Raw genomic sequence first — 113,690 nt, forward strand, 5'->3', positions numbered from 1 at the left:
GGCGACATGCCCATGGCCGTCAGGCCGGGCTTGGCCGCCACGGCGTCGGTGAAGCGCTGTTTGGCTCGCTCGAAGTCGGCCTTGTGCGCGGCGATCTGCTCGTTGTCGACGTCGGCGCCCAACGTCACCGCGAGTTCCTCGAAGCCGGTGAGCATGGACTGGACGGAGTCGGTTGCCACCGGCCCCACCACGGGTGCCAGTTGGGCGGCTTTCTTCGACGAGGCCTCGACGCCCTCCTCGAAACCGCCGTAGGCCTGCTCGAGGGGCCAGTAACCGCTCACGATCAGGTCGGGGCGCAACCTCGCGGCCTTCTCGACGTCGATCTGACCCCACGTCTCGCCCAGGATCTCGATGCCATCGAGGTCGAACCCGTCGAGGGCGCGGGTTTGCGCCAGCGGCTGATTGAGGTAGATGCCTACCGGTTTGATGCCAAAACTCAGCAGTGCGGCTGCCGCCTCGCCTTGGGCGATGATGCGGCTGGGCACCGCGTCCGCGGTGACGGTTTCGCCGTTGCCGGAGGTGTAGGACCACGCGTCACCTGCGGTGGTTGTGTCCTCTGAGCTGCCGCAGGCGGCCACCACCAGCCAGCCGTGTACCTAACCTCTCAGGTCAGTACAGTTAGGCAAGCCTATGCAGAGTGACCCCGGTGGGGTGACGTCAAACCACCCGGCGACCCAGCAGCCAGGCCACTCCGTCGGCTTCGCCCGCCGCCTCGACCGCCAGACCGGGGAACGCCCGTGGCAGTTCGCCGGCTGGTACCCGGAACCGGCCGGGCGTGGCACCCACCTCACTGAGCGCACTGATCGCCAGCAGGCCGCCGGGCACCAGTCGGCCCATGATCGCCGAATCCAGTCGGGTGTCGCGAAAGTGCTGACACACAACAACATCCACAGGTGACCCCGCGGGAAGACCGTCGTCGAGGTCGGCCACCTCGAATCGACAGCGCACGCTCACCCCTCGTTGGACGGCCAGCTCACGCGCGCACCCGATCGCCACCTCCGAGATGTCCACACCGGTGACCGACAACCCGCGAAGAGCCAGCCACACCGCAGCAGAGCCGCTCCCGCAGGCGATGTCCAGCGCGGAGCCGGTGGTGGGGAACCGATCGGCATACGGCGCGAACACCGGCGACAGACCCGGTTCGGCGGGCCCGGACTGCAGGTAGCGTCCGTCCCAACGGGCCCGGTCGTCAGCACTCACTAATTGATCGCAAGGAACGGGCTGAGCACGTCGCGGGCGAACTGGGCGGTGTTCACCGAGGGATTGCCGTCGGGGTAGCTGACGGTGGCCAGCACATTGGCGCCCGCATCGACGAAGTTGCCGTCGGCGCGGTCCTGGTGAGTAGACGACGTCACCAAGATGATGCCGGAGGCGCCGGCCTCCTCGGCCAGCGGCACCGAGAACTGCGCGTTCTGCACGGTGCTGTTGGCGCGGTCCTCGACGATGATGCGACTGGCGGGGAAACCGAACAACATCAACATGTTTCGCATCTGCCCGGCTTCGGTCTTGCCGTTGCGCGGATTTCCGCCGGTCACGATGATCGGTGCCTGCGGGAACATTGCCGCGACGGCCATGCCGGTCAGGACCCGGCGTCGCAGGATGGTGCGCATGGTGCCGTCCGGGTTGAGACCGTAGCCGAGGATGACGATGGCCGGCCGGGAGAAGTCCTTGCCCGCAGTCACCACCGCGGGTGGTTCAGCGTGTGCGACGGGCGCGGCGACATGGCCACCGAACGCGACGGTGAGGATCAGAACCAGGGTAGCGAGCACTGTGCGCACGTCATTCTCCGTAACTGTCGTCTCCGTAAAGAGTCGTGACGGCTGGGGCGAGTGTTACGGAACCGTCGCATCCCTATGCTTGATCAGGTGGACGCACGCGACTACCGAGTAGGCGACGCCGAGCGCGAACAAGTGGCCGGACTGCTGCAGCACGCCGTCAGCCAAGGGATGCTGACCCTCGACGAATTCAGTGACCGGATGGACGCTGCGCTGGCCGCGCGTACCCGGGGTGAACTCGGTAAGGTGGTCGCCGATCTGCCGGTGCACTCGGTGCCGGTCCAGCTCGAGGCGCTGCCACTGTCAGCCACCATGTCGTCCATCCGCCGTGCCGGGCGTTGGCTGGTGCCGGGCCGGGTGACGCTGAAGAGCCGGTTCTCCAACGTGGTGCTGGATCTCACGCAGGCCGACATCCGCACGCCGACTGTCACCATCGACCTCGACGACATCTGCGGCAGCACCGACATCATCGTCCCCGACGATTTCACCGCGGATCTCAACCAGCTGCGGTGTCTGGGGGCCAGCGCGAACTCCCGCATCGACGCCGGGCCGCCGGTCGGGCGGGTACACCTGATCCTGCGTGGCAGCATCCGATTCGGCGCGCTGACGGTCAAGCACCCGTTCGGCGCCTGGATGCGGAAGAACCTGCGGTGACACCCGAGATACCGATGGCCTACGAACCACCCCCAGGGCTGCTGCGCATCGAAGAGTGCCTGGACGCCGACGGCGACATCGTGTTGCCGCCGGGCGTGACGTTGCTCTCGCTGATCGACCGCAACGTCGCGAACGTGGCCGACGCGGTGGCCTATCGGTATCTGGATTTCACCGCTTCCGAGCGTGGCGTCGCGGTCGAGTACACGTGGGCTCAGCTCGGCCGCCGGCTCGAGGCCATTGCGGCTCGGCTGCAACAGCTCACGGACCGCGGTGAGCGGGTGGCGATCCTGGCCCCCCAGGGCCTGGATTACGTGGCGGCGTTTTTTGCGACCATCAAGGCCGGCAACATTGCGGTGCCGCTGTTCGCGCCGGAGCTGCCCGGACACGCCGAACGACTCGATACCGCGCTGCGCGATTCCACCCCGACAGTGGTTCTCACCACCACCGCGGCCGAAGCCGGAGTCCGTGCGTTCCTGGACAAGCTGGACCTACCACCGCAGGTGCAGACCGTCGACACCATCGACGACAGCGTGGCAAAGGGCTTCGCGCCCATCGAGATCGACGTCGACGACGTCTCCCACCTGCAGTACACCTCGGGCTCCACCCGCGCCCCGGTGGGCGTGGAGATCACCCACCGCGCGGTCGGTACCAACCTGATCCAGATGATCCTGTCCATAGACCTGCTGGACCGCGACATCCACGGCGTCAGCTGGTTACCGCTGTACCACGACATGGGGCTGTCGATGATCGGCTTCCCGGCCGTGTACGGGGGCCACTCGACACTGATGTCGCCCACCGCGTTCCTGCGGCGCCCGCTGCGGTGGATCACCGCGCTGTCCGATGAGGCCCGCGACGCCCGGGTCATCACTGCCGCACCGAATTTCGCCTACGAGTGGGCGGCTGCGCGCGGACGGCCGGACCCGGCATCGGACGTGGATCTGTCCAACGTCGTGATGATCATCGGGTCCGAGCCGGTCAGTCCCACTGCCATCGGTGACTTCAGCACCGCGTTCGCATCGTTCGGGTTGGCGCGCACGGCATTCAAACCGTCCTACGGCATCGCCGAGGCCACCCTGTTCGTCGCGACCATCGGCCCGGACGAGCAGCCGACGGTGACGTACTTCAGCCGCCGCGGGCTCGAGCACAGCGACGCGGTCGTGGTGCCCGCCACCGACCCGGACGCAGTGGCGCACGTGGCCTGCGGGCAGGTGGCCCGCAGCCTGACGGCGGTGATCGTCGACACCGATTCTGCCAGTGAGGTTTCCGACGGCCGAGTCGGTGAGATCTGGTTGCGCGGCGCCAACATCGGGCGGGGGTACTGGAACCGGCCCGACGACACCGCGGCTACCTTCGGTGCCCACCTGCGCAACCGCAGCGAGGCGTGGCTGCGCACCGGCGATCTCGGTGTGTATCACTCCGGTCAGTTGTACATCACCGGCCGCCGCGCGGATCTGATGGTCATCGACGGGCGCCAGATCTATCCCCATCACGTGGAAGACACCGCCGCGGGCGCGTCGGCGATGGTGCGGCGCGGCTACGTCACCGCGTTCAGCGTTGCCGGCGACCAGGTGGTGGTGATCGCCGAACGGGCAGCGGGCCACGCCCGTGCCGATGCCGCTCCGGCCCTGGCGGCCATCCGCGAGGCGGTCATGGCACGGCACGGGCTGACGGTCAGTGACGTTCGACTGGTTCCCGCGGGCGCGATTCCGCGCACCACGAGCGGCAAATTGGCCAGGCGCGCCTGCCGAGCCGATTACCTCGCCGGCGTGGGCGGCTGACGTATATTTCCTGACACCGGACGACCCGTGCCGCGAGAGGATGAACAGGTGAGTTCAGCGGATGCGTCGCCGTTCGGCGCAGACCCTGACGTCGGCGGTCAGCTCGCGCTTGTCGACTGGTCGCAGACTCCGTTGGGGCCGCCGGCCACCTGGCCGCAGAGTCTGCAGACCGCGTTGCGCATCCTGTTGTCGTCGCGCTACTCGATGTGGCTGGGGTGGGGCCCGGAGCTGACGTTCTTCTGCAATGCGGCATACCGCGACGACACCCTTGGAGCCAAGTACCCCTGGGCGCTCGGTCGACCGTCGAGGGAAGTCTGGGCAGAGGTGTGGAACGATGCCGGCCCGCGAATCCATCAGGTATTGGCCACCGGCGAAGCCACGTGGGATGAGGCACTGCTGCTGTTCCTCGAGCGTTCCGGTTACACCGAGGAGACGTACCACACGTTCTCCTACAGTCCGCTGCACGACGACAGCGGGCACGTGGTCGGCATCCTCTGCGTGGTCAGTGAGGACACCGAGCGGGTGATCAGCCAACGCCGGATGGCGACCCTGCGAGATCTGGGTTCGGAGCCCAGCCTGGTGATCTCCGAGGATCTGATGTTGTCCGGAGCCGCCACACAACTGGCGGGCAATCTGCGTGATCTGCCGTTCACCCTGACCTATCTGTTCGATGCTGCGGGAGCGCGCCTGGCGGCCACCAGCGGCATCGATCGCTCCCACCCGGCCGCTCCCGGCTACCTGTCGATGACACAACCGGAACCGTGGCCCATTGCCGCCGCGGCCCGCGGTGAGACGGTGGTGGTGGACTTGCAGGGGTTCCCGGACCTGCCCACCGGCGACTGGGCCGAGAGACCACAGCGGGCACTGATCGTTCCGCTGCTTCAGCAGGGCAGCTCTCCGAGCGGATTCCTGGTGGCGGCGCTGAACCGGTTCCGACCGTTCGACGAAAGCTACCGCGGTTTCCTGGATCTGGTGGCCGCACACCTGGCGGCGGAGATCGGCAGTGCCCGCAGCTATCGCAGCCAGCTGCAGCGCGCCGAGGAACTCGCCGAACTGGACAGGGCCAAGACCACCTTCTTCTCCAACGTCAGCCATGAGTTCCGCACGCCGCTGACGTTGATCATGGGACCGGTCAACGACCTGTTGGGCGCCACCGGCACCGACGAAGACGCCCGTCGTGTACTGGAAGTGGTGCAGCGCAACGGTTTACGACTGACCAAGCTGGTCAATACGCTGCTGGACTTCTCCCGCATCGAGGCTGGCCGGATGCAGGCGAGCTACGAGCCGGTGGAACTGTCCACGATCACCACCGAGCTGGCCAGCGTATTTCGCTCGGCAATGGAACGTGCCGGCCTGGAACTGGTGGTGGACTGCCCACCGCTGGGCGAGCAGGTCTACCTCGATCGCGACATGTGGGAGAAGGTGATCCTCAATCTGCTGTCGAATGCGTTGAAGTTCACCTTCCACGGCTCCGTCACCGTCCGGGTGGGCCGCGACGGCAGTGGTGCGGTGGTCACCGTCGCTGATACGGGCATCGGTGTGCCCTTGGCCGAGCAGGCGCGTCTCTTCGAGCGCTTCCACCGGATCGAGAACGTCCGCGCCCGTTCCAATGAGGGCAGCGGTATCGGACTGGCACTTGTCAAAGAACTCGTCGGCCTGCACGGCGGCACCATCGTCGCCGACAGCGCCGAGGGTGTCGGGACCACGTTCATCATCCGGCTGCCCTTCGGCAGTGCGCACCTGCCGCCGGACGCAGTTGCGACTACGGGCGCGGGCCCGTCGTCGTCGAGCACGGCTGACCCTTACGTACACGAGGCGCTGCGCTGGCTGCCCGGTGGCGACGAACTTGCCGATGCCGCTGTCGCTGCCGCCGAGGTGCCGTCGGCGCATGTCCTGGTGGTCGACGACAACGCCGACATGCGTGGCTATCTGGCCCGGTTGCTCACCGAGGCCGGTTATCTGGTGTCGACGGCGCTCGACGGCCAGGAGGCTCTCGAGGCCATCCGGTTGGATCAGCCAGATCTCGTGGTCAGCGATGTGATGATGCCGCGGTTGGACGGCCTCGGGTTGGTGGCGGCGCTGCGCACCGATTCGCGTACGGCAGCCGTGCCGGTGCTGCTGCTGTCCGCACGGGCCGGGCAGGAGGCGTCGATCGAAGGTCTGCAGGCCGGGGCAGACGACTATCTGGTCAAGCCGTTCGCGGCGGCCGAACTGTTGGCCCGGGTGCGGGCCAACGTCGAGCTGTCGCGGTTGCGTAACCATCACGCGCGCTGGCGCACCGCACTCGTGGAGTCCCTGCAAGAGGCGTTTTTTGTCTGCGATGCCAGCGGCGCCGTCATCGAGATCAACGCTGCGTTCACCGACATCCTCGGATACGGCCCCGAAGGTCTGCCGTACGCGGCGGTGCACCCCTGGTGGCCGGATCGCGAGACCGACCAGCAGGCGCATCAGCAGTTTCAGCAGGCTTTCGCGGGAATGTTGGGCCGCTCGCACGGTGAGTACACGGTGCCGGTGACCCATCGCGCCGGGCACCGCGTCTGGGTCACGTTCACCTTCAGCCACGCCGCCGATCCGGACACCGGACGACAGGTGACCGTCGGCACCTTGCGTGACGTCACCGCCGAGCACTACACGGTGCAGCGTCAGACCGCCCTGGCTGAGCTCAATCGCCAACTTGCACAAGCCGATACCGTTGACGAGGCATTGCTGGCCGCCGCCGGTGAGCTGCGCGTGCTCTGGCAGGCCCGCCATGTTCTGGCCGTTGTGTTCGTCACCGCGGGGGAGCAGGTCGACAACGACCCTGTGGTGCTCGGCGCCGGCGTCACCCCCTCGTGGGCGCAACTGCCCAGCTGGGTGCGTGAGCACATTGCCGAGTTGCGTGACGGGGAGTTGCTTGCCACGGTCACCCCCGCGCCTGGGTTTGCCGGCATCGCGCTGCATCACCCGCTGGGAGTGACGGTGCTCTGGGTGCAGTTGTCCGAGTCGCGACCGTTGAGTGCCGAGGACCAGACGCTGCTGACGGTGCTCGCCGGTCGACTCGGTCAGGGGCTGCAGCGGGTACATCAACTCGACCAGCAGCGTGAGACGGCGTTGGCACTGCAGCATGCGTTGTTGGGTCCTGCTGTGCTGCCCAGTGGCATCGCCGTCCGATACCAGCCGGCCTCACGCCCGCTGCAGGTGGGCGGTGACTGGTATGACGTCGTCGATCTCGATGACGGCAGGGTCGGCCTGATCGTCGGTGACTGTGTGGGCCATGGCCTTTCGGCCGCTACCGTGATGGGGCAGTTGCGCAGCGCGTGCCGTGCGCTGCTGCTCGAACAGCCCAGTCCCGGTGCCGCCCTGACCGGGTTGGACCGCTTCGCCGCGCGGCTGCCGGGTGCGGCGTGCACCACTGCGTTCTGCGCGGTGCTGACTCCCGAGACGGGGGAGCTGGTCTACTCCAGCGCCGGGCATCCGCCGCCGATTCTGGTGCACGCCGACAGGAAACTGGCCCTGCTCGAGGACGCCAGGACCATTCCTCTGGGCATCCGTCAGGATTGGGAGCGACCGGAGTCCACCTTGGTGATGCCGGCCCGCTCTACGTTGCTGCTGTACACCGACGGGCTGGTGGAACGTCGCAGCGACTCGTTGGATCACGGCATCACCCGGGCCGCCGGCTTGGTTCAGGAGGGTCGCACACTCGGACTCGAGGACCTCTCGAGCAACATCATGGCGCGCCTGATGCCTGACGGTGGATACCAGGACGACGTGGCGCTGCTGCTGTATCGCCAGCCGGGTCCGCTGCAGCTGGACTTCACCGCCGATGTCAGCAACCTTGCGCCGACCCGAGGCGAACTGCGGAACTGGTTGGGGCGCGTCGGAGTCGGTGCGGAGCAGTCCCAGAACATCCTGATCGCGGTGGGCGAAGCCGTGGCCAACGCCATCGAGCACGGACACCGCAACTCGCCGGGCGGCCTGGTCAAGCTCAGCGCCAACGTGCTGGTCGACGAACTGCACCTCACCGTCGTGGACACCGGGGTGTGGAAGGCCGCACGGCCCGGTGCCGACATCACCCGCGGACGTGGTGTCACGTTGATGAACGCGCTCATGGATGATGTGACGATTCAGTCCGACGACGGCGGCACCACCGTCCACCTGTACGCGAGGATCAGTGCATGACCACCCCACTGACGCTCGACACACGCCGTCGCGACGACGGGACGCTTGTCTTGGTGGCAACGGGCGAGATCGATCTGAGCAATGTCGCTCGGTTCAGCGAGGCGCTCGACGACGTCATCGCCGACGGCGCGGGCAACGGTGTGGTGACGGTGGATCTGTCAGCGGTCGACTACTTGGACAGCGGTGCCATCAGTGTGCTGTTCCACCAGAGTGGGCACGTGAAGGTGATCGCGAACCCGGTGCTCATCCCGGTGCTCAACATCAGCGGGCTCGCCGATCTGACGTCGGTGGAGCCGCCTGTCTCCGACATCGGATGACTCACAGCACGTCGACCAGGATTGCCACCGCGGCAGCGGCGAACAGCGCCGCGAAGATCACGATGGCGATTATGGACACCACACTGGTGGGCGTCACCCGCCGACGTGGCCGCGGCTCCGGCTCACCGAGCCCGGATGTCTGCGCCGAATCCGGCGGTGTGGAGCCAGGGCTGACCCCGCCACCCGGCTCCAGGCCGGTTATCTCGTACGGGTCAGGATCCGGAGGGACCGTTCCCGTGGACGGCGTGGACTGCTTGTCGATGGACATGCTCGGTCGCATACCCGAACCCGACCCACTCACACGCCATCCACGGCGTCACCGGACGGTCAGTAGTTGGTGCAGCTGGCGGCAACCGAGTTGATCAAGCCGGTGTAGCTGTTGAGCTGCGGGTAGGCCTGGATCTGCGCGATCATCGCGCGACGGCCGTCCGGCGGCGACGCCACCAGCTGCTGCAGCCAGGAGCTGGCCAGCTGGTTGCTGCTGATCTGTTCGGCGGCGGCCGGCGACTGCGCATTGAGCGCCGCCATGACCTGGGTGTACGAGCAGGGCGAGTGCACGATCGTCTCGACATCGGGCTGTGCGGCGGCGATTCCGCTGCCTGCGGCCAGCGCCACCAACGCCGTGCCGGAACCGATCATCAGCCTCTTCACCATCGACATTCCGGTAAACCTTTCCTTGCCGCTTCCCCCAGGCGCGGCCCATTTGACCCCGCAAAGCACTAATCGCCACGTTAGCAGTGTTCGTTACCGGCGATCCGGCTCGTCACAAGTACGGATCGGCCCAGGCGCTGATGATGCGTGCCGCTCGGGCCGCTTGGTTCTTGCCGGTCAGGAGGTGGTCGGCGCCCTCCAGCGAGACGAAACTGCGGGGGTGCCTGGCGGTCCGGAAGATATCGCTGGCATTGGCGATACCGACGGTGTTGTCGGTCGGTGAGTGCATGACCAACAGCGCGCGCCGCAGTGTGCGGATGCGTTCGCGCAGATCTGCTGCGCGGACGTCCTCGATGAAGTGGCGTTTGAGGGTCAGCGCCTTGCCGCCCACCAGGAAGGGCGCTTCGCCATCCTGCTCGATCCGGTGGATCAGCGCGTCGTAGTTGTGTTCCACGTGCCCGGGGTCGAACGGCGCGCCGACGCTGGCCACCGCCGCGACCGTCGGGCAGTCGTGGGCGGCGGCGATCACCGCCGCACCGCCGAACGAATGCCCCACCAACAGGTGCACTTCGCGGCCGCTGTCGTTCATGTACTGCACAGCACGCACGGTGTCGGCCACCTTGTGCGAGAACGAACCGTCGCCCCAGTCGCCCTCGGAGTGTCCCAGCCCCAGGTTGTCGAAGCGCAGCATGCCGATACCTTCGGCGGCCAGCTGTTTGCAGATCCGGCTGGCGGCGGGGCAGTCCTTGCCCAGGGTGAAGCCGTGCGCGAAGACACCCCAACCCCGGGTCTCGCCGTGCGGAAGGTCGAGGATGCCCGCCAACAGGGGTCCGGTGCTGCTGGAAAACGTCACGCGCTCGGCCACGCCGCTCATCCTTACAGCTGCAGGGCGCCGGCGCGGCACCATCGGCATCGAATCACGTTTCGACCGGCCCCGAGCGGCAGGCCCGCTCACGTCATCATGGCCGACCTGGAATGCGACGAGTCCTGCCCGGATTCATCCAGTCCAGCACCGCCGTCCAGCTGTCGACGTCACCGCTGGGCCCCGCCCAGCAGATGTAGCCGTCGGGGCGCACCAGTACCGCAGGACCTGCGTCGGTGCGCTCTGCTTGCAGCACAACGCTGTTCGCCACTTCGACGGCACCGCGCTCGCGGATCAGCAGAAAACCCGGAGTGCGTTGGACGGCCGTCACACGACTTTCGGTCAGCGGTATTGCAGTGGCTCTGGTGCCCACCAGGCGGTGCTCGCCGGGCCGGTTCGGATAGCGCAAGGTGGTTCCGGCGAAGGTGCCGGCTACCGCATCGCGTATCCGGGGTAGACGAAGCAGTCTGGGTGCCAACATGTTTCGTAACATTCGGGCGGCTCGGGGTTTCAGGGTGATGGCGCGGGCCATTAGGCCCGACTGGAACAGGACCCGTGCGCCGATGGGACGGCGCTCCCGGTGGTAGGTGTCCAGCAGGGCATCGGGGGCGCCGGCGAGCACGGCGTCGATCTTCCACGCCAGGTTGGCTGCGTCCTGGATGCCGGTGTTCATGCCCTGGCCACCCATCGGCGAGTGCACATGGGCCGCGTCACCGGCCAGAAACACCCGGCCGTGCCGGTAGCAGCTGACCTGTCTTTCGTCGCAGTGGAATCGGGAGCGCCATCCGATCTCCTGGATGCCATAGTCGGTGCCCATTGCTCGGTGCAGCACGTCGACGACCTCGGTGTCGTCCACAGGTTCGGTGTCGGGTAGCTGGTGTCGGCGATCCCACACCATCGTCCGGTACCAAGCCCCGTCGGTGTCCCGTCGCCCGTACGGCGCCAGAAAGCCGAACACCTCTCGTGTGCTCCCCACGGTCAATCCGTCTCCGTCGGGGCTGCGTTCCAGCTTGACGTCGGCCAGCACGATCGACGACAGAACGGTCCTGCCGGGGAAGTCGGCGCCAACGAGGGTGCGTACGGTGCTGTGGGCACCGTCGGCACCGATGACGTAGCGCGCCCGGAGTTGTCCGCCGTCTCGGGTGGTCAACGTCACCCCGTCGTAGTCCTGGCGCAGCGCCACCACGTCCACGCCGCGGCGAATCTCGGCACCGCAACGTTCGGCGTAGCCGGTCAGGGCGCCATCGACATTCGTCTGCGGTGTCACGAGCACAAACGGGTACGCCGATCCCAGGTGGGTGAGGTCTATCCGAGCGCCGGCGAAGATGCGGACGTCCGGGGCGTGCTGGCCTTCGGTCAGCAGCGTGTCGGCGATGCCGCGGGCGTCGAACACCTCCAACGTGCGGGCCATGGTGGCGAACGCCCGGCTGGACCGCTGCACCGACGGCCTCCGCTCCAGGACCACCACCGATCTGGCTGCCCTGGCGAGGTCTCCGGCGGCGGTCAGTCCCGTCGGCCCGGCGCCGACGACAATCACGTCGGCGTCATACCCGGCCGTCACGACACAGCTTCCGGGGTCGGATACCAGCGGCGGATGTCGTCGGGTGTCGAGGTCGCGGCGCGGTTGAACACGAATCGGCAACTCGGCTGCAGGGTATGTGCGGCATTGACAATGGCCTCGAACAGCAAAGTGTTGTCGGCCACCAGGCGTATGCCGGCTCCGATCAGCACAGCGTCGTAGTGTGCGCCGGTCAGGGCGGCGCGCGCCTGGGCCGCGCCCTGTTCGCCCGCAGGGATCAGGCAGTTGTCCACCAGGTATCCCGCTGCGCGCAGGCCCTCGACGTTGCGGTCGTTGGCGCTGCGCAAGCTGTCGGCGTCGAGGCCGGGAAATTGGGCGAAAGCTGGTGATGCGTAGTCGATGACGTCGGGATCGAGTCCGATCTGGATGGCTCTCACGCGGTTCACCGTGACCTCCCTCAACCTAAGTCAACACTTGGTGACTTCGACGGTACGACGCGTTCGGCAACAATGTCAACACTTGGTGACTTACTATTGCGGCATGTCCGCACGTCCCCGCAATGCCGATGCCACCAGGGCCGACATCCTGGAGGCCGCTCGCGCCCGATTCGGTTCCGACGGCTACGAACGCACCACCCTTCGGGCGGTGGCCGCGGACGTCGGCGTCGACGCCGCACTGGTGATCCGGTATTTCGGCAGCAAACAGGACCTGTTCGCAGCCGCTGCGGAGTTCACCCTCGACCTGCCGAACCTGGCTGACGTCGAACCCGAGCACCTGGCCGAAGTACTGCTGTCACGGTTCTTCGAAGTGTGGGAGGAAGGCACCACCTTCGTCGCGCTCCTGCGCGCCGCGATGACCAGCCAGACCGCCGCCGACACCATGAAGCTGGTGTTCGCCACTCAGGTGGCACCCACGTTGGCCGCCGCCGTCCCCGACCATCCAGGCGAGCGGGCCGGCCTGTTGGGTGCGTTCGTGATCGGACTGGCCACCACCCGTTACGTGTTGGAGAATCCGGTTGTGGCCGATCTCGGCCGTGATGATCTGATTCGCTGGGCGACACCGGTGATCGCGCAACTGCTGACTGGACCTGCGCCCACGGGGTAACCCGGCTGCCGTGTGGACGCCGCCGAGGATTGCCGAGAGGGCCGAACACGTAAACGCTGGGTGAAGACGCGGCAAACCATCGTGTTGAGTACTGCATGACACTGCCGCACTGACGATGATTACTGGGTGGAGTCATTTGTCGCGGTATACGTTGATCAGTCCGCCAAGGTAGAGGCTGTCCGCGCCGCCGTCGCCGGACTCGAGGTTCCCGTGGGGGTGACGCAGGCCGCGGTGGTCGGTACCGACACCTTCGGCTGCCGCATCGCTGTCGACCTCAGCGGCGACTTCGATTCCAGCGGCGGCGCGTTGATCGCACGAGACTATGCGGAAAGCCTGAGCGGAGCGCTCGGACTGCCCGTCTACTGCCTGTCCGACCTGCTGACGCGGGACTACTACGCGAGTTGATCCGAATCTGACATCCCCTCGGATAACGTTCGACCGCGTCGATCGGCGCGTCGGACGATACGAGGGAGACAGTGTTGAAAGTCCTGGTCACCGGGGGCACCGGGTTTGTCGGCGCATGGACTGCGAAGCTGGCGCAAGAGGCCGGACATCAGGTGCGGTTCCTGGTCCGTAATCCGGACCGGCTGCAGACCAGTGCCGAGAAAATCGGCGCCGACACCTCCGACTACGTGATCGGTGATATTGCCGATGCCGAGGCCACCGACGCCGCAATCGATGGCTGCGACGCGGTGATCCATTGCGCAGCAATGGTTTCCACCGATCCTGAACGTGCCGACGAAATGCTGATCACCAACACCGAAGGTGCGCGAAATGTCCTGGGCGGCGCGGTCGCCGCGAAGTTGGACCCCATCATCCACGTCTCCAGCTTCACCGCGTTGTTTCGACCCGGCCTCGATGTGCTGCACGCCGATCTCCCCATCGCGGGCGGATCCGACGGATATGGAAAGTCCAAGGCGCTGGTCGAGGCCTATGCGCGTGGGATGCAGGATGCCGGTGCGCCGGTGAACATCACCTATCCCGGCATGGTGCTTGGCCCACCCGCCGGCGATCAGTTCGGTGAGGCCGCCGACGGTGTCGAAGCATCGGTCAAGATGCGCGGCGTTCCCGGGCGCAGCGCCGCCTGGATCGTGGTGGACGTCCGCGATCTGGCCGCGCTGCACGTCGCGCTCCTGGAACCGGGGCGCGGACCGCGCCGCTACATGGCCGGGGGTCGTCGGGTGACCGTGGGGGAGTTGGCCACGATGATCGGCTCGGCCACCGACAAGGACCTGCTGGTGTACCCCGTTCCCGACATCGCACTGCGCGTGGTCGGCCGGTTGTTCGACGTGATCGGCGACCAGTTGCCGTTCGAGACGCCCATCAATTCGGCGGCCATGCAGTACTACACGCAGATGCCGAGATCCGACGATTCTCCGGCCGAGAAGGACTTCGGCATCGTGCTGCGCGATCCAGCCGAGACGGTGGCCGACACCGCCGAGGGATTGCGGCGCGTGGGCCGTTTGTGAGTCGGTCCCGGGCGCCCCATTCGCCGTGTACCGCTGACACTCGCCTGCGGTAGCGGGAAGCTTCGGCGGGTAACTACTACGGTTGAGTTCCGGCATGCACCGACCCCCTGCCGGGCAGTGCCGGAAAGGATGACACGACGTTGGTCACGCACAGTCTGACCGTGATTTCCGCGCTGCTGGCCGCAGTCTTCATGGCCGTCGGCATCGTCGTGCGCCAGCGGGCCACCTTGGACGTACCGCCGGAAGCCGGCGTCAGCCCGGTGATGCTGCAGACGCTGGTGCGCCGTCCGCTGTGGTGGGCGGGAACCTTGGCAGCGGTGGTCGGTTACGGATTCCAGGCTGCTGCTCTGGCGCACGGGTCGCTGATCCTGGTGCAGCCGCTGTTGGTCTCCGCGCTGCTGTTCGCGCTTCCACTGAGCGCCCGGTTGGCCGACCGCACAGTATCGATCAGTGAATGGATATGGGCGGTGCTGCTGACGCTGGCGCTGACGGTGTTCGTGCTGTTGGCCCGCACCGAGCCCGGTGAGTATGTGGTGCCGACCCTGACGCTCACCATTCTGGCGGCAGGCACCGCCGTGTTCTCCGTCGCGCTGGTGGCGCTGGCCGTGCGCACCTCGGGTACTCCGCGTGCGGTGTTGCTCGCCGTCGTGGTCGGGGTGCTCTTCGGAGTCATGGCCGTGCTCACCAAGATCGTCATGCACACCGCGACCCACTCCGGTGCCGTCGCGGTGCTGACACGGCCGGAGCTCTACATGCTGATCACCGTCGCGGTCATCGGCACCGTCCTACAGCAGTCGGCGTTTCACGCTGGGGCCCTGCAGACGTCGGTACCCACCATGCTGGTGCTCGAGCCGGTGGTCGCCGTGGTGCTCGGCGCGGTCATGCTCTCCGAAGACATGTCCGTCAACGGGCTCGAAGCCCTGGCTCTGCTGATCGCGGCATTGGCGATGGTCGCCGCCACCATCGCCCTCGGCCGCGATGAGGGCGCCTACGAGGACAGGCTGGAAGCCGTCGCGGGCGACCGGGGTTGACGCTGGGTCAGTGCGCGACGTTGAACGCCGCGATGACCTTGCGCGGACGCACCCGGACGATGAGTTCGCCCGGAACACCGTTGCGCTTGCCGAATTCTTCGGCCCGGTCTTGGCCCATGTAACGGCCGCCGATCCTGGTGGCTGTGTCGCGTAGGGCGGCAGGGTCCTCGCTGAGTTCCGCCACACCCTGCACCTGCACGAACGAGTACGGTGGATGCGGATCGTCAACCGTGATCGTCACTCGCGCATCGCGGTGCAGCGCTTTGCCTTTCGCCGATGCCGCCGCGGTGTTGAACACGAGGTGGTCGTCGTCGACCACGAACCACACCGGCGCCACCAGAGGACGACCGTCGGATGCCAAGTAGCCCAGCATCCCTGTCCTGGTTCCAGCGCTCAGGAACTCGACCACCTCAGGGGAGAGTTGGGTCATCGTCTACTCCTCACTCGGCGCGGTGGCACCGACACCGATGGTGATCTCGGGAGAGTCAGCTGGGTCCAGCCAGGTCAGAATCGACCGCATCTCGTCGCGCCCGATCGTGACACAGCCCGCCGTCGGGCCGTCATAGCTGACGTGCAGGAAGATGCCCGCCGACCGCCCCGGGATGCGCTCAGGGTTGTGTTCGATCAGCACCGCGTAGTCGTAGGTCGACCCTGAATCGAAGAGATTCTCGGCCCAGTCCGACGGGCTTTCCGTCGAATGGACGTGCGTGTTGTAGGTATCAGACTCGGGCTCCTCGTCCCACCAGTCCTCGTCGGTGGTCTGGAAGTACGGCAGCCGGGTGCCGGGGTTGGGCTCACGGCCGAACGCCTGACCAAGTGGAAAAGTACCCACCGGAGTGCGGAAGTCTTCGTCGGCAGGCTCTCCGACCCCCAACTCGCCGAGATCGGCGGGCGTGGGCCCGAGGACCACCCGCCAATGCCAGCCGTCCCGCTCGTAGGCGGTCAACGTGCCAGTCGGCGAATCCTCGGTGGGTGCGACGACCACGATCCGCTGCGTCGTGACCGGGGTTTGGGCCTCGGCCGTGCCGGTGGCTGTCCACATCAGCACGCCGACCGCGATGAGGACTTTGCGCACACGACGAGTCTAGGTGGACCAGCGCTTGACCGCGTGTTCCGTCATCAAGCCCAGGTCGGCGCGGCCTTCGCCGTCAGGCAGGTGGACCGGCTGCCACACCGACGGTGATCTGCGGCGCGGCGGCCGGGTCGAGCCAGGTCAGAATTCTGCGCATCTGGTCGCGGTCGACGGCCACGCAGCCCCAGGTGGGCTCGCCGTCGGTGACGTGCAGGAAGATGCCCGCCGACCGACCGGGGATGCGTTCGGGGTTGTGTTCGATCAGCACCGCGTAGTCGTAGATGATCCCCGAATCGAACAGGTTCTCAGCATCGTCGCTCGGACTCTCGGGGGAGTGCACGTGGAGGTTGTACGTCGGCGACTCTGGCTCCTCGTCCCACCAGTCCTCGTCGGTGGTCTGGAAATACGGCAGCCGGGTGCCGGGGTTGGGCTCACGGCCAAAGGCCTGACCGAGCGGAAAAGTACCCACCGGAGTGCGGAAGACGTTGTCTGCGGCCGGCCCGACGCCCAACTCACCGAGATCGGCAGGTGTGGGTCCGAGTACCACCTGCCACTGCCCGCCGATCCACTCGTATGCGGTCAGTGTCCCGGTCGGCGAATCCGGGGCGGACGCACTGACCACAATCCGCTGAGTCGTCGAGGGGGGTTGAGCGCCGGCTGTTGCGGTGGCCATCCACGTCAGCACGCCGATCACGCCGAGGAGTTTGCGCACACGACGAGTCTAGGTGTCGACGATGAGTTGCCGTCGGCGTCCTGGGCGGCGATCTGGTCTAGTCGTCCTTGCGGATCAAGCGTCCCAACGCCTCCCGGTCCGGCGCCAGGAGCTCGTCGATGCGCGGCTGGTTGACGTCCGCCACGATGATCTCGCCGACCTCCTGGTACACGTCACTGAAGATGCCGTGCGACTTCATCTTCTCGGTCTGGTAGATGTTGTCCTCGGTGGGCGTGACGTAGTAGACGATCTCCGGCTTGAAGCGGTGGATCAGCCACAGGTGGATGAGGTCCATCAAGCGCTTCTTGCGGAACTTCTCGGCGAAGGTGTTCTGATCGCGGACGGTCAGGATGCTGCGGCCGTGTCGGTCCTTGATCGGGTCCACCACCACGTTGGCCAGCGGATCATCGCCCTCGCCCAGGATCTGCAGATCCAGCACATCGGAGCCGGCGCGTCGCGGCCGCAGCTGGACCCGCAGGTTCTCGCCCAGCTTGTAGTGCGCACTCCACAACGCCAGCCACTCCTCGAGCAGCTTCTTGGGCACCTCGGTCTGTACCAGGTGCTGATGCTGGGTGGACCCCTTGCCCATCGCCTTGGTGGTAGCGGTACGCCCGGAGACCGCAGCCAGCGCCGCGTCGCTGCGCGGGCCACCGACCAGCGTTTGTGGTGTGCGGTAAGGGGATTCGACCAGGCGCATCTTCCGCTGCAACCGAGCCAGGGCGAGCATGCCCTCCTGCCTCAATGCGGTCGCGAACTCCTCGCAGGCCACGCCGTCGACTTGGTGGCCACCGTAGGTGATGAAGTTGAAGACGAAGCCCATCTTGCCGAGTTCCTCAGGGAAGGCGCGCATCTCGTCATCGGTCATCCCGGTGGTATCCCAGTTGAACGAGGGGGACAGGTTGTAGGCCAGCATCTTCTCGGGGTACACCGCGTGGATGGCTTCGGCGAACTCGCGGGCATCAGCGAGGTCGGCGGTCTTTGTCTCCATCCACAGCACGTCGGCGAAGGGCGCCGCCGCCAGGGATTTGGCGATGGCATACGGGATGCCGCCGCGCACCTGGAAGTAGCCTTCCGGAGTCTTGGCCCGTTCGCAGTCCCAGGCGACATCCGCGCCCAGTTCCTTGGCCTTCTCCCTGGCAGTGAACAGCGGTGCGCGAGCGGCGAATTCACGCCACTGCGCCGCACTCATCTCCGGCGATTCACCCTCGCGGGCGCGGAACTCCAACAGTTCGGCGACCGCCTCGCCATAGGTCTGCAGACCAGAGTCGACCTGCCAGACATCGATGAACTTCGACTCCACCTCGTCGTACACCGCGTCGATCGAGGTCACTTTGCCGTCCAGCCAGGCCGCTGCGGCATCGTCGATGACGGCCAGCAGGCCTTGGCGCTCCAGCCATGCTGTCGCGGTGGAGTATTCGCCTTCGGGTAGCGCATAGAGCATGTGCCCGTTGAGTTCGGTGGCTCCGCGCTCGTAGAAGCGGCGCATCACCGCGAGGAAACACGCCTTGTAGGAAGGGATTTTGAGGTTGGTGGCGCCGAGGAGGAACGGCTGGTCCCGCTCGTCGGCGCGACTGTCGATCAAGTTGGCAGCCTCGGCGTCGGTGCGCGCGACGATGATGCCGGGCACGCCCATGATGTCCAGCTGGAAGCGAGCGGCGTTGAGACGTTTGAGTTGCTCATCAGACGGCACCAGCACCTTGCCGCCCTGGTGGCCGCATTTCTTCGTGCCCGGTCGCTGGTCCTCGATGTGGTAGCCGGGCACGCCTGACTCGACGAAACGCCGAATCAGGTTGCGTACGTGAGGATCTCCGCCATGTCCGGTATCGGCGTCGGCGATGATGAACGGGCGGTAGTCGTAGGCAGGCGTGGCCGCACGCTGCGCTTCGGTCATCTGCAGCCGCAGGTACTGCTGATTTCGGTCGGCGGTCAGCAGCGCACGTACCAGGCCTGCGGCCTCGTCGGGAACCTGACTGAGCGGGTAGCTGGCCAGGTCCGGTCCGGGGTCTTCGCTGATGGAGCCTTTTGCCGAGGTGGCCCAGCCGCCGAGATAGATGCCCTCGATGCCCATCCGCTTCATCACCACGGCCTGGCCGGGGGAGTAGGGCCCGAAGGTGGTGATGCTCCTCTTCTGCGCGAAGAGTTCACGCAGCCGGGCGTGAAATGCCGTGGCGGCCTCGCGTGCCACCGGGTAGTCGGCGGGGATGGTGCCCCGTTGCTCCACCACCTGCCGTGCGCTGTAGAGCCGGATAATGCCCGCGAACCGGGGATCGTCGAAGTAGCGCTGGGTGGCGGCTACCTCTTGATCGAAGGGGGTCTGGGCGGTGGCGTCGGCGTCGATGGCCATGGGCTCACGCTCCTCGTTGAGCTCGCTTTTCCCTGTTGAGAGTGCCGAGTGTAGTCGTGTCGGCCGGTGGCCATGGCGGCATTGAAACTGCCCGGTTCGACTGAATTGGCCGCGTTGTGATCGAACGTGTGTGCGGCCACCCGTGACGGGCAGAACGGACCACGGCCACAATCGCCATTCCGATAGGCAATCGCGGCACGGGAACTCGACGGCGAGGAGCAACACGCCGCCTGGGTGACACCCATCACTCTGACCGGCATCTGCGATGGGCATCACTGGAGCGGATGAAAAGCCCACGCGCCCGGTCTATTTGACCTTCGTCACGGCAGCGGTGGTAGGCCACCGAAATCAGAACGCACGCACTACTGTCTCGCGGGTGATGCCGCCCAGTCTCGCCAAACCCGCGAATGCCGTGGGCGGTTTCTTCGCCATGTCACTGGACACCTTCGTCATGATGTTCCGACCGCCGTTCGCCTGGCGCGAGTTCATCCTGCAGACGTACTTCGTGGCCCGGGTCTCCATCGTGCCGACCATCATGTTGGCGATCCCGTTCACCGTCCTGGCGGTGTTCATCCTCAACATCCTGCTCGTGGAGTTCGGTGCCGCCGACTACTCAGGAACCGGTGCCGCACTGGGGGCCATCACCCAGATCGGCCCGGTGGTCACCGTCCTCGTGGTCGCCGGCGCGGGGGCCACCGCCATGTGCGCGGACCTCGGTGCCCGCACCATCCGCGAAGAACTCGACGCCATGCGCGTACTCGGCATCCAGCCCATCCAGGCCTTGGTGGTCCCGCGGGTGCTGGCCGCAACCTTGGTGTCGGTGTTGCTCAACTCGATCGTCGCGGTCGTCGGCATCACCGGAGGCTTCATCTTCTCGGTGTTTGTCCAGAACGTCACCCCTGGCGCGTTCGTGGCGGGCATGACACTGCTGACCGGCCTGCCGGAGATCGTCATATCACTGGTGAAAGCCACCTTGTTCGGTATCACCGCCGGCCTGATCGCGTGCTACAAAGGCATCTCCGTCGGCGGTGGGCCCGCCGGTGTCGGCAATGCCGTCAACGAAACCGTGGTCTTCGCTTTCATGGCGCTCTACCTCATCAACGTGGTGGTCACCGCCGTCGGCGTCAAGGCCACCCTGTGAATCTCGAGAGCCTGGACCGACTGGGGGAACAGACGGCGTTCTACGCGCAATCGGTGCGCTCCATGGGCGACGCATGTGTGCACTACCGCGGCGAGATCCTGCGGCTGGTCGCACAGATGAGCCTGGGCACCGGCGCGCTGGCGATGATCGGCGGCACCATCGTCATCGTCGGATTCCTGGCGCTGTCGGCGGGAGCGCTCATCGCCGTCCAGGGCTACACCCTGTTGACCGGCATCGGCGTCGAAGCACTCACGGGCTTCACCTCGGCGTACCTCAACGTCCGACTGATCGCCCCGTTGACGGCGGGTATCGGCCTGGCCGCCACCATCGGCGCCGGTGCCACCGCACAACTGGGCGCCATGCGGATCTCCGAGGAAATCGACGCACTGGAAGTCATGGGTATCCGCTCCATTGCCTATCTGGTCTCCACCCGGCTCATCGCCGGTGTGTTGGTGGTCGTCCCACTGTTCTGCATCGGCGTGCTCATGTCGTTCATCGCGGCCAGACTGGGCACCACACTGGTTTACGGGCAGTCCACCGGCGTCTACGACCACTACTTCGACACCTTCCTCAATCCCACCGACCTGCTGTGGTCGCTGGGGATGGCCGTTGCCATGGCGGTGGTGGTCATGGTGATTCACACCTACTACGGCTACACGGCAACGGGTGGACCCGCCGGTGTCGGCGAGGCGGTGGGCCGTGCTGTGCGTGCCTCGCTGATCGGCGTCGTCTTCATCACACTGGTGGTCTCACTGTCCGTGTACGGGCAGTCCGGCAACTTCCACCTGTCGGGCTAGCCAGTTGCACCCTCGCCTGTGGGCTCTGACCCTCATCACCGGAATCGTCGCGCTCGTCGGGCTCACCGCAGTGCTTTTCAGCGGCTCGCTGCGGTCGACGATCCCCATCACCGTGACCAGCGACCGTTCCGGCCTGGTGATGGAACCGGGCGGCAAGGTCCGGCTCCGCGGCATCGAGGTGGGACAGGTGGCACACGTCGGCGGCGGCAGTCACTCCGCCACACTGGCATTGGAGCTCGACCCCGACCAGCTCCCGTTCATCCCAGACAACGTCGAGGCCGAGATCAAGGCCACCACCGCGTTCGGCGGCAAGTTCGTCAACCTCGTGGTCCCGGATGACCCGAGTGCGACGGCCATCTCCGCGGGTGCGGTGGTGCGCTCACGCAACGTCACCTCCGAGGCCAACACCGTCTTCGACAACCTCGTGCGGCTGCTCGACCAGGTGGACCCCGCCAAACTCAACGCCATCATCTCGGCACTGTCAGAAGGATTCAGCGGTCGGGGGGAGCGCATCGGTGAGGCCATTGCGGCGTCCAATCAAGTTCTGGCAGAACTGAATCCACGCGCCGATATCGTCCGCCAAGACCTGGTGGCACTCGCGAGGGCCAGTGCCGCCTACGGCGGTGCGGCACCGGACATCCTGCAGATCCTGGACTCAGCCAGCACCACCAGCTCCACGATCACGGCTAACGCCACCGCACTGGACGCACTCCTGGTCGGGGTCATCGGGTTGTCGCGCGCCGGGATCGACCTCATCACACCGAACCAGGGAAACCTCGTTGCGGCCGTCAACCAACTGGAACCCACCACCGACCTGCTGCACAAATACGACCCGATCTACACCTGCACGCTGTTGGGCGCCGTGGAACAACTCAACGGTCTGGGCGACGGGTACCGCGTCACCGGGGGCAACGGGCGCACAGCGATGCTGGACGCGGGCCTGCTCTTCGGCGACGACCAGTACCGCTTCCCCGATCACCTGCCGATCGTCGCCGCCAAGGGCGGACCCGACGGCAAGCCGGGCTGCGGATCCCTGCCGCTGGTGTCGGAGAACTACCCGGTGCGCCAGCTCGTCACCAACACCGGGTGGGGCACCGGCCAGGACCTGCGGACAAATCCTGGGATCGGGTTCCCCGGCTGGGCCAACTACTTCCCGGTGACCCGCCCGATTCCGGAGCCGCCGGTGGTGCGCGATCCCGCTCCGGCCGGCCCGGCGCCAGGGCCCACACGATGAACAACAACCTCGGCAAGGCCGTGCGGTGGCTCGCGGTCTTCATGACCGTCTGTCTGGCTGGGCTTTTCGCGCTCATTGCCGCATTCGGTGAGCTCCGCTTCGACCCGTCGCACACCTACGACGCCGAATTCCACAACGTCTCCGGACTGGAGGGCGGCAACTTCGTGCGTATCGCCGGTGTCGAAGTCGGCAAGGTCTCCGACATCAGGCTCAGGCGTGACGGGACCGCGGTGGTGACGTTCACCGCCGACGACACTGTGGTGCTGACGCACGGCACTCGTGCTGTGATCCGCTACTCCGACCTGGTCGGCGGCCGCTATCTTGCTCTCGAAGAGGGGGCGGGGGACACCACACGCTTGGCACCAGGTCAGACCATCCCCGTCGCGCAGACTGCGCCTGCGCTGGATCTGGATGCTCTGATCGGCGGATTCCGGCCGCTGTTTCGAGCCTTGGACCCCGACCAGGTGAACACCCCGACCGGCGAGCTGATCCAGGCGTTCCAGGGGCAGGGGTCAACGGTGACGTCGCTGTTGCGGCACACCGCCGAGTTCTCCCACCGCCTGGCTGACCGCGACGAACTGATCGCAGCGGTGATCACCAACCTCGACACGGTACTGGGCAGTCTGAGCGCCCAGAGTATGCAGTTCGACAAGGCTGTCTCCGCACTCTCACAATTGGTTTCAGGTCTCGCGCAACGCGGTCCGGAGATCGCCAGTTCGATCGCCGCCACCAACGCCGCGGCGGTCACCGTCACCGATCTCCTGGCCAGGGCCCGCACTCCTTTCAAAGATGTTGTCGCCCAAACTGATCGTGTCGCAGCCATCGCGGTGGCCGACAAGGACTATCTGGAGAACTTCCTGGACACGCTGCCCGACGCCTACCGAATGCTGGGCCGCCAAGGGCTTTACGGCGACTTCTTCACTTTCTACCTCTGTGACCTGTCGCTGAAGGTCAACGGCCAAGGCGGCCAACCGACCTACATCAAGCTGGCGGGCCAGGACACCGGGCGGTGCGCACCTAAATGAAGCCCTTCTCCGATCGCAACCCCGCCCTGATCGGCGCTATCGGGGTCAGCCTCACCGCAGTCGTCGCGCTGACCACGTTGAACTACGATCGGATTCCACTGCTGTCTGGATCCGACTCCTACTCTGCCTACTTCGCAGAGATCGGCGGCCTCGCCGTAGACGCACCCGTGCACGTCTCCGGCCTGGAAGTGGGCAAGGTGTCGCGCATGGCACTCGAACGCGGGAAAGTGTTGGTGGAGTTCGACATCGACAGTGACGTCTTCGTCGGCAACCGGTCCGAGGCTGCCATCAAGACGAACACCGTGCTCGGAGCCCGGGTCCTCGACATCACCACCAGGGGCGACGAGCCCTTGGACGAACCCATCCCCGAGGACAGGACCACCGCTCCATACGAACTGCCTGACGCACTCGCCGACCTCACCACCACCGTCGAGGACATCGACACCGGTACCGTTTCCGCGTCGCTGGACACCTTGGCACAGACATTTCAGGACACCCCAACCGAATTGAGATTCGCTCTCGACGGGGTATCTCGGCTGTCGGAGAGCCTGGCCCGTCGCGACCAGCAGTTGCGCAGCCTGCTCGCCAATGCCAACGAGGCCACCACGGTGTTGGCCCGGCGTACCGATGACGTGGTGCGCCTCATCGGCGACTCACAGTCGCTGCTGCTGGCGTTGCGTGCCCAGAGCGACTCGCTGGACGCCATTGCCGGCAACATCACCGCTCTGGCCAGGCAACTCGAGGCCTTCATCGCCGAGAACCGGGAGCAGTTCCAGCCAGCCCTGGAAAAGCTCAACGGTGTGCTGGCCATAGTCGACAGCCGCCGCGACAAGGTGCAGGATTCCATCCGGCGGCTCAACAGCTACACCATGTCACTCACCGAGTCGGTGTCCTCGGGACCGTTCTTCAAGTCCTATGTCGCCAATCTGCTGCCCGGACAGTTCGTGCAGCCGTTCGTCGATGCCGCTTTCGCCGAGCGGGGCCTTGACCCGAATGTGCTGCTGCCCAGCGAGAGCTCGGATCCACAAATCGGGCAGCCCGGAACACCGGCGCTGCCGATCCCGCTGCCGCGCACCGGCGGAGAGGCGCCACGATGACCACACGCAAAGCAGTGGGCGCACTGCTGGTGGCCTGTCTGGTAGCCGGCCTGGTCGTGGTGTGGCGTCCCGGTGCCGTCGCACGAACCGACGTGGTGGCCTACTTCCCGTCCACCAACGGACTGTACGAGGGGGATGAGGTCCGGATACTCGGCATGCCGGTGGGGCGGATCGAGACCATCACCCCGGAACCGCAGCGGGTCAAGGTGACGTTCTGGGTGGACCGGCAGTACCCGATCCCCGCCGACGTCAACGCCGTGATCATCTCGCCGGCCCTGGTCAGCGCCAGAGCCATTGCGCTGACCCCGGCGTACCTCGACGGCGCACAACTGACCAGCGGCAGCGTCATCCCCGAAAGTCGAACCGCCGTGCCCGTCGAGTGGGACGATCTGCGTGCGCAACTGCACAAGCTCACCGAGTCCCTGCAGCCCGCACAACCCGGCGGAGTCAGCACGCTGGGCGCTTTCGTCAGCAGCACCGCAGACAATCTGCGCGGCCAGGGCGCCACGGCCCGCGGCGCCATCATCGAGCTTTCCCAGGCACTGTCGGCGCTCGGCGATCACAGCGGGGACGTCTTCGCCACAATCCGGCATCTGTCCGCGCTGGTCTCGGCGCTCGAGGGCAGCACCGATCTGATGGCTCACCTCAACCAGAATCTGGCCGCCGTCACCGCCACCCTGGCAGGAGATCCCGACGAAATCGGCGCTGCCACCCGCGCCATCAACGACGTGGTCGGCGACGTCCAATCCTTCGTCGGGCAGAACCGCGAAACCCTGGGAATCACCGCGGATTCCCTGACATCGGTGTCCACTGCCCTCACGGAGAGCCTCGACGACATCGAGCAGACACTGCACATCGCCCCGACCGCACTGTCCAACTTCATCAACATCTACCAACCCGCACAGGGCTCACTGTCCGGAGCACTGGTGATGAACAACTTCGCCAACCCGATTTCGTTCATCTGCGGGGCCATCCAGGCCGCCTCCCGAAAGGGGGCCGAGGAGTCCGCGAAACTGTGCGCTCAGTACCTGGCGCCGATCATCAAGAACCGCCAGTACAACTTCCCGCCCATCGGCATCAATCCGTTTGTCGGGACACAGGCGCGGCCCAACGAGATCACCTACAGCGAGGACTGGCTACGACCGGGCGCGAGCCTGCCGGAACTGATGATGCCGGGAGCGGGCTCATGAAACGGATTGTCTGTGCGGCGGTGTGTCTTGTCGCCCTCACCGGCTGCAGCTCGTGGCGGGGCGTCAACTCGCTACCACTTCCTGGCACCGAGGGCCGCGGCGAGGGCACCTACCAGATCCAGGTGCAGCTGCCCGATGTGTCCAACATTCAACCCAATTCGCGAGTGCGCGTCGGTGACGTCAACGTCGGCAATGTCACCGGCATCGAGCGACAGGGCTGGCACGCATTGCTGACCATCGACCTCAACGGCGATGTCGAGTTACCCGCGAACAGCACCGCGACAGTGGGGCAGACGAGCCTGCTCGGGTCACTGCACGTGGAGCTGGCTCCGCCCATCGGCATCGCCCCGCAGGGCCGTTTGCAGGACGGGGCGCTCATCCCGCTGTCGTCCAGCGGCGCCTACCCCTCCACCGAGCAGACTCTGGCGGCGGTATCGACGTTGCTCAACAACGGTGGCGTCGGTCGACTCCAGGACCTCACCGATGCGCTGGGTACCGCACTGGCTGGGCGTGGCGGCGAACTGCACACGCTCATCACCCAATTGGACACCTTCATCGCCCATGTCGACTCCCAGACCGACGACATCACGGGCTCCGTGGACGAGCTCAACGGTCTGGTCGGGCAGGTTGCGGCGCAACAACCTGTGGTGGACAGAGCAATCGAGACCATTCCCGATGCGTTGGCGGTGCTCAGCCAGCAGCGCGACCACCTGGCCGAGGCTCTGGTGCAGTTCGGGCAGTTCGCCGCCGTCACCGCCGATTCGGTGAACCTGACCAAGGAAGCACTGATCAGTGAGTTAGAAGATCTTGCGCCGGTGCTGAAATCGCTGGCGGATGCGGGTCCGGCGATGACCCGCTCGCTCAGTCACCTCGGCACGTTCCCCTGGCCGAAGGAGACCATCGGCAACTGGATCCGGGGTGACTACGGAAACCTCTCACTGGCCATCGATCTCACGCTGAGCCGACTGGATGCCTCACTGTTCACCGGCACCCGCTGGGAGGGCGACCTGACCGCACTCGAACTGCAGTGGGGCCGCACGCTCGGACAGAAGCCCAGCCCGTACACCGCCGGCAACCCGCTGGTCGTGCCCTACCAGACCGTGCAGGGCCCGTGAGATGCGACTGACGAGACGTCTGCGGATCCAGTTGGCGGTACTGCTGGTCATCGGGTTGACCGCTGCCGTCGTGATGGCGATCAACTATGTCAAGGTGCCCGCGCTCCTGGGTATCGGCCAGTACCGCGTGATCGTCGAACTACCCGAATCCGCAGGTCTGTATCCCAGCGGCAACGTCACCTATCGCGGAGTCACCGTCGGTCGCGTCGACGACGTCCGGTTGACCACCACCGGAGTCGAAGCCGTGCTCGCGCTGCGCACCGGCACTGACATCCCGTCGGATCTCGACGCCGAGGTGCACAGCCAGTCCGCAGTGGGGGAGCAGTACGTGGCGCTGCTGCCGCGCTCCGATGCTGCCCAGCCGCTTCGAGACGGTGACGTGATCCCGCTGTCACGCACCACCATCCCGGCTGATCTCAACGAGTTGCTGGACGCCACCAATGCCGGTCTGCTGGCCATTCCCGGCGACGATCTGCGCACGGCGATCGACGAGTCCGCCACGGCGGTGGCAGGCCTGGGTCCGGAGCTGAGCCGCCTCATCGACGGAGCCACAGGAGTGGCCATCGACGCCCGAGACAACCTCGGTCCACTGATCACGCTCATCGACAAGGCCGCCCCGGTGCTGGACTCCCAGGCCGACACGGCAGCAGATATCCAGGCGTGGTCGTCGCATGTCGCCGAGCTCACCGCCCAGTTGCGGGACAACGATGCGGCCGTGGCCGGGATAGTGCAGGGTGGCGGTCCGGCCACCGACGAGGTGCGGGCACTGTTGGATCGGGTGCAGCCGACCGTGCCGATCCTGCTCGCCAATCTGGTGAGCATCGGCGAGGTGGCCCTGGAGTACAACGCCAGCCTCGAGCAGATCCTGGTGCTCTTTCCCCAGGGCACCGCGATCTTCCAGCAGCTCGGCGTGCCCACCCACGGCACCGGCCTGCCGCCGGGTGGCTACCTGGACTTCAACCTCAACTTCAACCTCCCGCCACCCTGCACCACCGGATTCCTCCCCGCTCAGCAACGCCGGGCGCCCGCCCTCGAAGATGCCCCCGACCGTCCGGCGGGTGACCTGTACTGCCGCATTCCTCAGGACTCGATGTTCAATGTCCGTGGGGTGCGCAACATTCCATGCCAGACGGTGCCGGGCAAGCGAGCCCCTACGGTGAAGATGTGCGAGAGCGACGAGAGCTACGTCCCGCTCAACGACGGGATGGCGTGGAAGGGGGACCCGAACGCGACCCTGTCCGGTCAGCCGATTCCGCAGGTGGCTTCGGTGGAGTACGACCCGGCTACCGGCACCTACCTCGCTCCCGGCGGCACGGTCGGTCGGCGGCCCGATCTGGCTGCCGGCGTGCCGACCGAGAAGACGTGGGAGTCGCTGTTGGTTCCGCCGGGACGGTAACTCAGCGATTGCGATCGGCTAACGATCGTGCACGTTTCCAGTCCGGGGGTGTCCACCGGGAATGCGGTTGTGATGACGTGGATATCAATGGCTCACTCCCGCACGTTGCTGACATCCCTGGCCGCAGCCGGCGCCGTCCTGGCATCGGCGCCCCTGGCGCACGCTGCGCCGCCATCCGACGGCCAGGGCTACCTGGATTCGACGGCCCGGTGTGCCTCGGTGGCCGACACGGTGGTGTTCGGCAGCACCTCGGCCTCGAGGGTGGCGATCTGCCGAACTGCAGATGGCCTGCAGTACCGCGGGGTCCGAGTGCGCGACGGTGCCCGACTGATCCTGCCCGCCAGCGGTTCCAACGGCACATACACGGCCACCCGGGACGGGGTCACCTACACCGTCACCTCCGCCGGCCTCGACATCACCAGCGGTTCGCGCACCCTGCGGTCGGAGGCCATGCTGGATTTCCACGGCAGCGCCACGCCGGATGCACCCTCGACGGCACCGACTGAACCCGCCGCTCCGGTCGACGACCGCCCGCCGTTACCCGCCGAGGTGGGCGGCAGCGGGAGCTGACGCCGACCGCGGCCACCTCCTCATAGCTTCCGATGGCAGCCGTTCCGGCACCGTCGCGCAACAGACTCGGGCCGGCCCACAGCCCAGGATGGATCTCCAGGCTGCGGGCATCGACCAGCTCGCCAGTGGTCAGTGCGGCCATCCTGCGCTGCCCCTCGGAACCGCTGGCCAGATATCGCTTGTGAGTGGCGCGGACCTGGTCGGCGGACAGTCCGGCGATCAGATCCTCGGCTTGCCACCACGCCTGCTCTGCAGTGGGCCGGGCCACGCTGTGCAGACGCAGGCCGTAACGCAGCGTGCGGCCGTACCTGGCGGCCGCCTCGCGGACGCGAGAGATTTTGTCTCTCACTTGATCTGGGGGCTCACCCCAGGTCAGATAGACGTCGGCGTGCCGGGCGGCCACCTCGATGGCCGCAGGTGACGACCCCCCGAAGTAGATCGTCGGGACCTGCTCGACGGGATAGGCGATCCTGGCGTCGGTCACGTCGTAGAACTCACCGCGGAAGGAGAACTCGGGGTTGTCCCAGATCCCGCGCACCACGGTGAGGAACTCCTCGGTGCGCCGGTACCGCGCCGACTTGTCCAGGTGGTCACCGTAGCGGCGCATCTCGTCATCGTCACCGCCGGTGACGACGTTGAGCGCCAACCGGTTTCCGGTGAATCGCTGATAGGTGCTGACCTGTGCGGCAGCCAGACCGGGCGACAGAACCCCGGGTCGGAAGGCCACCAGGTACTTCAACCGCTGCGTGTGCTGAGCCAGCGCTGCGGTGGCGATCCAGGAGTCCTCGCAGTGGGATCCGGTGGGAGTCAACACCGCCTCGAAACCGAAGTCCTCGGCGGTGCGGCCCAGTGCCGTCAGGGTCCCCAGTGACGGTTCCAGATGCGAGTGGGCCCGCGCCGCAGCTGTTCCCCTGTTGTCGGCGATGGTGGTGGTGTCGCCATGTGTCGGCAGGTACCAGTGGAACTTCAGGCTCATTATCCGATCTCCGACCATCCACGGCGGCAACCCTTTTCGCCGCCGAGGCCGAACATCGCGCCTGGCGCCCTTGAATCCCGTTCCATTGCAGTTTGTTTCATTGTTCGATCGACAGACTAGTGCCGCTCCGCAAGGACGCATCAACAATGGCCAAGGTCACGGTGCGCCATTTGGGCACCTCAGGGGCGTTCTGCGGGCGTCGCGGGCCGCCGCATTCAGATCAACACGATTTCTACTGTTCTCGGGCCTTGAAAGGTTGCGTACGTTGAGCAGCTGTCTGCCTGGACGGCCCTGCAACGACGCGCGGCGACATCCTTTCGAACCAGAGAGCTCCCATGATCGAGATCGAGAACCTGACCAAACGGTTCGGTGATCGCACTGTGCTTGACGACATTTCCTTATCGGTCGGCAGCGGTGAGATCCTCGCCGTAGTCGGCCCAAGCGGTGCAGGCAAGAGCACCCTCTCGCGATGTGTCAGCTTCCTGGAGCGTCCGAGCAGCGGCACCGTCCGAGTGGACGGCAAGGACTTCACCCGCATCGACGGAGCCGAACTGCTGGCCGCTCGCCGCAGTGTCGGCGTGATCTTCCAGTCCGCTCCACTACTGCGCCGTCGCACCGTCGCTCAGAACGTGGCGCTGCCGTTGGAGTACCTGCACGCCACCGACAACTCCGTCCAGAAGCGTGTCATCGAACTGCTGGACCGGGTAGGACTAACCGAGCGCAGCGGGTTCTATCCCGCCCAGCTCTCTGGGGGACAGAAGCAGCGCGTCGGTATCGCCAGGGCACTGGCTCTCGGACCGTCGAATCTGCTTTCCGACGAGGCGACCTCAGGGCTGGACCCGACCACCACCAAGCAGATCCTGGCGCTGCTGAGCCACCTACGAGACGAGTACGGGCTGTCCATCATCTTGATCACCCACGAGATGGAAGTGGTTCGTGAGATCGCAGACTCGGTGGCCCGCATCGACGAGGGCCGCATCATCGAGAGCGGTTCGGTCGAAGACGTCATCCTCGACCCCACCTCACTGCTGGCGCACGAACTGCTCCCGGACCGCCCGAGTGTGCCGCTGCAGGGTGACGGCGAGGTGTGGGAAGTTTCCTACGCGTCTCGCCAGGTGCCGCTGGACTGGTTGACGTCCATCGCGACCGCACCGGGAATCTCCGATGCCACAGTGAGTGTGCTCAGCGCCAGTGTCGAGGCCATCCGCGGTATTGCCGTCGGCCGCGCGGTGCTCTCCATTTCACCGTCGGCACCCAGCGGTTTCCGGGACTACCTCAGCGATCGCGGGCTGCACGTACGCACCACGACGGCGCCGGTGGCGGAGGCCGTCGCGTGACGACTGTGCTCGCCATCGAGGATTTCGACACCCCGTGGGCGAACGTGCCCAACCTGTTGCTGCCGGCCTACGGTCAGACCTGGGTGATGGTGGCGGTCACCATGGCGCTTGTGGTGCTGATCGGCACCCCGGTCGGCATCATCCTGCACAACACCTCGGAGCTGGGCCTCTTCCCGGACTCTCGGGTGTTCCGGGTGCTCAACACCATCGTCAACATCGGCCGCTCGCTGCCATTCTTGATCCTGATGGCGGCCATCATCCCGGTCACGCGCTTCATCGTGGGCACCACCATCGGCATCCCCGCAGCCATCGTGCCGATGACCGTCGCCGGTGTGCCGTTCTTCGCCCGCCTTGTGCAGAACGCGCTGCGCGACGTGCGGACCGACGTCACCGACATGGGGCAGGCCTCCGGAGGTTCGGCGGTTCAGGTCATTCGGTCGGTGCAGCTGTCCGAGGCGCTGCCCGCGCTGGCCGGCGCGTTGACCGTCAACACCATTGCGATGATCGAGTACTCGGCCATCGCCGGATCGATCGGCGCCGGCGGGATCGGGAACCTCGCAATCACCTACGGCTACAACCGTTTCGACGACAACATCATGATCGCCACGGTGATCACGTTGATCGTCACCATCCAGGTCGTCCAGTTCGTCGGTGACCGCGCGGTCGCCGCACTCACCCGTTAGGAACAAACCATGAGCACGCTTGATCTCGAGATCAAGAAGAAGAACAAATGGCCCTGGATCGCCGGGGCGGTGGTCGCCGTTGTCGCGATCGTCGGCGGCATCGTCTACGCCAACACCTCCAACGCCGACCAGCCCTTCGGCACCAACCTCAAGGTCGCCACCTGGAGCACCGACATCGCGGCAGAGAACCTGCTGCAGTTCATCGCCGCCGATGTCGCGCCGGATCACGGCATCACCATCGAACCGGTTCAGATCGACAACCTGATCGAGATCAACCGGGCCGTCGACGCGGGCAATGTCGCAGGTAACTTCTTCGAACACCAGCCGTTCCTCAACGATGCCATCGCCGCCAACGGATTCGAACTGACCCTGGCCGCACCGACATTCACCTGGGATCAGGCCACCTATTCCAACAACTACCGCAGCTGGGACGAGCTGCCCAACGGCGCCAGCATCGCTCTGCGCGACGATCCCGCCGGCCAGGCCATTGCCCTGCTGGATCTCGCCGAGGCCGGTCAGATCACCCTGAAACCGGGCAAGGACACCATCGAGGGCCTGCCGCAGCTCGGAGACGTCGAGTCCAACCCGAAGAACTACCAGTTCGTCCAGGTGCCGATCGGTCAGCTGGCGCGCAGCCTCGCCGACGTCGACGCGGTCACCGTGCACATCTCCGACGTCTACGCCGCCGGACTCACCGAAGATCAGATCCTGGCTCGCCATCCCGCCCCTGCGGGCAGTGAGGGAGGACTGGTGGTGAGCAACAAGCACCTCGAGGATCCGAACGTGCAGAAGCTGATCGAGACGTTCAAGGACCCGAAGATCGCTGAGTTCCTGGAGACCACCGACAATGCACTGATCCGCGACACCCTGGGTCCGATCGGTGGCTAGCCCGAAACGACCCCTGTACTACTCGGCGTTCGTCATGAACACCGCTTCTCATGTGCTGCATGGGCTCTGGCGGGCACCCGAGGCCCAGAACCACCGATTCAACGAGTTGAAACACTGGACCTCGCTGGCGGCACAGGTCGACAAGGCCGGTTATGACCTGCTGTTCTTCGCCGATGTCTTCGGTCTGCGCCAGACGTGGAACGGCAACTGGCGCAAGGCGGTCGAGGCGGGCATCCAGATTCCGGTCAACGATCCCTCGGTGCTGGCGTCCGCGCTGGCGGCGGTCACCGAGAACCTGGGCATCGTGTTCACCAGCTCGATCATCCAGGACCACCCGTTCGACTTCGCCCGGCGGATGTCGTCGCTGGATCACTACACCGACGGTCGGCTGGGCTGGAACATCGTGACCAGCTTCAACGACAACATGTTCCGCAGTTTCGGCCACGAGGGCACGCTCGCCCACGACGAACGCTACGAGTGGGCCTACGAATACGTCGAGGTGGCGTACAAGTTGTGGGAAGGCTCCTGGGACGACGACGCCCTGGTGCAGGACAAAGAGCGCGGCGTGCATTCCGACCCGGCGAAGATCCACAAGATCAATCACGTGGGCAAGCGCTACAAGGTCGAGGGTCCGCATTTCTCGTCGCCTTCACCACAACGCACCCCGGTGTTGTTCCAGGCCGGCTCGTCACCTGCGGGTCAGCTGTTCTCGGCCCGCAACGCCGAGGGTGTGTACATCAGCAGCCCGAGCCCTGCTGCCGCACACGCGCTGACCACGGAGACCCGGCAGCTGGCCGCCGCCAACGGACGCGACCCCGACGACATCACCTTTGCCCAGGGGTTGTCCTTCGTCATCGGCGATACCCACGCCGAGGCGGTGCGACGCAATGACGAGATCAAGCGTTACCTCGACCTGGAAGGCATTGCGCTGCATGCCCTCGGCGACGCGGGGATCGACGCGGGCAGCCACCCGTTGGACACCCCGCTGAGTGAACTGGGGGAATTCACCGGAGTGAAGAGCTACGCCCGATGGGCGGCGGAATTGTCGGGTAGCGCCGAGCCGACCATCCGGGACCTGGCCTGGGTGATGGAAGGAGCCAACCGCGTAGTCGGAACGGCCGACGAGATTGCCGACCACCTCGAGGAATGGCGTGAAGCCGGCGTCAACGGCGTCAACGTCTACCACGCGACGGTTCCTGGTTCGTTCCAGGAGGTGGCGGACCGGTTGTTCCCCACGCTGCGTGAGCGCGGCCTGATCGCCACCGAGAAGTCCGGGACGCTGCGGCAGAAGCTGTTGGGTAGGGGTGACCGACTGCCGGATTCACACCCGGCCGCTGAGTACCGGGACGCCTTCAACGACAACAACCTACTGAAGCGACCTACTGAAGCGACGACGACCTACTGAACGGAGCCAGTCGGCCATTCCCTGACAACACGCTGCCAGGGGCGAGTCGGGACACGACGACGGCACACCCGCGCTGGTAGGGTCCAGACCACCGACGACCGACGAAACAGGCAGATTCCCACACGAAAGAGTCTTGTGCGCACCGGAGAGATCAAAGCCTTGTCCGGCTTGCGCATCGTTGCCGCTCTGTGGGTGGTGCTGTTTCATTTTCGGCCGTTGCTGGAGCAGGCGGCGCCAGGTTTTCGCACGGCGCTGGCCCCGATCCTCAACAGCGGAGCGCAGGGCGTCGACCTGTTCTTCATCCTCAGTGGGTTCGTGCTGACCTGGAGTTATCTGGACAAAATGGGGCCGCACTGGTCCACCAGGGCCACACTGCACTTCTTGTGGTTGAGGCTTGCGCGGGTCTGGCCCATCTATCTGGTGACGATGCACCTGGCTGCGTTGTGGATCATCTTCACTCTCTACGTCGGGCACATCCCGTCCGAGGCCGTGCATGAACTGACTGCAGGCAACTACCTGTCGCAGTTCTTCATGGTGCAGTTGTGGTCGGTGCCGTTTTTCGACGGCACCAGCTGGAACGGCCCCGCCTGGTCCATCAGCGCAGAGTGGCTGGCCTACCTGCTGTTCGGCGCCCTGATTCTGGTCATCTTCCGGATCAGCCAGGCCACCCGCGCCAGGGGACTGGTGTTGCTGGCGGTCGCGGCTTCGTTGCCACCGATCATGTTGCTGCTGGCCACCGGATTCTTCTACTCACCATGGAGTTGGCTGCCCCGCATCGTCATGCAGTTCACCGCCGGCGCACTGGCATGTGCGGCGGTGCGCAAACTGCGGCCCACCGATGGCTCCAGGCAGGTCGCGGGGTGGACGTCGCTGGCGTTGGTGGCTGCCATCGTGGGGCTGCTCTACTGGTTCGACGCGCACCCCTCGCCGCGCATCTACGACTCGGTGGGACTGGTCGACGTGCTCTTCGTCCCGCTGGTGGTGGCGCTGGCGATCGGCGCCGGGAGCCTGCCGGCCTTCCTGGCCTTGCGGCCCATGGTGTATCTCGGGCACATCTCGTTCTGCCTGTACATGGTGCATGAGATCGTCCACACGGCGTGGAACTGGGCGGTGTTGCAGTTCGAGATTGTGCTGGTGCCCAGCTGGTGGGCCAAGGCGGTGGTGGCCGGTCTCATCCTGGGCGCACTGGCCACCTCAGCGGTGCTGTACCACCTCGTCGAAGAGCCCGCTCGGCTGTGGATGCGGCGGATGATCGACGTCCGCAAACTCCCCGTGGACATCCGCACCGAAAAGGCGGCACACGGGTCGCTGAAGTCCGTCCACGATTCCGACGGGTCCGTCTCCGCACGGGCGGGTTGACCCTGGTCATCTCCGGACTGTGCGAATGCGCACGGGCCCGTGCCAGTCGACGTCCGGATCGACAGTGTTGCCGCCTTGGGTGATCTCCACTTCCCCCGCCCTGGCGAGTGCTCGTGCCGTCGCGCGGGCATCGTCCATCAGTTCTCGCCAGCCCTGGCCACCGACCATGCGCGCCGCGTCCGACGGGCAGATGCTGCTGTCGGGCCCACGGCGGGTGGTCAGCTCCCGGATGACTTCCTCGAGGCGCTGTCGTGGTGGACCGGACATGTCTTGAGTTCTACACCTGCGCCGGTGGGTTGTCAGTCCTGTCAGACGCCGGCAGCCGAAATGCCTACCCGGGGGCCAGCTGGTCGACGCTGCTGCGCAGCGCCTGTATCACCGCCGAAACTGAGTGGGCTGGCTCAATTCTGGTGACGGCCAGCGTGGCCCGGCCCGTCCAGTCCGGGTCCTTGACACCGATGACGGTCACACCGGCCGGCACCGAGCGTGCTGCCAGTTCGGGGAGTAGACAAATGCCCAGCCCCGCCGCCACCATCCCGAATCGGGCCGGCCAGCTGCGCAGCCGAAACCTTATGACGGGATCGGCGAGCGTGGGCCAGGCCGCGAACTGCGGTTCGGCGGCCGAACCAGCTCCGGCGATCCAGTGTTCGTCGGTCAGTTGCGCCACATCGACCTCTGCCGACGTGGCAAGGCGGTGGTCCTCGGGGACAGCGACACACAGATCGCCCGCATACAACCGGTGGACGGACAGGTCGGAGAGGTCGTAATCGGCCAACCCACTGCCAACGCCGACCACGACGACGTCGAGTCGACCGCTTCGCAGGTCACGCAACAGCGCGGGTGTGGCCGCCTCGACCAAAGACACCCTCAGCCCAGGATGTTCGGTGTCGAGGTGGGCCACCGCCCGGGGGACCAGGACCGACATGGCTGCCGGAAACGCGCCGACGGCCACCCGCCCGGTGAGACGGTCAGCCAGACTCTCCAGACTTCGTTCCAAGGTATGGACACCGCCCAGAATGTGCGCGGCGTGCTCGAGCATCACCGCCCCCGCCGCCGTCACACTCACCCCGCGTGCCTCCCGGACGAAAAGCCGCTGTCCCACCGCGTCTTCCATAGCGCCGACCTGCCTCGAAATCGCGGGCTGCGAGTACCCGAGTGAGCGTGCCGCCGCACTGAACGACCCCAACAGCGCAATTTCGCGACAGACCCGCAGGCCCTCGAGCGTCACATCGGTCACCCCGACCATGCTAGCTATCCATTTCCCGTATGGGTGTTCGTCGAAACTGTCATGTCGCGAATGGATTACCCGGCCTCTGGCGATCCGTTGGACTCGTCGAACAGAGAGGAAAACATGACCAACACCTGGTTCATCACCGGCGCCTCCCGTGGCATGGGTCGCGAACTCGTCGAGCAGGCACTGAAACGAGGAGACACCGTCGCCGCTGCGCTACGGCGACCAGAGCAGCTCGACGATCTCGCGGCACGGTTCGGCGAGCGGCTCTGGCGTCGTGCACTCGACGTCACCGACACCGTCGCGCTGCGCGAAACTGTCGGCTGCGCCTTCGCCGACCTCGGGCGCATCGACGTGGTGGTGTCGAACGCCGGCTACGGAGTGTTCGGAGTGGCCGAGGATCTCGACGACGGGCACATCGACCAGATGATCGCCACCAACCTCACCGCATCCATTCACCTGGCCCGTGCGGTGCTGCCGTACCTGCGTGCGCAGGGCGGCGGACACCTGATGCAGATGTCGAGCATGGGGGGACTCCTGGCATTCCCGGCGTTCTCCCTGTACCACGTGACGAAATGGGGAGTCGAAGGCTTCTACGAATCCTTGTCGCAGGAGGTCGAACCGTTCGGCATCCGAACCACGCTCATCGAACCGGGAGTGGTGCGTACCGGCTTCTTCGATGCCGCCACCCGGATCGAAGTCAGCCAGCCGTACCGTGGCGGCCCCGCCGACCGACCCGGCCTCACCGAGGACGAGATGACCGACAGCGTGGAGCGCACCGTGGCCGCGATCATCCGTGCTGCCGACATGGCTGATCCACCTCGGCGCCTGGTGCTCGGCTCGGACGCCTGGTCGCTGGTGACCGACGTGTTGTCGGCGCGGCTGATAGAAGTGGCGGCACAACGGGACAACGCAGCAACGGCGGACATAACCTAGCGCCGCGCCCAGGGTTTCTCGTTGTGTCTGCGGCGTGCCTGCTCGGCGGCGCGGTCCTGCGCCCAGACTTCTTCGAACCTCTCGCCCGGGCGCACGTTGGGCACACGATTCATGATGGAGCTCAACCACTTCGGAGCCGAAGCCGGCTCATACTGTGGGATCGCGCCGCTGAGTGCTGTCAGGCTCTTGAGCACCACGAACACTCCGAAGAAGGCGTCAGGAGCACTGGTGATCGCCACGGCGAGGAATCCGAAGATCAGCGTCATGTGGACCACGATCACTCGGCTCAGGCCACCGTTGGCCAGCTGTTCCAGTTGCCAGAAGGTCCACTGCCGCAAGCCGATCAGATCCACCAGGAAGTCCAGCGCCAGCAGCACCACTACGGTTAGGCATCCGAAAACAACGCTGCGCCAGTCGATCTGGATTATCGAGCCGTATCCATTCCGATTGAGGATCAACAGGATGGTGCCCAGCATCAGAGCATGTACCGCACTGAAGGAGAAGGCCACCAGCGCAAAGCCCGAGATGAAGGACGCGGACCGTCCGCTGCGGCGGCCCTCGGTGGGCCCTCGGTAGTCGAAATGGCCGCACAAGGGCTTCCAACGCCGATGCAGTTGCAGGCGAGCGCAGATGAACACGCACACCGCGAGCGTCTCGAACCAGTAGACCACCAGGGTCGTGGCACCCGACCAGTCCGCGGCAAACCAGCCGACCGCCGGCACCGCGATGACGCCCAGCATCGTGAGCACGTGCGCGACGCGGGTCATCGGCACATCGTCGCACGCACCTGTGCACCGGGTTCAGCCTCGACCGGCCCGCCACTTGTCCAGGAGCCTGCGGTCGCGCTTGGTGGGCCGGCCCGCGCCGCGGTCGCGAACCGCCACGGGGATGTGGGGCACCGAAGGTGCCGGGGGAGTCCGGTCCAGATAGCAGGTCACTGCCACCGGAGCACCGACCCGTTTCTGGATCACCTGCACTACCTCGACGATGCGGGTGGTGTCGCCGACTCGAGCTCGGACGGTGTCGCCGGGAACCACCGATGTGGACGGTTTTGCGGTGCGGTCGTTGACCCGTACGTGTCCGCCGCGGCACGCTTCGGCAGCGTCGGAGCGAGTTTTGGTCAGCCGCACCGCCCACAACCAGCGATCCACCCGGGTCGACTCCATACCGTCCATCATGACTCAGGCCGCGACGGGGTTTACCGCCGCCGGCAACGGGCTAGTTAGACAGTGTTCGCAACACATGCGGGTCGCAGCTGACCCGGGAATGGAGTGATCCCCGTGAAGTGGAAACAGGTTCTTGCCGGAGCCGCGGTGATGGGCGGCTTGACTGCGGGTGCCGTCGGAGTCGGTGCCGCCACGGCCGCTGCCGAACCCGGCTGGACGCCGCCGCCGGTTCCGCCGGCAGGCCCGAGCACCGGAACTCCTCCGGCATGGGCCCCGCCGCAGCCGGTGCCGCCGGCGTGGGCCATGGGCAACCCCCAGGTCTGGGACGAGGGCTGGCAGCACTGGGGCGTGTGGGTGAACGGGGTTTTCGTCCCGACCTACTGACCCTCATCGGCGTCGCGGCCACCGTGGACCTCCGGGTTGACGGTGGCCGCCTCCGTCAGGGGATGGCGGTGAATCATGTTGGGATGCATGAACTTCAACCAGTTGTAGGGGTGTTCCGGTGACGTTGTGCTACCCAGGGTGAAGGTACGGTCGGTCCGCCGGGACCGGCCGATGGTCGTCAACCACGAGGCGACGGTGCTGATCCGGTTGCGGACGCCGGTGAGAAACGCGATGTGGATAAAGCCCCAGGCGAACCAGCCGAGTCGGCCCGCCAGTTTGACGGGGCCGACCTGCAACAGGGCATGGCCGTAGCTGATGTAGGCTGCCGAGCCCAGATCGCGGTAGCGATAGGCGCGGCGCGGTTCACCCCGGGTGTCACGCCGGATGCAGGCCGCTGCATGCAGACCGCCCTGCATGGCATTCTCGGCCACCCCCGGCAGATGGTCGCGGCCCACCAGATCGCCGATCACGAAGACTTCGGGGTGCCCGGCAACGGTCAGGTCGGCCTCCACGGCGATGCGCCCGGCCCGGTCGGTGTCGGCGCCCAGCGCCGCGGCCACCTTCCGCGCGAACGGCACCGCTTCCACTCCGGCGGTCCACAGCACCGTGTGGGCAGGATAAACCTCTTCGGGGCCACCGTGTTTCGGTGTGACGGTGATGCCGTCATGACGCACATCGGTGACGTGTACGCCCAGGTGCAGCTCGACTCCCAGCTCTTGCAGGATTCGAGTGGCCTTGTCGGTCAAGGCGGCTGCGAAGCTGTTGAGCACACGGTCGCCGCCGTCGAAGAGCATCACACGGGCGTCCTCGGGCTCGATGCTGTGGAACTCCTTGGACAGGGCCCGTGTCGCCATCTCCCGGATCTGGCCCGCCAATTCGACGCCGGTGGGACCACCGCCGGCAACGGCGAAGGTCAGCCACGCATCGCGATCCGGACCGGGCGGCAAGGTCTCGGCCATCTCGAAGGCCCCGAACAGTCGCCGCCGGATGCTCACCGCATCGTCGAGTGTCTTCATACCCGGCGCCCACTGCGCGAAGTCCTCCCGCCCGAAGTACGCCTGCCGCATCCCCACCGCAAGCACCATGACGTCGTAGTCCACTGTGAACGTCGTGTCATCGGGGCGGCGGACAGTGACACGTCGGGTCTGGACGTCGATATCGCAGGCCTCGCCCATCAGGGTCGTCACATTGCGGTGCGCGGCCAATTCCTCACGCAGGGAGCGACTGATCTGGCCGATGCTCAGGGTGCCGGTGGCGCACTGGTACAGCAGTGGCTGGAAGACATGGGATCCGGCGCGGTCCACCAAGGTCACATCGACGTCCACACCGCCGAGCCTGCGCGCGCAGAACAAGCCACCGAAGCCGCCGCCGATTATCAACACCCGAGTTCGCGTCATCCCTATGGTCTACCTTGACCTCGAATTCAGCATGACGATGCCTGCGCTCGTCGAGGTAACGGCACGTGCGACGGCCGCGATACGCGGTGTGATCGGGCTGACGTTCTCCTGTGGAGGCGCTAGCCTATGGAGCGACGTCGAGAGGACACCTGGGATACATGACTGAGCGGGAACACGTCGCATCCTCGTCTGCCGCGAGGCTGGCCGGAAAGGTCGCGGTTGCGGGCTTCTTGGCCGCCGCGGGCGCTCTGGCTGCGGCAACGCAGGCCGGCGCCGAACCCGTGCCACCGGCACCGGCTCCGCCGCCTCCGCCAGCACCACCGCCGGTACCGCAGATGGCCAACCCGGCCTACGGTCAAGGAAACTCCGGAAGCCCATTCGGCTACCTCGGCGATATCTGGCGCGCCGCCCGCAGCGGTGACCCCGTTGGCGCCCTGGCCGGCGGACCCGCCGGTGCGACAGCTCCGCCGCCGGCAGGGGCCGGCCCGGCGCCGGCATTGCCGCCCGGTTTCGTCTCGATCAATGCTCCCGAGTCCACCACCTCGGCACCGGGGGAGAGGTCCTCGGCAGAGCCGCAGCAGGGTGGACCGCCGCTGCCCGAGGGATATCACCCTCTGAGCGGTCCGCCGCCTCCCGGTTGGTATGACCAGCCCGCGGGTGATCCGGCCGCGCCGATCTTCCCGGCGGCACCTCCGGCTCCGGCTCCGGCGGCGCCGGCGCCGATCTTCCCCGCTCCCTGACCCGTCCACCGACCCGCAGTGGCACGGCCTCCTGGTGGGGTGTCTGCGGCCCGGTAGCGCCACCTAGCCCGACACCTCGGCGCCCGATACCTCGGCTAGCTGTACTGACCTGAGAGGTTAGGTACACGGCTGGCTGGTGGTTGACCGCCGAGTGCTGTGTGGCCGCGGTGGTGATTGTAGGTGTGCAGCCAGCGGGGGTACTCCTGGCAGCGTTGGTCGTCGCTGGTGTAGAGCCGGGCGTAGGCCCATTCGTCGGCCAGGGTGCGGTGGAAGCGCTCCACTTTCCCGTTGGTCTGCGGCCGATACGGCCGAGTCCTGCGGTGCTCGACGTCGTCGCCCAGCGCGTCCCGGAAGGCATGCGAGCGATAGCAGGACCCGTTGTCGGTCAACACCTTCCGAACAACGATGCCCTGTTCGACGAACCAGCCGTTGGCTCGTTGCCAGAACTCGGCGGCGGTGTCCTTGCGTTCGTCGGGCAGCATCTCGGAGTACGCCAACCGCGAATGGGCGTCGATCGCGGTGTGGATGAAGTGATATCCCCGCACCGGCTGATGGGACTTGTTGGTGGCTCCGGTCTTGTCCGCCTGGGAGTTGCGCTTACCCGCTGAGCGCCCGAGCTTGCGCCAACCGCCGCCGGCGGGGATCTTGCCCAGCTTCTTGACGTCGACGTGGACCAGATCACCGCACGCCGCCGACTCCATGCGGCGCACCACGCGGCCGGTGGCGCGGTCGAGCCACCGCAGTCGGGCGATGCGGTAGCGGCGCAGCACGTTGTGCACCGTGGAGACGTTGAGCCGCAGCAGGTAGGCGATCCGGGCCGGTCCCCAGCGGCGGGTGACGCGCACTCCGATGATGCGCCGCTCAATGCGCGTCGGCGTGCGGTTCGGACTGTAATGCGGTCGTGAGCTGCGGTCGACCATCCCCGCCTCGCCCAGCTCGAGGTAGCGATCCACCCACCGGCACACTGTGGTCACCGACACCTGGAAGCGATCGGCCGCGCGGCGACGCGACCACCCGTCATTGACAACGCATCGAGCCAGCCGCAGACGACCGGTTTCGGACAAAGGGGCATTACGGTGAACCACGAAGACCTCCGAGATCGGGGAGCGTTCCTAGACAGCTCGCACTCCACTCGGAGGTCTTCGTCTTGTCACCTCACCACGCCGTCACCAACGTCCGTGGTCAGTACAGCTAGCGCAGCGCCAAGGCCAACTCGTGGAGGTCACTGACCGAGACGTCGGCCGACGGATCCTGCCGGGCTTCGGTCAGTGGTCCGAACTCCAACGGGCGGTTGATGAACGCGGTACGCAGACCGGCGGACCGAGCCCCCTTCAGATCGGACGGGTGGGCGGCGACCAGCATCAGCTCGTCTGGCGCGACTCCGAGAAGCCGTGCCGCGGTGAGATAGGTCTGGGGTGCGGGCTTGTAGGCGTTGGCCAGCTCGGCCGACAGCACGCAATCGAACCGTAGGTCGCCGTGGCGGGCCAGATCGATGAGAAGCGCGACATGGCCGTTCGACAGGGGTGCGGTCACACGTTCTCGCCGCAGTTCCTCGAGGCCGGTGCGGACATCCGGCCACGGGTCGAGCCGGTGCCATGCTCGGACAAGCTGCTGTCGCACCGGTAGCGGCAGGGTGACTCCGCGCTCGGCCAGCAGATCGTCGAGGGTGATCAGGTGCAGTTCGTCGAACGTGCCCCACGGACGCGTGGAGGTGTTCACCTCGTCGAGAATCGGTCGATAGCGGGCCCGCCACGCATCGGCCAGTTCGTCCGCGTCGCCCGGTACCTCAGCTGCACGGAAGGCGTCGGCCACCCCACTGCGCCAATCGACAAGCGTGCCGAAGACGTCAAAAACGAGAGCGCGTACGTTCACGGTCAGCTCCTTGCCGGTCGTCTCGGTTGCAGCAGTTGATCCACGGGCCCGTGGTCATCGGTGAGCACCTCGGCGTCGCCGATCCAGCGGGTCAGATCGTCGCCGGTGGCGAAAGTCCAGTGGGTCGATTCCGCATCGAGTGTCTCTTGGAGTGCCCTCAGGTTGATCGGCCGGTCGGAGGCCACCACCACCATGTTGCCTCCGTCGATCACCGTCGCAGGATCGAGCCCCAGGTCGTTGGGTTCGCCCAGCAGCGCGACATGGGCGAAGACCGCCCGCAACGTGGCAACCTGGGCTCGCGCGAAGTCCAGGTTGCCATAGTCGATGAGGTTGGCCGCGTACACGCCCTCGGCGTTGAGCACTCGGTGGATGTCGCTCACCGCTTCCAACGTGGTGAGGTGCCAGGGCACCGCCACTCCGCCGAACGCGTCCCCGACCACCAGATCGCGGCTGTCGGTGTCGAGTCTGCGAAGACCCAACCGACCGTCCTCGACCCGCGTGTCAATCCCGGAGTCGGCTGCCAGTCCCAGCTTCTCGTGGTCGATCCTGACCACGCCGCCGTCGATCTCGGACACGACGCTCAGCGTTCCCGGCCGGGTGGCGGCGAGATACCGCGGGATGGTCAGCCCACCGCCGCCCAGGTGATACGCCACCAGCGGTGCGTCGGGTGTGAAGGCGCCGTCGACCACCGCCGCGATTGCCCGGACGTAGGTATAACGCAGAAATGTGGGGTCATGGAGGTCGACGTAGGAGTGCTGGATGCCGTCGAGCACCAGTGTCCGCCCGCTGCTGCGATCCGGATCGGCCACCACCCGGACGCAGTGGTACTTGGTCTCGGTGTCGCAGCCGCCGGGCCCGAAATAACTGGCCACTCCTCCCGCGACGGTGAAGACCGTCAGGACCGCCGTCCGCGCACCACTCCAGCGACGCATCCGCCACTCGACCAGCGATCCGCCGAGCACCAGCAGAACACCCAAACCGATCAGGATGACGCTGACCGGAAGCCAGGTGATCAGGACGAAACCGGTGAGCACCGTTCCGGCGATGGCCCCCAGCGTGCTCAGCCCCGAGAGCCGTCCGACCACCGTCCCGGTCTCGGTGAGACTGGTCAGCCGCAGTTTGGTGACCATCGGTGTCACCGCAGCCAACAGCGCGCCGGGTACCAGGATGGTCAGTGCAGCCACCAGCATCAGCAGTGGCTGGGCCCACTCCGCGGCGGTGCGTAGCAGGGCGGGCGTCAGTGCCACCACCGCCCCGGAGACCCCGAGCGCGGCGCCGATCAGCCGACGCGGATCGACGACGTCGGCGATGCGGCCACCCACCCAGGCACCGACCGCGATGGCGGCCAACGCGATGCCGATCACCATCGTGCTGGTTTCCAGAGTCAAACCCAGGTAGGGAGCCAGCAGTCGTAGGGCGGTGATCTCGACCACCAGAACCGATGCTGACGACAGCACCGCCAGCGCCGCCGCGGCACGCGGGCCCAGGCCGGCGGATGGCGGCACCGGGTTCTCGTCAGGGGAGTGCGTCGGCCCGGTCACTGCACCATCCTCCCAAATCGGCGCGCATTGGCAGTTCAGTCGGCGGCGAGTCCGCGCGAGCGTTTGTCGAGATACATCCGTTCGTCGGCCAATCGGATGGGATCCTGTTCGCCTGCGGCGATGCCGACGCTGAAACTCACGGGTGTCTCGGCCAGTACCCACCGCCGGCGCAGGCGATCGAGAACCTGTGCTGCCTCATCGCGGTCAGCCCCCACCAGGATCACGAGGAACTCGTCACCCCCGAGCCGGAAGGCCAGGTCGTGCGGACGGATGGACCACCGCAAAGCGTCGGCGAACGCGACCAGCAGGCGGTCGCCGTCCGCGTGGCCGTAGTTGTCGTTGTAGACCTTGAAACCGTCGAGGTCTATCACCATCACCGCGGAATCGGTGGAGTGTTCGGACAGCCGGGTGGCCAAAGTGCTGCGGTCGAGCAACTGGGTCAGCGCGTCGGTCTGCGCGATCTGGCGCAGCAGCATGCTCTGCGCCTCGAGCCTGGCGATCAACCAGGCGGGAACTTCGGCGACCAGCACCCACATGATCGCGGTGACCACGACGGTGGGCACGCCGTTGGCGCCGCCGCCCACGACAAAGGCGGCGACCCCCAACGGGACGAGCAACAGTGAGCGTCCTCGACCACAGGTCAATCCCAGATAGGCGAAGGCAATGGTGATGGTGCCAGGCAGATCGTGGGTGGCGGTCGGGTCGAGGAGTCCGGTGAGCACCGTGGCCATCAGGGCCGCGACCGGCCAGCCGATCAACAGTCCGCGACGGTGTTGCCAGCCGAGCCGCCAGCCCAGCACCGCCACCAGCATCGCGCTCAGCGCGATCCCGCCCAGTGGCCAGTAGAGCCGACTGTCTCCGCCGCCACCCGCGTACCTCGCTGCGGCGGCGTAGAGGCCGAGCATGAAAAGCAACGCGGTCAGGCCGATTCCATGCCACCGCGGCACGGAAGGTTGATGGTCGGCCGGCGCGGACACGCGTTTAGACTAGGTGCGCGACAGGTCGGCTGCACCAGCGCGTCCACGATAGCCCGGCCATCGACAAAATGGCCATCCAACCGGGTTGGACCACACGTCCGCCGCGATGAGTTGTGCACCTGTACTTCGAGGTGTACGGCGAGATATGGTCGCCCACCCCGGCGCCGCTGCTGTTGATCCCCGGTGCGTTCATGGCCACTGATTCGATGACGGAATGGATGCACGCGTTCGCGAGCGACCGTACGGTCATTGTGTTCGATCAGCAGGGGCACGGCCGCACCCCCGACATAGTTCGGGCGATGTCCTACGAGCAGTTCGGCGATGACGCCGCCGAGCTGTTACGGGCGTTGGGAGTGAAAAGTGCTGACGTGCTCGGCTATTCGCAAGGTGGCGGTGTGGCACTTCAACTGGCGGTGCGCCAGGTTCACTGGTGCACAGGCTGGTGACGATGTCGGCCACCTTCCGGCGCGGCGGCTGGCGCCCGGAAGCGTTGGAATCGATCAAAACCCTTGGTCTGCAAGACTTTTCCGGAACATCGGTCGAGACGTCCTTCAAGGCGCACACTCCCGACGATCAGGCGTTCGCGGGCTATCGGGAGAAGATGGAGATCCTCGACGACGTTGAGCCGGCGGCTCCGGATCTGTTCTGACAGCACTCCTCGATCGAGCAAATCAGAACCTGATCCGACCGCGTGGAGCACCTCACGACGATCGCAAACTCCTTGCCAATACAAACTCGCGTGAAATTACGGTTTTGGCGAGATATCGCAAACCGAGAATTGCCGAGCACGTCGGACTGCACCGGTGAGGCCTGCAACGGCGGTGACTGCGGCTTCTTCTTCGGCAACGGCGGAACCGGAGCCAACGGCGGGACCGGCGGAGATGCCGGTTTGATCGGCAATGGCGGCACCGGCGGTGCAGGTGCGGTTGCCCAGGACAATCTTCCCGCCACCGCCGGTGGTGCCGGCGGGGCAGGCGGACTCTTCTGGGGTAACGGCGGCACCGGTGGGGCGGGAGCCGCAGCGGTTTACGTCGACGAAGAACGCGTTTCGGAGGCCACGGCCGGCGGCGCCGGCGGTAAAGCGGGTTGGGCGCTGGGCAACGGCGGGACAGGAGACGCAGGCGGTCTGTTCGGCGGACGAGGCGGTGCCGGCGGCGAAGGTGGTGCCGCCACCTCCGACGACGGCGACGCCAAGGGCGGCATCGGCGGTGTCGGAGGCAACGGCGGAGGAATCTTCGGCCAGGGCGGTAAAGGCGGCAACGGCGGCGCGGCCGACGCAACCGGCGGTGACGTCACCGGTGGTACCGGCGGCCAAGGCGGCTCAGGTGGATTCGCCGGCCGTGGCGGTGACGGCGGTGATGGCGGCGACGCCGACAGCGAGAGTGGCGACAAGACCGGCGGAGCAGGTGGGGCGGGCGGCTCCGGCGGACTGGGCGCTGGCAGCGGCTCGGAAGGCTCGCAGGGCAGCGTGTCCGACGACTCGGACTGACGACTCACACCGCCTCCCGCACGCTGCGCCTCACGACGAAACCCATTAGTTTCGTTGCATGCAGCTGGGCACACCGTGAGCGTCACCGACGATCTGCCGTTGATCGATCACCACTGTCACGGGGTGGTGGACACGAATCTGCAACCCGACGAAGTTCGTTGGCTGGGAACCGAATCCGACTGGCTGGCCAACCCCGGTGTCGAGACTCTGGATTCGCCGCTGGGGCTGGCCATGCGGGCGCTGTGTGCGCCCCTGATCGGGCTGCCCAAACACGCGCCGGTGCAGGATTACCTGACGCGTCGGGTCGAGCTCGGCACAGCCGCCGTCAACGAGTTGCTGCTGGCCGCGGCAGGCACCGGCCGATACCTCATCGACAGCGGGTTCCTGGTCTCCGATGTGCTGTCGCCACAACAGATGGCGACGCTCACAGGCAAGCCCGCCGATGAGATCGTGCGCCTGGAGCGCATCGCCGAACAGGTGGCGGCGGAGTCCACCGCGTCGGGGTGGGTGCGGGCGTTCCGCGAGGCGCTCACCGAGCAGGCCGAGGGGGCCGTCGGGTTCAAATCGGTGATGGCCTACCGCAGCGGTTTCGAACTGCACGACGCGGCACCGGAACCCTCGAGCGTGCAACGTGCGGTGGATGAGTGGTTCGCCAACGGCACCACCCGTCTGCAGCATCCGGTGGTGCTTGCGCACCTGGTGTGGGAGGCAGTCCAGTTCGGCAAGCCGATCCAGTTCCACACCGGCTTCGGCGACAGCGACCTGGTACTGCACCTGTCCGACCCGTCACGGCTGACCAAGTTCTTTGTCGCCACCAAGGATAGTGGTGTGGATTTCATGCTGCTGCATTGCTATCCGTTCCTGCGGGAGGCGGGCAGCCTGGCCCACATCTTCCCGCACGTCTACCTCGATGCCGGGGTCACCGGGCACTATCTCGGGCCGAGTGCGGGCACGGCGGTGCGACAGTCGATGGAGATCGCACCGTTTCACAAGATCTGCTACTCCTCGGATGCGTATGGGCTGGCTGAGCTGTACGCCATTTCGGCAGCCGCCTGGCGGCGCGAAACCGGGCGCCTGCTCGACCAGTGGCTGGCCGGCGACTGGCTCTCCACCGCGGATGCCGAACGCATCGCGTGGCAGATTGGTGTCGGCAACGCCGCCAGGGTCTACGGTGTGGACGAGCAGTGACCACCACCAATGAGACTGCGGCTCTTCGGGAGCGAGAGCATGCGGCACTTGCCGTCGTCGAGCGGGAGCTACCGTCGGCGATCGCCCTGCGTCATGCCCTGCACCGTGACCCGACTCTGGGCGGGGAGGAGGATAGGAACCGTCCACTCATCGAGGCCGCACTCGGGTGTTCCCTCGTCGAAGTCGCCGAGGGCGGATTCTGTCGCGTCGGCGACAGCACGGGGCCCGCTGTTGCGATCCGCGCCGAACTCGACGCACTTCCGATCACCGAACAGTCCGGGGTGGTGTTCCAGTCGACCCGGCCGGGGGTGGCGCATCTGTGCGGCCACGACGTCCACACCGCCGCCCTGGTGGCGGCGTCTCGAGCCATCGGCTTTGTCGGTGCCCCGTCGCCGTTGGTGGCGGTGTTCCAACCCCGGGAGGAGACCACGCCGTCTGGAGCCCTCAGCCTGCTCGGAGACAACGCTTTTCAGTCCCAGGACATTCGGGCGATGATCGGTGTCCATCTGCAACCCCGCATTCCGACCGGTTCGGTATCGGCTCAGCCAGGACCTATCAACGCCTCGGCAGACACGTTCACCATCGTCGTTCACGGTCGCCCCGCGCACGGCGCCTACCCGCATCTGGCCCGTGACCCGGTACTGGCCGCTGCTGCGATCATCACCGCACTGCAGCATCTGGTGTCGCGACGAGTGGACCCGATGAATCCGGCGGTGGTCACGGTCGGGCGGATCGTCGGAGGCCAGGCGCCCAACCAGATTCCGGAACGAGTGACCCTGGAGGGCACCATCCGTAGTTTCACCGAGGACGACCGTAGGCATCTGAGCCAGGCACTGCGCGAGACGGTGTCAGGGACAGCGCGGGCCCACGGCTGCGAGGCCGAGGTGGACGTCGAACTCGGAGAGCCGGTGTTGCGCAACGATTCCGCGTTGGCCGTTTCGGTCTCCGATGCTCTGCAACTCGCAGGGTTCCACACCGGATCGGCGGTGCGTTCCTGCGGCGCCGACGACTTTGCCTATTACGTCTCGCGTTTCCCGTCGGTGATGATCTTCGCGGGAGTCGGCGACGGCGCAGCCGACTCTCCAGGCCTGCACCATCCGCGCTTCGCACCTGCCGACGACATCATTGCCGACGTCGCCCGCATCATGGTCGTCGCGTACTTCGCGGCTGTCGAAAGGAGCGCTCCATGACCGAATCCGCCACCTCGCGGGTGCTGCTGGTATCCCATCTGGACAACTCCGGCGTCACCCGGGCAAAACTGCTGCCAGAGCACAAGATCAACGGTGCGGGCCGCAAGGGCATCACGGTGTCGCTGAGTGTCGGCATGCTCTTCTCGATCGACGACCACGTCAATGCCACTGCCGCACTCGACGGAACGGTCGGTGACCTGCGGGGTATCCCGGACATGGCGGCTGCCCGGATCCTGGATCCGGCGACCGGGCTGACGTGGGCGCCCACCGACCTCTACGGTCTCGACGGCACACCTCATCCGGCATGCCAGCGTGCCGCACTGCGCCGTGTTGTCGCCACCGCACGCCGGGCGGGGTTGGAGCTTTCCGTCGGCATCGAGGTCGAGTTCACGTTGTTCACCGGCACTAAGAACGACGCGGTGCCGGCACACATCGGTCCCGGATACTCGACGCGCGTGGTGTGCGAACTGGAGTCGTTCTTTCTCGATGCGCTCGACGCGTTGCAGACGGCGGGTGTCGGTGTCGAACAGTTGCACCCCGAGTACGGCGACGGACAAATGGAGTTGTCCCTGGCACCGGGGGAGCCGGTGCGGGCCATCGATGAGTATCTCCTGGCGCGGGTGGTGTTGACCCGCGTCGCGCTGGCACACGGGTTGTTGATCTCGTTTGCTCCGGTGCCGGTGGCAGGCACCATCTCCAACGGGTGTCATCTGCATCTGTCGGCTCGCCGGGATGGCCGAAACCTGTTCTACGACAACCAGACCCGTGAGGGCTTCACGGTGGAGGCAGGCCACATGATAGCCGGCATCCTCGCCCATCTCGATGAGGGCATCGCCTTGCACGGCGGCAGCGTGCTCTCCTTCGAACGGCTCAAACCGCACAACTGGGCAGGTGCGTATGTCTGCTGGGGCCCAGGAAACCGGGAGGCAGCCGTGCGATACATGGCCGGCTATGCCGGACATGAGGACGGCCAGTCCAACATCGAGGTCAAATGCGGTGACGCTGCCGCCAACGTCTATCTGTCCGCTGCGGCGCTGATAGCCTCCGCACTGGACGGCCTCCGGCGTCAGGTGCGGTTACCTGCTCCGGCTCTCGCCGAACCGGGCGGGTTGTCGGCTGAAGAGTTCGCTGCAACGGGTGCTCGACGGTTTCCCGAAACTCTGGGTGCGGCACTGGATCTGTTGGAGCAGAGTTCTTTCTTCCGGGAGCTCTTCGGCGACGTGTCTCTCGACGCCTTCATCGCCACCCGGCGCCATGAGTGGCAGGCCTACGGTTCGGTGTCGCCGGCCGACCTGGCTACGCGCTGGCGCTTTCGATACTGACCAGCCACTCCAGTATCGGAGTACGCAGGTCGGCGAAGTTCTTGTAGGCGGCCAGATCCTCGGGCAGCTCAGCCAGCACGGAGAGCAGCTGCGCGCGCCACTGCGGGACGGCCGCCAGCTGTGACAGCGGCGCCAACTGAGTGGTGATGAGGAACAGGATTGCACCGGTGCGGGGCAGCGCTGTCAGGTGCTGGATCTCGATACGCATCCGCAGTGCACCGGGTTCCGCGCACAGGCGTGTCTGCAGCTCGGCGCGCGGCGCTCGACCGTGGGCTGATTCCAGGCTGGCGTCCAATTCCCCGGTTTCGTACATGCTCCAGTTCAGCCGGCGCACCACATCGCCGGGGGACAGTGCCCGGATGAAACGTTCGGTGCGCGCCACCATGCCGGTGCCGTGCACGCGCGGCACCGGACCGTGCAGGTCGGTGAAGGTCATGCCGAGGGAGAAACTGCTGGACCAGGATCCCGTGAACGTCGCCGCGAAGGACTCGAGTCGCAGTGCGCCGTCGCGGGTGTCGAGCAGGAACAGGTCTTCGACCACTTCGGCCGCCGCGGTGGTCAGTGGCGCAACTTCGGGGTCACCGTAGGCCAGGTCGAGCTTGGTGCCGGTGACGGTGTTGCAGAAGCGCAGCCGTTCGGGATCGGTGAGGTCCGTTGTGGCGATGTCGGGGTTCTCGGAGGCGAAGCGCTCCAGAATCCATGCTGCGGCATCCCATTCGGCGGCCGCCATGTGTGGCAGGCTGCCGACCCTGCGTGGGTCACGGGCCAGGATGGTGCGGCGTTCGGCAACGACGTCGGCGTAGGTCTGGTCGACGTGGAAGACACCCTCACCCCACGATCCGGCCGCGGTGGTGGCGGCCACGCCGGCGTGCTCGACGTTGGTGAAGTAGCGGTAGCTCGGTCCGTCGAACGGCCAGGCGAATCGGTGGATCGGCGTTTCAGCGCTCATGTCACCTCTGGTGTGTCGATGGTGATGGTCCCGATTCCGCGGGAGACGCAGGCCAGCATGAGGCCGCCGCGGTGGTGGTCGGCGTCGCTGAGTACCAGGTCCCGGTGTTCGACCTGCCCAGCCAGCACTCCGATCTCGCAGCGGCCGCACACGCCGCGCTCACACATTCGGTCCAGGCGGATGCCGAGCCCGTCGAGTGCCTGCAGCAGGCTGATCCCTGACGGCACGGTCACTGATCGTCCGGATTCGCCCAGCACAGCGTCGAACGGCCGGCCTGCGTCCAGAGCGGGGGCGGTGAAGTGCTCGATGTGTATTCGCGGGCCGGGCCAGGCGAACTCATCGGCGAGTGAGCGGAATTCGTCGAGGAATCCCGGCGGCCCGCAGGCATATGCGTGGGTTCCCAGTGGTTGGCGGGCCAACGCATGCCGCACCGCGTGACGTAATGCCTGTCGGCCGGTCACCACCGTCGTGTGCGGGGGTGCGAGCTGGTCGAGCTCGTCGGCGAAGACGGGAGTGCCGGCGCCGACGATCAGCTCCACCGGCCGGCCCCACCGCCGCGCGGCGTGCAGATGGGACAGGATCGGAGTGATGCCGATTCCCGCCGCCACCAGAAGGTGCCTGGCCGCGGACAGCACCGGCGCGAAAGCCGAACGTGGTGGCGACGCCCGCAGGCGGGTTCCTCCCTGGGCATACCGGTGTAGCCAGTCAGATCCACCGCCGACCGCGCCGTGGCGGATGCCCAGTCGGTAGACCGGCGGCCGATGGCCGTCGTCGAGCAGCGAGTACGCGTTGACCACGTCACCGGCTCGCACGGCGAGGTGCGAACCAGGGATGTAGGAGGGCAGTGGCCGACCGTCGACAGCGCCGAGCACGAACTCGTCCACGCCCGCTCCTACCGAACGTCGTGAGAGCACCTGTAGTTCAAGGTCATTCATGAGCATCAGCGAGGTAGCGGCCGGACGTCCGGGACCAATGGCGGTGCAGGTGCAGCAGTCGGCCGCAGCCGGAACAGGATCCTCGGTGCTCTTGTGCCGGCAGGAGTGTTGTCGCCCCGCAGGACGGGCAGTACCACCGGTGGGACTCGGTGCGCTCGACGAAGACCACGATCTCCTCGGACAGCAGACCCGCGGCTGTGGCTCTGGCTTTCGCGTGGGCAACGCGGCTGGCCTCACCGCAGATGGCCAATCGCCAGCCCACCAGCCTGTCGGTGAACAGTTCGGCTCCCACGGTGTCGTCCAGAACCTCGGCGGGAGTCTGGCTGTGCCACAGCGGGATTGCGCAGCCGGCCGCCCCCGAGCATCCGGCCCTGAGTAAGGTCCAGGCCGCCGCGCGAGGCAGGGGCGGTACGTCAGTCGGCCAGTCCGGCAGGGTCAGCCGTGCCGGGTAGGCGGTGTCGTCGTAGGCCATCATTCACCGAGCGTCGCGCAGATCTTGCGGAGCAGGTCGGCGAGCGTCTCGCGTTCGTCGGGGTCCAGACCGGCGATCATGTCCTCGTCGTCAGCGATTCGTCGCGGCATCTCGTCGTCGACCACGGCCCTGCCCGCGTCGGTGAGGGCCAGGAGCACCACCCGCCCGTCCCGCTCAGATTTCTGCCGCACCAGCAGGCCACGGCGGAGCAGGCTGTCGGCGATCTTGGTGATGGAGGCCCCGCTGAGCATGGTGGTGGACACCACTTCGCTGGCCCGCAACGGCCGGTTGGCGCGGGCCAGCGCACTCAGCACGCTGAACTCGGACCGGTTGATGCCGTGGCGTTCGAGATGAAGATCCAGGCGCTGGTTGCTGATCGAGGCGATGCGGTGCACCCGTCCGAGGACCTCGATGGGCGCGGTGTCGAGGTCTGGGCAGGCTTGCTCCCACTCGCGCCGAATGCGGTCGACGACATCCGCACGCGCAGCCGCATCAGGGGATCGAGGCACGGCGACATGATATCGGGTAGATAGTTTACTAGTAAAACAGTGGTAAAGTTTCGGCCGTGTCTGTCTCCCGCCAACTCGATCGCGGCGCCGCCGCACTTCGCCATGCCGCGCATCCCCGTTCCTGGCGTGGCGCCTTCCGAGCCGATGTGCGCAGGGCCGCCCTTGCCGGTCCGCTCCGGGTGGGACTCGCGGTTGCCGTGGTGTTTGTCGTCGGCGGTCTGACACCCGTGCAGGACGTGGCGGGATTCGCGGCACTGGGGGCGCTGGTGTGCGCGTTTTGCAGACCCGACCCCTATCCCGTCAGGTTCGGACGGCTGCTGGTTCTCGCCGCGGGCATCACGGTGTCCGTGGGCATCGGCGCCACGCTCGGAGCCGGCGATCTCCCGATCGGCGTCGACATCATGGTGATCTCGGTGCTCGCCGGCGCGGCCGCGTATCTGATGTGGGCGCTGCACATCGTCGGGCCCGGTGCGGTGGTGTTCGTGTTCGCCGCCGTCGGCGCGGAGGGTGCGGCTCACAATGCCGCCGACGTCGCCCGACTGCTGTTGGTGACGGTCGGCGGGGCCGTGATCGGCGTGACGGCGGCGATGGCACCGTGGTGGTTCTCACGGCGTACCCGCGCGAAACACACTGCTGTGCAGCGTGAATCACTGCGTACAACGCTGGCTCGCGCTCCCCATGCCGCGCTGGCGGGGCGAGGTGCCCGAATTGTGGTCGCCGGCGCGTTGGGCGCCGCGGTCGCGGCGGCATCGGGTTTCTCCCATCCCATGTGGGCCACCATGGGGGCGGTGGCCACCATGCAGGGAGTCGGTTACCACATCACGGTGCAGCGCGGTGTGCAACGTCTGCTCGGCAATGTCGGAGGGGCTCTGCTGGCCGCCGGCCTGCTCGCGTTGCCGCTGGGTTACTGGGGCGCGGTCACGGCGATCATCGTCTTCCAGATAGCGGCCGAGGTGGCCGCAGGGGTCAACTACGCTCTCACGTCACTGGCGGTCACGCCGATGGCGTTGCTGCTCACCGGCCTTGGCGTCGGGCTCGCTCCGGCGGTTGCGCTGGATCGCATCGCCGACACCGCCATCGGAATCGTGGTGGGTATCGCCGTCGCGGCGGTCACCATCACCGCCGCCGAGCATCGGAGCCTGACCGCCTGAGGGGTCTGGTTGCCGAAAGCCATGGGCCAGAAGGGCAACCGGCGCACCATCACTGCGTGTCCACCAACGTCGACAGGATGCGACGCAGCTCGGCTTGGTCTGCTTTGTCCAGTCGCGACATCATCGACGCGAACTCCTGCGCCAGCGCGTCGAGCGCGTCGGTGCGTACCTGCTTGCCTTTGTCCGTGGTGGTGAGGCGGTGGCGGCGCAGGTCGGTCTCGTCGATCTCACGGCGCACCAGGCCCGCGTCGACGAGGTTGCGCAGATAGATCGTGATGCTGGCCTTGGGGAGCATCAGTTTCTCGGCGAGCGCGGCCGGATAACGGCACGCGTCGACCTCATCGAGGACGAAGAACTCCTTGATCTCCAGTCCCAGTTCCTCGAGCTGGGGGCAGCGGCATTCATCACGCGGGTCAGCAGCCGTTGGTTCAGCTTCCATAGCTGGGCACCGTCCTCGCTCGACATCACCCTCCTCATCCGATGGTACAGTTTTGAACTAGTTCAGTTTCGAACAAAGTTTGGGGGCGCTCTTGCCACAGCATCTCACCATCCCGCGCGGCCCCATCGATCTCGCTGCCGACCTGTACCTCCCGCCCGACTTCACCGTCGAATCCGCGCACGCCGCCGTCGTCTTGTCGACACCGGGCAGCAGCGTCAAGGAGCAGATCGGCGCCAACTATGCGTCCCGACTGGCTGACCGCGGTATCGCTGCACTCACCTTCGACCCCGCCCACCAGGGACAAAGCGGGGGAGAGCCCCGCGATCTGGAGGATCCGTATCGCCGTGGCGAGGACATCTCGTATGCGATCGACGCTCTTAGCACCATCGACGGCATCGACCCTCTGAGGATCGGCGCACTGGGCATCTGCGCGGGCGGCGGCTATGCCGTCCACACCGCCCGCACCGATCATCGGATCAAGGCCCTGGCCACCGTCGTCGCCGGAAACATGGGGGAGTCATGGCGCAGCCCGGCGTTCTCACCGGACGGACCCGTAGCTGCCCTCGATGCTCTGGCCGAGGCGCGGCTGACACGTCCACTCGATCGGGTCAACTGGCTACCCGACACACTCGAGGATGCCGCCGCGGCGGGCATCACCGATCTCGACTCGACACAGGCGATCACCTACTACCGGACGCCGCGCGGCGCCAATGCACACTCGACCAACCGTCGGCTGCTGCGTGGCGACGCACTGTTGCTCGGCTATGACGCGTTCCACCTGGTCGACCAGCTGCTCACCCAGCCGCTGCAGGTGATCGTTGCCGGGAGACGAGGGAACACCGGACAGTACGAGGCGGGTATGAAACTGTGGGAGATGGCGCCCAATCCGATCGATCTGCTGGTGGTCGAAGGCGCCGGCCACTACGAGATGTACGACGTGCCACAGTTTGTGGAGCAGGCGATCGATCGGCTGGTGGCGTTCTTCGGCGAGTACCTGTAGGGGCCGATCAAGTGGGATCAGGCACCGCTGAGGCAGTTTCCGACTCGTCGTCCAGGGCGTCAGCCGAGGGAGCATTCTCGCCGGCCTGTTCGCTGACCTGCTCGCCGTAGTAGCGCAGGATCACCGCACCGGCGGCGGCCACGGGCACCGCCAGGAACGCACCTATGACGCCGAACGTCGACGCACCGAGCGTCACCGCAAGCAGGACGATCACGGCGTGCAGTTTCATCGTCTTCGACTGCAGCCACGGCTGCAGCACGTTGCCCTCGAGTTGCTGTACGGCGACAATCAGCGCCAGCACCAGCAGCGCGTTGGCCGGGCCGTTGGAGACCAGAGCGATCAACACCGCGAAGGCGCCTGCCACGAAGGCACCGACGATCGGCACGAATCCACCGATGAACGTGATGATGGCCAGCGCATAAGCCAGCGGCACTCCCAACACCAGCAACCCGATACCGATCAGCACCGCGTCGACCAGACTGACCAGCGCCTGGGTCCGGATGAAACCTCCGAGCGTCGACCACACGCGAGAAAGGACTTCGGCGACGTGGGATGCGGCGGGGAAGCCGACGGTCTGTTTGAGCCAGGGCAGGAAGCGCGGGCCGTCCTTGAGGAAGAAGAACGTGACCACCACGGCAGTGAACACGGTGACCAGCGCTGAGGTGGCGGCGCCCACGCCGGTGAACACCCCGGAGGCGATCTGCGCACTGCTGGAGTTCAGTCGATCGGTGATTGCCGATACCGCTGAATTGAGCTGCGCCTCGCTGATGTTCAACGGTGGGCCGCCGAGCCACTCTTGAACCTGAACCACACCTGCGGTTGCCTGTTCGGCCAGTTCGGTGGACTGCTCGACGATGGCCGGAGCCACCGCCGCGACCACGCCTGCGATCACGCCCACAGCGAGCAGTAGAACCGCTGCCACTGCTGCAGCGGGCGGCAACCCCTTGTCGCGCATCCAACGCACCGGAGGCCACAACACAGTGCACACGACCAACGCCAGCACCACTGGCAGCACGATCACCCAGGTCTGGCCGATCACCCAGGCCAACACCCACAACGCGGCCGCCACCGCGAGGAATTGCAGTGCCACCACCGCGGTCGATCGAAGATGGCCGCCGTACACAGCTCCGCGCCCTGGAACCGCACCCCTGTTGTCTGTCACCCTTCCTCTCTACCCGCAGCGCGCCAGATTGCTCTGATTCTCGAGAATGACCTTGCCGACAGTGCCCTTGGATTCCAGCAACCTGTGGGCACGGGCAGCCTGCGCCATCGGGATCACCGTGTCCACGACCACGCGTACGGCCTTTGTTTCGAACAGGGGCAGGACGTCACGGGTGACCCCGGCGATGATCGCGGCCTTCTGAACGATCGGCCGGGCCCGCAGCATTGTGGCACTCACGCTGGCGCGTTTGGACATCAACAGTCCGATGTCCAACGGGGTGGCAGAGGTGGAACCGCCGATGATCACCAGGTGTCCGTCGGGCGCCAGGCACGCCACGTTGCGTCCCAGATAGTCCGCCCCCACCACATCCAGAATCGCGTCGACGCCACGCCCTCCGGTGGCAGCCAGTGTCTCGGCGACGAAGTCGTGGGTGCGGTAGTTGATCGCGGTATCGGCTCCCAGGTCACGGCCGGCCTGCACTTTGGCGTCACTGCCCGCGGTGGTGATGACGCGGGCTCCGATGGCAGTGGCCCACTGGATGGCGAAGGTGCCGATGCCGCCGCCCGCGCCGTGGATGAGTACGGTGTGGCCTCTGGTGAGTCCAGCGACCATGGCGAGGTTGGAGTAGACGGTGGCTGCCACCTCGGGAACCGCGGCGGCTTCGATGAGGCTGAGGCCCTGGGGAACCCGCATCACCTGGGTGGCTGGCACGGCCACCTCGTCGGCATAACCGCCACCGTCGAGTAATGCACATACGTGGTCGCCGGGTGACCACGCTGTCACCTGAGCACCGACGGAGGTGATCACGCCTGCGCATTCCAGCCCCAATGGGCGTGGTGCCGATGGCGGCACGGGGTAGTGGCCGCGCCGCTGCATCAGGTCGGCATTGTTCACCCCGGCAGCCGCTACGGAAATCACCACTTCGTGGGGTTCGGGTGCCAGCGCCTGCACCGGTGTCCAGCGCAGGACCCCGGGTGGACCGGGCTCCTCGAAGAGAATCGCCGAGGTCACTGCCGGGCTGCCCAGTTGGCGATGGACTGTGCGTAGCGTGGCGTCTCGACCTCGCAGTGGCGACTCGACGCCTCCTGACGGGCCTTGGCCGCTTCCTCGAACGACTGTCCCTGCGCAGCAACGAATGTCAGGAAATCCTCGGTGGGGTGGGAGGTCACTGTGTTGGTGTAGCGGCACCGGCCATCGTCGAGGTGTTCCATCCGCAGCTCCCAGATCACCTGTGTCGTGGTCCATCCCGCTGGGGTCAGGACGTCGGACAGCGACACCATCTTGCAGTAGTGCGCTTCGGCCACCTCGAATCGGTACTGCTGGACCACCAGTCCGGTGCCGATCATCTCGATGTTGATCGACATGGGCGTGCCGTCGTCGTCGACGGTGTAGCCGGCGGCCTTGTGGTCACCCGGTGCGCAGCGTTGATACTCGTGTGTGGGAAGGGTTTTCAGCCACTGGGCGATGTCGACTCTTGCGAAAGGCGCCTCCACGTCAGCGGTGATGACAGCGTGTGAGAGGACCAGATCGTCGCGAACGGCGGTACTCATTTCGCCTCCTGTTGTAGATCTCTCCTGACTTCTCAAGCATCGACGTGACAGGCCACGGCGGACAATGCCGGTGACGTGAACCCTCGGGTGGTGCCAGCACCCAGATCAGCGGCGGCGAGCCAGAAGGTGCACGCCGGGGAAGCGATGGACGGTGTCCGGACGGTTGACGATGCGCCACCTTTCGTCGAACCCCGCCTCGGTCAACACCCGGCTCAGTTCGTCAGGGTGCCAGCGCCAGGCTGGGGCCACCGCGTGGTCGAACGGCCTGGCCGGGCCGGGAGTGTCTGTTGACTGCATTGCGATCAATACCGGCGTGGTGGGGCCAACCAGGTGGGCCCAGCGAAGGAAAATCTCGGCCAGCTCGTCTGGCGGGATGTGGATCAGGCTGAATCGGGCCAGGATCGCAGCGATCGGTCGGGGCGCCCCGACCAGCCTGGCGTCTGTCTCGAGGAAGATCAGATCAGGGTATGTGTCGCGGGCTATGGCCAGCATCGCGGGGCTGGGCTCACATCCAACGACGTGAAGTCCGTGTCGCGCCAGATCGGCGGTGACGTGTCCGAGGCCGCAGCCCACGTCGAGGACGACGCCCTCCAGCTCGATCGTTTCGACGAACGCGGCGACGGCGTGCTGTTCGACAGAGGTCTGATACGCCGAGGGGAACATCGCGGCATACCGCTGGGCAAGCACCTCGTATCCGGGTTGCATCACGTTGCTCACTATCGCCGATGACCAGCCTCGTTGCTGAGGCGGTGGAGTTTCGGCAGGGTGGAGGCATGAGCAACGACGCCAAGGTCAACACCAAGGTCACTGTCGAACGAATCATTCCCGCACCCGTCGACGCGGTTTTCGACGTCCTGTCCAACCCACAGCGACACCAGACGCTGGACGGATCGGGCTTCATCCGCAGCGTGGAACACGCCGATCGGATCCAGAAGGTGGGCGAGGTGTTCACCATGAACATGCAGGGGCCCCACATGGGTGGCGAGTACAAGACCGACAACCACGTGTCCGGTTACGCGAAGGACAAACTGCTGGCCTGGAAGACCGCTCCCGCCGGCACCGAGCCTCCCGGCTGGGAGTGGTTGTGGGAGTTGGAATCTCAGGGACCGAATGAAACACTTGTGCGCCACACCTACGACTGGTCGAAGGTCACCGACAAGAAGCTGCTCGAGAAAGTGAAGTTCCCGCTGGTCACCGAGGAGCAGCTGGAAGACACCCTCGCGCGGCTGGCGGCCGAGACCGCTTCCTGACGTCAAGAATCTCCCAAGGATTCGAGGAGGCCTCCGCGGAAGGGTCGTACCCGCAACTACCCGTCCCGACCGAGGAGAGTCCGTGAAGAAGTGCCTGCTGGCCACCGCGCTGGTCGTCACCGCGTTGATCGTTGCGCCCGTGGCCGCCGCTGACAACTACGCCACCCAGTCGGGGCGGGTGTTGTGCACCGTCACCCCGGATTCGACCATCGCCGAACTGGGCCACGACGTAGTGGTGTGCCAGGGCGCGTTCACGCAACCCGGCGCCAAGTTCCAAGCCATCACGACAGGGGACGGACGTGTGCAGTGGCAGGATGCCAACCTCGCCGTCGACAACCCGACTACCGTGATGAACTACGGCACCACACTTCATAGCGGAAACTGGACCATCTATCCAGATCGGACCGGCACCCTGTTCACCGACGATCGCACGGGCCACGGCATGTTCGTCAGCATCGACGACGTCCACGCGTTCTGATCTGCTCATCCGCGGCGGCGTTCTCCGACAGTGTGGACCGAGCCTGGGTCGATTCGTCGGCCAGGGCTCAGCTGACGCGCTCGCCGGAGGCGGTGTCGAAGACGTGGATGTCCTGCGCCGCCGCGGTGACGTGGATGATGTCACCCATCCGGGCATGGTCACGGCCGCTGACCCGGACTATCACGTCGTGCCCGCCGGCGACCGCGGTGCCGTACACGAAGGCATCGGAGCCCAGTTCCTCGACCACCGAGACCTGCACCGGCATGCCGTCGCCGGGACCGACACGGCGCCACGACTCGGGGCGCACGCCGATGGTCACCGGACCGCGGGCCTGGTCGACCACGCCCGGACCGACTGCCAGACAGTGCTCGCCGACGGTCACGCTTCGGTCTGCCAGATGAGCCTCGAAGAGATTCATCGCCGGTGAGCCGATGAAGCCCGCGACGAACACATTGGCAGGTCGGTCGTAGAGGTCCATCGGGGTACCGACCTGCTGCAGCGCGCCGTCGCGCATGACAGCCACCCGATCGCCCATCGTCATCGCTTCAACTTGGTCATGGGTGACATACACGGTGGTCACGCCGAGTTCGCGCTGCAGCTTGGCGATGTCGGTGCGAGTGCGTACCCGCATCTTGGCGTCGAGATTGGACAGTGGTTCGTCCATGCAGAACACCTGTGGGTTGCGCACGATCGCCCGGCCCATCGCGACCCGCTGCCGCTGACCGCCGGACAGCGCTTTGGGTTTGCGCGCCAAGTACTCGGTGAGTCCCAGAGTCTCGGCGGCAACCCGTACCCTGCGCTGCCGCTCCGCTTTCGGCATCCGGGCGTTCTTGAGGCAGAACTCCATGTTCTGGGCCACCGTCATGTGGGGGTACAGGGCGTAGTTCTGGAACACCATTGCGATGTCGCGGTCCTTGGCGGCCGCGTCGGTGATCTCCTGGTCGCCGATGAAGATGCGGCCCGCGGTCACCTCTTCCAGTCCGGCCAGCATCCGCAGTGTGGTGGATTTACCGCACCCGGACGGACCGACCAGCACCATGAATTCGCCGTCGGCGATGGTCAGGTCGATGCCGGCCACCGCCGGTCGGTCGGCCTTGGGGTAGTGGCGCTGTGCATTCTCGAAACGGACTGCGGCCATGGGTATCTTCCTTTACTAGTGGGTCAGCGGCTGGAGATGCCGCCGACCATCCCGCTGATGAAGCGCTTCTGCAGCGCGAAGTACAAGACGGCGATCGGTAGAGCGACCATGACGCCGGCGGCGGACAGCAATGAATATTCGGTGAGATGCTGACCCTGGAAAAATGCCAGGCCCAAGGGGGCGGTCCGGCGATCCTCGGAGACGATCATCACCAGCGGTAGCAGGAATTCGTTCCACGTCCACATCGTGATCAACACGGCCATGGTCATGATCGGTGCGATACTCGCCGGAACCATCACCCGCCACAGCACTTTCAGGTCGCGAGCGCCGTCGAGCCGCGCCGCCTCGATGATCTCGCCGGGGAACGTGCGGAACTGGTTGCGCATCCAGAAGGTCGCGAACGCCAACGACTGTGCCGTTTGCGGCAAGATCAGGGCCAGGTAGGAGTCGGTCAGCCCGGCCGTGCGCATGTTGAAGTACAGCGGGATGATGAATGCCTCAGCCGGCAGTGTCAGCCCGATCAGCAGTACGTAGAACAGAATGGACGAGCCGGCGAATTGCATTCGTGCGAAGGCAAATCCGGCAAAGATGGCCAACACGACGGTCAGCGCGACGACGGCGGATGCCACCAGCACGCTGGAGGTCAGGTAGGTGGCGAAGTTGCCGCGGGTCCACGCTTGCGCGTAGTTGTCGAACGCGAAGTGCGACGGGATGGCGAACCCGCCGGTGTTCTCCTTGGCCGGTGTCAACGAGGAGAGCAACACTCCGATCAGTGGCACCACCGCGAATGCTGCGAACATGCCGAGGATGATCTGGTTGATGATGCGTTCGCGCCGGGACAGTGTCACGAGATGTCCTTGGGTTCGATGCGGTTGATCAGCACGGTGACCGCGATGATGACCAGTGTCAGCACGACGGCCACCGCAGCGGCCAGTCCGACCTGGCCGGTGTTGAAGGCCCGGTTGTAGGCCTCGAACGCGGGTACGGTGGTGGCGTTGCCAGGGCCGCCGCGGGTGGTGATGTAGACCAGGTCGAAGGTCTTGAGCGCCGAGACGACAGTCAAGGTCAACGCCACGGCGATCTGGCCGCGCAGTGCCGGCAGCGTGATCGCGAAGAACTCCCTGCCGCGGCCGGCGCCGTCGAGGCGGGCTGCCTCGAACAGCTCCGGGGCGATGTTGCCGATACCGGACAGGAACAGCACCAGACACAGTCCGACGTTCACCCAGGTGCCGACCAGCCCGATGGCCATCAGCGCAGTGCTGTGGTCGCCCAGCCAGACCCGCGACAGCGACTCCAGGCCAACCGCCCGCAGTGTCTGGTTGAGCAACCCGTTCTGCGAGTAGATGGACACCCAGATGGTGGCCACCACCACCGAGGCGATCACCTGCGGCAGGAACAGCACCGTCCGGAAGAACGACATCGACGCCATCGCGTGCGACCGCGAGATCAGGGCGGTCAGGAACAGTGCGAGCACAACGGGCGCGGCCGCGTAGAACAGCATCAACACCCCGGCGTGCAGAAACGAGTCCCGCAGTTGTTCGTCGCCGAAGATGCTGAGGTAGTTGGCAATTCCCGCAGACGTCGACGCACCCAGTCCGTCCCAGTTGAAGAACGAGTACTGGACGGTCTGCACCATCGGCACCCCGAGGAACAGCACTGACACCAGCAACGCCGGGGCCACGTAGAGGTAGGGGACCAGGCGCCGGCGACGACGCCTCGGGGTGGTCCCCGGAACGGGCCCGGAATCAGCGGCGCGCACGACAACCCTCGACAGAACCGACGTCATTTTCGACTGTTCACAAACGCTGCGTAGTCGGTCTGCAGCGTCGTGGTGAACTGTCTGGGATCGCTCTGCCCGCCAACCAGTTCCTGGACAGCAGCGGTCAGCGTGTCGTAGAAGGTCGGCGTCGAGTAGTCCAGGTAGGGCACGGTGCCGTCGGCCTTCTGCACGTCGCGGTACTGGGTGGCGACGTCGGCGGCCAGGGTGCCCGCGGCCGGCTGGTAATCGGCAGGCAGGACGGTCGGCAGGTTGCCGGTGTCGACCAGGACCTTCGCTGACGCGGCGTTGGTGATGAAGTCGATGTAGGCCGCAGCCACGTCCGGGTGCGCGGACTTCGAGGTGATCGCCCAGGCCAGTCCCTGCCCGCCGGTTGTCGACGGCTTGCCGTCGGGGGTGCTCAGCGTCGTGAAGCCGACATTGTCTCCCATCGCGTCGCGCATGTCCTGCTCTTTCCAGGTGCCGGTGATGGTGAAGAGTGCATCCCCCTTGGCGAAGGCGGCAATGGCGTCGTCGCGGGACACGCCGTTGGCGCCTGGGGTCAGGTACCCCTGCTTGGACCAATCTGAGATTTGTTGGGCCGCTTGCACAGTCGGTGCGTCGGTCCAGGCCCCGCCCTGACCGCTGACCAGCTCGGAGACTGCTTCCGGTCCGGCGATGGCAGCTTGGGTGACACCGAACAGGTGGATGCCCGGGCTCTTCTCCAGGTTGCCGAACGCCAGCGGCAGGATTCCCTTGGCGTGGGCGGCGTCCATCGCGCTGTCGAGCTCGGCCAGCGTGGTGGGGACCGCCAGTCCGAGTTCCTCTAGCTTGGCGCGGTTGTAGTAGACGCCGACGATCTCACCGGTCTGCGACACCCCGAACAGGGTGTCGCCCTGCCAGGTCTTGCCATCGGGGCTGAAGCTGTTCTGCTTCAGCAGGCTTTCCGGGTAGTACGAGGTCCAGTCGTACAGCTCGGCGTAGTCGGTCATCGGGCGCAGCATTCCTGCGGAGACAAACGCGCCCATGTCCGGGTAACCCTGGTTGGCTTGGATGACGTCGGGCGGGGTGTTGCTGGACAGCGCGAGTTTCAGAGTGGTCTTCAGATCACTGAACGACTGGGCGGTGCGCTCGATCTTGACGTTCGGGTACTTCTTCTCGAACGCCGCGTTGAGCTGCTCCTGAGCCGTGACGATGCCGCCATCGGTGTTCTGATCCCATACCTTCAACGTCACGTCGCCCGCGGCGGCGACGTCCGTGGACACCGCACCGGTGGGTGCTGGCGTGCCCTCCGACGAGCCGGAGGGCCCCGGTGCGCAGGCGCTGAGCGCCACCAGGGCAGCCGCGGCTGCCACGACGGTGCGTAGTGAACTTCTCATGACGACAGGACTCCTTCTGTTACTGCACTGTGGTGTCGCCGGGTCCACCGGCGGATGAATGCCCAGCCTTCGTCGGCGTGGCATTGGTCGAGCAATGTGGCGATGTCTTCGGGGCGGGGAGCGCTGGCGGCGCCGCCGGCAGACCGGACGGTGCAGGCGGCACCGGCAGCGGCCAGCCGCAGACGTTGTTCGAGATCCCAACCCCACGCGGTTGCGGCCATGAATCCGGCGGCAAAGGAATCACCCGCGCCGGTCGGATCGACGGCGTGCACCAACAGCGCGGGCACCTGTACTCGAGTGCTGCCCTGCGCGGCAATGGCACCGGCGCGACCCAGCGTCACGATCGCGGTGTCGACGTACCGGGCCAGGATGTCCAGGGCGTCGTCGACCGTTTCGGCGCGGGTGTACCCGAGCGCCTCGACATCGTTGACGATGACGACGTCGACATCGCGGAGGCGATCGAGCAGGCGTTGCGACCATTCACCGGAGGCGTCCCAACCAACCCCGCCGACCAGGGTGGTTCCGTTGCGCCGGAGGTCAACGGCCCAGCCGGGCAGGTCTCCGGCCAAGCCCAGATGTGCGACCCGGCAGGGGCGGTCTGCGGGCCATTCCGGTAGGTCGCCGTCGGCTTGGTAGGTGACGAAGGCACGGTCGTGGCCGTCGGTGATGGCAACCGAAATGGAGATCTGATGGCCGGGACGAGTTGCGGTGGCGCTCAGGTCGAGGCCGCATTCGTCATGCAGGCTGCGCTGGACGATGGAGCCGATGGGGTCGTCACCGAACTCGCTGAGCAGTGCGGTGTCAGCACCAAGGCGGGCGGCCGCGACGGCTCGGTTGGCCGCGCCGCCGGGGGAGATCGTGAAACCGTCGGCCAGCACCTCGGCCCCGGGAGCGGGGGCGTGGACACCGGTGAAGATCAGGTCGCTGTAGATGCGCCCGACCACCAGGACGTCTGTCAAACTCGCTCACCTCCTATCAAAGTTGACTGAGTTTGATCGTTTGATGAGTGCAACTCTGGAGCCCATGGATGTCAATCATGTTTCATCAGGGTCACTCGCGGGTTATTTTGAGGAAATTCGTCAGAAGTAGTCAGAGTCATGCAAAGTCGAGCAAGTTCGGTATACGATCGACGGCATGTTCTTCGCCGAGCGTCACGAACGGATCCTGGCCGCACTCGCCGGTGGTGGTCAGACCGTCGGCAACCTTGCCGAATCCCTGGGCGTCAGTGAGTCGACCATTCGCCGCGACTTGGACATCCTCGCCAGGGCAGGCCGTCTGGAGCGGATGTATGGCGGCGCCATCCTCACCACCGGCAGTCGAGCCAACATCACCGACTCCGGCGTGATCGAAGACCCGCTGCGAACCGATGCGTCTCCTGACGCCGATCTGCGACAGCGGATGGCCCATCAAGCTGCGGAACTGGTGTCCGACGGCGAGGTCGTGGTGCTCGATATCGGATCCACCACACCGTTGGTGGCCCGCGCGCTTCGGGGCCGCCCGGTTACCGTCATCACCTCGAACCTGGCGGTTTTTGATGAGCTCCGCGACGATGACGCCGTCGAACTGGTGCTGCTGGGCGGGGTGTTGCGGCGTAACTACCAGTCGTTGGTCGGTCCGCTGGCCGAGCAGGTCATCGGCCAACTCAGCGCCGACACCATGTTCCTGAGCTGCACCGGTGTCCGCGGGGGACGAGTGGTGGACAACATGGCGGTGGAAGCGCCGATCAAGCAAGCGCTGATCGCGGCGTCACAACGCATTGTGCTGCTGGCCAGCGAACTCAAATTCCCCGGGACCGGCGCCATGCGCCTGTGCGCCCTCGACGAAGTAGACGTACTGATCACGACACCGGGAGCACCCGCACAAGAACTCGAAAACAGCCGGGAAGCCGGCAGAAAGGTGATCATCGCATGAAGCTCACTATCCTCGGCGGCGGCGGATTCCGGACCCCCTACGTGTGGCAGGCGCTCGTCCGCGACCAAGGTTTCCCGCGGGTGACCGAGGTGGCGCTCTATGACGTCGACGAGTCCCGGCTGGCCACGATGACGGCGATCCTCGGCCAACTCTCCGAAGGGTTTGCCGATGTGCCGGTGCTGAGCACGCACACCCAACTCGAACCCGCCCTTGCCGGTGCACAATTCGTCTTCGCCGCAATCCGGGTGGGTGGCGTCGAAGGACGTTGCTGCGACGAGCACGTTGCGCTGGACCTCAACGTCCTCGGCCAGGAGACCACCGGCCCCGGCGGAATCGCCTACGCGCTGCGCACCGTACCGGTGATGCTGGACATCGCCGACGTGGTGCGCCGTGTCGCACCGGAAGCGTACTTCCTGAACTTCACCAACCCCGCCGGCATCATCACCGAGGCGCTGCAGAGCGTGCTCGGCGACCGCGCGCTGGGCATCTGCGACACACCGTCGGGGCTGGGTCGCCGGGTCGCCAAAGCGCTCGGCCACGACCACACCCGGGTGCAGATGGACTACGTGGGGCTCAATCACCTCGGCTGGATGCGCCGCGTCCTGGTCGGTGGCCGCGACGTGCTCCCCGAACTCCTCGCCGACGAACCCCGATTGAGTCGGATGGAGGAAGCACTGGTCTTCGGGACCGACTGGATCCGGGAGTTGGGTCTGATCCCCAACGAATACCTGTACTACTACTACTTCAACCGCGACGCGGTGCAGCGCATCCTGGAATCCCCCCAGACCCGTGGAGACTTCCTGCTGGAGTCGCAGAGCAGGTTCTTCGACGAGGCCGCCGCGGCCGGTCCGAACGCCGCCCGGGTGTGGTCGGCCGCCGTCGACGAGCGCGGTGCCAGCTACATGGCTGAGGCCAAGGGCGGGGTACAAGGTGCCCCGTCCACCGAGCGCGAGCACGAGGCCGACCCGGCCCACCTCGGTTATGCGGGCGTCGCGCTCGGGGTGATGACCTCGATCGCGCGCAACGAGAAGGCCACCATGATCCTCAACGTCCGCAACCGCGGCACCGTCGCCGGTCTGCCCGAGGACGCTGTCGTCGAAGTGCCCACCATGGTCGACGCCAACGGAGTGCACCCGTTGTCGCTGTCCAGTCAGCCAGACCTGCACCAGCTCGGGCTCATGCAGCAGGTCAAGGCGGTCGAGCGGCACGCGATCGCGGCGGCGGTCAGCGGTTCGCCCGCCGAGGCGCTCAAGGCGTTCGCGCTACATCCGTTGGTGGACTCTGTGACGGTGGCCCGTCAGTTGCTCGACGGCTACACGGCGGCAAATCCGGCGATCGCCGCGGTGCTCGGCATGGTTCCTGCATGACCAGTCCCACCAGGACCATCGACATCGCGCCGGACTCCGCGGCGGTCGGTGAACGGGTTGCCGCGCGGATCGCTGCTGTCATCGAGGACAAACCGGAGGCAGTGATAGGTGTGGCCACCGGCTCGTCACCGGAACCGGTCTACCTGGCGTTGGCCCGACGTGTCCGTGCGGGCCTGGATGTGTCCGCGGTCCAGTGGTACGCGCTCGACGAATACCTGGGTCTGCCGGTAGGACATCCCCAGAGTTATCGTTCGGTGCTGCAGCGAGTGCTCATCGCACCGCTGGGTGCAGATCCGGCGACTCTGCATGTTCCCGAGGGCCCGGTACACGACTACGAGGCCGCTGTCACCGCGGCCGGGGTCGACATTCAACTTCTCGGCATCGGGGAGAACGGGCACATCGGGTTCAACGAACCGGGCACGTCCTTCGCTGCGATCACGCACCGTGCCACACTCGCCGACTCCACCCGCCGCGCGAACGCCCGCTTCTTCAGCTGCCTGGAAGACGTCCCCACCGAATGCCAGACGCAGGGGCTCGCGACGATCATGCGCGCCGCGCGGATCGAGTTGGTCGCCATCGGTGGGCGCAAGGCCGCAGCGGTGGCCGCCATGCTGGGTGAGGTCACCGAATCGTGCCCGGCAAGCATCTTGCAGCGGCACCCGGATGTCCACATCACCCTCGATCCGACCGCCGCCGCGGAGCTGAGCACCGAACGCCGGTGAATTCGACAACCGGTGTTGTGGCCGTCTGGTGTACAGGCATTGCGGCGTACACCGTGTCGATCACCAGCCGCACCTCACTGGCCGCGCTGGGGCTGGACACCGCCGGGCACTTCGCAGTCGATCCCGCGACGCTGTCGTTGTTCGCGGTCCTGCAGCTTGCCGTCTACGGGGTAATGCAGATTCCGGCCGGACTCGCGCTGGACCGGTTCGGGCCACGGGTGGTGCTGACGGTCGGGATGACACTGCTGGCCTTCTCGTCGGTGGTACTGGCGTTGGCGCCCAACGTTGCCGTTGGCATCGCAGCGCGGGTGGTACTCGGCGCCGGTGACGCGATGATCTTCCCCAGCGTGCTGCGAGTCATCGGGATCCGTTTCCCGCGCCGGTTCGCACCGGTCGCGGTGCAGGCCACCGGCCTGCTGGGGCAGTTCGGCCAACTCATCAGCGTCATCCCGTTCGCGGCACTGGTGCACGTCGCCGGGTGGGCCAGTGGCTTCTTGGCGCTGGCCGGCACGTCGGCACTGGTGGCGGTACTGGTGTTCGTCGTGGTGCGCGAGAACCGCCACGAGCGAGTCCAGGCGGTCCCCATGCGAACTCGGCTGTCGCAGGCATGGGCGGCACGCGGAACCCGGCTGGCATTCTGGACGCACTTCGTCACACCGTTCGCCGGCAATACCTTCGCGGTGCTGTGGGGCTACCCGTTCCTGGTGGGTGGGCTCGGGCTGGCCAGCACAACCGCCCAGGGGCTGTTCACGGTCTACGTCCTGGTGGGCATCCTGGCCGCGCCGCTCATCGGCGGGTTGTCGGCGCGATGGCCGCACCGGCGAGTGGCTCTGGTCGGCGTCGTGGTAGCCGTGCAGGTCGCAGCCTGGCTGGCCGTGCTCGGCAGTTCCGGGCCGGCGCCGTTGACGTTGTTGGTGCTGCTTGCGGCCGCCCTGTGTGTCGGCGGCCCCGGATCGATGGTGGCCTTCGACATCGCTCGCGATCACAATCCGCCATACCGGCTGAGCACCGCAACCGGCATCGTCAACGGAGCCGGTTTTCTGTCCAGCGTTCTTGTCATCCTGCTCATGGGCTGGGCGTTGCGACTGCAGTCCCATGGCGGTGACGACTACACCCTGGAAGCCTTTCGGTGGGCGGAACTGGTGCAGGTGCCGTTCTGGGTGCTCGGTATGGCGATGGTGATCCGAGAAGGGCGACGTACCAGTGCCGCCCGCGCGTCGGAATTGTTAGACGGCGATCGCGATGGTCGAACACGGCGTCCTCACCCGTTCCGTCAGATTTCGGATCTGAGCCACGGCGTCGGGGCGAGTGCGAATCCCGCGGCGCTCGAGGAGGGGAACAACGTCGTGCGCCAAGAGGGTCAACATCGTGACCGAGTCCGGGATGGCCGGCCGTAGTGTCACCCCGTCGGCCACCCCTGCGATGCCGATATCTGCGATCAACCCCGCCAAGCCGGCCGCGGTGCCGACATAGGTGACGCCATCGGAAATGGTTGACACAGCTTCACTTATCTGCCGCCGGGCAGCTCTGGCGCTCTCGGCAACATGAACGGTGATATCGAGCATTGCTGACGCCGGTTCTTCGAACTTGGCTCTGAATTCTTGGAGCAGGCGCCGCGACTCGCGCTGGGCCTGTTGTAAGTCCTTGGCTTGCACGCTGATCGTTTTCGCCGCGACGACGGGATCGGTGAGCTCCAGCACCCCGATGACAAGGCGGGGATGATCAAGAGTGACACGGCAAGCAAGTGATCTGGACATGATCCTCCTGGGAACAGTCGGAGATTCTGACGGACACGGAAGTGAGTTATTCGGCAGGGGCGAGAGTGCGCAGTGACGAGCCGTGCCACACCAGCGGATTGGTGTCGGGGTAGTGGCGCATTCCCGCAACTTGCAGTAGGACGATCGTGTGATCGCCTGCTTGAATCTCGGCATTGAGGTGACATTCGAAATGTACTGCGGCGCCGTCGATCAGATGAGCGCCCGATGCTGTGGTGGTGGTCGCGACACCTGCAAACCGATCAGCCACGGTGCGGGAACTCAACTGATGTACGACGCCGCGGTGCTTCTCGGCCAGAACGGACACTCCGACACGAGGAGCGAGCCGAAGCTTCGGCCAACTCGTTGATGTGTGCTGCACAGCGAACATCACCAGTGGCGGCTGCGCCGAAATGCCGACTTGGAAGGAGGATGCCACCACAATTCGTGGCTCTGCGTCGATGATGGCTGATAGCGCGGCGATACCGGACGGGAAGTGAGCGAAGGTTTCCCGGAGGTTGACGTCGTCCTGCGTGCAGTCGATCAGATCGAGAAAAGCTGTGTTCGGCATCGGTGGCCCATCGAGTCGAAGTGTGTATTCAGTGGGGGATGGCTCGATGCGGCGCCTAGACAGCGGCTTTCGACCAGTTAACGCCTGTGCTGGTGGCGTTCTTCTCGTCGGAGCGCTCGAAGGCCCCGCGGTAGGACGCGGCCGTGTGGCGGTCAGGCAGTCGAGGACCGATCTCGGGGAAAAGCCGCTCTCGAAGAGTGCCGTCGCTGTACTCGCGTTGGGCCAGCCCGCGTTCTTGCAGGACCGGGATCACGTGCTCGATGAAGTCTCGGTAGGAGTCTGGGAAGTACTGAGCAATCATGTTGACACCATCGACACCGGCGTCCTGCCATCTTTCCAGCTCGTCGGCGATCATCTCCGGGGTGCCAACCATGCGGGTGTTGTAGGACAGGGCGCCCACCAGATCCGACACTTTGGCCTTCTTGCCGGGATTCGCGTCCTCGAACATGCGGGCATAGCCTTGGACACCGGACGCGTCGGTCTGTTCGATCGGCATGTCGGGATCGAAAGCGCCCAGATCGATGCCCATGTCACGGCTGATGTGCGCGGCCAGACCGTCATAACTGACCATCTCATCGATCGCCGCCGACTTGCGCCAGGCTTCCTCTTCAGTGCTACCGACGACAAACGAAAAGCCTTGGATGAACTTGAGATCAGTCGCTCGGCGACCGGCCGCCTCGGCGAGGGCTCGCTGTTCCGCAATGCCCTTGCGGGCCCCTTCAACCGATGGAAACACCACAAAGGTCCCCTCGGCATGGCGCGCTGCGAAATCACGGCCGGCTTTGGAGGAACCAGCCTGATACAGCACGGGAGTCCGTTGCGGGGACGGCGAGGTCAGATGAGGTCCGAGCACTTGGTATCGCTGGCCCTCGTGGTAGATGCGATGGATCTTCGATGCATCTGCGTAGACACCGTTTGCCCGGTCGGCCAAGACAGCGCCGTCGTCCCAGGAACCCTCCCAGAGCTTGTAGACAACCTTCATGTACTCGTCGGCCCACTCGTAACGTGAGTCATGCGAGACGATCTCGTCGAACCCGTAGTTCTGTGCCGCATTGTGCGACACACTGGTGACGATGTTCCAGCCGATGCGCCCTTTGCTGAGATGGTCCATGGTGGCCACTTTGCGTGCGAAGGTGAACGGATGCTCGGCCAGAATCGAACTGGTGAAGGTCAACCCGAGATGTTCGGTCACTCCGATCAGGGCCGAACACAACGCGCTGGGGTCGTTGCACGGTATCTGTAGACCTTCCTTGACGTAGGTGTCCCAGCTGCCGTTGTAGGCGGGGTCGATTCCGATCACGTCGGCAAGAAACAACGCGTCGAATTTCCCGGCTTCCAAGATCTTGGCCAACTCCACCCACGTGGACAGGTCGTCGAAGTTCATCTGAGTCGTTCTCGGATCCCGCCACAGACCGTGATAGATGTGCGAGACCACGTTCATCGAGAACGCGTTGAAAATGAGTCTCTTACGGGGAGCTCCTGCATCGTGCGCCATGGCAGATCTTCCTTCATACGTGAGCCATCAATGTTGTGGGCATCGGTCCCAACGGGCGTCCTTCGACCGCGGGCCGAGCCCTTCAGCCACTGCGTCGTGCCTGTCGGCTGGGCCGATACGTAAATCGTCCGTGCGTGACCAGAGTCACGCTTGGATCGATGCGACAGGTCTCTTGGACCAGCGCGCCAGATGTACTTTCTCGTTGCCAGGCAGTTCCGCGGGCGTGAACTGCAGTGTCAGCTCCGGTCGAAAAGTGAGCAGGTAGTTCCGGTCGAAAAGTGAGCACTTCACCTTTCGATTGGAGAGTGATCACTGTGGAGGATTGGGCGGAGATTCGCCGGCTGTATCGGTCGGAGAAGCTGTCGAAGGCGGCGATCGCGCGGCGGCTGGACTTGTCCCGCAACACCGTGGCCAAGGCAGTACAGGCGGATGCACCACCTCGGTATGAACGGGCGCCGGTGGTGGGCTCGGCCTGGGCGCAGGTCGAGTTGGCCGTGCGTGCTCTGCTCACGGAGTTCCCGTTGATGCCGGCGACGGTGATCGCTGAGCGAGTCGGGTGGTCTGGCGGACATTCTTGGTTCGCCGAGAACGTCGCTCGGATTCGTCCGGAGTACGCCCCGGTCGATCCCAGTGACCGGTTGGTGCATCTGCCTGGCGAACAGGTGCAGTGCGATCTGTGGTTTCCTGGGCACCTCGTTCCTGATCACGCTGGGGTGTTGCGGTCGTTTCCGGTGTTGGTGATGGTGGCCGCCTATTCACGGTTCATCGCTGCGGTGATGGTCCCGTCGCGGGTCACCGGGGATTTGTTGGCGGGGATGTGGCAGTTGATCGCCACTCAGCTCGGCGGTGTGCCTCGGAGCTTGTTGTGGGACAACGAGTCCGGTATCGGTCAACGCCGCCGCCTGGCCCAGGGCGTGGCCGGGTTCTGCGGTGTGCTGGGCACCCGGCTGATCCAGGCCCGGCCTTATGACCCGGAGACCAAAGGGGTGGTCGAGCGAGCCAACGGCTACCTCGATACGTCCTTTCTGCCGGGACGTACCTTCGCCTCGCCGGCAGATTTCAACGCCCAACTGCTGGGCTGGCTGACCACCTACGCCAACCGGCGCACCCACGCGATCACTCGGATGGTTCCCGCGGATGCGCTCGTCGCCGACCGAGCGTCGATGGCGGTGTTGCCGCCGATGGCTCCGGTCACCGGCACGACGGTGACCACCCGGCTGGGCCGCGACTACTACGTCAGCCTCGGCGGCAACGCCTACTCCATGCATCCGGAGGTGATCGGCCGGATGATCACCGTGCGGGCCAGCTTGGATCGCATCGTCGCCCACTGCGGGGATCGCTGTGTGGCTGATCATGAACGCCTGTGGGGCACCGCTGGACTGCTGACTGACCCTGAGCATGTGGCCGCAGCGGCGGTGCTGCGCGAACAGTTCCGCACCAGACCCGCCGCCGGCGCTCACCTCGAGGTCGACGTCGAAGTCGCTGACTTGAGCGCCTACGACACGCTGTTCGGGACCGGGGAGGTCGCCTGATGGCCACCAAACGCACCCCGGCACCCGGTGAGGCCGACAAACTGATCGCCCACCAATCCCGTCTGCTCAAAGCCCCGCGCATCGCCGCGCACTATCACCGCCTCGCTGAGCAGGGCCGGGCGGCGAATTGGTCGCTGGAAGATTACCTGGGTGCTGTGTTGGCAGTGGAGTCCAACGCTCGTGCAGAATCCGGTGCTCGACAACGGATTCGGTACGCCGGGTTTCCGGCGATCAAGACGATCACTGATTTCGACTTCACCGCTCAACCCGCCGTCGACCGCGCCCAGATCGCTCGACTCGAGGCTGGGGGCTGGCTGGCTGAAGCCCGCAACATCGTCCTGCTCGGCCCGCCCGGCACCGGCAAAACCCATCTGGCGACCGCGCTGGCGATCGCGGCCGCCCATGCCGGGCACCGGGTCGCATTCGCCCCGGCCACCGGCTGGATCACCCGCTTGGCCGAAGCGCACCGCATCGACCGCCTCGACGCCGAACTGCGCAAAATCTCGCGCTACGGGTTGATCGTCATCGACGAGGTCGGCTACATCCCGTTCGACACCGAAGCGGCCAACCTGTTCTTCCAACTGGTCTCGACCCGATACGAGAAGTCGTCGATCATCCTGACTTCTAACCTGCCGTTCTCCCGCTGGGGACAGGTCTTCGGCGAAGCCACCATCGCCTCAGCGATGATCGACCGCATCGTCCACCACGCCGACGTCATCGCCCTCAAAGGCGCCAGTTACCGCATCAAACACACCGCGATCGAGTCACTGCCCTCCGTAGAAGCCGATCGTCAGGCAGACTCAACCCCGTAAACCTGCTCACTTTTCGACCGGAGCAGGCTGCTCAGAATTCAACCGGAGCCGACACTGCAGGTCACCGGGCCCGCACATCCATAAGTCGAAACGCGTGCGGAAAGCCGAACCTTGCGGTAACAATGCGAAACCACGGCGCCAAGAGCGCCTGGAATCGTGTGCGGGGGAGGTTGGCGGGAGGAGGTTGAGATGGGCTACTGGACAACCGAGGGGTTGACGGCCGACGACCAATCCAACTACTGGGCGGACGTGGTTTGCCAAGCCTTCACCAAGCTGCAACCGACTCGCCGCTCTGCGCACCGCGAAGGCAGCTCATCGCCCGTCGGAGTGCCGGGTTGGGTCAGATCCTCTGCACTCGGCACCGTGAACACAGCTGAGATCGAATCGTGTACCCAGCTGTTGAGCCATGGCCGCCGTGAGATAGCGAGAGCCAATGACGACGTTCTGTTCGTGAATCTGCAGGTGGCCGGCTCTTGTCTGGTGGAGCAGGACGACAGGAGGTCCATCGTCGGCCCAGGTTCTTTCAGCCTCGTTGATGCCAGACGTCCGTTCACCCAGGAGTACCGCGAGACCGAGACGGGGCAGCCCTGGCGGGTCCTGTCGTTTCGAATACCTCATTCGCAGTGGTCGGAAGCGTCGCAGACGAAAGCACAGACGGCCGTACCCATCAGCGGAACCAAGGGTGACGGCGCTGCTGTCGGCAGCTTGATGACCACGCTGTGGGCCGAGCGCGACGAACTCAGCGAAGAAGCCGCCCGAATTCTTGGCGTGGCTTTTGCGCATACGCTGGCTGGCTCCGTTGCCGAGCAGGTCAGTGCCGGCAATCTGATCGACGGAGTTGGTGTCAATCCTGCGGTGGTGCGGGCATCACGTGCATACATCCGCGAGGCATTGCCGTTCGGACGGGTGGCCGCCGCCGAGGCCGCCCGTCGACTCTCCATATCAGTGCGCACGCTGCACCGGGCTTTTGAAAGTGAGGGTGTGACCTTCGCCGGTTGCGTCCAACAGGAGAGGCTCCTGGGCGCCCGTGCCGATCTCGAGACCCCCGGCAGCTTGCGTTCCCTGTCCGACATCGCCGCGCGGTGGGGCTACTGCGACAGCTCGCATATGACCAGGACATTCAAGCGTGAGTTAGGTTGTACGCCAACGGAATATCGGCTTGCCGCAGGCGATGGCAGCGTCCGTTCGTCCTTCTGATCGGTGAGTACTCACGCCAACCGAGGCACGGTGACGGACCGAAGCGCGTCGAATGCCTGCCGCAGCGTGATGGTTTCGCCGTCGAAACGTCGATGGATGTTGAGGCCCAGCGTCATCGCCCGCAGCGCGGTGGCCGCGTCGACGGGCTGCACACCTTGTGACACCAGACCGTAGCGGCCGATGTAGTCGGCGTACAGGTCGCGAATTCGCCTGTGTCCCTCGACGAATGCCTCCGCCACCGGCCCTTTTTCGGTGACGGTTTCCAGCGCGAGCGTACCGAAGATGCGGAACCGATCGTCGCTGAGCACGACTGACTGCGCGTCGAGCACCGCATCCCAACCGCGCGGACCTGGCGACTCGAAAACAGCGCAGATGTTCTCTGCCAGAACGTCGAACGCGTTGTTGACCACGGCGACGATCAGACCCTCTTTGGATCCGAAGTGCCAGCTGATGGAGCCGCGGCTGATACCGGCGCGTTCGGAGACGGCCTGCACCGTCGTCGCTCGGGATCCGCCCTCGGCGAGCAACTCCCAGGCGGCGGTCAACAGCCGTGACCGGCTTTCAGCGCTGATCTCGGCTTGACGGCTCATCGAGTAACCATAACTGAGGCGATACCCACCTCCGGTCGTCGGACAGTGGAGTCGGACTGCGAGGATTCAACCCGCGAGCTGGTCGACTACCGATCGAATTTCGTCGCGCGCGATGAAACGACCGGCGCGTACCACCGCCGCGATCCGTGTGAGATTGTCAGCGGATATCAGCGGATCAGCGTCAAGCAGAAGGAAGTCCGCCTTGAACCCCACGTCGACCGCTCCCAGATCGCGCGTCCGGTCGAGGTAGGCCGCCGGCACGGTGGTCGCCGACCGAAGCACATCGAGTGGTCGCAGTCCGGCGGCTGCAAGCTCCCGGAATTCTGAGGCCATGTCCTGTCCCGGCGATGCGCTCGGGCCGTCAGTACCCGCCATGATGGGGACCCCGGCGGCATGCAGTATCCCCACCAACCGCACTGACATGTCATAACAGTCGTGGTAGGTGGCCCGAGTGTCGGGGGGAAGGTCGAGGAATCGGCGACGTGTCTCGTCAAAGTCGCGACGGTCCTGGTCGTCGAGCAGCGAAAGCCATGGGTGGTCGGCGTATTCCGGGTCGTCTGCTCGATACTGGGTGCGCAGTCGGACCAGAGTTGGTGTGTGCCAGGTCTTGTGGCGCACAAAGACGCTGGCGAGGTGCTGAGCGGCCACCTCGTCGAAGGAGTCGAGCGCTCGCTGCAGCAGCGAGACTGCCTGTGCTGAATCCAGCAATGCAGGGTTGAGGAGCATCTTCTTGGTGCGTTGTTGGATGAAGTCGGTGGAAAAAAGTTGTTCAGCGAACGGCAACCGGCTGAGCCATCCCGGGATGCGCCCTGTGCCGGCCTCGTCGGCCTTGATACGTAGGGCAGCACCGTCGGCCGACGTCTCGAACCACACATTGCCGCCGGTGCCGAGGTGCTCGATGCAGTCCATACCTGCCCTGGCCGCCTCCGTGGGTGTCACCGACGGGGGAAGATGTCCCGCGATGCGCATCCCGTTGTCATGTGCAGCGTTGACGGCGGCGAAGAACACGTCACGATGGACGTCGACGACCTTGATGAAATCAGCACCCCGCCGCTTCTGTTCGGCGATCAGGTGTTCGACGTCCTCGACGCTGCCAGCATTGAACGGCATCAACAGTGCCCCAGGCATGGCCAGCAAGGCCGGCGCGTAGCTGGTCAGCTCCTGCCGCCGCGGTGCGTGACTGTCGAGCAGATCGTCACTTCCGGCCATCTGGCGCATACCTGTTGTGCCGTCGGCAAGCATTGTGGCCAGAAAGAATTCGGGGTCGTGATCCTGTAGTACGTGGGTGTGCATGTTGTTGTATCCCGGTACGACGAACCGGCCACCACCGTCCACAGCCCACTCGCCTCCGTTGTCCGCTTCGACACCGCCAGAGGGGACAACGGAGGTGATGGACCCATCGCGCACGCGGATGGAGACGTCGAGCCGCCGGCTTCCGTCCCGCGGGTCGACAACGGTCACGTGATCGATCCGCAGAGGGGCCGCCATAGCTACCGTGACGGGGCGCCGAGGTGGCTGCTTACCCAGCGAATGTCCGACAACCGCTGCGCCACCGAGTGCCGTCAGTCCTGCAACCCCGATGCCGGCGCGACGCAAGATCATGCGTCGCGTCACCGAACCGCGGGATCGCGGCGCCTCTTCGGCAGCGGGTTCAACACTCGCTCCGTGTTTGTCCATGGGCGCACCTCACTCACAGATCTGGTGGTCGGTACTCCTTCTGTCACCTCCCGGCCACCGGGCCGGGCTGCAGCAGATATCGAGCACGCTATCAACTCCTATGCTGAGCGTCCAATGCTACGTCGCCCGTACAAGTGCGATCTCGATCCCGCCGACCGCGGCGAGGCGTCCATGCGCACCGGTTCAGCCGTCCTCTCAGCGTGTCGATCATCGACCGCCCAGGGCTGAGCCTACGAAGGACGATATGTGCCGCCTGGCTTCCTTCGATTCCGGTGCAGGCAACAGGATGAAACCATGGAATCCACCGGCTATTTCGACAAGTGTGGCGTCCACACCGGCGGCACGCATGCGGGTAGCGACGGTGCGGGAGTCGTCGAGGAGACAGTCATGGGTACCGACGACGATCAGCGTGGGGGGAAAGTCGGCGAATGAGCCGTAGAGTGGCGACACCAGCGGCATCCTCACATCGCAGTCGCCGGCATAGGCCACTGCGCTACGTGAAAGGCCACCGCGGGAGAGCAGATCTCGATGTTCATTCCGCTCGAAGCTCTCGGAGCTGTTGGACAGGTCTGCCCAGGGAAACATGGTCACGAGACCTTTCGGTGGGTGACCACCCCGGTCCAGCACTCGTCGTACCAGCGACATGGCCAGACCACCTCCCGCGGATTCCCCGACGATGACGGTAGGCCGGTCGCGCGCAACCTCCGAGTAGACCGTCCACACATCATCCAGGGCCGCGGGGAACGGATGTTCTGGCGCAAGTCGGTAGTCGACACTCACCAATTCCGCGCCGTGGCGACTGGCCAGCCTGCTGTGGGCACGGGCCGCCAAGGAACTGCCGGCGACGAAGGCCCCGCCGTGTACGTGGAAGATGAGGCCCGCGCCCGCCCGGTCCGGGCGGAACCATCGAACGGGCACCCCGGCCACCTTGTCGGTGGACTCCTGGACTCCGCGTGCCCGTCGCTGTCGCGATTCCATCAATCGGGTGATCCTGCGCGTCTTTCCCACGTCTTGAACACCGCCAGACCGTGGGGTCGCCAACAGCATGAGCTTTTGGAGGGTGAGCAGCCGTCGACTCGGACGGTGAGAATTGGTTACCGGCATGAGCTTTCCTTCACATCATCGGTGGTATGGGCATCACGCTGCTTGAACCAACAACATCACCCCCACGGCACAGAGAACCACCGCCAGGATGGCGGCATTGTGGCGCTCCAGCGCGACTTTGAGCCGCCGTAGGGGTTCGCTCATGCGCTCGCGCCAGATGGCATAGCCCAGCACCGGCAGTATCACTGTCGCACTGGCGAGCAGCGCGAAGACGGTGACATCACCCCACTGGGCCAGGCTGGTATGCGCGGTGGCCGCGATGCTGAAACCTGCTGCAGCACAGGCGGAGAGCACTTTGGGATTCACGGCTGCCAGAACCGGCGCGGCCGCCAGTGCCCGCCACGCGGTGACGGAGTCCAGCGCCCGCAGCCATACCGGTGCACGTTCGCTGCGTCCTCTGCGCATCCAGGTGGCGAGGCCGGCGAGGATCAGGAACACGGCCAGCACCATCGTTGCGGGCCGGATCCATTCTGGCGGTGGACCGCCGGCATCAGGCAATCGCCCGGCGATGCCGACAAAAAGCCAGGTTGTGGCTGCCACGGAGAGCGTCCAGCCGGCGGCGTACGCCCATCCAGCCGCCAGGGGGCGGGGGGTGTGCAGCATCAGGATCGCTGGAACCACCGAGGCCGGTGACACCGCGATGACGAGTGCCAAGGACGCCAGCTCTACCTGAATCACGCAACCAAACCTTCTTGTCGCCCGACGAACTAATGAAGACTCATTATATCCTGCCTTCGGGAAATGCGTACCATCAGGCAATGCCCTCGCAGTCAGACCGCACTCGGGAAGAGGCGCGCAAACGCGGACGCAACAGCAGCGGAGAAGCGACGCGTCTGAAGCTCATCGCCGTCGCGGAGGCGATGTTCGCCGACCGTGGGATCGCAGCTGTGAGTCTCAACGAAATCAGACTCGCCGCCGGACAAAGCAACGCCGCGGTGGTGAACTACCACTTCGGTTCCAAAGATGACCTGATCAAGGCCATACTCGAAGATCGTCTGGTACGAATCGATGAAGACCGGGGACGGTTACTCGAGCAGGCGGTGTCGGGCGATCACCCAGCCGAGCTCAGACGCCTCCTTGCAGCCTTGATACTCCCACAGGTGAGTAGCGCCGAGCGGGGGAGCGACACGTCGAACTGGTGGCTCACTTGCTGTTTCACGGATATGGCGAACCAGGCGGGCACGCATGGATTTTGGCCGACCCGTCGTTGACCGGGCACGGCCAGAAACTCAATCAGCTTATTTGGGAGCATCTTTCACATCTCCCTGAAGCCGTCGCCACGGCCAGGCTTCGTTTTGTCTACACGAGTTGCCTGAACGCGGTGGCCGACCACCAGCGGCAACGAGCAACCGCAACCAACGCGCCGCCCACGGCGATGTTCGTATCCGACCTCATCGATTCGCTGACTGCGGTCATTCACGCGCCGACCTCTGCGGAAACCCTGGAGGCACTGCGCCCGTGACGCGGTCAACTCAGTCGGACTTGAGCGCAGCCTCGAGTAGGTCCCGACCGGGTAGCACCTGCAGGTCGGATTCCACTGTCACCGAATGCAACCCACCGTTCCACGCGAACGGTGGTCGATAGTCGTCGCACACCGGCAACCCGCGGTCTCGACCCAAGAGCAACGATGTCCCGCCATGCTGCCAAACATGGGGCAGCGTCACCGGTGCCACCGCAGAGCCGACAACCATGTTGTCGATCACCGCTTCCACTCGGGTCCCGCCGCCGAGGCGGTGTAACCGACAGCCTGCGCTGTGGCGGCCTTCCGTCAGCAGGCAATCTGCTCGCACCCGGATGTTGCCGCCCGGGGCTGCGACGGCAATGTGCAGTCTGGCATCGATCACGAATGCCGCCAGCCCTCCGGTCCAGTTGCCGATGGCAAACAACACACCGTTGGCACCCTCAGCCGCGACGTCGACGTCTGCGACCAACCGGCTGTACAGCAAGGGCAGGGCCTCATCGGCAACCGGCCCACCCGAAGGCCGCAACACCACGCGCTGCCCGGGCGGGAAATGGGGCCACACCATCTCCGCCGCTCGTGCCACCAGCGAATCGGTCAGCGGGAGCACGTTGTAGCGGGCGGCTTCGGCTGCCCACAGCTCGGTCATTCGCGCCACCACGTCGGGGTGATTCGCCGACACGTCGTGCGCTTCGGAGAAGTCGTCGGCCCGAAACAGCGACCATCGATCAGCGGCGAAGTCCCGGCTACCAACAAGCAGCGCTTCCTCGTCCATCACGCCTTGGGCCACGTGATCCGTCGTGGCTTTCCAGCCGTCGGCGATGATAGATCGAGAACCCACGACTTCGAAGTATTGAGTGGACCGGGGTGCAGGCGCCGCGGCGTCGTTGAATGTCGGCAACAAGCTGGCTCCGTGAACGGCGCTGCCGGCGGCTTCAGCAGAGGGCGACTGCTGCCGAACCCCGCAGGCTTCCAACACTGTTGGCATGACGTCGATGGCGTGCGCAAACTGTGAACGCACAGCGCCTCCGTCGTCGATACCGCGCGGCCAGTGCACGATCAACGGTACGCGGGTGCCGCCCAACCAGGCGTACCTCTTCCACAGGCGGAAAGGAGTATTGCCGGCCCATGCCCAGCCCCACGCATAGTGCGGGTACCCCGCCGTGCCACCCCAGTCCGGCAGGCGATCGAGGTTGTCGGTCAACAACTCTGGCACCCGATGAGTGAAGCGGTGTTCGTTACTGGTTCCCGCGACGCCCCCTTCTGCACTGGCACCGTTGTCAGACATGACCAGGACAAGCGTGTTGTCGAGGACGTCGAGTTCCTCCAGGGTGCGGATCAATCGATCGATCTGGCTGTCGGTATGGCTCAGAAAGCCCGCGTACACCTCGTGCATTCGCGCGTACACGGCCCGTTCGTCTGCCGTCAGGGTGGCCCAGGCCGGAACCCAATCAGGTCGCTCGGTGATCGTGGTGCCTGCGGGCACCACACCCTCGGCAAGTTGGCGTGCAAACACCGCGTCTCGCCAAGCGTCCCAACCGATGTCGAACTGACCCGCGTAGGCGTCGGCCCAGCTCCTGTGCACGTGGTGGGGTGAGTGCATGGCCCCGGTGGCAAAGTAGAGGAAGAACGGCTTGCCAGGTGCTGACTGCTGTTGGCTGACCACCATCCTGATCGCCTCATCGGTGAGGTCCTCGGTCAAGTGGTAGCCGGCTGGGCGCACATCAGGTCCGTCCAGATACGTGTTGTCGCGTACCAACTGCGGGTCCCAGTGATTGGCGTCGCCGAGCAGAAAGCCGTAGTAGCGCTCGAACCCCAGCCCTAATGGCCAGCGAGTGAACGGACCAGCACTCGTCCGTTCACCGCGCGGCGCGAGATGCCATTTACCGACGGCCATCGTGCTCCAGCCGGAATCTCGCAGTAAGCGTGGCAGCGTCGGCACTGAGGTGGGAATCTTGCCGGTGTAACCCGGGTGGGCAGTCGGGATATCGGCCAGGAAGCCCATGCCCACCGAGTGGTGGTTTCGACCGGTGAGCAATGCAGCTCGTGTCGGCGAGCACAGGCCGGTGACGTGAAAGCGGTTGTATCTGAGTCCGTTACGGGCAAGGCGATCGATGGCTGGTGTCTGGATGTCTGACCCGTAGCAGCCCAACTGGGCGTAGCCGAGGTCGTCCAGCACGATCATCACCACATTCGGGCTGCGGGATGCGCTTCCACATCACAGGTGCCCATTGGCGCTCCTCGGCTCGAGAGAAATCAATATTAATGCTTCCTCATTATTAACACACTGCCACTGTCCGCACACAAACCCGTGCCGAGACCTCGAGATCGGGGCGCTCAGGTGGCGCCGCCGGATCGACGCGTGGCCTTAGCCTCGATCCGTGGACTGACCTGATGGATGTGGTTCTGAGGTGATGGCGCCGGTCGGTCGTTGTGCTGGCAGCGGGTAGCTGCTGGTCTGCCCAGCTTTTCCTGTGTGCTCCGGTAGGGCCTGTTCGGCGGGGTGGTCAGGGTGTTGCTGGTAGCGGTGGGCTGTGTCCGATGGTGTTGCGCCACAATGTGAGCCAGTGTTGTGTCCAGGGCCAGTGGCTGGGAAGGTGCAGGATCGGTCGTCGTTGGGGTCGGGCCAGCCGGGCCGGGATGTTGACGATGCGTCGTCGCAACGTGGCCCCTCTGGCGACGGCGTTGGTGGCGCCGCCGGCCAGGACGCCAGCGGCGCGCAGCAGATTGTGGGAGATCGCGGCGCACAGGATCCAGGCCGAGTTCGCCCCGAACTGGCCTGAGGGCATGTGGGCCAGGGGTCCGTCGATGAGGTCGGCGAAGACGGTTTCGATGATCGCGTGGCGGCGGTGGGTGATGTCGGCAGCGTCGGCCGGTTCGTCGGTATCGGTGAAGAACGGGTGATACCGCCATACCGGGAACAGTGCGTCGGGGAATCGGGCGTCTTTGACGCGCCGCACGATCAACCGCGCGGTGACGGGCCGGTTGGTGGAACTGAAGGCGGTGTAGGTGGTTTCAGCGACTTCGGCGTCCGAGATCCATCCGCCGGTGTCGGGGTCACGCACCGCGCCGGGATACTTGACCGGGATCCAGTCGTGGTCGCTGATGGAGTCAATGGCTGCGGCGACGGTGGCCGACTTGGTGAGTACCAGCGAGAACTGGGCACCGGCGCGACGGCAGGCGGCCACGACGGTGCTGTTGCCGTAGGCAGAGTCGCCGCGCACCAGGACCTGTCCGGTGACTCCGGCGGCACGGGCGGTGGCGACCGCTTGGGCGATCATCCGGGCCGCGCCTTTGCCGGAGTTGGTCTTGCCTGCCCGCAACCTGGCTCCGGCGATCACCGGGGCGCTGTGATCGGTGCTGATGGTGGTGATCAACGGGGACAGGCCTTTGCGCAGGATCTGTTTCCCGGCGATCTTGGTGTGTCCGTAGGAGGCGCCTTGTTTGGCGTGGCCATAGACTGGGCGCAGCAGTGAATCGATATCGATGAACGCCCGCTCGTTGGCGCCGGGCAACACCTCGACGCGCTGACACAAGCTGCCCAGATGCTCCCGTAGGACGGACTCGAGTTGGCGGGCGTGCCCGAAGGTGAACTCACGCAGCAAGGTTCCGACCGTCGATGGGGCGTACACGCCGCCGAAGAGGGTTTTCATCCCGCCGGCACGCACGATGTCGAGGTCATCGATGCAGTCAGCGCCGGCACACATCGCGGCGATCAGGGTGGTCAGCTTCGGCGACGGATTGGCTGACCCGGACTTGATCCGCGGTGCCGCGATGCGAATCTTGTTGCCCAGCAGGTCAGACAGCCCGGTCTGGCTGGCCAGCGTCATCACCGGTACCAACCCGGCACACGACACGAGATGCTCATCATCGAACAGCGCCGACGCGGCCAAGAAATTGTGCGAGACTTGCACCGGAAGTGCCTTTCTTGCCGGACATGATTGTTGCGTAGAGAACACCAATCATTCCAGTTCAGAGGGCACTTTCCTCATTCCGACACCCCATGACCAGCCAATTCATCGGTGGATCGAGGCTTAGCGGCGATTCGGATGTGCCGGGGGGCCGACCTGTTCCCCCCGTTCGCGGGGACGATGGGGTGACACTGGCGACGAGCATGCAGACAGAAGAGGCGAGAGAACATGATCACAGCACGCGATGTCGACGTCCACCACGGCCGAGCGTGGGTTGATGCGGATGAGTCGGTTCGTATCGGCTACACGGTCGTCAGTCCAGCTGAACCGACGATGACGGTCGTGCTTCTTCACGGCGCGCCGCAAACGCGCTACGAGTGGCGCAAGGTCATGATGCCGCTGGCGACCGCGGGCTATCGGGTGATCATGCCTGACTATCGCGGTGCCGGCGCCTCGGACAAACCTCGTGACGGTTACGACAAATGGACCATGGCTGCTGATATCCACAGTCTGGTGCGCGACGTGCTGGGGGTAGGGGAGTCCATCTCGCTTGTCGGGCACGATCTTGGGTCGACCCTGGCTCTGAGTTTCGCGCTGCGCTACCGCGATGATGTCGTGAGCGCCACGTTCATGGAAGCTCCACTGCCGGGCACGGCCTATTACGACTGGCGCATGGCTCAGAAATCGGCGTGGCAGTTCTCCTTTCATGCCAATCCAGACATCGCGGTCTACCTCACCCATGGCCGCGAACGTTGGTACATCAACCGATTCTTCGACGATCTGGCCTACCAACCGGATGCGATCTCCAATGCCGACCTCGACGTTTACGCCCGCGCATACGAGGCTCCCGGAGCCATGCGGGCGATGTGTGAGATCTACCGGGAACTCGACCGCGACGCCCACGACAACCGCACCGCGCTGCAGCAACAGGGAAAGCTCACCATCCCGGTGTTGGCTTCGGGCGGCGCTTCCAATCCTCTTGCCGGACGTTTCCGGGCTATGTGTGAAGAGGTCGCAGACTCGGTGACCGATCACCTTGTCCCGGACTGCGGCCATTGGGTGGCCGAGGAGCAGCCGGAGTATTTCACCAGGATGTTCTGCGAGTTCGACGCAGCCGCTCGGAGCAGGACTGAATAGACGCCGACGCGGCGGCACCGGTTTATTCCCGAAGTGAGGGGGTGTATCACCACCCCCGAACGCCCACCGGATGGCACCTACCGTGGTAGCGGAGGCACTGGTCGCCCCGGAAGTACAAGGGCCCATACCCAGTGGATACGCAGTGAAGTGGAGGTAATCGTCATGGCGAACATGAACCCGCAGACAATCAGTCTTGCCGGAAAGAAAGTGTCGCGCTTGGGATTCGGCTCGATGAGGTTCACCGGCCGCGGAATCTGGGGTGATCCCCAAGACCGCGACGAGTGTATCGCCGTGGCCCGTCGAGCGGTCGAGCTCGGAGTGCAGTTCATCGACACCGCCGACTCCTACGGCCCGCACGTCGCCGAACAGATCTTGCGTGAGGCGCTGCATCCATACCCTGAGGACGTCATCATCGCGACCAAGGCGGGCTTGACCCGAAACGGACCTGATGTCATCGACACTGACGCCGGACCCAAACGGCTCGGCCCTGCGGCGTGGCCACCGGTCGGACGACCCGAATACCTGCGGCAGCAGGTATTGATGAGCATGCGCCGCTTGGGGGTGGATCAGATCGATCTGTTACAGCTGCACCGGGTGGATCCGAAAGTGCCATTGGCAGATCAGATTGGTGAGCTCAAGGCGCTCCAGGATGAGGGCAAGATCCGCGAGATCGGCATGTCGCAATGCACCGTCGCCCAGCTCGACGAGGCGCGGCAGATCGCCGAGATCGTCAGTGTCCAAAGCCGGTTCAACGTCATGGACCGGAGCGCCAACGACATGTTGGAGGTGTGCGAGCGCGATGGGCTGGCGTTCATTCCCTGGGCGCCGGTGGCGCAGGGTGGGCTCGCCGCGGCCCACCAGGCACTCTCCGACATCGCCCTGGCTCACCAGTGCACTGTGGGCCAGGTGGCAATCGCCTGGCTGTTGCATCTCTCACCGGCGATGCTTCCCATCCCCGGCACATCGCGGCGGGCCCATCTGGAAGAGAACATGGCTGCCGCTGACGTGCAACTGACACCAGAACAAATCGACCTACTCAGCGCGGCTACGCCGACGGCGTCACCGGCGTAAGCGCTTTCAGCAACGCGACAGCGTCCGGAGACGACGCGTTCTCGAGCGGACAGTACACAAACAACCGCTGGTCAGGCGCGCCCGCCACCTCGAGCGCCTCGAAATGAAGGCGTAACTCGCCCACTCGCGGATGGTGGAACACTTTGTCCTCACTGGAGCGTGGACGTACGTCGTGGGTGGCCCACAGTTCGGCGAAAACTGAACTGCGTGCGGAGATCTCATCGACCACCTCGGCAACGCGGTCGTCATTCGGGAATCGCGTCAAGCCTGACCGGAGGTTGCCGACGACCTGAGTGGCCACCTGGTGCCAATCTGTGTAGAAATCTCGGGCGGCCGGGTCGAGGAACACCATGCGGGCAAGGTTGTCAGTGTCGCCGAAGCCGCTGTACATCGCACGACCAGCCGAGTTGATCGCAAGGATATTGAGACCGACATCGACGACGATGGCCGGTACACGCAAGCCGGAATCGAGGAGAAGCTGGACCCCCGCCGAGACCATGGTGGCGCGAGCCGGCATCGGGAGGGGGAGGGGATGGACAAGCGAGATGAGGTAGGCAGTTGCGTGCGTATCGAGCCGTAGCGCGCGTGCGAGCGCACGAAGCACCTGTAGCGACGGTCGGTGCTCTCGGCCCTGTTCGAGCCGTCGGTAGTAGTCGGTGCTCAATCCGGCAAGCAGAGCCAGCTCTTCTCGACGAAGCCCCCGAACCCGCCGACCGTCGCCGGGTACAAGGCCGACGTCCTGTGGCGTCACTGCTTCACGCCTTGCCCGTAAAAACGAGCTGAGCTCTGCCGATCGATCTGCCATGACCCTATCCATAACGGACATCCACTCAGCTGGCAAGGCCGCGCCCTGCTCACTGGCACTTTCGTCCGATGCATGGCCCGCCATGTCGGTCGGCGCACTGCGGGCGTTCGGAGTTTCAGAGGTTGTATCACCGCGGGGTGTCATCGAGGACCGAGCGTGCTCCACCCTGGCGCTTGGCTTTGTACATCGCGCTGTCTGCGCGGCGTAGCAGAACGTCGAAGTCGAAGTTCTCGTCATCGATTGCCGCCCAGGCGATCCCGATACTTATTCCGATAGGCGTCGGGGTGGCGTGCAGGCGAGCACAGCGCTGGAGGAAACCGGGTAGGCCGCTGCTGCTGTCGAGGTTGGCAACGACGACGAATTCGTCTCCGCCGGTACGTGCGACCAGATCGCGCCTCTCGCGGACGATCGAGCGTAGATTGCGGGCAGTTTCGAGCAACGCGGCGTCACCGGCTGTGTGCCCCTCGGTGTCGTTGAGTTGAGTTGCTTGAATCGGTCGAGATCGATGACGGCCACAACCATCAGTTCCGACGAAACCTGTGTGTCGAGCGTTGAGCGGACGGTGTTGTGCATGCCGCGCCTATTGAGCAATCCGGTCAGCGGGTCGCGGATGGCTTCGCGCGCGGTGCGTCGGATGGTTCGTCTGGCGGCTTCGATGACGGCTTGAAGGATGACGGGCAGCAGAATGACCGTCGTCAGGGCCGGGCTGTAGTAGATGAACAGGTCGAGCAGCGTGCCGCGCCCGTTGAGGATCGCAGCCGCAGTCATCCCGAAGATCACCGCAGACGCGAAGGCGCAGTGGACGGCCAGCACTCGCCAGCCCAGCAAGAATGCCGCGAACACCCCGACCAGTCCCATGTGAATCGTGGTGTTGATCTGGGCGGCAGGTCCTGCCAACACGATGCCGCAGACCGCGATACTGACGTCCGCCCAGGCAACGAATCCCAACGCACTGCGATGGCTTGGCCACGGCCCGAAGATCCACAACGGACCGACCACGAGTGCCGTGGCGGCGACGACGGCGTGCAACACCCGCAAGTGCGGGGTGGGTGGCCCCAGTGGATGAAATTGCACCAGAATGGCAAGCGCCAGCATGGACAGGCACATCACACCGATCGCCGTCTTGAGCACTCCCAGGTAGCCGGATGCGCGCAGCGCCTCGGTGAGGGAGGCGTACTCGTGGCGCCCCCACTGTGATCGCCTTGGCGCACCACGGTGGCGAAAACGGTGTGGTCGGGGGATCGACAGCATTCCCATCCTTCCTACACCCCTCGGCATCGTCGCTTCCAGGTTTGTCAGCGTTCGGCGGCGGTCTAGACACGCAGTCGGAGCGCACTTCTCCGCACGCTGAGCTGGCCAACCAGACCCGGCCTTGACCACTAGCGGCACGCTTCGATGCGCGTACAAGCAACTATCCCGGTTCAGACCGGCGAGGCAAATAGGGGCGGCCAAGCAGATTTGCCCACAGTCGTTGGAGACTGTCCATGCCGCCCGCTGTCGAACTGAACAAGGTGGCGTCGCCCACGATCAGGTCGCCGGCGAAGACCCCGGGACGCGATTGCAGAAGCGCATCAAACGTCCACTGTCCGTGCTCAGTGAACGGATGCGGTGGTGCCTGCCGGTCGATTCGCTGTCTGGCCAGCACCTCGAGTTTGCCGACCGCCTGTTCGACGCGTTCTAGGTGCGGAAGGTGCGGGTGGAGGTTGAAGGTCTGCACGCCGTCGAGCAGACCGAGTCGGTCCAGGGCAGTCTCGGTGATGATCGGTTCGGGTGACCCGGTAGTGGTCTGTGCCGGACGCAGACCGAAGCGGTTCTGCACCGGGACATCGAGCCCCGCGAGGACGGATCGCGCGAATCCACCGAAGCGCTGCTCCGGTGGGATGGTCTTATCGCCGTGATGGCGGAATTCGACTTCGGGCACGTCGCCGATGTCATGGTGCGGTGCCACGACGAGCAGATTGCCGGGCACGTCGAGGAAGCGACGCAGACTACTCAGCTCACCTTGTTGAACGTTCTGGGCAGTGCGCCTCGAATCGAAGCTGATCACGATCAGGGTGTCCAGGCCGGTGACGAAATCGTCGTCTATCGCAACGAACGTCCCGTCGTCGCTGACCCGCTCGGTCTCGATCACCGGGCTCCCGCTCGCTGCTCGCGCCGTCTCGCAGAACCTGTCGAAGTTGCGGCGCAGGATGTGGTCGAGAAATCCGGATATCCCTTGGTCGTAGCGCTGGTCATCGGCCAGGTCGGTATGGGCCGGGTAGAGCATCCGTCTGGTTTCGAACAAGGCTGGAAAGCGGTTCTCAATGACCCTTAGCGGCGATGTGATCTCCTGTAGCCGGTCCCACGAGTAATACACACCGACGCGGCGTCCCGTCGTCATCGGCATTCCTTTTCTGTTGGGGCGCCTGGCGTTTGCCCTTCAGGCTCAGGCGAAGTGTGTGCGCGGGCGCGCAAGTGCGACGCCGTCGACGGTGATGTCGAGCTTCTCGTTGAAGAACCCCACCATCCTGGCGATAGGGGCCACCTCCGGCAACGGGTAGTCATACGCCCAGGCGACGTCTGGCTGCACCCCGGCCGGCGTCTGTGCTGACCAGTACTGTGTGGTCACGCCCTTGTACGGACACAACGAGGTGCTATCACTGGGCTGCAGATGTTCCATCACCAGGTCAGAGCGGTCGATATAGTAACGCGTCGGCAGTCCCGTCTCGAAAAGCAACACCGGGCAGTGCGTTTCGGCGAGCAGCACGCTGTCCAGCGCCACCGTGACGTGCCGGTGCGAGCGCAGCGCGTCGATGCGCACATACGGGTTGCGGGGATGCCCGACGATCGGCTCGTCCTCCTCGTACCACTCAATGGCGTCCCATTCGAAGCTCGCCAACCCGGCGGCCGGCCCGCCGCCGTCGGCATCGAACATTCGCACCACCGAGGGCTGGATTCGCCCACCGGCGCTCAGCGAGTACAACCGCGACGGGCCGAACTGGACATTCTGTTGATGGTCCTCGTCGATCAACAGTTCCCGGCGGACATCGACGATCGGCACGTAGTAGGTGGGATAAAACGCGTTCTCCCACAGATACTTTGCGTTGGTGGTGTCGAATACGACCTGCCCGGCGACGAATCCGCGTACTCGCCGCGGCACCGGTTCGATGTGTCCGCGACCGACCGGCACCAACGGGTAGTCACGGACTTCAGTGATGGGTTCCATGGATCAATTGTGCGTTCGGGCGTAGGCGATGCCGGTCAGATTGCCCTGGGCCTGCAGCAGTGTCGTCTTATCGGACCCGTCGAGCGCCGCACGGTAGACCGTGCCCGCGAAGTCGGTGACGAACATACGGTCACCAGCGACGTCAAGAGCCAAGCCGATGCCCTCCATCAGATGGTCGACGACAATCTCGGGTTCGGGCCGGCCATCGGGCCCGGGGTCCAATGGCGCCCGGTTGACGGTGTTTCCGCGTGGCGGGTCACCACGGTCAGTCCAGTACAGCGTCCGTGTGCCGTGGTCGATGTCGAGGTCGATCGGCTCGGGGAGCCCGTCGTAGACCACCTCGATGTCGGTGCGCTCGGCCGGCGTCTGCCCGGCGGGGACGTCGATGCCGGCGCGCAGGATGCGACCGTGGCCGGAGTCGTCGGCGCCCTTCTGCGTCCAATAGATCTTGCCGCCCACGCGGTCAACGGCGATGCCGACGCACCAGTTGCGCTGGTCCTTGCGGTCGGTATCGCCGAACCCTGTCTGGACCAGCGTCTCGACAGCAGACCCATTGGCAGCGGCGCGCATCACGCGCATGCCCTCCCGGTCCGACCAGTACAGTGTCCCGTCTTCGAACTGGATCTGCTTCGGCGTGAACGTGGCGCCCGCCGCCACGATCGTGGTGCGGTTGAGGCCGTCGAGGTCTATGCGTTCGATCGACCCGTCGTTGCCGTCCGGGTCGCCCATATTCGTCCAGTACAGGTGCCCGCCTTCGGTGTCGGCGATGATCCCGTCGGGATGGCCGGTGAGCCCGGCCAGCAGCGTTCGCGGGTCGGAGCCGTCGGGGTTCACCGCGACGATTCTTCCGCCGCTGAGATCAAGGAAGTACAACCGTCCGGTCATGGCTGACTGGCTCCTGTCGCGTCGTCGTGGCCGAGGCGATCGGCATAGGCCTTCAACGCCGCCAACGTACGGGCGCTTTCCACCCGGAACGATCGCACGAAGATCGGTTTGAGCAGCGCGAGGTGGGAGGGCACAGTCAGCGTGCACACCCGATGGACATGGGTGCCCCCGTCACAAGGGGTCAGCGTGTAACGCAGCACCACGCCGAGCGTGCCGAGGTGCCACTTGAGTGTCATCGGCTGATCAAAGGTGATGCGTGTCGGCGGGTCGAACTCGGTGACGACGCCGTTGCGCACCCCGATCGGACCCGGTTCACGATAGGTGGTGCCCAGTTGAACCGGATCGGTGGAGATCTCGACGGTCCCTTTGAATGCCGACGATTCCGAGAGCCACCGGCCCTCGCCTTTCAGGTCGATAATGATGTCGAAGATCGTCGATGCCGGGCAGGCGATATCAGCATCGGAGGGCAGTTCGGGCATCTCAGGCCTGCGCTGAGTGGATTGTGACGCCGTTGCCTTCGGAATCGACGATGAGAGCGAAGAAGCCGTTTTCCCCGCGCTGCTCGGTCGGCTCGATGACACGGCCGCCGCCGCGGGTCACACGCTCCAGCACCGTCGCGAGAGGCTCATCAACATCAAAGTAGGGCAGCGAGCCCTCGGTCGTCGGCGTGAAGCCGGCGGTCTGGTTCAGCGAGACGCTCGGAGTTCCCGGCAAGATGGAGATGCGCCTCACGCCCTGGTCGATGATGTCGCCAGGAGCGTGGCCGAAAACGCTGGCGTAAAAGGCGATTGCACGCTCAAGGTCGGTAGCGGGCAGTTCGACCCAAATGGTCTGCATGGTGAGGCTTTCTCTTGGTTGGTGTGAGCTCACTCATCATCAGCGGCGCAACGTATTCGCCGCCAATGCCGATGTTGACGAATCTCATGCCGGAGCGGCATGAGGGCTACGATCGGCGGGTGGATCTTGATCTGCGTCGACTGCGATACTTCGTGGAAGTCGCCGACGAACTCAGCTTCGTGCACGCTGCGGCCAAGCTACACATGACCCAGCCGGCATTGAGCCGACAAATCGCCGCTCTGGAAAAGAGCTGGGGTGTACAGCTTTTCGCGCGCTCACGCAGCGGCACCAACCTCACCGAAGCCGGCGCGACATTACTGGCGCGGGCGCGGGTGCTGTTGTCGGATGCCGCTACGTTCGAGCGTGACGCCCGGCTGATGGGCCGCGCGCCGGCACGTTTCGTTGTGGGGTTCATGCCCGGTGTCGACGCCGGGGCGTTGATCGCGGCGTTTCGGATGCTGCGGCCCGACGTGGACGTCACACCGATCTTCACATCGACGACCGCACAGGCCCCCTTTCTCCGCGACGGCCGCGCCGACGTAGTGTTCTGCCGACCGCCGATCCGGGTGGACGGCGCACACGTCGAGGACCTGTTCGAGGAACCCGTCGTTGCCGCGGTGCGCCACGATCATCCGCTGGCGTCTCGGCACTGGCTACAGTTGGCCGACCTCGACAGCCTTGCCGAACCGGTGCTGCAGCGTCCGAGTGCCAACGCCGGCGACGACGTCTTCGATCCGCAGGATGCGGTATTGGCGGTGTCTGCCGGGCAGGCTGTCGCGCTGTTACCCGCCGGCATCGCGGCGTTCTACGTCGACGCAAGTGTGCGGTGCATCCCGGTCAGGGATGCACCGCTACAAACGGTTGCGTTGGCGTACAACAAGAATCGGATCATGCCGCACATCGACGCATTCACCACGTTGTGCCGGGAAGAACTCGGCCCTCGGGTGCGGGACCTGCCTCGACGACTGGCGGTCGGCGAACGGGCGTCCGGTTCAGCGCTGTGAGTGTCAAACCACAAGCCTGTGACGGAACAACACCAGAAGCCAGGCCGCGGGGATCTTGATGCCAGGGAGGGGGAGACCCAGACGTTGCGATCCTCGGCGGCCCGCGTGATCGACAAGGACGAGTCGCTGGTGCTGGCCGTTCATCCCCGGCAAGCTACGCAGCCTGTCGAATCCAAGTGGTCATCGAATGGTGTTTTGGCCGCCAGTTGAGTTCGGCTCGAGCCCGTTTGGCAACGACTCGGCAGTTGGAGCCAAAGATGTATGCGTAGACGGCTCCGCATTGCGCTGCGGCTTCATCGACAGACCACGACTGCGGCGGTGCCAGTTGTAGGCGTTGGCTGATGGCCTCGGCGATGTCTGCGAACGAGGATTCGCCGTTCTCGACCAGATAGGCATTTCCCCCCGGTGCTTTCGCCGCGGCGAGGAGGTAGAGGTCCACGACGTCGTCGATGTGCACATTGGACCACTTGTTTTGGCCCTTGCCGATGTAGCGTGCCACCCCGTCCGCACGGGCCTGCTTCATCAGCCAGGGCACCATGATGCTCTCCTGGTGCAGACCCTGACCGTGCCCGTAGATACAGGTGTTGCACAGCGCGACTGACCGAATACCGCGGTTGACGGCTGCGGTGACGAGTTCGTCGATCTCGGCGCGACTTCGGTGGGCGTCGTCGACTGCCGACAGATACGGGCTGTCGTCATCGAGGAGGCGATCGGAGACGCCGCCTCCGGTGTCCTGGGCGAGCATTCCGGTTCCGCTCGTGTGCAGCAACGGCTTTCCGGATCCGGCGAGGCCCTCGATGAGCGCCTCCACTGCGCCACGGTGATCGCTGTCGGCGGCGTTGATCACCATTTCGGATTGATGGGCCTCGCAGGCCAGTAACTCGGTGTCGTCCAGACTGCCAAACACCGGGGTGATTCCGGCATCGCTGAGTTGTCGTGCCTTTTCGTCGGTGCGAACCAGGCCTCGGACTTCTCGTTCGGACTGGATCAATCGGGCTGCAATGGCCCCGCCGATGTAGCCGGCTGCGCCTGTCACGAAGATGGCCAAGGGTTCTCCTTAGGCGTTGGTAGACAGCGGGTGTCGGGTGTCTGCGTTGCTGGCGGCGACGGCGCTCGTTACGCCTGGGCGCCAGCGGTGTAGAAGTCCGCGAGGGAGTGTGGGGCGCGGTCGCCCAGCATGAGGTCGACGATCGTGTCGGCGAACTGCGCGGCCTGCTCGCTGCGCGGGAACAGTTCTTGTTCGTAGGCGGTGAACGCCGCCTCCAGATCCTCTGGGTATGCCGCGATGGCCTTGCCGAGTTCGGCGCCGTCGACCATCGCCATGTTCGCGCCATCTCCTGACGGGGCGGTCACGTGTGCGGCGTCGCCGAGCAGCGTCACCCCCGGTACGCGGTTCCATCGGTGACCGTTGGGCAGCGCGAAGATGGGGCGGGGAATGAGCGGGGTGTCGGTGTCGGTGATCAAGCTCGTGAGTTGCGGCGCCCATCCCTCATACTCGGCTGCGATTCGGGTACGGGCGAACGGGGGATCGGCGAAGTCGACTCCGTCGACGAAGCCAGCGGAGCACCGTATTTGAGCGTAGGTATGGATGACGTCGGGTTCGCGATGAGCGACGATCCCGCGGCCAGGCGCCAGAGCGAACATGGCACCGTCGCCGACTGTTGCGGCCGCCTCCGGATGGCGTGTGTCCGGATCGTAGAGATAGGCCTCGAAGTAGGTGGCGCCAGTGTAGTGCGGCGTGGCCGTTGAGAGCAGGGGGCGCACCTTGGACCACGCGCCGTCGGCACCGACGAGTGCCTGAGTGGTCACGGTCGAACCGTCTGTGAACGTCAGGCGCTGCTCGCCGTCGCCCAGCGACTCGACGGCGCTGACCTTGCGGCCCCACGCCACCGTCCCGTCGGGTACTGAGTCGAGCAGAATCCTTCGCAAGTCGCCTCGAAGTACCTCCGGACGGCCGCCGGTGCCGTCGTCGGGTTCATCGAGAAGCACCGCGCCGTGTCGATCGAGCACGCGCGAGGCCTCCGCCCCCTGGTGGATGATCGCGCGAAACTCGCTCATGAGGTCGGCGGCGTGCAGGGCTACCTGCCCCTCGTTGTGATGGATGTCGAGGTGACCTCCCTGGGTGCGGGCTTCTGCCGAGGCCTCTGCCTCGTACACCGTGGCGCGGATGCCGTTTACGTGCAGAACCCGTGCCAGCGTGAGACCGCCCAGCCCGGCGCCGACGATCGTGATTGTTGATGGCATCGTCTCACTCCTAATTTGGAACCACATTCCAGTGATGATTTTGGAGCGCCGTTCCAGTTGTGTCAAACTGGCTTTCATGGCGACTAGGAGTCGACGAGGCCGACCGCGCGGTGACGCGCTGTCCAGGGAGCGGATTGTGGCGGCGGCCATCGAGATGCTCGACGAGGAGGGCGAGGGCGCGCTGACCTTCCGTCAGCTCACCGCTCGCCTCGGAACGGGCAGCGGCGCAATCTACTGGCACGTCGCCGACAAGGAGGAACTATTGGCGGCGGCGGCCGACGTCGTCGTCGCTCGCGCCGTGGCCGGCGCCGCCGCCGACCTGGAACCGAGGGAGAGTATCCGTGCCGTCGCCCTCGGGGTGTTCGATGCGTTCAACGCACACCCGTGGCTGGGCGCCCAGCTGGCCCGAGTGCCATGGCAACCGGCGGTGCTGCATCTCTTCGAAGGCGTCGGCTTGCCCCTGCAGGCTCTCGGAGTGCCTTACGCTGCGCAGTTCAACGCCGCTACCGCGCTCGTCAGCTACTTTGTTGCCTTGGCTGCGCAACACGCTGCGGCCACCCGGTTGCAGCTGCGCGAGACGGACCGACCGACCTTCCTGGCGGCCATCGCCGCGCAATGGTCGGCGCAGTACGACTCGAGCACCCACCCGTTCGTGCACCACCTTGCCGAACAGCTGGCCGAGCATGACGACCGTGAGCAGTTCATCGCCGGACTCGAACTCATTCTTGCGGGAATCGACACACTCCGCGAGGAGTGAAGTCGCCGCGCCAGATCAGAATGTTGAGCTCGGCCAGCACTGCTAGAGGGTCGAAATACGTTCACTGACTGCGCAACCGGGCACCGTGGATGCCGTGTGTAGCACCATTCGCACCGACTGCCGGAGAACGCGGCGAGGCAATGATTCATCCGATGCGATGTGCAGTGGCTTACTGGCAACCCGCCATATTCGATCTCGTCGTTCTCCACCCGGTCTCAAGCGATACGTCAAGGTCGGCACAGCTTCACGGGGTCGCGCTGATGGCAATCTTCGGGTAGCTCAGGGGCTTGGATGTTGTTTGCCGTCTCCGCCGATCTAACTGTCCGGCCGCCTAGAATTTGCGTTACATGTAACATGTTGGCGTGGCAGTGAGGGAAAGGGTCGGCGAGTATCGACGGCGGATGCGGGAGCGGGGCCTGCGGCCGCTGCAGGTCTGGGTGCCTGACGTGCGCACCGAGAGTTTTGCCGCCGAAGCACATCGTCAGGCTTCGTTAGTCGCACGAGCGGACGAAGGCACAGATGACCAGGACTTCATTGAGGCCATCTCGACGCCGTGGGACGAGGAGTGAACAGAGGGGAGATCTGGACCGTGGCGGGGGGCGTCTACGCGACCAAACCGCGTCCCGCGGTGATTGTTCAGGATGACCTTTTTGATGCCACGAGTTCCGTCACTGTTGCTCCCATGTCCAGCACGCTGCTGGATGCGCCTTTGATGCGCATCCGGATAGCCGGCGGAGACGGCCGGTTGTCCGGACTCGATCACGACAGTGACGTGATGATCGACAAGCTCACAACCGTCAAAAGGTCGAACGTCCACGCCCGAGTCGGTCGGCTGACAGCGGAGCAAGTCGTCGAGGTCGAGCGAGCGATGATGGCATTCCTCGGCCTTGCCCGATAGGCGAGAACCGTTGAGCAGCAGGGCAATACAGCGCACTCTACTGGCAACCGGCCATATTCGATTCCGCCGTATTCTTACCGGTGGTCTGCGCCGCCGTGCTCGTGATAAGCGGCCAGCACCTCGCCTCAGTGGGGGTTTCGGTCCTTGGCACTGATCGCCGACGTCCGCCACATCGTCGTTTCACCATATTGAGTGGACGCCATCGGACTGTGGCAGTATTTGGGCGTGCGGTAGCCCACAGTGCGCGTGTCCCAAGTTGGGAGGGTGGCGAATGCCAATTCCGAAGTCGGTGGCCCGGTTGAATCGAGTGGGCCTCAATAAAATCACCCAACGCATTGCGCCCTGGGCACCCGGGTTTGGGCTGGTGATTCACCAGGGTCGCAGCTCCGGGCGAAGCTATAAAACCCCCGTCAATGTCTTTCGGACGCCAACCGGGGTACGCATCGCCCTCACCTACGGCGCCGATAGCCAATGGGTGAAGAATGTCGTCGCGGCACAGGGTTGTACGCTGCGAACCCAGGGCCGCACGCTGACCTTATCCGAGCCGCGGATCGTCCACGACCCAGAGCGCACGAGCATCAGACCACTCGAGCGACGGGTACTGGGCATGTTGGCGGTTGACGACTTCCTCGACCTGAACGAGTGCCACGAATCAGCCGGATAACGCCGCCAGGCTCGGACGCGGGTGGCTCGATGTCGACACGTTACAGGCTTCCGATCCCCATCAAACCCCCTCATTTGCACTGCTTTTCACTTCCAGTTGCTTCGATCTGTCGTCTTCCCAGCGGCCGTGAGTTGTGCTGCTGACCACCGAGAAAGTGCCAGCAGCCCCTTTGGCCTCATCTCCGATGAATCGGCGGTCAGCGCGATCACGCTGGCTGAGCTATCCGTGCGTCCAAACGTCGCCAACGACGATGCAGAGCGCCCGCGCGTTTCAAGCCGTGGCCGCGGCGCTTCGCGCGTCGGGCCGCAAGCCGGCTGCGCGCGCCTACGTCGCAGTCATAGCGGCCGGTGCAATCGCACATGGAATGCCGCTGCACACGTGCAACCCCGCCGACTTCACGGGAATCCCGCGACTGGAACTACGACCAGTCACGCACCCACATCACCGATAGGGAAACACTGTCCGTTCCCAGTCAGCTTGGTGGTTCGCCGCAGAGAACTGCCAGCTTGAATGAGACTTGATCGTCCGTCTCACACGGACGTGGGTGTCAAAGTCTCAGATAGGTTGTCTTCCAACAGTGGTGGCCGGCAAGCAGACAGGCCACTACACCGCCCCAGCGATCGCGACGCCAGGCTTCCCGCGGCCGGTGACCGTCACGTGGATCCTGTCGGAATCGTCGGCACTTTCGTGGCCATGGTCACCACCGCTTCAGCGGCCCTGGATCAGCCGTAGGAGCTATGCCGGCGCAACCACCTGAGACTCATGCGCGACGCTGAACCCCGCTGGGGCGCAGCCACTCCCGTAGCTAGACGTAGCGGTTGCGTCCGGCGACGGCGCCGGTGGCCATCTGCACGGCGTAGACCACGAGGAACAGGCTCCACGGCACCGTCCAGCCACCGCTGACGTCGTGGAGCACGCCGAACAGCAGGGGCCCGGTACCGGCGATCAGGTAGCCCAGTCCCTGGGCCATCCCGGACAGTTGCGCAGTTTCCTCCGCGGTCCGGGCGCGCAGTGCGATCACGGCGAGAGCCAAAGCGAAGACGCTCTGCCCGATGCCGATGAGCACACTCCACAGCACCGGCTGGGCCGCCGGCGCCAGCATGACGCCGAGAATGCCCACCACTCCGAACAGGCCGAGCCCGACGATCCACTCGCTCTGACTCCCGCGGCGAGCGGCCACGGGGGCGACCACCAGCGCGATCGGCACACCGATGAGCGAGGCCAGGCCTACCAGGACACCGGCCTGCACCTTGGGCACCCCGTTGTCGATGAACACCTCGGGCAACCAACCCATCACGATGTAGGCCATGAAGGCCTGGCACCCGAAGAACACGGTGACAGTCCACGCCAGGCGGTTGCGCAGCAGCGAACGTGGCGGCTCGGCGTGTTCGATCCGTCGGACCCAGGCCGCGCCATGGCGCCGGGAGACCGGCACCCACACGGCCAGGGCGATCAGTGCCAGCGCCGCCCACACCGCCAGCGCCGGCCGCCAGCCGCCCAGCGGCCCCTCGAGACCGGGCGTGACCGCCGACCCCAAGGCCCCACCTGCTTGCAGCGCAGCGGTGTAGATACCGGTCATCAGGCCGATCCGGGCCGGGAACGACCCTTTGATCACGACGGGGATCAGCACGTTGACCAAGGCAATACCGGCACAGGCGACGAGGCTGGCGCCCAGCACCACGGTGGATCCGCCGGCGGCGCGGATGAGCAGGCCTGCCGCGATGATCAGCAGCGACAGTGACACCGTGCGCCCCAGCCCGATCCGGGCCGACAGCCGTGGGGCGGTCAGTCCGGCGGCGGCGAAACATAGCGCGGGCAAGGTGGTGAGGAGACCGGCCCAGGTGGCCGAGGCGCCAAATTCCTCGCGCATCTCACCCAGCAGTGGCGCGACGCTGGTCACCGCGGGCCGCAGGTTCAGCGCGGTGAGTACCACCGCCACCGCCAGTAGTGCACCCCCGGCGACAACCGAGACAGGCTTCTCCCGGAGATTCGACGGTGAAACGTCCTGATGATTGGATTGTTTCATCCATGTTTCGGCTCGCACGACTGCTATGGTCGCATACATCCCATGATTGGATGAAAGGACGAGCTGTGCCGTTGACCACCACGCGTCGCACCGGCCTCGTTGATCAGGTGATCGAACAACTGCGGAGCTCGGTGAACACTGGGGAGTGGCCGGTGGATGAGCGCATCCCCAACGAGTCCGTACTCGTCGAACACCTCGGGGTGGGCCGCAACACCGTCCGCGAGGCCGTCCGCGCCCTGGCTCACGCCGGGATCTTGGAAGTCCGCCAGGGCGACGGCACCTACGTGCGCGCCACCAGCGAGGTATCCGGTGCGCTCCGACGACTGTGCGGCAGCGAGCTGCGTGAGATCCTGCAGGTCCGGCGGGCCCTTGAGGTCGAAGGTGCCCGGCTGGCAGCGCTCAACCACACCGCCGACGAACTCGGTGAACTGCGCGCGCTGTTGGCCAGAAGCCAGGATTGTCTACTTTCTGGGGAGGAGGAATTCGCGCGCGCCGACGCCGACTTCCATCTCGCCGTGGTGCGGTGTTCCCACAACGCGATCCTGATCGAGCTCTACCGCGGCCTGCTGGAGACCATTGCCGCCAGCGTGGCGGCCACCACCAAGACTTTCGCCAAGGCGCTGGCCGTCGACCACAGCAACGTGGTGGCGCACATCGCCGCCGGCGACGAGCACGCAGCCGCGCAAGCGGCGGGGCGGCTCTTCGATCACCTGCTCGGCGACGCAGGCCCTTAAGGTCGCGCAGAAGTTCGACGATGTACCTCCGCTGCGCTGCGGCACCGTGTGCCCGGTTTCAGTGCACTGCCACTCCACAGGTCACGACGTCTCGGCCGCGATGAGCCGGTCCATGGTAGTGCGCAGGCAAGCACAAAGATTCGGCCGGTCGCCGAGCATGGCGAGGGTGCCGACTAGTTCGCCGACGGAGCGCCCGAGCGCCTTCAGAAGCGGTCCAACCCCGAGCTGCAAATCCACCCTGCGTTGGCAGCACGGGCCACCGAATGTCGACCGCCATCTTTATTGCGAAAGCTGCCAGGTGCAGTGAGGCCGAACAGCAGCATCGTCATCGATCGCCGAAAGCGACGGGAGGAGTTCTGGTCCGCAAGCAAGCGGCCAGGCTTTGATTCACCCGATGCAGTATGCAGTATGCAGTATCTTACTTGACATAATGTAGATTATCGGCAATACGCTACGCTGAGTTGCTTACATGAAAGAGCTCGCAACCCTTGACAATTCGGCCTGGTGGCAGGCGCAAACTCACCCGGCGCGCCCCCGGCGCGCCGACCGGTATTCGCGAATCGGTTGCAGACAAGCGTCGATGCCGGCGTACGTTTCAATCACTTAATGAATGATTGGGACGTCAGCTAAAACGTTGCGAGCTGCGACGGTGGTCTGGCGACATCTGGCCGGTGCGAGTCGCTTCGAGCCCCCTATCTGACGGCCGCCCCACACCGCGTCATTGCGTCACAGTGACGAATTGCGCTGTGCCGCAGGGATGCTCGATGAGTGCATGTGGCCGGTGGCCAGTCGCTTGAACCGAGCGGCGGGCCCGTCGCCATGGCTGAAGAGCTACCGGGGTTTCAGTTCTCAGGTCCCGCGTCGCGAAAATGTTTCGCTGCGATGATAGATGGCTGGCGGGCTCAGATGCTGGCTCGAGGGCTCGACGTCAATGCGAGCAAGCCCGCCGGTTCCCAACGCGGACCTTTCCGCACTCTGCGATTTTCGACTGCCGCGCCAACCTCGGAGCTGTCACCGTTCACCGTCTGCGTCGCCCTGGTTCTCGGCAGTCGGCCAACCGCAGGGCTCACCTACTGCGAGCACGGTAAACACCCAGTGTGCAACAACTTACAGCCATTCTGTCACTGTGACGAAACATGGGTTGCGGTTGCGCAGCTGTCTGGTCAGCCGTCCGTCACAACCCGGGGTTCATCGGTGATACACCAAACGAGCTTTACGCATATAGATCGGGGTTGGCGTGACGAAACGGTTGATCGACTGGACGATGACCTTTTGGCGGCAGCCCAGCGCGAGCTCAAGACCGCTGGCGTTTCTGACACTGTTCGGATGGCGCTGCAGCAGGCGGCGGCCACCTCGGCGCGGAGCCGCCAGGTCGCATGGTCTCCAGAACTTGATCCAGACTCACCCGGTGGGTGCCGTCGCCGCGCAGCGCCATCCGGGCTGCGTTGATGGCTTTGCCCGCTGAGATGGCATTGCGTTCGATGCAGGGCAACCTCGACCAGGCCGGCGATGGCTCCATGACGATCTCGGCGGCATTCTCGCTCTGTTGCGCTGTGTCGCCGAGGATTTCGGCCAGGCCGGCGGCGGCCATGGATGCGGCCGACCCGACCTCGGGTTACGTGCCAGCTACGACCCGGCATCACCCGAATCGCCGTGCAGTAGTCCCGAGCCACTTAGCAACAGGCCCCTACCCATTGTCGACGGTGGCGATAGCTAGTCCGAAGGCAACTACGCCATAGTTGTGACGCCTGAGACGAACTGGGCTGAGCTCTGGCTACCGGTCTTCGCTACCGTATCGTCGAGGGTGCTTCGAACATGTTTCGCAGAGCGGACTCGTCGCCCTGAATGTCGACGAGCGCTCTGACGTCTTCCAGAGACAACGCGCTCGCAGCGAGCCCCAGGACAAGATGGGCGTCGGCGGTGAGAACGGCGTCGAACTCTTGTCCGTCCGGATTGCCGACGGCGATCCCGGACTCGGTGGCCCGCAATTGGGCCGTCACGCCATCGACCACGATCCCCACCGTCGCCGGGTGCTCGGTGGGCACACGCCCTTCGAACAAGGCGGGAAGCGCCACCAAGAGCCATTCGGGGCGGAACTCGTCGTTTTCGGGTCCGCGGATCATCAATGGCGTGGACCAGCGGACCAGCGCATAGATGGGCTCGCGCAGCTGGGCGCCCCACTCAGTCAGTGCGTAGGTGATGGCACTGGAGTCGCCGGACAGCTGCCGCTCGATCACGCCGGCGGTTTCGAGGTCGCGAAGCCGGTCAGTCAGCAGGTTCGTCGCGACGCCGGACAGCCCTTGACGCAGTTCCCCATACCGAGCCGGTCCCATCAGAAGCTGGCGGACAATCAACAGATTCCACCGATCCCCCACCACATCCAGGGACCGGGCCAGTCCGCAGTACTGACCATAGTCTCGACTCATCGCCACCTACTTGCTATTTTAAAGTAGACTTGATTATATCAGTCATAGCACACGGGCGGTTCGGGAGCTGGGAGGGCTTGCAGGGTGGAACTCGACTGGCTGGCCGTCGTTATCGCCACTGTGGTCGGAATGGCCGTGGCAGGCGCCTGGTACGGCACGGTGTTCACGACGATGTGGTCGACGGTGACGGGGGAAGCCGCGGAGGACTCCGCGCAGGCCAGCCGACGGAACATGGCCCAGCTGCCGGTCACCAACAGTATTACGGCAGTGGGGCTGGCGGCCGCGCTCATGTTGTTTCTCGACATGGCGCTGACGATCGGGCTGGTGTAAACACCGATGGCAATCACAGAGCGGCCCGCCTGGGTCGATGACGAATTGTTCCCGTTCGCGAGCCAGTTCCTCGACATCGACGGGCACCGCGTGCATTACGTGGACGAAGGCGCGGGTCCGACGTTGCTGTTCCTGCACGGGAACCCGACCTGGTCGTTTGACTACAGCGTGGTCATCACACACCTGAAAGCGGAGTTTCGTTGCATCGCAGTGGATTACCCAGGATTCGGGCTTTCGACGGCAGCGCCGGGCTACCGGTACCTACCCACCGAACACGCAGAGATCGTCGGTCGGTTTGTGGAGATGCTCGGGTTGAGAAACGTCACGCTGGTGGGCCATGACTGGGGCGGACCGATCGGGCTGGCCGTCGCGCAACAGCGCCCTGAAACCTTCGACCGGCTGGTTCTCACCAACACCTGGGCATGGCCGGTCAGCGACCCGCTCATACAAGTTATGTCGCACGTGATGGGCAGCCCCATCGGGCGGCTGCTCATCCGCCAACTCAACCTGTTCGTCAACCAGATGATCCCGATAGGACATCGTTTGACCACACCCACCAGCGCACAGATGGACCACTACCGCAACGCTCTCGACAGCCCCGCTCGCCGGGAGGGATCGGCGGTGTTCCCCCGCGAGATCACCTCCAGCCGGGCATTTCTCGCCGACATCGAGGCGGGGCTCAAGGTTATGGAAGCATTGCCGACACTGATCATCTGGGGTGACGGCGACTTCGCCTTCGGTGACAAGGAACTGCGGCGATGGCAGCAAATCTTCACCGATAACGAGGCCGTCATCGTCAGCGGTGCCGGCCATTTCGTTCCCTCCGACGCTCCCGAGCAATTCGCCGCGGCGATCCGCCGCTGGCACAACCAACCTGGCTCCCGATGACCTGCGATCCGCGGACTCCCCCGCCCCGTCCGCGAACCTAGTTGGCGAGTCCGGCCTTCGCCTCGCGGGTCTTACCGTCGGCAAGTACCTCTCGCGCACCGGCGAACAAACCATCGAGCGCCATGGTGGCCACCACAGCGGGATCGATCTTCTGATCCGCGGGAATGTAGGTCACCATGTCGGTGTCCATGTATCCGACATGCAGTGCGGTGACAGTGATTCCCTTGGGTGCCAGTTCTTCTCGTACGGCGTCGGTCATAGCCCACGCTGCCGCCTTGGCCGAGGCGTAGGCACCGCTGGTGGACGGATGCAGCCACGACAGTAGCGAGAGCACGTCCAGGATGGCTCCGCCGCCGTTGCGTTCGATGACGGGTGTGAACGCCCGGATCACCTGCAACGTACCGAAGTAATGTGTCTCCATCTCCAGCCGGATGTCCTCGAGCGGGCTGCCGAGCAAGGTCGCTCGCGTCGATACACCCGCGTTGTTCACCAGGACATTCACATCGGTTGCGATCTCGGCCGCACGACGGATCGAGGCAGGGTCGGTGATGTCGAGCTGGATAGGAATTACACCGGGGATGTCGACGCTCTCCGGCCGCCGCGCCGCGGCGTACACCGTAGCGCCGCGCGCAACGAGTTCGAGGGCGAATCGCCGTCCGAGTCCCCGGTTGGCTCCGGTCACCAATGCGGTGACATGTGTTGTGTTCATTGGATTCTCCTCTGTGATTGATGTTCTCAGCGACCTGGTGCGAGTTCGGTGATCTCCTGCATCACCCAGGCCGCGTCGACGTCCGAAACCGGCAAAACCACGACGTCGAGTTCTGTGTCCATAACCCCAGAAACGGAGCCCCAACGGCGACAATTCCCTCTCCTGCAGGGATTCCGGTTAGCCACCATGCGCCATTGCGGCCACCAGTACTACGGGTTCCGGCCATGTCCGCATTGCGGGGCGATCGCCGGACTCTCGCGCGGCAGATCTCCACCGCTCCCCCTGGCTCTATGCCCAGTTTGACGTCGAAATGTTCCCGGATACGGGGATCACCGACTCAAGGCCGCCGGCTCACCGGTCACAGCAGGTCCTTGCCATCATCAGATCTGTTAGCACAAACAAGCCACCCCTTCATCCGTCCCCAAGCTGAGCGCTGCTGCCAGAACCTGTACGACTACCCGCCAGCAACTGGTGGCAGCACCGTGACTTCGGATGACGGACCGAGAGGTGTGATCACTCCCGGTTCGGGCGGACTCCCGTCGACCCATACCCTCGAGATATTCAGAACTCGGGTAAATGGTTCGCCGAAACGCTCTGTCGCCGAGGTCATGAGCTCCTCGAGCGTCTGATCAGAGAAGTTGGCACGAGAGGTTCCGGCAACTTCGCGAGCCTTGCCGAACATCAGAAGAATGGGCAAGTTCAACCTCCGATGAAGGACATCTCGATTTTCTTGTGCGGACTGTTGTCTCCACCCGCACTCCTGAGTTCAGAGTATCGATCGCTACGCTGTGCCCACCGGGTCCGGATGGCTTGTTGGAGATCATCGTCACTACGTTGTCCGCGGACGATGCTTCGCAGGTCCAGTCCGGCTGTGGAGAACAGACAGGTGTGCAGTTGGCCGGTGGCGCTGAGCCGAGCGCGGGTGCAACTGCCACAGAACGGCTCTGTTACCGAAGCGATTACGCCGATCTCGCCAGAACCGTCGTGATAGCGGTAGCGGCGGGATACTTCACCGTCGTAGGACGGGGCTATGGCCTCCAGAGGCGTTTCTCGGTTGATCCGGGCGACGATCCAGTTCGCGTCAACAACCTGACCGCGGTCCCATCGGTTGGTCGTGCCGACATCCATGTATTCGATGAACCGAATGATGTGGCCGGTTCCGCGAAAGTACTGGGCCAGTTCGGCAATCAAGTGATCGTTGACTCCGAACTGAACAACCACGTTGATCTTGATGCCCGCGAAACCGGCGCGATCGGCCGCCTCGATCCCTGCCAGGACATCCGCGACATGGAACCTACTGTCGGTCATGGCCCGAAAAGTAAGCTCATCGAGGGAATCCAGCGAGATGGTGAGCCGGTCCAGGCCAGCCGCCCGCAGATCCACAGCGTACTGTGACAACAACACTCCATTAGTGGTCATCGCGAGGTCGACATCGGGTGCGGCACGACGCAGATCGGTTACCAGGTCCACGATTCCGTTGCGCAGCAGAGGTTCACCACCGGTCAGCCTTACCTTCTCGATACCGAGCACCAGGAACGCCGACACTATTTCGGTGATCTCCTCGAAGGCAAGAAGATCGTGTTGGGTAGCGAACCGATGCCCGCGTCCGAATGATTCGCGGGGCATACAGTATCGGCAGCGAAAATTGCAGCGATCGGTGACCGAGACTCGTAGGTCGCGGAGTCGGCGCCCTCTCGCGTCATACATCGGAGACGTCATATGGCCACTGTCTCACCGTTTGGGCAACGCCTCCGCCAACTGCCTACTGCCGTAGATACGGGCACGATGTCGGTCGTACATGCGCTCCAAGCCGTGGCGGAAGCACTGTGTTCGAGTTTCCAAACCGGCATAACCTGTTTGATCAGATCAATCATGAACTCGGCCGCCGCAAAAGCTGTGGCTCTGTGCGGTGCCGCACAGCCTACAAGGACACTCGTTGCCCCCAGCGGTACGTCGCCGAAGCGGTGGAGCATCGAGACCTTCACAGCGTCGCTCCAGCGTGCGTGCGTGGCTGTCGCAATCTCAGAAAGTTGTCTCATGGCAAGACTGTGGTGCACCTCGTACCGAATTGACCGGACGTCCTGGTGCCCCGGCGAGTTCACTCGGACCGTTCCAGCGAAGATGACGACGGCTCCGCACGCTGGGTGTGTCAACCACTTCCGCACTTCAGTCTCTTGTATGGGCTCAGCTGTGAGCGCCAGCCAATCAGAGTCATCGCGGTGAATGGCACCAATGCACGATGTGTCGAGAGCATCGGCTTCAGCCATCTCGAACCTCCCAGGGACTGTGCGTTCAGCTGACCAGCTGCACGTTAACGACGTAAGCACCTGGGCAGAACCTGCGAATGCTGGTCACCGAGTGATCGCGGAAATGCGAGCACCACCCTCTAGGGATAGTCTGCAGCCCGGGATTTGTCGTGGAGGAGGTTGTCGTGTGCTACGGCATTGAGGACATCGAGGACGTCAGGGCTTTGGCGAAATCGGTCCGCGATATGACTCGACTCAGTGATCCGGACGCCTTGTTCATGCGCATCTGCCGCGCGGTTCTCGAATTGACGGATTTTTCCTGGACCGTACTTGGCCTGGTCGACCACGATGACGCGATTCGACCGGTGGCAGCCTTAGGTCACGCGCAACGATACGTCGACACGGTGGTTCCATGGGGTGAAGGTCTCGGCGGATCTGCTGTCCGCGAAAGGGAGTCGCAGCTCTGTGATGGCGGGTGGGCTGTCGAGAATGAAAACTTGACCCTGATCGAGCAATATCCAGGCTGCCGAGTCCCCGTGACCAGCCTCGAGCGGTTTGTTCCGCCGGAAGGTGCCGCCGTTGCCCACCCGATCGAGCATGCGGGAATGGTCGTCGCGATTCTCTACGCTGGCCGGGCTAGCTCCCTGCACAGGCACGAGCCGTTGGCCATGGTGTCGGAATTGGCCACTTTCATCGCGCCATTGATCGTGTCGGTGATCCGGGCATCGGACCTCGAAGTTCTTGCAAAGGCCGAGGAACGGCAACGTATCGTCCGTCATTTGCACGACACATCGCTGCAATTGCTCTTCAACATCTCCCTGGCTGCGCAACGACTGGCACGCGACCCTGTGCTCTCCCGGCAAAGCCGGGCTCTCGCCGTAACAATCAACGACGATGCGCGTTCGGCTAGTGCATGTCTGCGCAACACCTTTCGAGCGAACCTCCCGAGGGCCCGGAGCCTCGAAGTTGCCATGCGTGAGCTGACCAAGGCGTTCACTACCAGGACGATGATTCCCGCCGAAGTGACTACTCTTGGCGCCCCACGCGAGTGCCCGGAGGCGGTGGACCGTGCGTTGCTGTCCACCGCCCGCGAAATCCTCCACAACATCGAAAAGCACGCACAGGCTAGGTCGGTAATGGTGGGATTGGCGTTTGGCGAATCCGACCTCACATTGGTCATCCAAGATGATGGCATCGGCCTGCAAAGTGACCACGCGACTCTAGCGCCACGATCGTCGGATTCGCCGGGACTGGGAATGCGGAACATGCATGCAGTAGCCGCCACGGTGGGCGGACAGGTGCACTGGTCTGCAAACGAGGACGGCGGATTGACAACGCGAGTACAGGTGCCACTCAACGGCGTAGCGTGAGCAGAGACCTCCGTTTGCGGGTGTCATCGAAGTTGGGAGGGCGCCACGATGAAGTGACTCCCAACGCAGAGGACCGCCCATGCCTTATGTGATCACCAGCGGATGCCTGGACATCATGGACCGTAACTGTATGGACCAGTGCCCGGTTGACGCCATTTACGCCGGTCAACGAATGGCGTACATCCATCCCGACGAATGTATCGATTGCGGAGCGTGCGTACCGGCTTGTCCGCAATCTGCGATCTTCCTTGCTGACCATGTTCCGGACGAGGAGCGACAGTTCGTCGAAATCAACTCAGACGTGTTTGCTAGCGGAGTCATGCAAACCCCAGAGGGGCCCAACCCCGACCACCCGACGGTCGCGCACAAATGACCCTTCAGGTGGCCACGATGAAAGCCCTCCGACCCACCCGGGTCGTGCTTGTCGACGACCATGCTGTTGTACTGCTCGGTGTCAAGGCCCTGGTCGACGATTCTCCCGATTTTCGCGTGGTCGGCGAATTCTGCGACGGCACAAGCGCATTGAGGGGCATCAGTGAGCTACAACCCGACTTGGTGCTATTGGACTTACGACTTGGTAGCGAACTCGCCCCGGAGACCTGCAGGAGCATTCTTCGGGAATGTCCCGAGGCCAAGGTCGTGATCCTCACCGGTTTCATGGAAGCGCCACTGCTGCATGCTTGTTTGCACGAAGGTGCAGCCGGAGTTCTGTTGAAATCATCCGAGCAAGTCGATCTGCTGGACGGGATGCGACGGGTGATGCGCGGCGAATTGGCACTCGATCCACAACTCAGCCAGCAAGACAACGGCACATGCCACAGCGTTCGGGTGGAATCGCAGGGTGTACTGGTGGCCGAGTTGCGTGCCAGCGAGTACCGGGTACTTCGCCTTCTGGCACAAGGCTTCTCCACGGCACAGATCCAGAACGACTTGAATCTGTCGGCCAACACCGTCCGGTCTTACATTCAGGCAGTATTGGAAAAACTCGACGCCCACACCCGAGTACAAGCTGTGGTCAAAGCGCGTGCCCTGAACATACTTTGATGAATCAGGACTGTGAGTCCTGGTGAAATCACCTAGTCAGTACAGCCGCGAACTCTCGGGGTTGATACCCCGGTGCTCCGTCGAGAGTACGGACACCGGGGAGACTTTGGGCCGGGTTCTCGCGTCACCCGTGAGATCTCAAACCGATGTTCCTGCATTCGACAACGCTGCGATGGACGGCTTCGCGGTCTCCGCGACCGTTGTCGCACAGTTGACGTATGGACCGGTCGATATTCGAGTCGTGTCCGAGGTTCCGGCTGGGGCCGAGCCCCCTTATGAGCCGGCCGGCTTCGATGCACATCAGACGATGACTGGCGGTCCTGTCCACCCACGCACCGCCGCGGTGATACCCGTCGAACGCTCCAGCGGGTACGGTTCACCAGGCTCCATGGTGAGACTCGACGGCCAGCGCGTCACCGCAACAAACATCAGGCGTCAAGGTGAGGACGTCAAGGCCGGCCAGCAGCTTCTGGCCGGCGGCACCCTGATGACACCGGCTAAGCTGGCCGCGCTCAGCGCAGCTGGCCATGCACGCGCTCAGGTTATCGGCAAGCTCCGAACAGTCGTCGTCGCCTCGGGCAACGAACTCGTACCTGCTTCCTCGCTGCGTCGCCCCGGTCAAACATACGAATCGAACGCCGGGATGATCGCGGGTCTCCTGACCGACAGCGGATGCCAAGTCCGAGCGGTCGAGATCGTCGGTGATGATGTGCAGGATTTCCGCGCCACTTGCCGCCGCTACATCGAGGGCACAGACCTTTTCGTCACCATTGGCGGCATCAGCGCGGGAACGCGTGAGGTGGTGCGTCAGTCCTTGTCCGAGGGAGTATTTCAACACATTGCTATGAGGCCGGGCGCTGCGCAGGGATTCGGCCATTTCGGTGACCGTCCGGTGATCTGTCTACCCGGCAACCCTGTCAGTGCTTTCGTGTCGTTCGTTGTGTTGGTGGAGGAATCCCTGCGGGCCAGGCACGGGCTGGCCGGGCGGCAGCGCACCTTCGTGAGGCTCATGGAGGATGCACCTGTCGAGTCGCACCGAGATGTTCTTCTGCTCGGCAGGAAAACGCCACAAGGCCGCATCGAAGCGCTCGGCCAGGGACGATCAGCCTCGATCAACGCGCTTGCCGGAGCCGATCACCTGGTCAAAGTGCCCGCGGGCCACTTCGGTCGATCCGGCTTCGAGGCATACCGACTGTAGCGCCATCAGACCTGCACCTGCGGGTGTGAACCGCATTGTTCGGGGCTGAGACTCTAACTCGAGACCAGCCCCTCCGACGAAAGGCCCTGAGTGGACATCGAAGCGCAGCGCTCGCTGACGGTCCTGGGATCGTGTCATCACGACTGCCCCGATACCTGTTCCGTCCTGACGACGGTGGTGGATGGCGTGGCTGTTGGTGTTCGAGGCAATCCTGCTCATCCCTTCACTCGCGGCGGGCTGTGCGCCAAGGTGAACGATTTCGAGAAACGCGTTTATCACCCTGAGAGGCTCAAGTACCCGATGAAGCGGACTGGCCCGAAGGGATCCGGCGAGTTTGCTCGAATCTCCTGGGACGAGGCCGTCGACACCATCTGCACTCGGTTCAAGCAAATCTCTGCCGACCACGGTTCCGAAGCAATTCTGCCGACCGGATATCTGGGCAACGAGCACATTCTCAATGGGCTCAACGTGATGGACCCCTTCATGCATCGGCTTGGCGCGTCGGTAATCGAGCGAACCTTCTGCACGTCGGTTCGCGGACTCGCCTACAACCTCGTGTACGGCCCAGCCGTCACCGACCCCGAAGGAATCGTCCACGCGAAGTACATCATCGCGTGGGGCCACAACCCGATGACGTCCAACATCCATCTGATGCCCTTCATAATCAAGGCACAGAAGGCCGGCGCAAAACTGGTGGTCATCGATCCGTACCGCAGTCGAACCGCGAAGCGTGCCGACTGGCACCTGCAAATCAAACCTGGCACCGACGGTGCACTGGCTCTCGGGTTGATGAACGTCATCATCAACGAAGGACTGACCGATGACGCCTTCATCAACGACCACACCGACGGCTTCGACGAGCTCGCCGAACGCGCCATGGCCTTTCCGCCTGAGCGCGTCGCAGCAATCACTGGGCTGACGGTCGAGGATGTCCAGACCCTGGCGCGCGAATACGCCACCGCTGAATCGTCCAGTATCCGCGTCGGGACCGCGTTGGAGAACAAACGGCAGGGAGGTCAAACGTTCCGCTTGGTCTACTCCCTGCCAGCGCTAACCGGCGCCTGGCGCAAGCCTGGAGGAGGCACGCACGAACTGACCCTCTTCGAATTTCCCATTCAGTGGGATTTGCTTTCACAGGTGGAGTGGAGAAAGCCGAACCCGCAGACCGTCAACGGAATTCAGCTTGGTCGGGCACTGACAGGAGAGTTGCCGCTCGCCGTTCCGATCAAAGCTCTGATGGTCATGAATGGCAATCCGATGGTGACGGTTCCCGAACAGGACAAGATCCGCGCAGGGCTGAGCCGCGAGGATCTGTTCACCGTCGTCTCCGACCACTTCATGACCGACACCGCTCGCTATGCCGACATACTGCTCCCTGCGACCACGTTTCTCGAGCACTTCGACTTGGCGTTCTCTTGGGGGCATGTCTATCTCGGCGCCAATAATCCAGCGATCGATCCGGTGGGTGAGTCGGTGCCCAACGTCGAGGTTTTCCGGCGCCTGGCCAAAGGCATGGGATTTGACGACCCTTGGTTCTCACTAACCGACGAAGAGATGGCTCGGTTGGCGCTGAATTGGGCGGCACCCCAGCTTTCCGGCATCTCACTCGAGGAACTCCGCAAAACCGGATGGGCGCGGCTCAACGTCTCGGGCCCCGATGAGGCACCCTTCGCCGCAGGCGGCTTCCCTACGCCGAATGGGAAGGCCCAATTGGCCACGCATGGCGTCGAGGACGGTGTTGCCGGGGTGTTCCGGCAAGGATACTCGGAAAACCAAGGCGGCAAAATGATTCCGGACGTTCCGGACTACCTGGAAGAACCGGTGTCGGAGCACTATCCGCTGCGCATGAT

General features: G+C 65.1%; 117 protein-coding genes and 2 pseudogenes (2 of these 119 only partly in view). 58 read left to right on the forward strand and 61 right to left on the reverse strand.

The window, feature by feature from the left end; all coding sequences use genetic code 11:
* The 3 genes from BVC93_RS26995 to BVC93_RS27005 form a co-directional block, all read right to left on the reverse strand.
* On the reverse strand, window positions 1-581 hold the 5' portion of the coding sequence (locus BVC93_RS26995) for an ABC transporter substrate-binding protein (protein ID WP_192860114.1). It extends 361 nt beyond the left edge of the window; 581 of the gene's 942 nt are visible here — the first part of the coding sequence; its start codon is at window positions 579-581; the stop codon falls past the left edge of the window.
* 76 nt (window positions 582-657) lie between these two features.
* Window positions 658-1,200, reverse strand: coding sequence for a class I SAM-dependent methyltransferase (locus BVC93_RS27000; RefSeq protein ID WP_083740107.1), 543 nt, complete (start codon window positions 1,198-1,200; stop codon window positions 658-660).
* A complete protein-coding gene (locus BVC93_RS27005; protein ID WP_083741380.1) occupies window positions 1,200-1,769 on the reverse strand; it encodes a YdcF family protein in 570 nt (189 codons plus the stop codon). The genes BVC93_RS27000 and BVC93_RS27005 overlap by 1 nt, the downstream gene beginning before the upstream one ends.
* Window positions 1,770-1,865: 96 nt before the next feature.
* Here BVC93_RS27005 and BVC93_RS27010 point away from each other — a divergent pair, with 96 nt between their 5' ends.
* From BVC93_RS27010 to BVC93_RS27025, 4 genes are read left to right on the forward strand one after another with little or no spacing between them, the layout of a single operon-like run.
* The gene (locus tag BVC93_RS27010; protein ID WP_083741381.1) at window positions 1,866-2,429 is read left to right on the forward strand and encodes a DUF1707 SHOCT-like domain-containing protein; all 564 of its coding nucleotides are present in this window, start codon (window positions 1,866-1,868) and stop codon (window positions 2,427-2,429) included.
* A gap of 14 nt (window positions 2,430-2,443) precedes the next feature.
* Window positions 2,444-4,207, forward strand: coding sequence for a fatty acyl-AMP ligase (locus tag BVC93_RS27015; RefSeq protein ID WP_083741382.1), 1,764 nt, complete (start codon window positions 2,444-2,446; stop codon window positions 4,205-4,207).
* A gap of 48 nt (window positions 4,208-4,255) precedes the next feature.
* Window positions 4,256-8,365 (forward strand): SpoIIE family protein phosphatase, encoded by a 4,110-nt coding sequence (locus tag BVC93_RS27020; protein ID WP_083741383.1) that lies wholly within the window; start codon window positions 4,256-4,258, stop codon window positions 8,363-8,365.
* A complete protein-coding gene (locus BVC93_RS27025) occupies window positions 8,362-8,682 on the forward strand; it encodes an STAS domain-containing protein (protein ID WP_083740108.1) in 321 nt (106 codons plus the stop codon). Before BVC93_RS27020 ends, BVC93_RS27025 begins: the two co-directional genes overlap by 4 nt.
* Before the next feature lies 1 nt (window position 8,683).
* Here BVC93_RS27025 and BVC93_RS27030 read toward each other — a convergent pair whose 3' ends face one another.
* The 5 genes from BVC93_RS27030 to BVC93_RS27050 all read right to left on the reverse strand — a co-directional run bounded on the left by BVC93_RS27030 (window position 8,684) and on the right by BVC93_RS27050 (window position 12,160).
* Complete coding sequence (locus BVC93_RS27030; RefSeq protein WP_083740109.1) at window positions 8,684-8,950, reverse strand: DUF6480 family protein; 267 nt, start codon at window positions 8,948-8,950, stop codon at window positions 8,684-8,686.
* A gap of 59 nt (window positions 8,951-9,009) precedes the next feature.
* Window positions 9,010-9,342, reverse strand: a complete 333-nt coding sequence (locus tag BVC93_RS27035) for a hemophore-related protein (protein ID WP_083740110.1) — start codon at window positions 9,340-9,342, stop codon at window positions 9,010-9,012.
* A gap of 103 nt (window positions 9,343-9,445) precedes the next feature.
* Window positions 9,446-10,198 carry an alpha/beta hydrolase family protein gene (locus tag BVC93_RS27040; RefSeq protein WP_083741384.1) on the reverse strand — a complete coding sequence of 251 codons (753 nt, stop codon included), beginning with the start codon at window positions 10,196-10,198 and terminating at the stop codon, window positions 9,446-9,448.
* A gap of 94 nt (window positions 10,199-10,292) precedes the next feature.
* On the reverse strand, window positions 10,293-11,756 hold the full coding sequence (locus BVC93_RS27045; RefSeq protein ID WP_083740111.1) for an FAD-dependent oxidoreductase: 1,464 nt from the start codon (window positions 11,754-11,756) through the stop codon (window positions 10,293-10,295).
* A complete protein-coding gene (locus tag BVC93_RS27050; protein ID WP_236950136.1) occupies window positions 11,753-12,160 on the reverse strand; it encodes a hypothetical protein in 408 nt (135 codons plus the stop codon). The genes BVC93_RS27045 and BVC93_RS27050 overlap by 4 nt, the downstream gene beginning before the upstream one ends.
* Window positions 12,161-12,254: 94 nt before the next feature.
* Here BVC93_RS27050 and BVC93_RS27055 point away from each other — a divergent pair, with 94 nt between their 5' ends.
* The 4 genes from BVC93_RS27055 to BVC93_RS27070 all read left to right on the forward strand — a co-directional run bounded on the left by BVC93_RS27055 (window position 12,255) and on the right by BVC93_RS27070 (window position 15,318).
* Window positions 12,255-12,818 (forward strand): TetR/AcrR family transcriptional regulator, encoded by a 564-nt coding sequence (locus tag BVC93_RS27055; protein WP_083740112.1) that lies wholly within the window; start codon window positions 12,255-12,257, stop codon window positions 12,816-12,818.
* Between the two features lie 126 nt (window positions 12,819-12,944).
* Window positions 12,945-13,223: a hypothetical protein gene (locus tag BVC93_RS27060; protein WP_083740113.1), complete on the forward strand. Its 279-nt coding sequence runs from the start codon at window positions 12,945-12,947 to the stop codon at window positions 13,221-13,223.
* 74 nt (window positions 13,224-13,297) lie between these two features.
* Window positions 13,298-14,287, forward strand: a complete 990-nt coding sequence (locus BVC93_RS27065; RefSeq protein ID WP_083741386.1) for an SDR family NAD(P)-dependent oxidoreductase — start codon at window positions 13,298-13,300, stop codon at window positions 14,285-14,287.
* A gap of 140 nt (window positions 14,288-14,427) precedes the next feature.
* Window positions 14,428-15,318 carry a DMT family transporter gene (locus BVC93_RS27070; RefSeq protein ID WP_083740114.1) on the forward strand — a complete coding sequence of 297 codons (891 nt, stop codon included), beginning with the start codon at window positions 14,428-14,430 and terminating at the stop codon, window positions 15,316-15,318.
* A gap of 7 nt (window positions 15,319-15,325) precedes the next feature.
* Here the strand turns inward: BVC93_RS27070 and BVC93_RS27075 are convergent, their stop codons facing one another.
* The 4 genes from BVC93_RS27075 to aceA form a co-directional block, all read right to left on the reverse strand.
* Entirely contained in the window at window positions 15,326-15,748 is a 423-nt protein-coding gene (locus BVC93_RS27075) for a PPOX class F420-dependent oxidoreductase (RefSeq protein ID WP_083740115.1), read from the reverse strand.
* A gap of 3 nt (window positions 15,749-15,751) precedes the next feature.
* A complete protein-coding gene (locus BVC93_RS27080; RefSeq protein ID WP_335583104.1) occupies window positions 15,752-16,393 on the reverse strand; it encodes a L,D-transpeptidase family protein in 642 nt (213 codons plus the stop codon).
* A gap of 73 nt (window positions 16,394-16,466) precedes the next feature.
* A complete protein-coding gene (locus tag BVC93_RS27085) occupies window positions 16,467-17,102 on the reverse strand; it encodes a L,D-transpeptidase family protein (protein WP_335583105.1) in 636 nt (211 codons plus the stop codon).
* A 58-nt stretch (window positions 17,103-17,160) separates the two neighbouring features.
* Entirely contained in the window at window positions 17,161-19,446 is a 2,286-nt protein-coding gene (aceA, locus tag BVC93_RS27090; protein ID WP_083740116.1) for an isocitrate lyase ICL2, read from the reverse strand.
* A gap of 379 nt (window positions 19,447-19,825) precedes the next feature.
* On the opposite strand from aceA, the gene BVC93_RS27095 reads away from it, so the two are divergent.
* Genes BVC93_RS27095 through BVC93_RS27130 form a run of 8 tightly spaced genes read left to right on the forward strand, consistent with a single transcriptional unit; the run spans window position 19,826 to window position 28,441 of the window.
* The gene (locus tag BVC93_RS27095; RefSeq protein WP_083741389.1) at window positions 19,826-20,587 is read left to right on the forward strand and encodes an MlaE family ABC transporter permease; all 762 of its coding nucleotides are present in this window, start codon (window positions 19,826-19,828) and stop codon (window positions 20,585-20,587) included.
* On the forward strand, window positions 20,584-21,384 hold the full coding sequence (locus BVC93_RS27100) for an ABC transporter permease (protein ID WP_236950137.1): 801 nt from the start codon (window positions 20,584-20,586) through the stop codon (window positions 21,382-21,384). The genes BVC93_RS27095 and BVC93_RS27100 overlap by 4 nt, the downstream gene beginning before the upstream one ends.
* A 4-nt stretch (window positions 21,385-21,388) precedes the next feature.
* Entirely contained in the window at window positions 21,389-22,618 is a 1,230-nt protein-coding gene (locus BVC93_RS27105; RefSeq protein ID WP_083740117.1) for an MCE family protein, read from the forward strand.
* Window positions 22,615-23,643 carry an MCE family protein gene (locus BVC93_RS27110; RefSeq protein WP_083740118.1) on the forward strand — a complete coding sequence of 343 codons (1,029 nt, stop codon included), beginning with the start codon at window positions 22,615-22,617 and terminating at the stop codon, window positions 23,641-23,643. The genes BVC93_RS27105 and BVC93_RS27110 overlap by 4 nt, the downstream gene beginning before the upstream one ends.
* Window positions 23,640-24,740, forward strand: coding sequence for an MCE family protein (locus tag BVC93_RS27115; RefSeq protein WP_083740119.1), 1,101 nt, complete (start codon window positions 23,640-23,642; stop codon window positions 24,738-24,740). The genes BVC93_RS27110 and BVC93_RS27115 overlap by 4 nt, the downstream gene beginning before the upstream one ends.
* Window positions 24,737-25,930 carry an MCE family protein gene (locus BVC93_RS27120; protein ID WP_083740120.1) on the forward strand — a complete coding sequence of 398 codons (1,194 nt, stop codon included), beginning with the start codon at window positions 24,737-24,739 and terminating at the stop codon, window positions 25,928-25,930. Before BVC93_RS27115 ends, BVC93_RS27120 begins: the two co-directional genes overlap by 4 nt.
* Window positions 25,927-27,045 (forward strand): MCE family protein, encoded by a 1,119-nt coding sequence (locus BVC93_RS27125; RefSeq protein ID WP_083740121.1) that lies wholly within the window; start codon window positions 25,927-25,929, stop codon window positions 27,043-27,045. The genes BVC93_RS27120 and BVC93_RS27125 overlap by 4 nt, the downstream gene beginning before the upstream one ends.
* A 1-nt stretch (window position 27,046) precedes the next feature.
* A complete protein-coding gene (locus BVC93_RS27130) occupies window positions 27,047-28,441 on the forward strand; it encodes an MCE family protein (protein WP_083740122.1) in 1,395 nt (464 codons plus the stop codon).
* 188 nt (window positions 28,442-28,629) lie between these two features.
* Here the strand turns inward: BVC93_RS27130 and BVC93_RS33300 are convergent, their stop codons facing one another.
* Together BVC93_RS33300 and BVC93_RS27140 are read right to left on the reverse strand one after the other, a co-directional pair.
* Window positions 28,630-28,827, reverse strand: a complete 198-nt coding sequence (locus BVC93_RS33300) for a hypothetical protein (RefSeq protein WP_157517100.1) — start codon at window positions 28,825-28,827, stop codon at window positions 28,630-28,632.
* A 29-nt stretch (window positions 28,828-28,856) separates the two neighbouring features.
* Window positions 28,857-29,987 (reverse strand): LLM class flavin-dependent oxidoreductase, encoded by a 1,131-nt coding sequence (locus tag BVC93_RS27140; protein ID WP_236950138.1) that lies wholly within the window; start codon window positions 29,985-29,987, stop codon window positions 28,857-28,859.
* A gap of 335 nt (window positions 29,988-30,322) precedes the next feature.
* On the opposite strand from BVC93_RS27140, the gene BVC93_RS27145 reads away from it, so the two are divergent.
* The 5 genes from BVC93_RS27145 to BVC93_RS27165 all read left to right on the forward strand — a co-directional run bounded on the left by BVC93_RS27145 (window position 30,323) and on the right by BVC93_RS27165 (window position 35,659).
* Window positions 30,323-31,324 carry a methionine ABC transporter ATP-binding protein gene (locus BVC93_RS27145; RefSeq protein WP_083740123.1) on the forward strand — a complete coding sequence of 334 codons (1,002 nt, stop codon included), beginning with the start codon at window positions 30,323-30,325 and terminating at the stop codon, window positions 31,322-31,324.
* On the forward strand, window positions 31,321-32,007 hold the full coding sequence (locus BVC93_RS27150; protein ID WP_083740124.1) for a methionine ABC transporter permease: 687 nt from the start codon (window positions 31,321-31,323) through the stop codon (window positions 32,005-32,007). Before BVC93_RS27145 ends, BVC93_RS27150 begins: the two co-directional genes overlap by 4 nt.
* A 9-nt stretch (window positions 32,008-32,016) precedes the next feature.
* Window positions 32,017-32,895 (forward strand): MetQ/NlpA family ABC transporter substrate-binding protein, encoded by an 879-nt coding sequence (locus tag BVC93_RS27155; protein WP_083740125.1) that lies wholly within the window; start codon window positions 32,017-32,019, stop codon window positions 32,893-32,895.
* 34 nt (window positions 32,896-32,929) lie between these two features.
* Window positions 32,930-34,300: an LLM class flavin-dependent oxidoreductase gene (locus tag BVC93_RS27160; protein WP_083741392.1), complete on the forward strand. Its 1,371-nt coding sequence runs from the start codon at window positions 32,930-32,932 to the stop codon at window positions 34,298-34,300.
* Between the two features lie 135 nt (window positions 34,301-34,435).
* The gene (locus BVC93_RS27165) at window positions 34,436-35,659 is read left to right on the forward strand and encodes an acyltransferase family protein (protein ID WP_083740126.1); all 1,224 of its coding nucleotides are present in this window, start codon (window positions 34,436-34,438) and stop codon (window positions 35,657-35,659) included.
* Between the two features lie 6 nt (window positions 35,660-35,665).
* Here BVC93_RS27165 and BVC93_RS27170 read toward each other — a convergent pair whose 3' ends face one another.
* Window positions 35,666-35,926, reverse strand: a complete 261-nt coding sequence (locus BVC93_RS27170; protein WP_083740127.1) for a DUF3253 domain-containing protein — start codon at window positions 35,924-35,926, stop codon at window positions 35,666-35,668.
* 64 nt (window positions 35,927-35,990) lie between these two features.
* The gene (locus BVC93_RS27175; protein ID WP_083741393.1) at window positions 35,991-36,896 is read right to left on the reverse strand and encodes a LysR family transcriptional regulator; all 906 of its coding nucleotides are present in this window, start codon (window positions 36,894-36,896) and stop codon (window positions 35,991-35,993) included.
* A 114-nt stretch (window positions 36,897-37,010) separates the two neighbouring features.
* On the opposite strand from BVC93_RS27175, the gene BVC93_RS27180 reads away from it, so the two are divergent.
* Window positions 37,011-37,826 carry an SDR family oxidoreductase gene (locus BVC93_RS27180; RefSeq protein ID WP_083741394.1) on the forward strand — a complete coding sequence of 272 codons (816 nt, stop codon included), beginning with the start codon at window positions 37,011-37,013 and terminating at the stop codon, window positions 37,824-37,826.
* Here the strand turns inward: BVC93_RS27180 and BVC93_RS27185 are convergent.
* Together BVC93_RS27185 and BVC93_RS27190 are read right to left on the reverse strand one after the other, a co-directional pair.
* Window positions 37,823-38,593: a DUF6498-containing protein gene (locus BVC93_RS27185; RefSeq protein WP_083740128.1), complete on the reverse strand. Its 771-nt coding sequence runs from the start codon at window positions 38,591-38,593 to the stop codon at window positions 37,823-37,825. The two genes, BVC93_RS27180 and BVC93_RS27185, sit on opposite strands and share 4 nt — an antisense overlap.
* 33 nt (window positions 38,594-38,626) lie before the next feature.
* The gene (locus BVC93_RS27190; protein WP_083741395.1) at window positions 38,627-38,992 is read right to left on the reverse strand and encodes an RNA-binding S4 domain-containing protein; all 366 of its coding nucleotides are present in this window, start codon (window positions 38,990-38,992) and stop codon (window positions 38,627-38,629) included.
* A 114-nt stretch (window positions 38,993-39,106) separates the two neighbouring features.
* Here BVC93_RS27190 and BVC93_RS27195 point away from each other — a divergent pair, with 114 nt between their 5' ends.
* A complete protein-coding gene (locus tag BVC93_RS27195) occupies window positions 39,107-39,376 on the forward strand; it encodes a hypothetical protein (RefSeq protein ID WP_192860115.1) in 270 nt (89 codons plus the stop codon).
* Here the strand turns inward: BVC93_RS27195 and BVC93_RS27200 are convergent.
* The gene (locus BVC93_RS27200; RefSeq protein ID WP_083740129.1) at window positions 39,370-40,773 is read right to left on the reverse strand and encodes an NAD(P)/FAD-dependent oxidoreductase; all 1,404 of its coding nucleotides are present in this window, start codon (window positions 40,771-40,773) and stop codon (window positions 39,370-39,372) included. The genes BVC93_RS27195 and BVC93_RS27200 overlap by 7 nt on opposite strands.
* 158 nt (window positions 40,774-40,931) lie before the next feature.
* On the opposite strand from BVC93_RS27200, the gene BVC93_RS27205 reads away from it, so the two are divergent.
* Window positions 40,932-41,513, forward strand: coding sequence for a hypothetical protein (locus tag BVC93_RS27205; protein WP_083740130.1), 582 nt, complete (start codon window positions 40,932-40,934; stop codon window positions 41,511-41,513).
* A 95-nt stretch (window positions 41,514-41,608) separates the two neighbouring features.
* Here BVC93_RS27205 and BVC93_RS27210 read toward each other — a convergent pair whose 3' ends face one another.
* The 4 genes from BVC93_RS27210 to BVC93_RS27225 all read right to left on the reverse strand — a co-directional run bounded on the left by BVC93_RS27210 (window position 41,609) and on the right by BVC93_RS27225 (window position 45,903).
* Window positions 41,609-42,598: an IS481 family transposase gene (locus BVC93_RS27210; protein WP_083735943.1), complete on the reverse strand. Its 990-nt coding sequence runs from the start codon at window positions 42,596-42,598 to the stop codon at window positions 41,609-41,611.
* A gap of 106 nt (window positions 42,599-42,704) precedes the next feature.
* Window positions 42,705-43,385, reverse strand: a complete 681-nt coding sequence (locus tag BVC93_RS27215) for a haloacid dehalogenase type II (RefSeq protein ID WP_083740131.1) — start codon at window positions 43,383-43,385, stop codon at window positions 42,705-42,707.
* A gap of 2 nt (window positions 43,386-43,387) precedes the next feature.
* On the reverse strand, window positions 43,388-44,926 hold the full coding sequence (locus BVC93_RS27220; protein WP_083740132.1) for a fused MFS/spermidine synthase: 1,539 nt from the start codon (window positions 44,924-44,926) through the stop codon (window positions 43,388-43,390).
* 35 nt (window positions 44,927-44,961) lie between these two features.
* The gene (locus BVC93_RS27225) at window positions 44,962-45,903 is read right to left on the reverse strand and encodes a GGDEF domain-containing protein (protein ID WP_236950139.1); all 942 of its coding nucleotides are present in this window, start codon (window positions 45,901-45,903) and stop codon (window positions 44,962-44,964) included.
* Window positions 45,904-46,016: 113 nt separating this feature from the next.
* Between BVC93_RS27225 and BVC93_RS34205 the strand changes: the two genes are divergently transcribed.
* The 6 genes from BVC93_RS34205 (at window position 46,017) to BVC93_RS27250 (ending at window position 51,092) form a co-directional block, all read left to right on the forward strand.
* Window positions 46,017-46,349 carry an alpha/beta fold hydrolase gene (locus BVC93_RS34205; RefSeq protein ID WP_236950140.1) on the forward strand — a complete coding sequence of 111 codons (333 nt, stop codon included), beginning with the start codon at window positions 46,017-46,019 and terminating at the stop codon, window positions 46,347-46,349.
* 2 nt (window positions 46,350-46,351) lie between these two features.
* Window positions 46,352-46,552, forward strand: coding sequence for a hypothetical protein (locus BVC93_RS34210; protein ID WP_236950141.1), 201 nt, complete (start codon window positions 46,352-46,354; stop codon window positions 46,550-46,552).
* A gap of 129 nt (window positions 46,553-46,681) precedes the next feature.
* The gene (locus tag BVC93_RS33305; RefSeq protein WP_157517101.1) at window positions 46,682-47,392 is read left to right on the forward strand and encodes a hypothetical protein; all 711 of its coding nucleotides are present in this window, start codon (window positions 46,682-46,684) and stop codon (window positions 47,390-47,392) included.
* Window positions 47,393-47,467: 75 nt separating this feature from the next.
* Complete coding sequence (locus tag BVC93_RS27240; RefSeq protein ID WP_083740133.1) at window positions 47,468-48,580, forward strand: amidohydrolase family protein; 1,113 nt, start codon at window positions 47,468-47,470, stop codon at window positions 48,578-48,580.
* Window positions 48,577-49,770 carry a M20 metallopeptidase family protein gene (locus BVC93_RS27245; protein WP_192860116.1) on the forward strand — a complete coding sequence of 398 codons (1,194 nt, stop codon included), beginning with the start codon at window positions 48,577-48,579 and terminating at the stop codon, window positions 49,768-49,770. The genes BVC93_RS27240 and BVC93_RS27245 overlap by 4 nt, the downstream gene beginning before the upstream one ends.
* On the forward strand, window positions 49,767-51,092 hold the full coding sequence (locus tag BVC93_RS27250; RefSeq protein ID WP_083740135.1) for a glutamine synthetase: 1,326 nt from the start codon (window positions 49,767-49,769) through the stop codon (window positions 51,090-51,092). Before BVC93_RS27245 ends, BVC93_RS27250 begins: the two co-directional genes overlap by 4 nt.
* Here BVC93_RS27250 and BVC93_RS27255 read toward each other — a convergent pair.
* From BVC93_RS27255 to BVC93_RS27270, 4 genes are read right to left on the reverse strand one after another with little or no spacing between them, the layout of a single operon-like run.
* Entirely contained in the window at window positions 51,067-52,041 is a 975-nt protein-coding gene (locus tag BVC93_RS27255) for a heme-dependent oxidative N-demethylase family protein (protein ID WP_083740136.1), read from the reverse strand. The genes BVC93_RS27250 and BVC93_RS27255 overlap by 26 nt on opposite strands.
* A complete protein-coding gene (locus BVC93_RS27260) occupies window positions 52,038-52,925 on the reverse strand; it encodes a PDR/VanB family oxidoreductase (protein WP_192860117.1) in 888 nt (295 codons plus the stop codon). Before BVC93_RS27260 ends, BVC93_RS27255 begins: the two co-directional genes overlap by 4 nt.
* 43 nt (window positions 52,926-52,968) lie before the next feature.
* Window positions 52,969-53,451 carry a dimethylamine monooxygenase subunit DmmA family protein gene (locus tag BVC93_RS27265; protein WP_083740138.1) on the reverse strand — a complete coding sequence of 161 codons (483 nt, stop codon included), beginning with the start codon at window positions 53,449-53,451 and terminating at the stop codon, window positions 52,969-52,971.
* Window positions 53,448-53,957, reverse strand: coding sequence for a MarR family winged helix-turn-helix transcriptional regulator (locus BVC93_RS27270; RefSeq protein ID WP_083740139.1), 510 nt, complete (start codon window positions 53,955-53,957; stop codon window positions 53,448-53,450). Before BVC93_RS27270 ends, BVC93_RS27265 begins: the two co-directional genes overlap by 4 nt.
* A 56-nt stretch (window positions 53,958-54,013) precedes the next feature.
* On the opposite strand from BVC93_RS27270, the gene BVC93_RS27275 reads away from it, so the two are divergent.
* Entirely contained in the window at window positions 54,014-55,108 is a 1,095-nt protein-coding gene (locus tag BVC93_RS27275) for an FUSC family protein (protein ID WP_083740140.1), read from the forward strand.
* Window positions 55,109-55,157: 49 nt separating this feature from the next.
* Here BVC93_RS27275 and BVC93_RS27280 read toward each other — a convergent pair whose 3' ends face one another.
* Entirely contained in the window at window positions 55,158-55,547 is a 390-nt protein-coding gene (locus BVC93_RS27280) for a MarR family winged helix-turn-helix transcriptional regulator (protein WP_236950143.1), read from the reverse strand.
* A 91-nt stretch (window positions 55,548-55,638) separates the two neighbouring features.
* Between BVC93_RS27280 and BVC93_RS27285 the strand changes: the two genes are divergently transcribed.
* Window positions 55,639-56,547, forward strand: coding sequence for an alpha/beta hydrolase (locus BVC93_RS27285; RefSeq protein ID WP_083740141.1), 909 nt, complete (start codon window positions 55,639-55,641; stop codon window positions 56,545-56,547).
* Window positions 56,548-56,554: 7 nt separating this feature from the next.
* On the opposite strand, the gene BVC93_RS27290 is transcribed toward BVC93_RS27285, so the two are convergent.
* The 4 genes from BVC93_RS27290 to BVC93_RS27305 form a co-directional block, all read right to left on the reverse strand.
* Window positions 56,555-57,709, reverse strand: a complete 1,155-nt coding sequence (locus tag BVC93_RS27290; RefSeq protein WP_083740142.1) for an AI-2E family transporter — start codon at window positions 57,707-57,709, stop codon at window positions 56,555-56,557.
* Between the two features lie 9 nt (window positions 57,710-57,718).
* A complete protein-coding gene (locus BVC93_RS27295) occupies window positions 57,719-58,720 on the reverse strand; it encodes an NAD(P)H-quinone oxidoreductase (protein WP_236950144.1) in 1,002 nt (333 codons plus the stop codon).
* Window positions 58,717-59,259, reverse strand: coding sequence for a hypothetical protein (locus BVC93_RS27300; protein WP_083740143.1), 543 nt, complete (start codon window positions 59,257-59,259; stop codon window positions 58,717-58,719). The genes BVC93_RS27295 and BVC93_RS27300 overlap by 4 nt, the downstream gene beginning before the upstream one ends.
* Before the next feature lie 105 nt (window positions 59,260-59,364).
* Complete coding sequence (locus tag BVC93_RS27305) at window positions 59,365-59,964, reverse strand: class I SAM-dependent methyltransferase (RefSeq protein WP_192860430.1); 600 nt, start codon at window positions 59,962-59,964, stop codon at window positions 59,365-59,367.
* Window positions 59,965-60,032: 68 nt separating this feature from the next.
* Here BVC93_RS27305 and BVC93_RS27310 point away from each other — a divergent pair, with 68 nt between their 5' ends.
* The gene (locus BVC93_RS27310; protein WP_083741400.1) at window positions 60,033-60,509 is read left to right on the forward strand and encodes an SRPBCC family protein; all 477 of its coding nucleotides are present in this window, start codon (window positions 60,033-60,035) and stop codon (window positions 60,507-60,509) included.
* 82 nt (window positions 60,510-60,591) lie between these two features.
* Window positions 60,592-60,987 (forward strand): hypothetical protein, encoded by a 396-nt coding sequence (locus tag BVC93_RS27315; RefSeq protein ID WP_083740144.1) that lies wholly within the window; start codon window positions 60,592-60,594, stop codon window positions 60,985-60,987.
* 67 nt (window positions 60,988-61,054) lie between these two features.
* Here the strand turns inward: BVC93_RS27315 and BVC93_RS27320 are convergent, their stop codons facing one another.
* Genes BVC93_RS27320 through BVC93_RS27340 form a run of 5 tightly spaced genes read right to left on the reverse strand, consistent with a single transcriptional unit; the run spans window position 61,055 to window position 66,219 of the window.
* On the reverse strand, window positions 61,055-62,125 hold the full coding sequence (locus BVC93_RS27320) for an ABC transporter ATP-binding protein (protein ID WP_083740145.1): 1,071 nt from the start codon (window positions 62,123-62,125) through the stop codon (window positions 61,055-61,057).
* 23 nt (window positions 62,126-62,148) lie between these two features.
* Window positions 62,149-62,973, reverse strand: a complete 825-nt coding sequence (locus BVC93_RS27325; protein WP_083740146.1) for a carbohydrate ABC transporter permease — start codon at window positions 62,971-62,973, stop codon at window positions 62,149-62,151.
* Window positions 62,970-63,911, reverse strand: a complete 942-nt coding sequence (locus BVC93_RS27330; RefSeq protein WP_192860118.1) for a carbohydrate ABC transporter permease — start codon at window positions 63,909-63,911, stop codon at window positions 62,970-62,972. Before BVC93_RS27330 ends, BVC93_RS27325 begins: the two co-directional genes overlap by 4 nt.
* Window positions 63,908-65,260 carry an extracellular solute-binding protein gene (locus BVC93_RS27335; RefSeq protein WP_083740147.1) on the reverse strand — a complete coding sequence of 451 codons (1,353 nt, stop codon included), beginning with the start codon at window positions 65,258-65,260 and terminating at the stop codon, window positions 63,908-63,910. Before BVC93_RS27335 ends, BVC93_RS27330 begins: the two co-directional genes overlap by 4 nt.
* Window positions 65,257-66,219, reverse strand: a complete 963-nt coding sequence (locus BVC93_RS27340) for a carbohydrate kinase family protein (protein WP_083740148.1) — start codon at window positions 66,217-66,219, stop codon at window positions 65,257-65,259. The genes BVC93_RS27335 and BVC93_RS27340 overlap by 4 nt, the downstream gene beginning before the upstream one ends.
* Window positions 66,220-66,394: 175 nt before the next feature.
* Between BVC93_RS27340 and BVC93_RS27345 the strand changes: the two genes are divergently transcribed.
* From BVC93_RS27345 to BVC93_RS27360, 4 genes are read left to right on the forward strand one after another with little or no spacing between them, the layout of a single operon-like run.
* Window positions 66,395-67,171 carry a DeoR/GlpR family DNA-binding transcription regulator gene (locus tag BVC93_RS27345; RefSeq protein WP_083740149.1) on the forward strand — a complete coding sequence of 259 codons (777 nt, stop codon included), beginning with the start codon at window positions 66,395-66,397 and terminating at the stop codon, window positions 67,169-67,171.
* On the forward strand, window positions 67,168-68,538 hold the full coding sequence (locus BVC93_RS27350; RefSeq protein WP_083740150.1) for a 6-phospho-beta-glucosidase: 1,371 nt from the start codon (window positions 67,168-67,170) through the stop codon (window positions 68,536-68,538). Before BVC93_RS27345 ends, BVC93_RS27350 begins: the two co-directional genes overlap by 4 nt.
* Window positions 68,535-69,260: a glucosamine-6-phosphate deaminase gene (locus BVC93_RS27355; RefSeq protein ID WP_083740151.1), complete on the forward strand. Its 726-nt coding sequence runs from the start codon at window positions 68,535-68,537 to the stop codon at window positions 69,258-69,260. The genes BVC93_RS27350 and BVC93_RS27355 overlap by 4 nt, the downstream gene beginning before the upstream one ends.
* A gap of 53 nt (window positions 69,261-69,313) precedes the next feature.
* A complete protein-coding gene (locus tag BVC93_RS27360) occupies window positions 69,314-70,657 on the forward strand; it encodes an MFS transporter (RefSeq protein WP_197687519.1) in 1,344 nt (447 codons plus the stop codon).
* 406 nt (window positions 70,658-71,063) lie between these two features.
* Here BVC93_RS27360 and BVC93_RS27365 read toward each other — a convergent pair whose 3' ends face one another.
* Window positions 71,064-71,585: a flavin reductase family protein gene (locus BVC93_RS27365; protein ID WP_083740153.1), complete on the reverse strand. Its 522-nt coding sequence runs from the start codon at window positions 71,583-71,585 to the stop codon at window positions 71,064-71,066.
* 55 nt (window positions 71,586-71,640) lie between these two features.
* Complete coding sequence (locus tag BVC93_RS27370) at window positions 71,641-73,080, reverse strand: LLM class flavin-dependent oxidoreductase (RefSeq protein ID WP_083740154.1); 1,440 nt, start codon at window positions 73,078-73,080, stop codon at window positions 71,641-71,643.
* Between the two features lie 314 nt (window positions 73,081-73,394).
* Here BVC93_RS27370 and istA point away from each other — a divergent pair, with 314 nt between their 5' ends.
* The 3 genes from istA (at window position 73,395) to BVC93_RS27385 (ending at window position 76,621) form a co-directional block, all read left to right on the forward strand.
* On the forward strand, window positions 73,395-74,612 hold the full coding sequence (istA, locus tag BVC93_RS27375) for an IS21 family transposase (protein ID WP_083740980.1): 1,218 nt from the start codon (window positions 73,395-73,397) through the stop codon (window positions 74,610-74,612).
* The gene (gene istB / locus BVC93_RS27380) at window positions 74,612-75,424 is read left to right on the forward strand and encodes an IS21-like element ISMyma9 family helper ATPase IstB (protein ID WP_083737386.1); all 813 of its coding nucleotides are present in this window, start codon (window positions 74,612-74,614) and stop codon (window positions 75,422-75,424) included. Before istA ends, istB begins: the two co-directional genes overlap by 1 nt.
* Before the next feature lie 189 nt (window positions 75,425-75,613).
* Entirely contained in the window at window positions 75,614-76,621 is a 1,008-nt protein-coding gene (locus BVC93_RS27385; protein WP_083740155.1) for a helix-turn-helix domain-containing protein, read from the forward strand.
* 11 nt (window positions 76,622-76,632) lie between these two features.
* Here BVC93_RS27385 and BVC93_RS27390 read toward each other — a convergent pair whose 3' ends face one another.
* The 4 genes from BVC93_RS27390 to BVC93_RS27405 form a co-directional block, all read right to left on the reverse strand.
* Window positions 76,633-77,211 carry a TetR/AcrR family transcriptional regulator gene (locus BVC93_RS27390; RefSeq protein ID WP_083740156.1) on the reverse strand — a complete coding sequence of 193 codons (579 nt, stop codon included), beginning with the start codon at window positions 77,209-77,211 and terminating at the stop codon, window positions 76,633-76,635.
* Window positions 77,212-77,277: 66 nt separating this feature from the next.
* A complete protein-coding gene (locus tag BVC93_RS27395) occupies window positions 77,278-78,888 on the reverse strand; it encodes an amidohydrolase family protein (RefSeq protein WP_083740157.1) in 1,611 nt (536 codons plus the stop codon).
* Window positions 78,889-79,095: 207 nt separating this feature from the next.
* On the reverse strand, window positions 79,096-79,866 hold the full coding sequence (locus tag BVC93_RS27400; RefSeq protein ID WP_192860119.1) for an alpha/beta hydrolase: 771 nt from the start codon (window positions 79,864-79,866) through the stop codon (window positions 79,096-79,098).
* Window positions 79,867-80,025: 159 nt separating this feature from the next.
* A complete protein-coding gene (locus tag BVC93_RS27405; RefSeq protein ID WP_192860120.1) occupies window positions 80,026-80,670 on the reverse strand; it encodes a GAP family protein in 645 nt (214 codons plus the stop codon).
* 80 nt (window positions 80,671-80,750) lie between these two features.
* Between BVC93_RS27405 and BVC93_RS27410 the strand changes: the two genes are divergently transcribed.
* Window positions 80,751-81,203 (forward strand): TetR/AcrR family transcriptional regulator, encoded by a 453-nt coding sequence (locus tag BVC93_RS27410; RefSeq protein WP_157517103.1) that lies wholly within the window; start codon window positions 80,751-80,753, stop codon window positions 81,201-81,203.
* Window positions 81,185-81,454 carry a hypothetical protein gene (locus BVC93_RS33310; RefSeq protein WP_157517104.1) on the forward strand — a complete coding sequence of 90 codons (270 nt, stop codon included), beginning with the start codon at window positions 81,185-81,187 and terminating at the stop codon, window positions 81,452-81,454. Before BVC93_RS27410 ends, BVC93_RS33310 begins: the two co-directional genes overlap by 19 nt.
* 10 nt (window positions 81,455-81,464) lie before the next feature.
* On the opposite strand, the gene BVC93_RS27415 is transcribed toward BVC93_RS33310, so the two are convergent.
* Together BVC93_RS27415 and BVC93_RS27420 are read right to left on the reverse strand one after the other, a co-directional pair.
* Window positions 81,465-83,636: an arylsulfatase gene (locus BVC93_RS27415; RefSeq protein ID WP_083741402.1), complete on the reverse strand. Its 2,172-nt coding sequence runs from the start codon at window positions 83,634-83,636 to the stop codon at window positions 81,465-81,467.
* A 322-nt stretch (window positions 83,637-83,958) separates the two neighbouring features.
* Complete coding sequence (locus tag BVC93_RS27420; RefSeq protein WP_083740161.1) at window positions 83,959-85,365, reverse strand: IS1380 family transposase; 1,407 nt, start codon at window positions 85,363-85,365, stop codon at window positions 83,959-83,961.
* A 225-nt stretch (window positions 85,366-85,590) separates the two neighbouring features.
* Between BVC93_RS27420 and BVC93_RS27425 the strand changes: the two genes are divergently transcribed.
* Together BVC93_RS27425 and BVC93_RS27430 are read left to right on the forward strand one after the other, a co-directional pair.
* Window positions 85,591-86,499: an alpha/beta fold hydrolase gene (locus BVC93_RS27425; RefSeq protein WP_083740162.1), complete on the forward strand. Its 909-nt coding sequence runs from the start codon at window positions 85,591-85,593 to the stop codon at window positions 86,497-86,499.
* A gap of 162 nt (window positions 86,500-86,661) precedes the next feature.
* Entirely contained in the window at window positions 86,662-87,570 is a 909-nt protein-coding gene (locus BVC93_RS27430; RefSeq protein WP_083740163.1) for an aldo/keto reductase, read from the forward strand.
* On the opposite strand, the gene BVC93_RS27435 is transcribed toward BVC93_RS27430, so the two are convergent.
* From BVC93_RS27435 to BVC93_RS27470, 8 genes and pseudogenes are all read right to left on the reverse strand, one after another.
* Complete coding sequence (locus BVC93_RS27435; protein ID WP_083741403.1) at window positions 87,545-88,396, reverse strand: helix-turn-helix domain-containing protein; 852 nt, start codon at window positions 88,394-88,396, stop codon at window positions 87,545-87,547. The genes BVC93_RS27430 and BVC93_RS27435 overlap by 26 nt on opposite strands.
* Before the next feature lie 106 nt (window positions 88,397-88,502).
* Window positions 88,503-88,814 carry a diguanylate cyclase domain-containing protein gene (locus BVC93_RS34850; protein WP_442928984.1) on the reverse strand — a complete coding sequence of 104 codons (312 nt, stop codon included), beginning with the start codon at window positions 88,812-88,814 and terminating at the stop codon, window positions 88,503-88,505.
* Between the two features lie 92 nt (window positions 88,815-88,906).
* Window positions 88,907-89,653, reverse strand: a pseudogene (locus BVC93_RS34580) (hypothetical protein); the annotation flags it as partial.
* A 133-nt stretch (window positions 89,654-89,786) separates the two neighbouring features.
* Window positions 89,787-90,755: a hypothetical protein gene (locus BVC93_RS27450; protein ID WP_083741404.1), complete on the reverse strand. Its 969-nt coding sequence runs from the start codon at window positions 90,753-90,755 to the stop codon at window positions 89,787-89,789.
* A gap of 45 nt (window positions 90,756-90,800) precedes the next feature.
* Window positions 90,801-91,580, reverse strand: coding sequence for a DUF427 domain-containing protein (locus BVC93_RS27455; protein ID WP_083740166.1), 780 nt, complete (start codon window positions 91,578-91,580; stop codon window positions 90,801-90,803).
* A 3-nt stretch (window positions 91,581-91,583) separates the two neighbouring features.
* On the reverse strand, window positions 91,584-92,465 hold the full coding sequence (locus tag BVC93_RS27460) for a 3-hydroxyacyl-CoA dehydrogenase (RefSeq protein WP_083740167.1): 882 nt from the start codon (window positions 92,463-92,465) through the stop codon (window positions 91,584-91,586).
* Window positions 92,462-92,944, reverse strand: coding sequence for an SRPBCC family protein (locus BVC93_RS27465; protein WP_083740168.1), 483 nt, complete (start codon window positions 92,942-92,944; stop codon window positions 92,462-92,464). The genes BVC93_RS27460 and BVC93_RS27465 overlap by 4 nt, the downstream gene beginning before the upstream one ends.
* A 1-nt stretch (window position 92,945) precedes the next feature.
* Window positions 92,946-93,302, reverse strand: a complete 357-nt coding sequence (locus BVC93_RS27470) for a VOC family protein (protein WP_083740169.1) — start codon at window positions 93,300-93,302, stop codon at window positions 92,946-92,948.
* A gap of 119 nt (window positions 93,303-93,421) precedes the next feature.
* Here BVC93_RS27470 and BVC93_RS27475 point away from each other — a divergent pair, with 119 nt between their 5' ends.
* On the forward strand, window positions 93,422-94,306 hold the full coding sequence (locus tag BVC93_RS27475) for a LysR family transcriptional regulator (RefSeq protein ID WP_192860122.1): 885 nt from the start codon (window positions 93,422-93,424) through the stop codon (window positions 94,304-94,306).
* A gap of 154 nt (window positions 94,307-94,460) precedes the next feature.
* Here the strand turns inward: BVC93_RS27475 and BVC93_RS27480 are convergent, their stop codons facing one another.
* Complete coding sequence (locus BVC93_RS27480; protein ID WP_083740171.1) at window positions 94,461-95,354, reverse strand: NAD-dependent epimerase/dehydratase family protein; 894 nt, start codon at window positions 95,352-95,354, stop codon at window positions 94,461-94,463.
* Window positions 95,355-95,422: 68 nt separating this feature from the next.
* Window positions 95,423-96,550: an FAD-dependent oxidoreductase gene (locus BVC93_RS27485; protein ID WP_083740172.1), complete on the reverse strand. Its 1,128-nt coding sequence runs from the start codon at window positions 96,548-96,550 to the stop codon at window positions 95,423-95,425.
* 76 nt (window positions 96,551-96,626) lie between these two features.
* Here BVC93_RS27485 and BVC93_RS27490 point away from each other — a divergent pair, with 76 nt between their 5' ends.
* The 4 genes from BVC93_RS27490 (at window position 96,627) to BVC93_RS27505 (ending at window position 98,869) form a co-directional block, all read left to right on the forward strand.
* On the forward strand, window positions 96,627-97,307 hold the full coding sequence (locus BVC93_RS27490; protein ID WP_083741405.1) for a TetR/AcrR family transcriptional regulator: 681 nt from the start codon (window positions 96,627-96,629) through the stop codon (window positions 97,305-97,307).
* Between the two features lie 362 nt (window positions 97,308-97,669).
* The gene (locus BVC93_RS27495; protein WP_083740173.1) at window positions 97,670-97,876 is read left to right on the forward strand and encodes an antitoxin MazE-like protein; all 207 of its coding nucleotides are present in this window, start codon (window positions 97,670-97,672) and stop codon (window positions 97,874-97,876) included.
* On the forward strand, window positions 97,873-98,205 hold the full coding sequence (locus BVC93_RS27500; protein ID WP_083740174.1) for a type II toxin-antitoxin system PemK/MazF family toxin: 333 nt from the start codon (window positions 97,873-97,875) through the stop codon (window positions 98,203-98,205). Before BVC93_RS27495 ends, BVC93_RS27500 begins: the two co-directional genes overlap by 4 nt.
* A gap of 271 nt (window positions 98,206-98,476) precedes the next feature.
* On the forward strand, window positions 98,477-98,869 hold the full coding sequence (locus BVC93_RS27505) for a nitroreductase family deazaflavin-dependent oxidoreductase (protein ID WP_083740175.1): 393 nt from the start codon (window positions 98,477-98,479) through the stop codon (window positions 98,867-98,869).
* Between the two features lie 805 nt (window positions 98,870-99,674).
* Here BVC93_RS27505 and BVC93_RS27515 read toward each other — a convergent pair.
* Window positions 99,675-100,895, reverse strand: a complete 1,221-nt coding sequence (locus BVC93_RS27515) for a CynX/NimT family MFS transporter (RefSeq protein WP_083740176.1) — start codon at window positions 100,893-100,895, stop codon at window positions 99,675-99,677.
* A gap of 65 nt (window positions 100,896-100,960) precedes the next feature.
* On the opposite strand from BVC93_RS27515, the gene BVC93_RS27520 reads away from it, so the two are divergent.
* Window positions 100,961-101,629, forward strand: coding sequence for a FadR/GntR family transcriptional regulator (locus BVC93_RS27520; RefSeq protein ID WP_083740177.1), 669 nt, complete (start codon window positions 100,961-100,963; stop codon window positions 101,627-101,629).
* Window positions 101,630-102,989: 1,360 nt separating this feature from the next.
* Here the strand turns inward: BVC93_RS27520 and BVC93_RS27525 are convergent.
* A pseudogene (locus BVC93_RS27525) lies at window positions 102,990-103,241 on the reverse strand (L-serine ammonia-lyase, iron-sulfur-dependent, subunit alpha); the annotation flags it as partial.
* A gap of 175 nt (window positions 103,242-103,416) precedes the next feature.
* Window positions 103,417-104,055 (reverse strand): winged helix-turn-helix transcriptional regulator, encoded by a 639-nt coding sequence (locus BVC93_RS27530; protein WP_083741406.1) that lies wholly within the window; start codon window positions 104,053-104,055, stop codon window positions 103,417-103,419.
* Between the two features lie 84 nt (window positions 104,056-104,139).
* Between BVC93_RS27530 and BVC93_RS27535 the strand changes: the two genes are divergently transcribed.
* On the forward strand, window positions 104,140-104,385 hold the full coding sequence (locus tag BVC93_RS27535) for a DUF1761 family protein (protein WP_083740178.1): 246 nt from the start codon (window positions 104,140-104,142) through the stop codon (window positions 104,383-104,385).
* A gap of 6 nt (window positions 104,386-104,391) precedes the next feature.
* A complete protein-coding gene (locus tag BVC93_RS27540) occupies window positions 104,392-105,273 on the forward strand; it encodes an alpha/beta fold hydrolase (protein ID WP_083740179.1) in 882 nt (293 codons plus the stop codon).
* Window positions 105,274-105,310: 37 nt separating this feature from the next.
* Here the strand turns inward: BVC93_RS27540 and BVC93_RS27545 are convergent, their stop codons facing one another.
* The 3 genes from BVC93_RS27545 to BVC93_RS34855 form a co-directional block, all read right to left on the reverse strand.
* A complete protein-coding gene (locus tag BVC93_RS27545; RefSeq protein WP_083740180.1) occupies window positions 105,311-105,982 on the reverse strand; it encodes an SDR family oxidoreductase in 672 nt (223 codons plus the stop codon).
* Between the two features lie 699 nt (window positions 105,983-106,681).
* A complete protein-coding gene (gene moaA, locus BVC93_RS27555; RefSeq protein ID WP_157517106.1) occupies window positions 106,682-107,701 on the reverse strand; it encodes a GTP 3',8-cyclase MoaA in 1,020 nt (339 codons plus the stop codon).
* Entirely contained in the window at window positions 107,698-108,249 is a 552-nt protein-coding gene (locus BVC93_RS34855; RefSeq protein ID WP_083740182.1) for a molybdenum cofactor biosynthesis protein MoaE, read from the reverse strand. Before BVC93_RS34855 ends, moaA begins: the two co-directional genes overlap by 4 nt.
* 149 nt (window positions 108,250-108,398) lie before the next feature.
* On the opposite strand from BVC93_RS34855, the gene BVC93_RS27565 reads away from it, so the two are divergent.
* The 5 genes from BVC93_RS27565 to BVC93_RS27585 form a co-directional block, all read left to right on the forward strand.
* On the forward strand, window positions 108,399-109,598 hold the full coding sequence (locus tag BVC93_RS27565; protein ID WP_083740183.1) for a sensor histidine kinase: 1,200 nt from the start codon (window positions 108,399-108,401) through the stop codon (window positions 109,596-109,598).
* A 79-nt stretch (window positions 109,599-109,677) separates the two neighbouring features.
* Complete coding sequence (locus tag BVC93_RS27570) at window positions 109,678-109,971, forward strand: indolepyruvate ferredoxin oxidoreductase subunit alpha (protein WP_083740184.1); 294 nt, start codon at window positions 109,678-109,680, stop codon at window positions 109,969-109,971.
* Window positions 109,968-110,642 carry a response regulator gene (locus BVC93_RS27575; RefSeq protein ID WP_083740185.1) on the forward strand — a complete coding sequence of 225 codons (675 nt, stop codon included), beginning with the start codon at window positions 109,968-109,970 and terminating at the stop codon, window positions 110,640-110,642. Before BVC93_RS27570 ends, BVC93_RS27575 begins: the two co-directional genes overlap by 4 nt.
* A 130-nt stretch (window positions 110,643-110,772) precedes the next feature.
* Window positions 110,773-111,840: a molybdopterin molybdotransferase MoeA gene (locus BVC93_RS27580; RefSeq protein WP_236950146.1), complete on the forward strand. Its 1,068-nt coding sequence runs from the start codon at window positions 110,773-110,775 to the stop codon at window positions 111,838-111,840.
* 90 nt (window positions 111,841-111,930) lie between these two features.
* Window positions 111,931-113,690 carry the 5' portion of a molybdopterin-containing oxidoreductase family protein gene (locus BVC93_RS27585; protein WP_083740187.1) on the forward strand. 355 nt of this gene lie beyond the right edge of the window, so 1,760 of the gene's 2,115 nt are visible here — the first part of the coding sequence; the start codon lies at window positions 111,931-111,933; its stop codon lies off the right edge, out of view.

Origin of the sequence: Mycobacterium sp. MS1601 (assembly GCF_001984215.1) — a bacterium.
GTDB lineage: Bacteria > Actinomycetota > Actinomycetes > Mycobacteriales > Mycobacteriaceae > Mycobacterium.

Excerpts from the sequence above, each read along its gene's own strand:
- BVC93_RS27015 (WP_083741382.1), top strand. The coding sequence starts at position 2,444 with ATGGCCTACGAACCACCCCCAGGGCTGCTGCGCATCGAAGAGTGCCTG.
- BVC93_RS27025 (WP_083740108.1), top strand. The coding sequence starts at position 8,362 with ATGACCACCCCACTGACGCTCGACACACGCCGTCGCGACGACGGGACG.
- BVC93_RS27030 (WP_083740109.1), bottom strand. The coding sequence starts at position 8,950 with ATGTCCATCGACAAGCAGTCCACGCCGTCCACGGGAACGGTCCCTCCG.
- BVC93_RS27035 (WP_083740110.1), bottom strand. The coding sequence starts at position 9,342 with ATGTCGATGGTGAAGAGGCTGATGATCGGTTCCGGCACGGCGTTGGTG.
- BVC93_RS27055 (WP_083740112.1), top strand. The coding sequence starts at position 12,255 with ATGTCCGCACGTCCCCGCAATGCCGATGCCACCAGGGCCGACATCCTG.
- BVC93_RS27075 (WP_083740115.1), bottom strand. The coding sequence starts at position 15,748 with ATGACCCAACTCTCCCCTGAGGTGGTCGAGTTCCTGAGCGCTGGAACC.
- aceA (WP_083740116.1), bottom strand. The coding sequence starts at position 19,446 with ATGGCCATCGACGCCGACGCCACCGCCCAGACCCCCTTCGATCAAGAG.
- BVC93_RS27095 (WP_083741389.1), top strand. The coding sequence starts at position 19,826 with ATGCCGCCCAGTCTCGCCAAACCCGCGAATGCCGTGGGCGGTTTCTTC.
- BVC93_RS27110 (WP_083740118.1), top strand. The coding sequence starts at position 22,615 with ATGAACAACAACCTCGGCAAGGCCGTGCGGTGGCTCGCGGTCTTCATG.
- BVC93_RS27115 (WP_083740119.1), top strand. The coding sequence starts at position 23,640 with ATGAAGCCCTTCTCCGATCGCAACCCCGCCCTGATCGGCGCTATCGGG.
- BVC93_RS27120 (WP_083740120.1), top strand. The coding sequence starts at position 24,737 with ATGACCACACGCAAAGCAGTGGGCGCACTGCTGGTGGCCTGTCTGGTA.
- BVC93_RS27125 (WP_083740121.1), top strand. The coding sequence starts at position 25,927 with ATGAAACGGATTGTCTGTGCGGCGGTGTGTCTTGTCGCCCTCACCGGC.
- BVC93_RS27130 (WP_083740122.1), top strand. The coding sequence starts at position 27,047 with ATGCGACTGACGAGACGTCTGCGGATCCAGTTGGCGGTACTGCTGGTC.
- BVC93_RS27140 (WP_236950138.1), bottom strand. The coding sequence starts at position 29,987 with ATGAGCCTGAAGTTCCACTGGTACCTGCCGACACATGGCGACACCACC.
- BVC93_RS27145 (WP_083740123.1), top strand. The coding sequence starts at position 30,323 with ATGATCGAGATCGAGAACCTGACCAAACGGTTCGGTGATCGCACTGTG.
- BVC93_RS27155 (WP_083740125.1), top strand. The coding sequence starts at position 32,017 with ATGAGCACGCTTGATCTCGAGATCAAGAAGAAGAACAAATGGCCCTGG.
- BVC93_RS27160 (WP_083741392.1), top strand. The coding sequence starts at position 32,930 with ATGAACACCGCTTCTCATGTGCTGCATGGGCTCTGGCGGGCACCCGAG.
- BVC93_RS27170 (WP_083740127.1), bottom strand. The coding sequence starts at position 35,926 with ATGTCCGGTCCACCACGACAGCGCCTCGAGGAAGTCATCCGGGAGCTG.
- BVC93_RS27180 (WP_083741394.1), top strand. The coding sequence starts at position 37,011 with ATGACCAACACCTGGTTCATCACCGGCGCCTCCCGTGGCATGGGTCGC.
- BVC93_RS27185 (WP_083740128.1), bottom strand. The coding sequence starts at position 38,593 with ATGACCCGCGTCGCGCACGTGCTCACGATGCTGGGCGTCATCGCGGTG.
- BVC93_RS27190 (WP_083741395.1), bottom strand. The coding sequence starts at position 38,992 with ATGGAGTCGACCCGGGTGGATCGCTGGTTGTGGGCGGTGCGGCTGACC.
- BVC93_RS27200 (WP_083740129.1), bottom strand. The coding sequence starts at position 40,773 with ATGACGCGAACTCGGGTGTTGATAATCGGCGGCGGCTTCGGTGGCTTG.
- BVC93_RS27205 (WP_083740130.1), top strand. The coding sequence starts at position 40,932 with ATGACTGAGCGGGAACACGTCGCATCCTCGTCTGCCGCGAGGCTGGCC.
- BVC93_RS34210 (WP_236950141.1), top strand. The coding sequence starts at position 46,352 with ATGTCGGCCACCTTCCGGCGCGGCGGCTGGCGCCCGGAAGCGTTGGAA.
- BVC93_RS27250 (WP_083740135.1), top strand. The coding sequence starts at position 49,767 with ATGACCGAATCCGCCACCTCGCGGGTGCTGCTGGTATCCCATCTGGAC.
- BVC93_RS27255 (WP_083740136.1), bottom strand. The coding sequence starts at position 52,041 with ATGAGCGCTGAAACGCCGATCCACCGATTCGCCTGGCCGTTCGACGGA.
- BVC93_RS27265 (WP_083740138.1), bottom strand. The coding sequence starts at position 53,451 with ATGATGGCCTACGACGACACCGCCTACCCGGCACGGCTGACCCTGCCG.
- BVC93_RS27280 (WP_236950143.1), bottom strand. The coding sequence starts at position 55,547 with ATGGAAGCTGAACCAACGGCTGCTGACCCGCGTGATGAATGCCGCTGC.
- BVC93_RS27300 (WP_083740143.1), bottom strand. The coding sequence starts at position 59,259 with ATGAGTACCGCCGTTCGCGACGATCTGGTCCTCTCACACGCTGTCATC.
- BVC93_RS27305 (WP_192860430.1), bottom strand. The coding sequence starts at position 59,964 with ATGCAACCCGGATACGAGGTGCTTGCCCAGCGGTATGCCGCGATGTTC.
- BVC93_RS27310 (WP_083741400.1), top strand. The coding sequence starts at position 60,033 with ATGAGCAACGACGCCAAGGTCAACACCAAGGTCACTGTCGAACGAATC.
- BVC93_RS27320 (WP_083740145.1), bottom strand. The coding sequence starts at position 62,125 with ATGGCCGCAGTCCGTTTCGAGAATGCACAGCGCCACTACCCCAAGGCC.
- BVC93_RS27330 (WP_192860118.1), bottom strand. The coding sequence starts at position 63,911 with ATGACGTCGGTTCTGTCGAGGGTTGTCGTGCGCGCCGCTGATTCCGGG.
- BVC93_RS27335 (WP_083740147.1), bottom strand. The coding sequence starts at position 65,260 with ATGAGAAGTTCACTACGCACCGTCGTGGCAGCCGCGGCTGCCCTGGTG.
- BVC93_RS27345 (WP_083740149.1), top strand. The coding sequence starts at position 66,395 with ATGTTCTTCGCCGAGCGTCACGAACGGATCCTGGCCGCACTCGCCGGT.
- BVC93_RS27350 (WP_083740150.1), top strand. The coding sequence starts at position 67,168 with ATGAAGCTCACTATCCTCGGCGGCGGCGGATTCCGGACCCCCTACGTG.
- BVC93_RS27355 (WP_083740151.1), top strand. The coding sequence starts at position 68,535 with ATGACCAGTCCCACCAGGACCATCGACATCGCGCCGGACTCCGCGGCG.
- BVC93_RS27365 (WP_083740153.1), bottom strand. The coding sequence starts at position 71,585 with ATGCCGAACACAGCTTTTCTCGATCTGATCGACTGCACGCAGGACGAC.
- BVC93_RS27370 (WP_083740154.1), bottom strand. The coding sequence starts at position 73,080 with ATGGCGCACGATGCAGGAGCTCCCCGTAAGAGACTCATTTTCAACGCG.
- istB (WP_083737386.1), top strand. The coding sequence starts at position 74,612 with ATGGCCACCAAACGCACCCCGGCACCCGGTGAGGCCGACAAACTGATC.
- BVC93_RS27385 (WP_083740155.1), top strand. The coding sequence starts at position 75,614 with ATGGGCTACTGGACAACCGAGGGGTTGACGGCCGACGACCAATCCAAC.
- BVC93_RS27390 (WP_083740156.1), bottom strand. The coding sequence starts at position 77,211 with ATGAGCCGTCAAGCCGAGATCAGCGCTGAAAGCCGGTCACGGCTGTTG.
- BVC93_RS27395 (WP_083740157.1), bottom strand. The coding sequence starts at position 78,888 with ATGGACAAACACGGAGCGAGTGTTGAACCCGCTGCCGAAGAGGCGCCG.
- BVC93_RS27400 (WP_192860119.1), bottom strand. The coding sequence starts at position 79,866 with ATGGAATCGCGACAGCGACGGGCACGCGGAGTCCAGGAGTCCACCGAC.
- BVC93_RS27410 (WP_157517103.1), top strand. The coding sequence starts at position 80,751 with ATGCCCTCGCAGTCAGACCGCACTCGGGAAGAGGCGCGCAAACGCGGA.
- BVC93_RS27415 (WP_083741402.1), bottom strand. The coding sequence starts at position 83,636 with ATGATCGTGCTGGACGACCTCGGCTACGCCCAGTTGGGCTGCTACGGG.
- BVC93_RS27425 (WP_083740162.1), top strand. The coding sequence starts at position 85,591 with ATGATCACAGCACGCGATGTCGACGTCCACCACGGCCGAGCGTGGGTT.
- BVC93_RS27430 (WP_083740163.1), top strand. The coding sequence starts at position 86,662 with ATGGCGAACATGAACCCGCAGACAATCAGTCTTGCCGGAAAGAAAGTG.
- BVC93_RS27435 (WP_083741403.1), bottom strand. The coding sequence starts at position 88,396 with ATGTCCGTTATGGATAGGGTCATGGCAGATCGATCGGCAGAGCTCAGC.
- BVC93_RS27450 (WP_083741404.1), bottom strand. The coding sequence starts at position 90,755 with ATGACGACGGGACGCCGCGTCGGTGTGTATTACTCGTGGGACCGGCTA.
- BVC93_RS27455 (WP_083740166.1), bottom strand. The coding sequence starts at position 91,580 with ATGGAACCCATCACTGAAGTCCGTGACTACCCGTTGGTGCCGGTCGGT.
- BVC93_RS27460 (WP_083740167.1), bottom strand. The coding sequence starts at position 92,465 with ATGACCGGACGGTTGTACTTCCTTGATCTCAGCGGCGGAAGAATCGTC.
- BVC93_RS27465 (WP_083740168.1), bottom strand. The coding sequence starts at position 92,944 with ATGCCCGAACTGCCCTCCGATGCTGATATCGCCTGCCCGGCATCGACG.
- BVC93_RS27470 (WP_083740169.1), bottom strand. The coding sequence starts at position 93,302 with ATGCAGACCATTTGGGTCGAACTGCCCGCTACCGACCTTGAGCGTGCA.
- BVC93_RS27485 (WP_083740172.1), bottom strand. The coding sequence starts at position 96,550 with ATGCCATCAACAATCACGATCGTCGGCGCCGGGCTGGGCGGTCTCACG.
- BVC93_RS27490 (WP_083741405.1), top strand. The coding sequence starts at position 96,627 with ATGGCGACTAGGAGTCGACGAGGCCGACCGCGCGGTGACGCGCTGTCC.
- BVC93_RS27505 (WP_083740175.1), top strand. The coding sequence starts at position 98,477 with ATGCCAATTCCGAAGTCGGTGGCCCGGTTGAATCGAGTGGGCCTCAAT.
- BVC93_RS27515 (WP_083740176.1), bottom strand. The coding sequence starts at position 100,895 with ATGAAACAATCCAATCATCAGGACGTTTCACCGTCGAATCTCCGGGAG.
- BVC93_RS27530 (WP_083741406.1), bottom strand. The coding sequence starts at position 104,055 with ATGAGTCGAGACTATGGTCAGTACTGCGGACTGGCCCGGTCCCTGGAT.
- BVC93_RS27540 (WP_083740179.1), top strand. The coding sequence starts at position 104,392 with ATGGCAATCACAGAGCGGCCCGCCTGGGTCGATGACGAATTGTTCCCG.
- BVC93_RS27545 (WP_083740180.1), bottom strand. The coding sequence starts at position 105,982 with ATGAACACAACACATGTCACCGCATTGGTGACCGGAGCCAACCGGGGA.
- moaA (WP_157517106.1), bottom strand. The coding sequence starts at position 107,701 with ATGACGTCTCCGATGTATGACGCGAGAGGGCGCCGACTCCGCGACCTA.
- BVC93_RS34855 (WP_083740182.1), bottom strand. The coding sequence starts at position 108,249 with ATGGCTGAAGCCGATGCTCTCGACACATCGTGCATTGGTGCCATTCAC.
- BVC93_RS27570 (WP_083740184.1), top strand. The coding sequence starts at position 109,678 with ATGCCTTATGTGATCACCAGCGGATGCCTGGACATCATGGACCGTAAC.
- BVC93_RS27575 (WP_083740185.1), top strand. The coding sequence starts at position 109,968 with ATGACCCTTCAGGTGGCCACGATGAAAGCCCTCCGACCCACCCGGGTC.